General features: G+C 68.7%; 100 protein-coding genes, 1 tRNA gene and 36 pseudogenes (2 of these 137 cut by a window edge). 64 read left to right on the top strand and 73 right to left on the bottom strand.

Annotated elements, in window-relative coordinates; genetic code table 11:
- Window positions 1-1,028, bottom strand: a pseudogene (locus AAFF41_RS52070) (IS630 family transposase); it reaches 51 nt to the left of the window's first position.
- 299 nt (window positions 1,029-1,327) lie between these two features.
- Here AAFF41_RS52070 and AAFF41_RS49755 point away from each other — a divergent pair.
- From AAFF41_RS49755 to AAFF41_RS49740, 4 genes and pseudogenes are all read left to right on the top strand, one after another.
- A pseudogene (locus AAFF41_RS49755) lies at window positions 1,328-2,579 on the top strand (IS3 family transposase).
- A 28-nt stretch (window positions 2,580-2,607) separates the two neighbouring features.
- A pseudogene (locus tag AAFF41_RS49750) lies at window positions 2,608-2,965 on the top strand (transposase); the annotation flags it as partial.
- 11 nt (window positions 2,966-2,976) lie between these two features.
- Window positions 2,977-3,708: a hypothetical protein gene (locus tag AAFF41_RS49745; RefSeq protein ID WP_343326175.1), complete on the top strand. Its 732-nt coding sequence runs from the start codon at window positions 2,977-2,979 to the stop codon at window positions 3,706-3,708.
- A gap of 72 nt (window positions 3,709-3,780) precedes the next feature.
- Window positions 3,781-4,280: pseudogene (locus tag AAFF41_RS49740) on the top strand (MerR family transcriptional regulator).
- 42 nt (window positions 4,281-4,322) lie between these two features.
- On the opposite strand, the gene AAFF41_RS49735 reads toward AAFF41_RS49740, so the two are convergent.
- Window positions 4,323-4,763, bottom strand: a complete 441-nt coding sequence (locus AAFF41_RS49735) for a hypothetical protein (RefSeq protein WP_343326174.1) — start codon at window positions 4,761-4,763, stop codon at window positions 4,323-4,325.
- A gap of 144 nt (window positions 4,764-4,907) precedes the next feature.
- On the opposite strand from AAFF41_RS49735, the gene AAFF41_RS49730 reads away from it, so the two are divergent.
- From AAFF41_RS49730 to AAFF41_RS49720, 3 genes are all read left to right on the top strand, one after another.
- On the top strand, window positions 4,908-5,192 hold the full coding sequence (locus AAFF41_RS49730) for a sigma-70 RNA polymerase sigma factor region 4 domain-containing protein (protein ID WP_319754381.1): 285 nt from the start codon (window positions 4,908-4,910) through the stop codon (window positions 5,190-5,192).
- A gap of 133 nt (window positions 5,193-5,325) precedes the next feature.
- A complete protein-coding gene (locus AAFF41_RS49725; RefSeq protein WP_343326173.1) occupies window positions 5,326-5,484 on the top strand; it encodes a sigma-70 RNA polymerase sigma factor region 4 domain-containing protein in 159 nt (52 codons plus the stop codon).
- A 792-nt stretch (window positions 5,485-6,276) separates the two neighbouring features.
- Window positions 6,277-6,480 carry a hypothetical protein gene (locus AAFF41_RS49720; RefSeq protein ID WP_343326172.1) on the top strand — a complete coding sequence of 68 codons (204 nt, stop codon included), beginning with the start codon at window positions 6,277-6,279 and terminating at the stop codon, window positions 6,478-6,480.
- A gap of 49 nt (window positions 6,481-6,529) precedes the next feature.
- Here AAFF41_RS49720 and AAFF41_RS49715 read toward each other — a convergent pair whose 3' ends face one another.
- Complete coding sequence (locus tag AAFF41_RS49715) at window positions 6,530-7,417, bottom strand: helix-turn-helix domain-containing protein (protein WP_343326171.1); 888 nt, start codon at window positions 7,415-7,417, stop codon at window positions 6,530-6,532.
- A gap of 29 nt (window positions 7,418-7,446) precedes the next feature.
- Complete coding sequence (locus AAFF41_RS49710; RefSeq protein WP_343326170.1) at window positions 7,447-8,154, bottom strand: helix-turn-helix domain-containing protein; 708 nt, start codon at window positions 8,152-8,154, stop codon at window positions 7,447-7,449.
- Between the two features lie 806 nt (window positions 8,155-8,960).
- On the opposite strand from AAFF41_RS49710, the pseudogene AAFF41_RS52065 reads away from it, so the two are divergent.
- A pseudogene (locus AAFF41_RS52065) lies at window positions 8,961-9,401 on the top strand (GNAT family N-acetyltransferase); the annotation flags it as partial.
- Between the two features lie 246 nt (window positions 9,402-9,647).
- Here AAFF41_RS52065 and AAFF41_RS52060 read toward each other — a convergent pair.
- Window positions 9,648-9,827, bottom strand: a pseudogene (locus AAFF41_RS52060) (IS3 family transposase); the annotation flags it as partial.
- A 47-nt stretch (window positions 9,828-9,874) separates the two neighbouring features.
- The gene (locus tag AAFF41_RS49700) at window positions 9,875-10,186 is read right to left on the bottom strand and encodes a transposase (protein ID WP_343326169.1); all 312 of its coding nucleotides are present in this window, start codon (window positions 10,184-10,186) and stop codon (window positions 9,875-9,877) included.
- A 351-nt stretch (window positions 10,187-10,537) separates the two neighbouring features.
- Here AAFF41_RS49700 and AAFF41_RS49695 point away from each other — a divergent pair.
- From AAFF41_RS49695 to AAFF41_RS49680, 3 genes and pseudogenes are all read left to right on the top strand, one after another.
- Window positions 10,538-10,954 (top strand): annotated as a pseudogene (locus AAFF41_RS49695) (Imm21 family immunity protein); the annotation flags it as partial.
- A gap of 653 nt (window positions 10,955-11,607) precedes the next feature.
- Window positions 11,608-12,759, top strand: a pseudogene (locus AAFF41_RS49685) (IS110 family RNA-guided transposase).
- A gap of 1,017 nt (window positions 12,760-13,776) precedes the next feature.
- A complete protein-coding gene (locus tag AAFF41_RS49680; protein ID WP_343326168.1) occupies window positions 13,777-13,938 on the top strand; it encodes a hypothetical protein in 162 nt (53 codons plus the stop codon).
- A gap of 865 nt (window positions 13,939-14,803) precedes the next feature.
- On the opposite strand, the gene AAFF41_RS49675 is transcribed toward AAFF41_RS49680, so the two are convergent.
- Window positions 14,804-15,376 (bottom strand): class I SAM-dependent methyltransferase, encoded by a 573-nt coding sequence (locus AAFF41_RS49675; protein ID WP_343326485.1) that lies wholly within the window; start codon window positions 15,374-15,376, stop codon window positions 14,804-14,806.
- 108 nt (window positions 15,377-15,484) lie between these two features.
- Window positions 15,485-15,874 carry a hypothetical protein gene (locus AAFF41_RS49670; protein WP_343326167.1) on the bottom strand — a complete coding sequence of 130 codons (390 nt, stop codon included), beginning with the start codon at window positions 15,872-15,874 and terminating at the stop codon, window positions 15,485-15,487.
- Window positions 15,875-15,994: 120 nt separating this feature from the next.
- Between AAFF41_RS49670 and AAFF41_RS49665 the strand changes: the two genes are divergently transcribed.
- From AAFF41_RS49665 to AAFF41_RS49650, 4 genes and pseudogenes are all read left to right on the top strand, one after another.
- Window positions 15,995-16,345 carry a winged helix-turn-helix transcriptional regulator gene (locus AAFF41_RS49665; RefSeq protein WP_343326166.1) on the top strand — a complete coding sequence of 117 codons (351 nt, stop codon included), beginning with the start codon at window positions 15,995-15,997 and terminating at the stop codon, window positions 16,343-16,345.
- A gap of 326 nt (window positions 16,346-16,671) precedes the next feature.
- Window positions 16,672-17,500, top strand: a protein-coding gene (locus AAFF41_RS49660; protein WP_343326465.1) for an IS5 family transposase whose coding sequence is annotated in 2 segments (ribosomal slippage) — window positions 16,672-17,027 and window positions 17,026-17,500 — 831 coding nt in all. Because the reading frame shifts where the segments join, the coding sequence is not laid out codon by codon here.
- 159 nt (window positions 17,501-17,659) lie between these two features.
- Complete coding sequence (locus AAFF41_RS49655) at window positions 17,660-19,117, top strand: NF041680 family putative transposase (RefSeq protein ID WP_343323364.1); 1,458 nt, start codon at window positions 17,660-17,662, stop codon at window positions 19,115-19,117.
- 213 nt (window positions 19,118-19,330) lie between these two features.
- Window positions 19,331-19,819 (top strand): annotated as a pseudogene (locus tag AAFF41_RS49650) (transposase); the annotation flags it as partial.
- Here the strand turns inward: AAFF41_RS49650 and AAFF41_RS49645 are convergent.
- Window positions 19,815-20,219: pseudogene (locus tag AAFF41_RS49645) on the bottom strand (ISAzo13-like element transposase-related protein); the annotation flags it as partial. The pseudogenes AAFF41_RS49650 and AAFF41_RS49645 sit on opposite strands and share 5 nt — an antisense overlap.
- Window positions 20,220-20,553: 334 nt before the next feature.
- Between AAFF41_RS49645 and AAFF41_RS49640 the strand changes: the two are divergent.
- Window positions 20,554-21,354: a maleylpyruvate isomerase family mycothiol-dependent enzyme gene (locus AAFF41_RS49640; RefSeq protein ID WP_343326165.1), complete on the top strand. Its 801-nt coding sequence runs from the start codon at window positions 20,554-20,556 to the stop codon at window positions 21,352-21,354.
- 15 nt (window positions 21,355-21,369) lie between these two features.
- Here the strand turns inward: AAFF41_RS49640 and AAFF41_RS49635 are convergent.
- Window positions 21,370-21,514, bottom strand: a pseudogene (locus AAFF41_RS49635) (LexA family protein); the annotation flags it as partial.
- Between the two features lies 1 nt (window position 21,515).
- On the opposite strand from AAFF41_RS49635, the pseudogene AAFF41_RS49630 reads away from it, so the two are divergent.
- Window positions 21,516-22,706: pseudogene (locus tag AAFF41_RS49630) on the top strand (SWIM zinc finger family protein); the annotation flags it as partial.
- A gap of 135 nt (window positions 22,707-22,841) precedes the next feature.
- On the opposite strand, the gene AAFF41_RS49625 reads toward AAFF41_RS49630, so the two are convergent.
- Window positions 22,842-24,350, bottom strand: coding sequence for a CoA-acylating methylmalonate-semialdehyde dehydrogenase (locus AAFF41_RS49625; protein WP_343326164.1), 1,509 nt, complete (start codon window positions 24,348-24,350; stop codon window positions 22,842-22,844).
- A 474-nt stretch (window positions 24,351-24,824) separates the two neighbouring features.
- Here AAFF41_RS49625 and AAFF41_RS49620 point away from each other — a divergent pair, with 474 nt between their 5' ends.
- On the top strand, window positions 24,825-24,983 hold the full coding sequence (locus tag AAFF41_RS49620) for a hypothetical protein (RefSeq protein ID WP_319753343.1): 159 nt from the start codon (window positions 24,825-24,827) through the stop codon (window positions 24,981-24,983).
- Between the two features lie 8 nt (window positions 24,984-24,991).
- Here the strand turns inward: AAFF41_RS49620 and AAFF41_RS49615 are convergent, their stop codons facing one another.
- Window positions 24,992-25,831: an SDR family oxidoreductase gene (locus AAFF41_RS49615; RefSeq protein WP_343326163.1), complete on the bottom strand. Its 840-nt coding sequence runs from the start codon at window positions 25,829-25,831 to the stop codon at window positions 24,992-24,994.
- 92 nt (window positions 25,832-25,923) lie between these two features.
- Between AAFF41_RS49615 and AAFF41_RS49610 the strand changes: the two genes are divergently transcribed.
- Window positions 25,924-26,352, top strand: coding sequence for a winged helix-turn-helix transcriptional regulator (locus tag AAFF41_RS49610; RefSeq protein WP_319753330.1), 429 nt, complete (start codon window positions 25,924-25,926; stop codon window positions 26,350-26,352).
- Between the two features lie 502 nt (window positions 26,353-26,854).
- Window positions 26,855-27,040, top strand: a pseudogene (locus AAFF41_RS49605) (nucleotidyltransferase domain-containing protein); the annotation flags it as partial.
- On the opposite strand, the gene AAFF41_RS49600 reads toward AAFF41_RS49605, so the two are convergent.
- From AAFF41_RS49600 to AAFF41_RS49585, 4 genes and pseudogenes are all read right to left on the bottom strand, one after another.
- Complete coding sequence (locus AAFF41_RS49600; RefSeq protein ID WP_343326508.1) at window positions 27,001-27,327, bottom strand: hypothetical protein; 327 nt, start codon at window positions 27,325-27,327, stop codon at window positions 27,001-27,003. The pseudogene AAFF41_RS49605 and the gene AAFF41_RS49600 sit on opposite strands and share 40 nt — an antisense overlap.
- Before the next feature lie 242 nt (window positions 27,328-27,569).
- Window positions 27,570-27,860: pseudogene (locus tag AAFF41_RS49595) on the bottom strand (TniQ family protein); the annotation flags it as partial.
- Window positions 27,857-28,483: a TniB family NTP-binding protein gene (locus AAFF41_RS49590; protein ID WP_319753329.1), complete on the bottom strand. Its 627-nt coding sequence runs from the start codon at window positions 28,481-28,483 to the stop codon at window positions 27,857-27,859. The pseudogene AAFF41_RS49595 and the gene AAFF41_RS49590, both read right to left, overlap by 4 nt.
- Window positions 28,484-28,631: 148 nt before the next feature.
- Window positions 28,632-28,910 (bottom strand): hypothetical protein, encoded by a 279-nt coding sequence (locus tag AAFF41_RS49585; RefSeq protein ID WP_343326162.1) that lies wholly within the window; start codon window positions 28,908-28,910, stop codon window positions 28,632-28,634.
- Window positions 28,911-28,948: 38 nt separating this feature from the next.
- On the opposite strand from AAFF41_RS49585, the gene AAFF41_RS49580 reads away from it, so the two are divergent.
- On the top strand, window positions 28,949-29,287 hold the full coding sequence (locus AAFF41_RS49580) for a hypothetical protein (protein WP_343326161.1): 339 nt from the start codon (window positions 28,949-28,951) through the stop codon (window positions 29,285-29,287).
- 321 nt (window positions 29,288-29,608) lie between these two features.
- On the opposite strand, the gene AAFF41_RS49575 is transcribed toward AAFF41_RS49580, so the two are convergent.
- Complete coding sequence (locus AAFF41_RS49575) at window positions 29,609-30,337, bottom strand: hypothetical protein (RefSeq protein WP_343326160.1); 729 nt, start codon at window positions 30,335-30,337, stop codon at window positions 29,609-29,611.
- Window positions 30,338-30,708: 371 nt separating this feature from the next.
- Here AAFF41_RS49575 and AAFF41_RS49570 point away from each other — a divergent pair, with 371 nt between their 5' ends.
- Window positions 30,709-31,197 (top strand): DUF2269 domain-containing protein, encoded by a 489-nt coding sequence (locus tag AAFF41_RS49570; RefSeq protein WP_319753325.1) that lies wholly within the window; start codon window positions 30,709-30,711, stop codon window positions 31,195-31,197.
- 162 nt (window positions 31,198-31,359) lie between these two features.
- On the opposite strand, the gene AAFF41_RS49565 is transcribed toward AAFF41_RS49570, so the two are convergent.
- Together AAFF41_RS49565 and AAFF41_RS49560 are read right to left on the bottom strand one after the other, a co-directional pair.
- Window positions 31,360-31,938 carry a hypothetical protein gene (locus tag AAFF41_RS49565; protein ID WP_319753324.1) on the bottom strand — a complete coding sequence of 193 codons (579 nt, stop codon included), beginning with the start codon at window positions 31,936-31,938 and terminating at the stop codon, window positions 31,360-31,362.
- Between the two features lie 262 nt (window positions 31,939-32,200).
- Entirely contained in the window at window positions 32,201-32,371 is a 171-nt protein-coding gene (locus AAFF41_RS49560) for a hypothetical protein (RefSeq protein WP_319753341.1), read from the bottom strand.
- A gap of 229 nt (window positions 32,372-32,600) precedes the next feature.
- Here AAFF41_RS49560 and AAFF41_RS49555 point away from each other — a divergent pair, with 229 nt between their 5' ends.
- Complete coding sequence (locus AAFF41_RS49555; RefSeq protein ID WP_319753323.1) at window positions 32,601-33,059, top strand: DUF4259 domain-containing protein; 459 nt, start codon at window positions 32,601-32,603, stop codon at window positions 33,057-33,059.
- A gap of 183 nt (window positions 33,060-33,242) precedes the next feature.
- Here AAFF41_RS49555 and AAFF41_RS49550 read toward each other — a convergent pair whose 3' ends face one another.
- Window positions 33,243-33,905: a response regulator gene (locus AAFF41_RS49550; protein WP_343326159.1), complete on the bottom strand. Its 663-nt coding sequence runs from the start codon at window positions 33,903-33,905 to the stop codon at window positions 33,243-33,245.
- Entirely contained in the window at window positions 33,902-35,029 is a 1,128-nt protein-coding gene (locus tag AAFF41_RS49545; protein ID WP_319753321.1) for a sensor histidine kinase, read from the bottom strand. Before AAFF41_RS49545 ends, AAFF41_RS49550 begins: the two co-directional genes overlap by 4 nt.
- Window positions 35,030-35,256: 227 nt before the next feature.
- Here AAFF41_RS49545 and AAFF41_RS49540 point away from each other — a divergent pair, with 227 nt between their 5' ends.
- The gene (locus AAFF41_RS49540; RefSeq protein ID WP_319753320.1) at window positions 35,257-35,640 is read left to right on the top strand and encodes a DUF6223 family protein; all 384 of its coding nucleotides are present in this window, start codon (window positions 35,257-35,259) and stop codon (window positions 35,638-35,640) included.
- Window positions 35,641-35,751: 111 nt separating this feature from the next.
- Here the strand turns inward: AAFF41_RS49540 and AAFF41_RS49535 are convergent.
- A pseudogene (locus tag AAFF41_RS49535) lies at window positions 35,752-36,515 on the bottom strand (transposase family protein).
- Window positions 36,516-37,172: 657 nt separating this feature from the next.
- On the opposite strand from AAFF41_RS49535, the pseudogene AAFF41_RS49530 reads away from it, so the two are divergent.
- Window positions 37,173-37,474: pseudogene (locus AAFF41_RS49530) on the top strand (transposase family protein); the annotation flags it as partial.
- On the opposite strand, the gene AAFF41_RS49525 reads toward AAFF41_RS49530, so the two are convergent.
- The 3 genes and pseudogenes from AAFF41_RS49525 to AAFF41_RS49515 all read right to left on the bottom strand — a co-directional run.
- Entirely contained in the window at window positions 37,466-37,672 is a 207-nt protein-coding gene (locus AAFF41_RS49525; RefSeq protein WP_319753338.1) for a CDGSH iron-sulfur domain-containing protein, read from the bottom strand. The pseudogene AAFF41_RS49530 and the gene AAFF41_RS49525 sit on opposite strands and share 9 nt — an antisense overlap.
- Before the next feature lie 39 nt (window positions 37,673-37,711).
- Window positions 37,712-38,338: a HemK2/MTQ2 family protein methyltransferase gene (locus AAFF41_RS49520; RefSeq protein ID WP_319753319.1), complete on the bottom strand. Its 627-nt coding sequence runs from the start codon at window positions 38,336-38,338 to the stop codon at window positions 37,712-37,714.
- A pseudogene (locus AAFF41_RS49515) lies at window positions 38,335-39,069 on the bottom strand (iron-containing redox enzyme family protein); the annotation flags it as partial. The gene AAFF41_RS49520 and the pseudogene AAFF41_RS49515, both read right to left, overlap by 4 nt.
- A 76-nt stretch (window positions 39,070-39,145) precedes the next feature.
- Between AAFF41_RS49515 and AAFF41_RS49510 the strand changes: the two are divergent.
- The 3 genes from AAFF41_RS49510 (at window position 39,146) to AAFF41_RS49500 (ending at window position 42,920) form a co-directional block, all read left to right on the top strand.
- Window positions 39,146-40,456, top strand: coding sequence for an ATP-grasp domain-containing protein (locus AAFF41_RS49510; RefSeq protein WP_319753317.1), 1,311 nt, complete (start codon window positions 39,146-39,148; stop codon window positions 40,454-40,456).
- Between the two features lie 7 nt (window positions 40,457-40,463).
- Window positions 40,464-42,485 carry a CocE/NonD family hydrolase gene (locus AAFF41_RS49505; RefSeq protein WP_343326158.1) on the top strand — a complete coding sequence of 674 codons (2,022 nt, stop codon included), beginning with the start codon at window positions 40,464-40,466 and terminating at the stop codon, window positions 42,483-42,485.
- Between the two features lie 156 nt (window positions 42,486-42,641).
- Window positions 42,642-42,920: a GlsB/YeaQ/YmgE family stress response membrane protein gene (locus tag AAFF41_RS49500; RefSeq protein ID WP_319753315.1), complete on the top strand. Its 279-nt coding sequence runs from the start codon at window positions 42,642-42,644 to the stop codon at window positions 42,918-42,920.
- A gap of 189 nt (window positions 42,921-43,109) precedes the next feature.
- On the opposite strand, the pseudogene AAFF41_RS49495 reads toward AAFF41_RS49500, so the two are convergent.
- Window positions 43,110-43,706: pseudogene (locus AAFF41_RS49495) on the bottom strand (flavodoxin family protein).
- 224 nt (window positions 43,707-43,930) lie between these two features.
- Here AAFF41_RS49495 and AAFF41_RS49490 point away from each other — a divergent pair.
- Together AAFF41_RS49490 and tal are read left to right on the top strand one after the other, a co-directional pair.
- Window positions 43,931-44,089, top strand: a complete 159-nt coding sequence (locus AAFF41_RS49490; RefSeq protein ID WP_319753314.1) for a hypothetical protein — start codon at window positions 43,931-43,933, stop codon at window positions 44,087-44,089.
- Window positions 44,090-44,238: 149 nt separating this feature from the next.
- Window positions 44,239-45,408 carry a transaldolase gene (gene tal, locus AAFF41_RS49485; RefSeq protein WP_343326157.1) on the top strand — a complete coding sequence of 390 codons (1,170 nt, stop codon included), beginning with the start codon at window positions 44,239-44,241 and terminating at the stop codon, window positions 45,406-45,408.
- A gap of 177 nt (window positions 45,409-45,585) precedes the next feature.
- Here the strand turns inward: tal and AAFF41_RS49480 are convergent.
- The 3 genes and pseudogenes from AAFF41_RS49480 to AAFF41_RS49470 all read right to left on the bottom strand — a co-directional run bounded on the left by AAFF41_RS49480 (window position 45,586) and on the right by AAFF41_RS49470 (window position 47,146).
- Window positions 45,586-46,282 (bottom strand): annotated as a pseudogene (locus AAFF41_RS49480) (HAD family hydrolase).
- Window positions 46,219-46,437 (bottom strand): annotated as a pseudogene (locus AAFF41_RS49475) (LLM class flavin-dependent oxidoreductase); the annotation flags it as partial. The pseudogenes AAFF41_RS49480 and AAFF41_RS49475, both read right to left, overlap by 64 nt.
- Before the next feature lie 106 nt (window positions 46,438-46,543).
- Complete coding sequence (locus tag AAFF41_RS49470; protein ID WP_343326484.1) at window positions 46,544-47,146, bottom strand: AI-2E family transporter; 603 nt, start codon at window positions 47,144-47,146, stop codon at window positions 46,544-46,546.
- A gap of 176 nt (window positions 47,147-47,322) precedes the next feature.
- Between AAFF41_RS49470 and AAFF41_RS49465 the strand changes: the two genes are divergently transcribed.
- Entirely contained in the window at window positions 47,323-47,811 is a 489-nt protein-coding gene (locus AAFF41_RS49465; RefSeq protein WP_319753312.1) for a flavin reductase family protein, read from the top strand.
- Between the two features lie 4 nt (window positions 47,812-47,815).
- Here AAFF41_RS49465 and AAFF41_RS49460 read toward each other — a convergent pair.
- The 6 genes and pseudogenes from AAFF41_RS49460 to AAFF41_RS49435 form a co-directional block, all read right to left on the bottom strand.
- A pseudogene (locus tag AAFF41_RS49460) lies at window positions 47,816-48,831 on the bottom strand (SDR family oxidoreductase).
- 174 nt (window positions 48,832-49,005) lie between these two features.
- Window positions 49,006-49,281, bottom strand: a pseudogene (locus tag AAFF41_RS49455) (glycoside hydrolase family 15 protein); the annotation flags it as partial.
- Between the two features lie 379 nt (window positions 49,282-49,660).
- Window positions 49,661-50,038: pseudogene (locus AAFF41_RS49450) on the bottom strand (trehalase-like domain-containing protein); the annotation flags it as partial.
- Window positions 50,039-50,050: 12 nt separating this feature from the next.
- A pseudogene (locus AAFF41_RS49445) lies at window positions 50,051-51,142 on the bottom strand (enolase C-terminal domain-like protein).
- Window positions 51,143-51,209: 67 nt separating this feature from the next.
- A complete protein-coding gene (locus tag AAFF41_RS49440; RefSeq protein WP_351522260.1) occupies window positions 51,210-53,021 on the bottom strand; it encodes a thiamine pyrophosphate-requiring protein in 1,812 nt (603 codons plus the stop codon).
- An 11-nt stretch (window positions 53,022-53,032) separates the two neighbouring features.
- Window positions 53,033-56,113, bottom strand: a complete 3,081-nt coding sequence (locus tag AAFF41_RS49435) for an FAD-binding and (Fe-S)-binding domain-containing protein (RefSeq protein ID WP_343326156.1) — start codon at window positions 56,111-56,113, stop codon at window positions 53,033-53,035.
- Between the two features lie 924 nt (window positions 56,114-57,037).
- Here AAFF41_RS49435 and AAFF41_RS49430 point away from each other — a divergent pair.
- Together AAFF41_RS49430 and AAFF41_RS49425 are read left to right on the top strand one after the other, a co-directional pair.
- Window positions 57,038-57,208 (top strand): hydrophobic protein, encoded by a 171-nt coding sequence (locus AAFF41_RS49430; RefSeq protein WP_319753309.1) that lies wholly within the window; start codon window positions 57,038-57,040, stop codon window positions 57,206-57,208.
- 73 nt (window positions 57,209-57,281) lie between these two features.
- Complete coding sequence (locus AAFF41_RS49425; RefSeq protein WP_319753308.1) at window positions 57,282-57,491, top strand: hypothetical protein; 210 nt, start codon at window positions 57,282-57,284, stop codon at window positions 57,489-57,491.
- A gap of 184 nt (window positions 57,492-57,675) precedes the next feature.
- Here the strand turns inward: AAFF41_RS49425 and AAFF41_RS49420 are convergent, their stop codons facing one another.
- Both AAFF41_RS49420 and AAFF41_RS49415 read right to left on the bottom strand, forming a co-directional pair.
- Window positions 57,676-58,047, bottom strand: coding sequence for a PRC-barrel domain containing protein (locus AAFF41_RS49420; RefSeq protein ID WP_343326155.1), 372 nt, complete (start codon window positions 58,045-58,047; stop codon window positions 57,676-57,678).
- A gap of 188 nt (window positions 58,048-58,235) precedes the next feature.
- On the bottom strand, window positions 58,236-58,388 hold the full coding sequence (locus AAFF41_RS49415) for a hydrophobic protein (protein WP_319753306.1): 153 nt from the start codon (window positions 58,386-58,388) through the stop codon (window positions 58,236-58,238).
- A gap of 409 nt (window positions 58,389-58,797) precedes the next feature.
- On the opposite strand from AAFF41_RS49415, the gene AAFF41_RS49410 reads away from it, so the two are divergent.
- Complete coding sequence (locus tag AAFF41_RS49410) at window positions 58,798-59,847, top strand: FUSC family protein (RefSeq protein ID WP_343326154.1); 1,050 nt, start codon at window positions 58,798-58,800, stop codon at window positions 59,845-59,847.
- A 434-nt stretch (window positions 59,848-60,281) separates the two neighbouring features.
- Here AAFF41_RS49410 and AAFF41_RS49405 read toward each other — a convergent pair.
- Window positions 60,282-61,440: pseudogene (locus AAFF41_RS49405) on the bottom strand (RNA-guided endonuclease InsQ/TnpB family protein).
- 23 nt (window positions 61,441-61,463) lie between these two features.
- On the opposite strand from AAFF41_RS49405, the pseudogene tnpA reads away from it, so the two are divergent.
- A pseudogene (gene tnpA / locus AAFF41_RS49400) lies at window positions 61,464-61,885 on the top strand (IS200/IS605 family transposase); the annotation flags it as partial.
- A 51-nt stretch (window positions 61,886-61,936) separates the two neighbouring features.
- Here the strand turns inward: tnpA and AAFF41_RS52055 are convergent.
- Together AAFF41_RS52055 and AAFF41_RS49395 are read right to left on the bottom strand one after the other, a co-directional pair.
- Window positions 61,937-62,002 (bottom strand): annotated as a pseudogene (locus AAFF41_RS52055) (helix-turn-helix domain-containing protein); the annotation flags it as partial.
- A 92-nt stretch (window positions 62,003-62,094) separates the two neighbouring features.
- Window positions 62,095-62,307 (bottom strand): annotated as a pseudogene (locus AAFF41_RS49395) (SpoIIE family protein phosphatase); the annotation flags it as partial.
- A 519-nt stretch (window positions 62,308-62,826) separates the two neighbouring features.
- On the opposite strand from AAFF41_RS49395, the gene AAFF41_RS49390 reads away from it, so the two are divergent.
- Both AAFF41_RS49390 and AAFF41_RS49385 read left to right on the top strand, forming a co-directional pair.
- A complete protein-coding gene (locus tag AAFF41_RS49390) occupies window positions 62,827-63,468 on the top strand; it encodes a carbonic anhydrase (RefSeq protein ID WP_319753298.1) in 642 nt (213 codons plus the stop codon).
- A gap of 367 nt (window positions 63,469-63,835) precedes the next feature.
- Window positions 63,836-64,225 (top strand): hypothetical protein, encoded by a 390-nt coding sequence (locus AAFF41_RS49385; RefSeq protein WP_319753297.1) that lies wholly within the window; start codon window positions 63,836-63,838, stop codon window positions 64,223-64,225.
- 13 nt (window positions 64,226-64,238) lie between these two features.
- On the opposite strand, the gene AAFF41_RS49380 is transcribed toward AAFF41_RS49385, so the two are convergent.
- Window positions 64,239-64,451 (bottom strand): cold-shock protein, encoded by a 213-nt coding sequence (locus AAFF41_RS49380; protein WP_343326483.1) that lies wholly within the window; start codon window positions 64,449-64,451, stop codon window positions 64,239-64,241.
- A gap of 536 nt (window positions 64,452-64,987) precedes the next feature.
- Window positions 64,988-65,317 (bottom strand): hypothetical protein, encoded by a 330-nt coding sequence (locus AAFF41_RS49375; protein WP_319753296.1) that lies wholly within the window; start codon window positions 65,315-65,317, stop codon window positions 64,988-64,990.
- 192 nt (window positions 65,318-65,509) lie between these two features.
- Here AAFF41_RS49375 and AAFF41_RS49370 point away from each other — a divergent pair, with 192 nt between their 5' ends.
- The 3 genes and pseudogenes from AAFF41_RS49370 to AAFF41_RS49360 all read left to right on the top strand — a co-directional run bounded on the left by AAFF41_RS49370 (window position 65,510) and on the right by AAFF41_RS49360 (window position 68,304).
- Window positions 65,510-65,680: a ferredoxin gene (locus tag AAFF41_RS49370; RefSeq protein WP_343326482.1), complete on the top strand. Its 171-nt coding sequence runs from the start codon at window positions 65,510-65,512 to the stop codon at window positions 65,678-65,680.
- Window positions 65,680-67,050, top strand: a pseudogene (locus AAFF41_RS49365) (NAD(P)/FAD-dependent oxidoreductase); the annotation flags it as partial. The gene AAFF41_RS49370 and the pseudogene AAFF41_RS49365, both read left to right, overlap by 1 nt.
- Window positions 67,051-67,290: 240 nt before the next feature.
- Window positions 67,291-68,304, top strand: a complete 1,014-nt coding sequence (locus AAFF41_RS49360; protein WP_343326481.1) for a cytochrome P450 — start codon at window positions 67,291-67,293, stop codon at window positions 68,302-68,304.
- A 141-nt stretch (window positions 68,305-68,445) separates the two neighbouring features.
- Here the strand turns inward: AAFF41_RS49360 and AAFF41_RS49355 are convergent, their stop codons facing one another.
- Complete coding sequence (locus tag AAFF41_RS49355) at window positions 68,446-68,661, bottom strand: hypothetical protein (protein WP_319753295.1); 216 nt, start codon at window positions 68,659-68,661, stop codon at window positions 68,446-68,448.
- A 188-nt stretch (window positions 68,662-68,849) separates the two neighbouring features.
- On the opposite strand from AAFF41_RS49355, the gene AAFF41_RS49350 reads away from it, so the two are divergent.
- Window positions 68,850-69,245 carry a hypothetical protein gene (locus AAFF41_RS49350; protein ID WP_319753294.1) on the top strand — a complete coding sequence of 132 codons (396 nt, stop codon included), beginning with the start codon at window positions 68,850-68,852 and terminating at the stop codon, window positions 69,243-69,245.
- 478 nt (window positions 69,246-69,723) lie between these two features.
- Here the strand turns inward: AAFF41_RS49350 and AAFF41_RS49345 are convergent, their stop codons facing one another.
- The gene (locus AAFF41_RS49345; protein WP_343326153.1) at window positions 69,724-69,870 is read right to left on the bottom strand and encodes a hypothetical protein; all 147 of its coding nucleotides are present in this window, start codon (window positions 69,868-69,870) and stop codon (window positions 69,724-69,726) included.
- Between the two features lie 636 nt (window positions 69,871-70,506).
- Complete coding sequence (locus AAFF41_RS49340; protein ID WP_343326152.1) at window positions 70,507-71,094, bottom strand: TetR/AcrR family transcriptional regulator; 588 nt, start codon at window positions 71,092-71,094, stop codon at window positions 70,507-70,509.
- Between the two features lie 57 nt (window positions 71,095-71,151).
- Here AAFF41_RS49340 and AAFF41_RS49335 point away from each other — a divergent pair, with 57 nt between their 5' ends.
- Window positions 71,152-72,117 carry an alpha/beta fold hydrolase gene (locus AAFF41_RS49335; protein WP_319753291.1) on the top strand — a complete coding sequence of 322 codons (966 nt, stop codon included), beginning with the start codon at window positions 71,152-71,154 and terminating at the stop codon, window positions 72,115-72,117.
- A gap of 642 nt (window positions 72,118-72,759) precedes the next feature.
- Window positions 72,760-73,258, top strand: a pseudogene (locus AAFF41_RS49330) (transposase); the annotation flags it as partial.
- 58 nt (window positions 73,259-73,316) lie between these two features.
- Here AAFF41_RS49330 and AAFF41_RS49325 read toward each other — a convergent pair.
- The 10 genes and pseudogenes from AAFF41_RS49325 to AAFF41_RS49280 all read right to left on the bottom strand — a co-directional run bounded on the left by AAFF41_RS49325 (window position 73,317) and on the right by AAFF41_RS49280 (window position 80,386).
- Window positions 73,317-74,084, bottom strand: a pseudogene (locus tag AAFF41_RS49325) (alpha/beta hydrolase family protein).
- A gap of 214 nt (window positions 74,085-74,298) precedes the next feature.
- Window positions 74,299-74,685 carry a hypothetical protein gene (locus AAFF41_RS49320; RefSeq protein ID WP_343326151.1) on the bottom strand — a complete coding sequence of 129 codons (387 nt, stop codon included), beginning with the start codon at window positions 74,683-74,685 and terminating at the stop codon, window positions 74,299-74,301.
- Between the two features lie 723 nt (window positions 74,686-75,408).
- Window positions 75,409-75,753: a hypothetical protein gene (locus tag AAFF41_RS49315; protein ID WP_343326150.1), complete on the bottom strand. Its 345-nt coding sequence runs from the start codon at window positions 75,751-75,753 to the stop codon at window positions 75,409-75,411.
- Window positions 75,754-76,060: 307 nt separating this feature from the next.
- Entirely contained in the window at window positions 76,061-76,693 is a 633-nt protein-coding gene (locus AAFF41_RS49310) for an SMI1/KNR4 family protein (RefSeq protein WP_343326149.1), read from the bottom strand.
- Window positions 76,694-76,760: 67 nt separating this feature from the next.
- On the bottom strand, window positions 76,761-77,207 hold the full coding sequence (locus tag AAFF41_RS49305; protein WP_343326148.1) for a DUF4265 domain-containing protein: 447 nt from the start codon (window positions 77,205-77,207) through the stop codon (window positions 76,761-76,763).
- Window positions 77,208-77,258: 51 nt separating this feature from the next.
- Window positions 77,259-77,795, bottom strand: a complete 537-nt coding sequence (locus AAFF41_RS49300; RefSeq protein WP_319753285.1) for a DUF2716 domain-containing protein — start codon at window positions 77,793-77,795, stop codon at window positions 77,259-77,261.
- A 569-nt stretch (window positions 77,796-78,364) separates the two neighbouring features.
- Complete coding sequence (locus tag AAFF41_RS49295) at window positions 78,365-78,682, bottom strand: hypothetical protein (protein WP_343326147.1); 318 nt, start codon at window positions 78,680-78,682, stop codon at window positions 78,365-78,367.
- A 140-nt stretch (window positions 78,683-78,822) separates the two neighbouring features.
- Window positions 78,823-79,305: a hypothetical protein gene (locus AAFF41_RS49290; RefSeq protein ID WP_319753627.1), complete on the bottom strand. Its 483-nt coding sequence runs from the start codon at window positions 79,303-79,305 to the stop codon at window positions 78,823-78,825.
- A 219-nt stretch (window positions 79,306-79,524) separates the two neighbouring features.
- Complete coding sequence (gene casB / locus AAFF41_RS49285) at window positions 79,525-80,055, bottom strand: type I-E CRISPR-associated protein Cse2/CasB (RefSeq protein ID WP_425526270.1); 531 nt, start codon at window positions 80,053-80,055, stop codon at window positions 79,525-79,527.
- 109 nt (window positions 80,056-80,164) lie between these two features.
- Window positions 80,165-80,386: a type I-E CRISPR-associated protein Cse2/CasB gene (locus AAFF41_RS49280; RefSeq protein ID WP_425526219.1), complete on the bottom strand. Its 222-nt coding sequence runs from the start codon at window positions 80,384-80,386 to the stop codon at window positions 80,165-80,167.
- A gap of 366 nt (window positions 80,387-80,752) precedes the next feature.
- Between AAFF41_RS49280 and AAFF41_RS49275 the strand changes: the two genes are divergently transcribed.
- From AAFF41_RS49275 to AAFF41_RS49260, 4 genes are all read left to right on the top strand, one after another.
- Entirely contained in the window at window positions 80,753-81,097 is a 345-nt protein-coding gene (locus tag AAFF41_RS49275) for a hypothetical protein (RefSeq protein WP_343326144.1), read from the top strand.
- Complete coding sequence (locus AAFF41_RS49270) at window positions 81,094-82,197, top strand: class I SAM-dependent methyltransferase (protein WP_319753631.1); 1,104 nt, start codon at window positions 81,094-81,096, stop codon at window positions 82,195-82,197. The genes AAFF41_RS49275 and AAFF41_RS49270 overlap by 4 nt, the downstream gene beginning before the upstream one ends.
- Window positions 82,198-82,227: 30 nt before the next feature.
- Window positions 82,228-82,356, top strand: coding sequence for a hypothetical protein (locus AAFF41_RS49265; protein ID WP_343326143.1), 129 nt, complete (start codon window positions 82,228-82,230; stop codon window positions 82,354-82,356).
- Window positions 82,357-82,581: 225 nt separating this feature from the next.
- A complete protein-coding gene (locus tag AAFF41_RS49260; protein WP_343326142.1) occupies window positions 82,582-82,980 on the top strand; it encodes an OB-fold nucleic acid binding domain-containing protein in 399 nt (132 codons plus the stop codon).
- A 140-nt stretch (window positions 82,981-83,120) separates the two neighbouring features.
- Here AAFF41_RS49260 and AAFF41_RS49255 read toward each other — a convergent pair whose 3' ends face one another.
- Together AAFF41_RS49255 and AAFF41_RS49250 are read right to left on the bottom strand one after the other, a co-directional pair.
- The gene (locus AAFF41_RS49255; RefSeq protein ID WP_319753634.1) at window positions 83,121-84,329 is read right to left on the bottom strand and encodes an FAD-dependent oxidoreductase; all 1,209 of its coding nucleotides are present in this window, start codon (window positions 84,327-84,329) and stop codon (window positions 83,121-83,123) included.
- The gene (locus AAFF41_RS49250; protein WP_319753635.1) at window positions 84,326-84,784 is read right to left on the bottom strand and encodes a hypothetical protein; all 459 of its coding nucleotides are present in this window, start codon (window positions 84,782-84,784) and stop codon (window positions 84,326-84,328) included. The genes AAFF41_RS49255 and AAFF41_RS49250 overlap by 4 nt, the downstream gene beginning before the upstream one ends.
- 108 nt (window positions 84,785-84,892) lie before the next feature.
- Between AAFF41_RS49250 and AAFF41_RS49245 the strand changes: the two genes are divergently transcribed.
- Window positions 84,893-85,498: a PadR family transcriptional regulator gene (locus AAFF41_RS49245; RefSeq protein WP_343326480.1), complete on the top strand. Its 606-nt coding sequence runs from the start codon at window positions 84,893-84,895 to the stop codon at window positions 85,496-85,498.
- Window positions 85,499-85,551: 53 nt separating this feature from the next.
- Here the strand turns inward: AAFF41_RS49245 and AAFF41_RS49240 are convergent, their stop codons facing one another.
- The 4 genes and pseudogenes from AAFF41_RS49240 to AAFF41_RS49230 form a co-directional block, all read right to left on the bottom strand.
- Complete coding sequence (locus AAFF41_RS49240; protein WP_343326141.1) at window positions 85,552-85,788, bottom strand: His/Gly/Thr/Pro-type tRNA ligase C-terminal domain-containing protein; 237 nt, start codon at window positions 85,786-85,788, stop codon at window positions 85,552-85,554.
- 277 nt (window positions 85,789-86,065) lie between these two features.
- Window positions 86,066-86,818 carry an RNA-guided endonuclease InsQ/TnpB family protein gene (locus AAFF41_RS49235; protein WP_343326140.1) on the bottom strand — a complete coding sequence of 251 codons (753 nt, stop codon included), beginning with the start codon at window positions 86,816-86,818 and terminating at the stop codon, window positions 86,066-86,068.
- A gap of 502 nt (window positions 86,819-87,320) precedes the next feature.
- A pseudogene (locus tag AAFF41_RS52050) lies at window positions 87,321-87,473 on the bottom strand (hypothetical protein); the annotation flags it as partial.
- Window positions 87,474-87,823: 350 nt separating this feature from the next.
- Window positions 87,824-87,964, bottom strand: a complete 141-nt coding sequence (locus AAFF41_RS49230) for a DUF6417 family protein (protein ID WP_343326139.1) — start codon at window positions 87,962-87,964, stop codon at window positions 87,824-87,826.
- A gap of 186 nt (window positions 87,965-88,150) precedes the next feature.
- On the opposite strand from AAFF41_RS49230, the gene AAFF41_RS49225 reads away from it, so the two are divergent.
- Window positions 88,151-88,224 (top strand) — tRNA-Met (locus tag AAFF41_RS49225).
- A gap of 240 nt (window positions 88,225-88,464) precedes the next feature.
- On the opposite strand, the gene AAFF41_RS49220 is transcribed toward AAFF41_RS49225, so the two are convergent.
- Entirely contained in the window at window positions 88,465-89,112 is a 648-nt protein-coding gene (locus AAFF41_RS49220) for a phosphatase PAP2 family protein (RefSeq protein ID WP_343326138.1), read from the bottom strand.
- Window positions 89,113-89,328: 216 nt separating this feature from the next.
- Here AAFF41_RS49220 and AAFF41_RS49215 point away from each other — a divergent pair, with 216 nt between their 5' ends.
- The 3 genes from AAFF41_RS49215 to AAFF41_RS49205 all read left to right on the top strand — a co-directional run bounded on the left by AAFF41_RS49215 (window position 89,329) and on the right by AAFF41_RS49205 (window position 91,932).
- Window positions 89,329-89,712, top strand: a complete 384-nt coding sequence (locus AAFF41_RS49215; protein ID WP_054229580.1) for a BlaI/MecI/CopY family transcriptional regulator — start codon at window positions 89,329-89,331, stop codon at window positions 89,710-89,712.
- A gap of 10 nt (window positions 89,713-89,722) precedes the next feature.
- Window positions 89,723-90,685 (top strand): M56 family metallopeptidase, encoded by a 963-nt coding sequence (locus AAFF41_RS49210; protein ID WP_343326479.1) that lies wholly within the window; start codon window positions 89,723-89,725, stop codon window positions 90,683-90,685.
- A gap of 98 nt (window positions 90,686-90,783) precedes the next feature.
- Window positions 90,784-91,932 (top strand): MFS transporter, encoded by a 1,149-nt coding sequence (locus tag AAFF41_RS49205; protein WP_343326478.1) that lies wholly within the window; start codon window positions 90,784-90,786, stop codon window positions 91,930-91,932.
- Between the two features lie 157 nt (window positions 91,933-92,089).
- Here AAFF41_RS49205 and AAFF41_RS49200 read toward each other — a convergent pair whose 3' ends face one another.
- From AAFF41_RS49200 to AAFF41_RS49190, 3 genes are all read right to left on the bottom strand, one after another.
- On the bottom strand, window positions 92,090-92,467 hold the full coding sequence (locus AAFF41_RS49200) for a hypothetical protein (RefSeq protein ID WP_060898423.1): 378 nt from the start codon (window positions 92,465-92,467) through the stop codon (window positions 92,090-92,092).
- A complete protein-coding gene (locus tag AAFF41_RS49195) occupies window positions 92,467-92,706 on the bottom strand; it encodes a hypothetical protein (protein WP_319753640.1) in 240 nt (79 codons plus the stop codon). Before AAFF41_RS49195 ends, AAFF41_RS49200 begins: the two co-directional genes overlap by 1 nt.
- 1,036 nt (window positions 92,707-93,742) lie before the next feature.
- Window positions 93,743-93,946, bottom strand: coding sequence for a hypothetical protein (locus tag AAFF41_RS49190; RefSeq protein ID WP_343326137.1), 204 nt, complete (start codon window positions 93,944-93,946; stop codon window positions 93,743-93,745).
- 455 nt (window positions 93,947-94,401) lie between these two features.
- Here AAFF41_RS49190 and AAFF41_RS49185 point away from each other — a divergent pair, with 455 nt between their 5' ends.
- On the top strand, window positions 94,402-95,250 hold the full coding sequence (locus tag AAFF41_RS49185) for a polysaccharide deacetylase family protein (protein ID WP_415926040.1): 849 nt from the start codon (window positions 94,402-94,404) through the stop codon (window positions 95,248-95,250).
- A gap of 192 nt (window positions 95,251-95,442) precedes the next feature.
- On the opposite strand, the gene AAFF41_RS49180 is transcribed toward AAFF41_RS49185, so the two are convergent.
- Window positions 95,443-96,138 (bottom strand): type 1 glutamine amidotransferase domain-containing protein, encoded by a 696-nt coding sequence (locus AAFF41_RS49180; RefSeq protein WP_319753642.1) that lies wholly within the window; start codon window positions 96,136-96,138, stop codon window positions 95,443-95,445.
- A gap of 493 nt (window positions 96,139-96,631) precedes the next feature.
- Between AAFF41_RS49180 and AAFF41_RS49175 the strand changes: the two genes are divergently transcribed.
- The 4 genes from AAFF41_RS49175 (at window position 96,632) to AAFF41_RS49160 (ending at window position 101,073) form a co-directional block, all read left to right on the top strand.
- Window positions 96,632-96,772 (top strand): hypothetical protein, encoded by a 141-nt coding sequence (locus tag AAFF41_RS49175; RefSeq protein ID WP_319753643.1) that lies wholly within the window; start codon window positions 96,632-96,634, stop codon window positions 96,770-96,772.
- 1,439 nt (window positions 96,773-98,211) lie between these two features.
- Window positions 98,212-99,045, top strand: coding sequence for a PIG-L family deacetylase (locus AAFF41_RS49170; RefSeq protein ID WP_319753644.1), 834 nt, complete (start codon window positions 98,212-98,214; stop codon window positions 99,043-99,045).
- Between the two features lie 758 nt (window positions 99,046-99,803).
- Window positions 99,804-100,181: a hypothetical protein gene (locus AAFF41_RS49165; RefSeq protein WP_343326135.1), complete on the top strand. Its 378-nt coding sequence runs from the start codon at window positions 99,804-99,806 to the stop codon at window positions 100,179-100,181.
- A 307-nt stretch (window positions 100,182-100,488) separates the two neighbouring features.
- Entirely contained in the window at window positions 100,489-101,073 is a 585-nt protein-coding gene (locus AAFF41_RS49160) for a GNAT family N-acetyltransferase (protein WP_343326134.1), read from the top strand.
- Here the strand turns inward: AAFF41_RS49160 and AAFF41_RS49155 are convergent.
- Window positions 101,028-101,354, bottom strand: a pseudogene (locus AAFF41_RS49155) (transposase); the annotation flags it as partial. The gene AAFF41_RS49160 and the pseudogene AAFF41_RS49155 sit on opposite strands and share 46 nt — an antisense overlap.
- On the opposite strand from AAFF41_RS49155, the gene AAFF41_RS49150 reads away from it, so the two are divergent.
- Window positions 101,340-101,504: a hypothetical protein gene (locus tag AAFF41_RS49150; RefSeq protein WP_319753675.1), complete on the top strand. Its 165-nt coding sequence runs from the start codon at window positions 101,340-101,342 to the stop codon at window positions 101,502-101,504. The pseudogene AAFF41_RS49155 and the gene AAFF41_RS49150 overlap by 15 nt on opposite strands.
- 208 nt (window positions 101,505-101,712) lie before the next feature.
- Here AAFF41_RS49150 and AAFF41_RS49145 read toward each other — a convergent pair whose 3' ends face one another.
- Window positions 101,713-104,487 carry a helix-turn-helix transcriptional regulator gene (locus AAFF41_RS49145; protein ID WP_343326133.1) on the bottom strand — a complete coding sequence of 925 codons (2,775 nt, stop codon included), beginning with the start codon at window positions 104,485-104,487 and terminating at the stop codon, window positions 101,713-101,715.
- A 151-nt stretch (window positions 104,488-104,638) separates the two neighbouring features.
- Between AAFF41_RS49145 and AAFF41_RS49140 the strand changes: the two genes are divergently transcribed.
- Window positions 104,639-105,316, top strand: coding sequence for an alpha/beta fold hydrolase (locus AAFF41_RS49140; protein ID WP_425526218.1), 678 nt, complete (start codon window positions 104,639-104,641; stop codon window positions 105,314-105,316).
- Window positions 105,199-105,600 carry a prolyl oligopeptidase family serine peptidase gene (locus tag AAFF41_RS49135; RefSeq protein WP_343326475.1) on the top strand — a complete coding sequence of 134 codons (402 nt, stop codon included), beginning with the start codon at window positions 105,199-105,201 and terminating at the stop codon, window positions 105,598-105,600. Before AAFF41_RS49140 ends, AAFF41_RS49135 begins: the two co-directional genes overlap by 118 nt.
- A 12-nt stretch (window positions 105,601-105,612) precedes the next feature.
- Here AAFF41_RS49135 and AAFF41_RS49130 read toward each other — a convergent pair whose 3' ends face one another.
- Window positions 105,613-106,098 (bottom strand): tautomerase family protein, encoded by a 486-nt coding sequence (locus AAFF41_RS49130; RefSeq protein WP_343326132.1) that lies wholly within the window; start codon window positions 106,096-106,098, stop codon window positions 105,613-105,615.
- 55 nt (window positions 106,099-106,153) lie between these two features.
- On the opposite strand from AAFF41_RS49130, the gene AAFF41_RS49125 reads away from it, so the two are divergent.
- From AAFF41_RS49125 to AAFF41_RS49115, 3 genes and pseudogenes are all read left to right on the top strand, one after another.
- Window positions 106,154-106,450 (top strand): MBL fold metallo-hydrolase, encoded by a 297-nt coding sequence (locus tag AAFF41_RS49125; RefSeq protein ID WP_319753650.1) that lies wholly within the window; start codon window positions 106,154-106,156, stop codon window positions 106,448-106,450.
- A gap of 187 nt (window positions 106,451-106,637) precedes the next feature.
- Window positions 106,638-106,977 (top strand): annotated as a pseudogene (locus AAFF41_RS49120) (low temperature requirement protein A); the annotation flags it as partial.
- 50 nt (window positions 106,978-107,027) lie between these two features.
- Window positions 107,028-107,294, top strand: coding sequence for a GlsB/YeaQ/YmgE family stress response membrane protein (locus AAFF41_RS49115; RefSeq protein ID WP_343326131.1), 267 nt, complete (start codon window positions 107,028-107,030; stop codon window positions 107,292-107,294).
- A 425-nt stretch (window positions 107,295-107,719) separates the two neighbouring features.
- Here the strand turns inward: AAFF41_RS49115 and AAFF41_RS49110 are convergent, their stop codons facing one another.
- From AAFF41_RS49110 to AAFF41_RS49100, 3 genes and pseudogenes are all read right to left on the bottom strand, one after another.
- Complete coding sequence (locus AAFF41_RS49110) at window positions 107,720-108,121, bottom strand: hypothetical protein (RefSeq protein WP_319753673.1); 402 nt, start codon at window positions 108,119-108,121, stop codon at window positions 107,720-107,722.
- A gap of 84 nt (window positions 108,122-108,205) precedes the next feature.
- Entirely contained in the window at window positions 108,206-108,361 is a 156-nt protein-coding gene (locus tag AAFF41_RS49105) for a DUF6131 family protein (protein ID WP_319753652.1), read from the bottom strand.
- 222 nt (window positions 108,362-108,583) lie between these two features.
- Window positions 108,584-108,883: pseudogene (locus AAFF41_RS49100) on the bottom strand (phospholipase D-like domain-containing protein); the annotation flags it as partial.
- On the opposite strand from AAFF41_RS49100, the pseudogene AAFF41_RS49095 reads away from it, so the two are divergent.
- Window positions 108,882-109,055, top strand: a pseudogene (locus AAFF41_RS49095) (sigma factor-like helix-turn-helix DNA-binding protein); the annotation flags it as partial. The pseudogenes AAFF41_RS49100 and AAFF41_RS49095 overlap by 2 nt on opposite strands.
- 51 nt (window positions 109,056-109,106) lie before the next feature.
- On the opposite strand, the gene AAFF41_RS49090 reads toward AAFF41_RS49095, so the two are convergent.
- Window positions 109,107-109,131: the end of a CsbD family protein gene (locus tag AAFF41_RS49090; RefSeq protein ID WP_319753653.1), read on the bottom strand. It continues 149 nt past the right edge of the window; the window shows 25 of its 174 coding nt (coding positions 150-174); its start codon lies off the right edge, out of view; the stop codon is at window positions 109,107-109,109.

The following is a 109,131-nucleotide window of genomic DNA, read 5'->3' as shown; positions in this document are numbered from 1 at the left end:
GTCGAGGACACTGTGCCGGTACTGCAGCGCCTTGAGTCGCCTGCGGAGCAGTGTCTCCAACTCGCTGAGGGTGCGGGCGGCCAGGTTGGCCAGGCTCCGCTTGACCTGCGCCCACAGGCCCTCCACCGGGTTGAGGTCGGGCGCATATCCGGGCAGCAGGACCACCGTCAACCAGTCCCGCTCGGCAACGAGTGCCTTCATCGTCTTGGAGATGTGGGTGCTCAGCCGGTCCCACACCACGATCAGCGGGGCCTTCAGCAGTTGGTGGGCGCCGTCCAGCAGGCGGATGTAGTCCGTCTCGCCCAGCGAGCGACGCTCGCCCTTGCGGCCGGTATGCCGACGCAGCCGATAGCACAGACGGGCGGGCAGACCCGGCCGGAAGCACAGCAGCCCGGCCACCGAGAGCCGTCCCCGGCCGCGGCCGGACACCTCGGCCCTCGCGGTGATCCCGCGCCGGCCCCACGTACGGCCCCTGGGCGGCCGACCGGCCACGCCCGCTTCGTCCTCGAAGCGGATGAACGCGTCGGTCGCCGCCCGGAGGGTTTTACCTCCTGCCAGGTCGCCTCCCGCCATGCAGTGATCGCGTCCTCGTCGCGTTCGGCGGCGGGCCGGGCGGGCATCTGCATGCTGTAGCCCATCCGGTGCAGCAGTCGGGTCACCCCGGAGACGCTGTAGGAGATGTGGAACTTCCGCCCGATCAGCGTGCGTACCCTTGCCGCGGCCCACACCTGGTCGTCCACCCAGCCGTGCGCGCCCGGCCCTTCTTCGAGCCACATCGCGAGCTTGGCCTGCAGGTGAGGTCCGAGCCGACAGTCGCAGCCGGAGGGGCCTCTGGAACGCAGCGCCGTGCCTCCGCCCGTCCTCCAGGCGCGGCGCCACTGGTAGACCGACTTCTCCCTCACCCGTAACTCCCTCGCGATGCACGGGACTTCCACGCCCTCCTCGAAGAGGTCAACGGCCCGCATCCGTACGTCTTCCCGGCGCCTGCGCTATTCGGCGGTCAGTCCGCCCCCGTCCGGATACCGCATGCCTCCGGCGTGCCAGCCCGGACGGACCGCGTCAACGGTCCCGACACAGATCCAGACCCCGAAACGCCGAAGTCAGTAATGCAGATCAGAGGTTCGGGCGCGGGCGGACCGGACTCCCCGCTCGGCCATCAGTACGCATACGGGTCCTGTTGGCGTGATGTCGGCCGCGGTCAGGACCACGTGCGCGTGATCAGTCACCAACGAACCAGACGTATCGATGGGAGCCGTCTGGGCCCTGACCCCGGAGTTTGGACACCGGAGAGACTTGGATCTTGATGGTCCAGGAGAACGGAGTCCCCGTGGGGATGAAGCACTACCCCGCCGAGTTCAAGGCGGACGCGGTCGCGCTGTACCAGTCGCGGCCGGGAGCGACGATCAAGTCGGTCGCCGCTGATCTCGGGGTGAACACCGAGACGCTGCGGAACTGGATCCGGGCCGCCGACGGGCGCCGTCCCGGCGCCCACTCCGCACCTTCGGCCGCTGTGCAGCCTGGTGGTGTGGAGGTTCAGGCGGAGCTGGCCGCTGCCCGGAAGAGGATTCGCGAGCTGGAGGAAGAACGAGACATTCTCCGCAAGGCGGCCCGGTATTTCGCGACGGAGACGCGCTGGTGAACCGCTGCCAGTTCGTTGACGATCACCAGCGCCGGTTCGGCGTGAAGCGGCTCTGCGACATTCTCGGCCTCTCCCGCTCGAGCTTCTACTACTGGCGTCGCACCGCGGCCGCAAGGTCGGCCCGGCAGATCGCCGAGGAGGACCTCGCAGCCCGGATTCGCAAGGTCCACCAGGAATCTGACGGCACCTACGGTGCACCCAGGATCACCGCCGAACTCCGTGACGAGGGCGGCCCGGTGGTCAGCCACAAGCGGGTCGCGAGGATCATGCGGACCATCGGGCTCGAGGGCCTCCGTCTGCGCCGTCGGCACCGCACCACTGTCGCGGACCAGGCGGCGCCGAAGGCGCCGGATCTGATCGGCCGTGACTTCACCACGGCCGCGGTGAACACGAAATACGTCGGCGACATCACCTACCTGCCGGTCAGCGGCGCGAAGCCGCTCTACCTCGCGACCGTCGTCGACCTCGCCTCACGCCGTCTGGCCGGGTGGGCGATCGCCGACCACATGCGAACCGAGCTCGTCACCGACGCCCTGGGCGCGGTCGAGTTGTTGCTGCTTGGTGGTCGTTCTCGTAGGCGATCGGAGAGCGGACCCGCGGGAGCCTGGCCGGAGCGGTGATGCACACCGATCACGGCTCTCAATACACGAGCAGAGCCTTCACTGAAATCTGCAGGTCAGCAGGGGTCCGGCAGAGCATGGGCGCGGTCGGTTCCAGCGCCGACAACGCCGTCGCCGAGTCGTTCAACGCGGCCTTCAAGAGGGAGACGCTCAAGGGCCGCAAAGGCTGGTCGAACGAGCGCGAGGCGCGACTCGACGCCTTCCGCTGGCTGACCCGATACAACACCCGTCGCCGGCACTCCCACCTCGGCCATCGATCTCCGATCGCCTACGAGAACGACCACCAAGCAGCAACAACTACCCTGGCCCAAGCCGCATAGACGTGTTCAAAATCCGGGGTCAAGGCCCGTCACCCAGCTCCTGCCCTTGTTGGACGCGGTGCCATCCATCCGGGGTCTGCGGGGGCTCCCCCGCCGCAAGCCTCGGCGACTGTACGCGGACAGGGGCTACGACTTCGACCAGTACCGCCGCCTGCTGTGGAAGCGTGGCATCAAGCCCGTGATCGCCCGACGCGGCGTCGCCCACGGCCTCCGGACTGGGCAAGGTCCGCTGGGTGGTCGAGCGCTCCTTCGCCTGGCTCCACCAGTTCAAACGACTCCGCACCCGCTACGAGCGACGCGCCGACCTCCATCAAGGCATGCCTGAACTCGCCTGCGGAATCATCTGTCTCCGACGACTTCGGAGAGCAGTCGAAGCGCAGAAGTAGGCTTCTGACGCGTGACCTTTTCTCCTCACGGCGTACCTGCGCCACTCCGCCATGAGCCCAACCCGGAGGCCGGGCAAGAGGCAGATGACGACGCGTTGATCAAAGCTCTGCAGGCTCGCGCATGGGATCCGGGCCTGCGATTCGACCGCGCGGACGTCCCTGTCGCGTGGATCATCGAGCGTTATGGCAAGCCCCGGTTGGAGCGGATGCGAGACGACACAGTTTCGTATGGCAGTGATGGGACGGTGGAGCTCAAGGCCGAGACCGAGGAGGTGACCGACTACTACGCCGACGCTCCTCGCGGGCCGCTGTTCCCTCCGGTCTCCCTTTCAGAGGTCGAGAAGGCAGAACGGAGAATCGGACGCCGTCTTCCCGAATTGCTTCGGCGCCTCTACACCGAGGTCGCCAACGGAGGATTCGGACCCGAGGGCGGCCTGGCCTCCCTGACCGACGGCAACCGGGCTCCAGGGCACTTGCGCGACTGGCCATGCGCGGCCAGCGTCCACGAACGCAACCTGTCAGAGGGCATGCCGGCGTCGTGGCTCTTCCTCACCTACGGCGGCTGCACGATGGAATGGCATGTCTCACTAAGCGCAGTCGACAACCCAGTGCTTCTCTACGACGCCGACGGCTACACCTTCAGCGAAGGCCCTCACGACGGCCTTCGCCATGCGACCGCGTCACTACGGAAATGGCTGTGGACCTGGGCTGACGGCGGCGACGTCTGGGATGAAGTCGTGTGACTGCTCTCACGAGCAAGAGTGGGGTCGCATCCCACGTCCAGCTCATTCTGAAACGGTCAGTTAATGTCGGCAATGAAGTCAAGCGAAGACGGCGGCGTCGGCACGTTGAGTATCGGCGCCCTCGCGGCACGGTTCGGCCTGGCCATGCACGTGCTGCGACATTGGGAGGCGATGGGCCTGCTGCGCCCCGGACGGGACGCGGAGGACGCCGCCGCTACGGTGCGGACGACCTCACCCGCGCGGCGACGATCCTCATCTTGAAGGAGGCCGGCCTTGGCCTGAACACCATCAGGAGCCTGTCCGCCACCGTCGACCGCGCCACCCGGCGCGAGATCCTGCGTCCCGCGGCCGAGGAACTCCGGTCGAGAATCGCGGCAGCCCAGGCCTCATTGGAGCTCATCGAGGGCGGCCTGACCTGCGAGTACGAGGACGTCACCCTGTGCCCGAACTACCGGCGGCTCATCGCCGAGCCGGTCGGCCCCCGAAGTCCGGCCGGAGAGCCAGTGATCGAGGCCGTGGCACCACCCGGCTTCGCGCCACCCCGACCTCCCCGGCCGTCGCCCTCTCCGTGAAGTAGGCAACGGACGCAGTCGGTTAACCGGAACGGCATGAGCCTACGAAGGGACCAAACGAGTGACGCGGACACTTGGAGAGTGGTCGGAAAAATCTTGGAAAAGGACGTCGGAGCAGGCATCCCAGTCGAAATCCCGACGTTCTTCGGGCAGGGCCGCGACCGCGTCGGACACGAGCCGCGGCCGGTTCCGTGTCAGGTCCTGGGCGCGGGCGATACCGAGGTGGAGCGCCATCTCCTCGCTGGTGCTGCGCGGTTCGACTCCGGCGGTGGACGCGCAATCGGCGGCCAGATCGTCGAAGGCCCGGGCCATCTGCCGCCGCCAGAGACGGTCTTGGTGCCAGGCCACCCGCGGCAAGGAGCCGAAGAGCCCGTCGGCGCCTCGCTGGAGCGGCTGGTCACCCAGCGTGGACACTTCCTGCCATGCCTGCTCCGACAGTTCCTGAAGAGCCAGGCGCAGAACCTCGCGGAAGGCCTGTGTCATTGCGTCTCCTTGGGGATGTGGTCCTCGTGGTGCTGGCGGTGCGAGTGCTGGGCCGGGACGCGGTGGCGCTGCCGCGCCGCGCGGCGCGGCCGGGGTACGGGTGGGGGTCAGCGAGCTGCGCCGCAACGACGAGGACGGGCAGGCGTGAGGCGGGACTTCGCGGAATATTCAGCCGGCGCCACGCCGATGACAGAGCTGCCGTTGGGCTTCGAGGCGTTCCACCGGATGCACCGCCCGGCGTATGTGCGCTGGGCGAAGACGTACCTGAACAATCAGGCCGATGCCGAGGAAGCGGTCGACTGCGCCTTCGAGCAGTCACCCATGGCCTGGCCGCAGGTGCTGGCAAAGGAGAGCCCGGCGGCCTACGCCTGGCAGGTGATGAAGAAAGAACCGCACGGTCGATGTCGGCCGGGCCCGCGGCCGCCCTGAGGCGCTGGTCGACACGGCGGCCTTCGAGACGGCAGCCCTGCGCGAGGCGGTCGACCCCATCGGCCAGCTGGAGGAGAACATCACCCTCTTCCGGGCGATCGAGTCGCTGCCGGAGCGGCAGCGGGACTTCACCGTGCTGCTCCACGTCCTTGGGCACTCCGTCCGCGAGAGCGCCGACCATCTCGGCATCACGCCGGCGGCCGTGCGCTCCACCGCCCGTTACGCAAGGCGCCGCCTGCAGGAAACCCTCGGGCTGGCCCAGGAAGGACACGCCGATGACGTCGCAGATTGACCAGCTGCTGGCCAAGGCCCGACTGGTCAACGATCCCTATCCCCAGGAGGACATCGACGCCGCAGCCGACCGCATCGCCGCGTGGGTCGCCGCCCGTCGCGCCGAAGCCGCCCCGCACACCGGGCCCGCACCCTGCGAGCCACCCCGGCTCGCGGGACACGCCGGTGCGGGAGCGGCGGCGCAGGATCTGCGCACCCTGTGCGAGACAGCCGTCATGAGCTCCGGGGCCCTGGCCAGCCTGCGGCACTTCGTGGCCCGCTCACTGCCCGAACCAGCAGGAGCACGGGTGCTGGGGTGCGTCCTCCAGCTCACCGAGCGGGAGGACTCCGCACGGTTTTGGTGGCAGTACGCCGCCGGAGCCGGAGACAGCCCCGCCGTCTACTGCCTCTACCTCCACCACACGGCCCACGGCGAACAGAGAGAAGCTGAGTGGTGGCACACCCAGACAGAAACGTCCCTCGCCCGTGATGAAGAAGCCGGGCCACAAGAACTGGCCACGACCCTGCGCCTCCTTCGGGGCCTGAAGACCGACGAAGAGACGTCAGACTTGGCCACAAGGACGGCAGCGGTCAGCGCCGTCCTTGACTACGTCCCCGCAGCTGTGGCCTACGTCGACGACGACCTCGACCTGCCCCTTCCCGACGCCGACTTCGCCGACCACATCACGTCACTGACCGCGACGCCCGCCCCCCGTACAGTCGGCCGACAGCCCTTCGACCCCTTGGCGGAACGCCAGTCCCGCTGGCGCGCGTCGTCATCCGCCGCGCCGGCGCACCCGGCCGACTTCATTCAGTGTCTTCCCCCATCACCGACGAGCTCGCCCGCTTGGAAGTGGCACGACAGCGGGGGGCGTTCGGCCATACGCAGCGCACCGGTGACTTCGCGGCAGCACGCCGCCGGGACCGGGCCTGGCAGGCGTTCTGGCAGCACTGCGAGGACTGGGCCGACTGCGACCCCACCGGAATCCCGTGCCGGACCTACGGCATGCTGTGGTAACCCGTCGTCAGGAAGCGCGCCGCCGTCGTGGCGCCCGGCCACAGCTTGATCACCTGGTGCTGCTGAAACACTCCCTTCCGGGATGTCCGAGGGACGGGTAGTAGCAGGCACGTAGGTGAGGAGGCTGAGGGGCGGCGATCATCGTCGTCGTCGTCACTTCGTTGTCTGCCGACTGTGCTGTTCCGACAGCACTCTGGGAGTGCGCGTCCGGGCCGGTGATTTCGATGCGGAAGCCAGGATGCGTGGGCCAGGCGCGGATCCATCCGGCCTGGCAGCTCGGGCTGAGCCGGATTTCGAGGCGCGTGCCGTCGGCCGCTGTGCGGGAAGCTGTGGTGATGGGATCCTCACATGCCGTCGTACGCGGGTTCCTACCTTCACACGACCGCAACTGGCATATGGGCGGGCGGGCGGCCGTCTGGGCGGTGGTGGGGCGGGAGGCGTGGACAACGGCGGCGGGCGTCACCATCGCCGCACACAGCAAGACGACCCCGGCCGCCGTGCCCGCAGGCCGCTTGTCGATCCAAGCAGAGGCTGCAAGCAGCGCTCTGCGGATACGGCTCACGGATCGTGGGCGAGGGGGGCTGTCGAGTACAGCGGCATCGACGCCGCAAGAGGGCGGAGATGGCCGGCCAGAGCCGGCAGACCTCGGTTGCCCGCGTCCGCTCCAGGCCGTGTCCGCCAGTGCCCACTGAGCCAGGAGTTCGTCCTCGGGCTGGAGTGCCGCCTTGCATAGGGCTTGGACGGCATGCCGAGGCGGGAACTGCTTGCCGTTGAGGTACCGCTCCCAGGACGACTTGCTGATGGCTGTCGCTTGCGCCAGTTCGGTGAGAGTGAAGCCGCTGCCGTCTTTCAGGCTGCGCAGGTCGGTAACGAGACGTGAGCAGGCGGCGGGCAGATCTTGAGGCAGCCCTCGCCAGCGAGCCGCGGAGTACGCCATTCCCCCGGTCCTTCTTTCCTCATCGCCTTCTAATCCACATGCCGTAGTAACGCCCATGTCTGCTCACCGACTATCCCGTCGGCAGGTACGTGGTCCTGACGCTGCAACCGTTTGACCTCCGCCTCCGTGCGTTCGCCGAAGTCCCCGTCCACGTCACCGGGTGAAAGCTTGTGGCGCAGAAGCAGGCACTGCACTTCAGCGGCGTCGGGGCCTGTCGCGTTGCGCATGACCAAGCGGGACGTGGTGGTGCTATTCCCGGCAAACAGCTGGTCGCCACGCCGGGCGTAGGCGCACGTGTACTTTCCAACGCCTGCCACGCCAGTCACAGGGCTTTGCTCGCGCCAGGGATCGATAATCAGTAAGACCGAGGTAATCGCGGAAAGCAGCAGCGCAGCTGCGGCAACGGACAATGCCGCCACCCGGATCTCCGGCTCCTGCTCTGCCGGACTGTCCTCTGCCGACGTCACCGCCGCGGCGGTCCACGTTCTCTCGGCAGCCTTCCGCAAGGCCAGCAACGGCGTGACATCCGCGCCAGCCATCCTGGCCAGCGCCTCGACAGCGGCCTGAGGCGGCAGCGCCTTCCCGTTGAGATACCGCTCCCACGAAGACCTGCTGAAAGGCGTTTTCGCTTGGAGCGACTCCAGGCTCAGCCCGCTGTGATCCTTCAGCCGCCGCAACTCCACCACAAGCTGCCGAGCGTGCAGATCAAGCGACTTGGGCAGCGCTTTCCATCTCACCACGCCTCCTCACCAGTACTCAGGTCCTCCACGAGCTGCGGAACGCCCGCACAGCCAGGACCTACCCTCAGTCTCTACTCGTTCCGCCACTCGCGTCGCGCGTTCGTCTGCCCGCCCACTTTCGCGCGCTCGATTCCGGTCACGTCAGCAGACGGCTCGAAGCGCCCGTCGATTTCACCAACCCCATTTCCCGGGAACACGTCCCCCCCACTGCGTCTCTGCAGGCCACAGCCTGAGACTTTCCCGGGACGTCTCAAACTGCTCACCGTCGGTAGAAACGTGCCCATCCGTCCAGCACGCTCGTGCTGACGTCAGGCGTCACGACCAAGAACCAGCCATGATGGGGGAAATCTGTGCAACTACGCACTCGTATGATTCCGTTCGCGATTACTGCCGTGCTGATCGGGACAGGCGCGGCCACTGTGGCACCTGCCGCTCACGCGGAGACGGCGGCTCCGGCGGCATCGGCGTGCAAGGTGTGGGAGAAGAACACCACCAGGTTCTCGGGCTGGTGTGATGGCCGAGGGCCGGCAAGCTACCGCGCGACCATCACCTGCAGGCGCGGCGGTGAGCACCAGGGACAGTGGCGCTGGCGAGGGGATCGCCGAGGCTCTACGGCATGGTGTGCGAAGAACGACAGGGTTGCCAGCAAGTGGCAGTTCAGGAGTGGCTGATCGTCCTGTGAAGGTGTGGCCAACCACGTCGTGATGAGCGGCGCGAGAGAACGCCACCACATCCATCCGCCTTGATACAACGGGCCCTCAGCGAGATCCCCGCTGAGGGCCCACACAGGCGAGGATCACCCGGTGGCACAGGAGCGGGACGCTGCCACCCGACCCCACACCCGCCACCGCTTGATCCCGTGGTCACACAGCGCCGCACGGACCTGCTTCGCCAGCCCCTCGGTCGGCGCCATCCTCAGCTGGCCGGCCAGGTGCCAGGGCCCCCTCTCCCACGGCCGCGCCCTCCTCCTGGTCGCCCAGCACCAAGACGGCTCCATCGCCGGCGCGCTGACCGCGTCTCCGCTCGACTGGATCGTCACTCATCCGGGCATAACCGGCGAGCACAACCAAGCCGCGCTGTTCAACCGGCTCGGCACCGCTCACGGCGTCGCCGTCGACGAGCCCTACGGCGGCCAGGGGATCGCCGCCGCACTCATCGCCGAAGCCGAGCGTCACCTGGCCCGCCAGGGCTACGGGCTGATCACCATGGACCACAAACCGAAGCTGACCGACTTCTATGCCCGCCTCGGCTACGCCCACGGCGCCCAAATCGTCATCCATACGCCCGGTCCCCTGATCGCCCAGCCCGCACACCAGGTGCGGACATACCTCATGTCCGCCACCCACAACTGGTCCGGGCGGGAGGCTGTGAAGTTGCGGTCGACCAGATCCGGCGGGCGGGGCGCCGACGGCTCGGGCACCGATGCGGCGCCGCTGCCCGCGGATGACGCCCTCGATGCCCAGCTCCCGCATCAGCCGCTCGACTGTGCACCGGGCCACCTCGATGCCCTTGCGGCGCGGGGCGCGGGTGATCCGCCGGGCCCCATAGGTGGCCCCGGACTCGGCGTGGATCTCCTCGATCAGCGGCAGAAGCTGCTCGTCACGGAGTCGGCGGGCGGACTTCGGCCGCTTCTTGCGGGCGAAATAGGTCGACGGTGACAACTCCAGCACCCGGCACACGGGATCGACCCCGAGGCCGCGTTCGCGCAGGTGGTCGATCACTTGCTCGGCCTCGTCCGGGGACGGTCGATCTCCTGGGCAAAAAACACGCCGGCCGCTTTGAGGATCTCATTCATCCGCCTCAACTCCGCTACTTCTTTGCAGAGTTGCTTCAGCTCGTCACGTTCGGCGGTGGCCAGCCGGTCGTCCCGCTCGCCGTTATCCGCCTCGGCCTGGCGGACCCAGCCGCGCAGGGCCTCGGGATGGATGCCGAGATCCCGCGCGACATGCGCGACGGGCCGGCCACTGGCCCGGACCTCACGGATTGCGCGCTCGCGGAGCTCGTCTGGGTATTTACGGGGTGCTGCCATGGTGCTGGTGGATCTCCTTCGCCAGGATCGTAACCCTGGCATCAGGGACTCCACGAAACGGGGTGCAGCTCAGCTTCCAAGGCCCCCCATCGGCCAAGCCACGCCGCCCCAAGTGACCAGTTCGGCCGACCAGGCTCCGGCCTCCGAACGGTGTCAGTGGTGGGCGGCAGACTGCGCGCATGGATGCTTCTCACAACACCGATCGCTGTGACCTTGCTGGGCTGGTGTGGGTCCGGTCGATGGGTGGCCCCTTGATCGTCGTTCCGGAGTCCTCGGTAAACGCCCGGGGGTGGATGCACGGAGGACGGTTCCGTCCTCGGTGATGCCGATGGCCGTGATGACCACGACTGCGCCTGCGAGGTGGAGGATTGGGCCGATGTCATCGCCGTGGGTGCGGGCGCCGTCACTGCGCTTGTCCTGGCCGATGAACCTGCAAAGACGTGCTTCCTGCCAGAGAAGCTGCTGTTCGTGCGGTGGCTGGCTGTGGACTCCGAGGCCGAGTTGTTCACGGCAGCCGAGGCGGTCCTGGCCGATCCGGACACCGCTTGGGAGGACGGCGGACTGTGGGTCACCGATGGCCCGCCGGTGTTGATGGATTCGGCCGAAGCGGGCGCCGATCTGGGAGTGGACTATCCAGACGGGGGCCAGCCGGACCAGGCTCCAGTGCAGGTCCCGGCAGGCCGGTGGAGGGTGCGTGCGGTCCATAAGAGCGGCGAGTTCCCATGGGCCGGCTTGGTGCAGCCCGTCGCCGAGGACGGTCGCCCCTGACGCTCGGCACCGCTGCCACTCAAACTTCCCTACGTTCTTCTTCGGGACCGGGCGAGCCCTTCGTATGGTTGGCCCACCCAGGGGCGTCGGGTGTGGCTTTCAAAGTTCTGCCGCTTGTGGCTTCCATCGATTGGCCGCCCGACGTCCCACGACGACTCGGCTGCCAATTAGGAATTGCGAATGATCGCTGAGTAGGGAATCGACAGCGAGGTCGTCCGTCGGGAGGGCATCAGCACCACACCGCACGGAGGCACCACATGGCCGCGATCTGGGCCGACATCGACGCAGGTAAGACCCATCACCACTAATGGCTTCCGAACGAGCCCGGCACCGGCTTGAACCCTGCATCACCACTGGCTATCAAGCCTCGACGCAGATCGGCGTCGTGTCGGTGCCGGGCCGTGTTCGTCACGTCGATTCTCTTGCGGTTGGATCGCGTACGTGGTTCGAGCCCGCCAGCACGGAGCATCCCCACATCACCCCGGGGCCCCAGAGCCCTCCGTGAAGACGGGGACCGGCATGCTGCCGCACTCCGGCACCTGTTCAACCGATTCCTCGGCTGCCTCTACTACTGCCTCCAGCATCGGGTCTTCTACGCCGAGACGACCGCGTTTCCCGCCCTCGAACCGGTCGCGGCCACGCCCGCTTGACTCTTGAAACCATCGGATGTCTGCGTCGCGATCGACGAGAGCGGCCGCCGACTTCTGTCACGACGCGTCGCCAACGACGAACCCGAACTGCTCGAACTCCTCACCGCCGTCCTCGCCTTGGGCGACGATGCGACCTGGGGCATCGACCTGGCCGACGGCGGAGCCGCCCTCGCCATCGCGATCCTCCTCAACCACGACCAACCGGTGCTCTACCTCTCCGGCCGGGCCATCCACCGCGCGTCCGAGGACTACCGCGGCGAAAGCAAAAACCGACGCCAAGGATGCAGCGGTCATTGCCGACCAGGCCCGTATCCGCCGCGACCTGCGCCCCTTACGGGCTGGCGATGAGGCCGTCACCGATCTGAAGATCCTCGCCGGTCGGCGCATGGACCTGGTCGCCGACCGCACCCGCACCGTCAACCGGCTCCGCGCCCAACTCACCGGCATCTTCCCCGGCCTGGAGCGCGCACTCGACCTCACCAACACCGGCCCGCTCATCTTGCTGACCGGTTACCAAACGCCGACTGCACTCCGCCGGATCGGCCGCAAGAGGCTGGAAACGTGGCTGCGCAACCGCAAGGTCCACCGCGCCGACCAGCTGGCCGAGACAGCCTTCCAGACCGCCGAGCGCCAGCACACCAGCCTGCCGGGCGAGAGGCTGACCGCCCGCATGGTGCACACGCTGGCGGCGGAGGTGAGGGGCCTCAACCAGCAGGTCGCCGAGATCGACAAGCTCATCGAGGCCCGGCTTCGCGAGCACCACGACTTCGAAGTGATCACTAGCATGCCGGGCTTGGGCGTCATCCTCGGTGCCGAGTTCCTGGCCGCGACATGGCTATCTTCGGCACTCCCGACCGGCTCGCCGGCTTCGGCGGTGTCGCCCCGGCACCTCGGGACTCCGAGAAGATCAGCGGCAACCTGCGGCGTCCCCAGCGATACAACCGTAGGCTCCAACGCGTCTTCTACACCTCCGCATTGTTCAGCATCAGAAGGTGCGAAGAGTCCCGCCAGTTCTACGACCGCAAACGAGCCGAGGGCAAGCGCCATACCCTGGCCGTCCTCGCACTCGCACGGCGCCGCGTCAACGTTCTCTGGGCCCTCCTGCGCGACGGACGGTGCTACGAGTTCACGCCGCCAACGGCCCTCGCGGCTTGACAAACGGCATTAGGAATCGTTGGCGCAGGACAGCTGCGACAGGGCCTGTCTCACAGCTGACAGGGTCGCCTCGTACCGCCTCCACCTGGGGAAACGCTGTGCGAGGCTCACAAGGAGCGGCGACGGAGAGGTCCCCTCGCCCCGACGTGCTCGATACGGTGGCGACCATGGCAGAACGAGGCGAGAGCAGGACGGGGTGGAGCGGGCACGGCTGGGCGGCGCTGTCGAGCCGCCGCAGGGTGCACCTTCCGGCACGATGCGGTGTGGTGCCCGGCCTGGGGAATTGATTGGCAGCGCGGCTTCCACCTCACGCTCATGCACGTCCGGTCTGGCGGGGCGCTGCCCGTACGGGCGGGCGAGGTCTCGGAGCCTGGACAATGGCGCAGCGGGTCGGCTGGAATGCGCTGACGCCCGCGCAGCAGTGGATGCTCGACAGCGTCCTGGGACTTGAGCCCGCCGGCGAGGCGGAGCAGCCACCTGCGCGCCGGACGCAAGCCGACCGGTGGGTCAGCCATCTTGCTGCGGCTCGTCAGTTTCACGCTCGCGAGGGGCACTCGAATGTTCCGCGAAGCACATCGAAGACGTCGGCGGTGTCCCGGTCAAGCTGAGTGGGTTTCTCGATAACACCCGCCGCAGGGCAGGCCGGCTCGCCGCAGCCCGCCGCGCGGAACTCGACGCTCTCGGCATGTGCTGTAGTGCGGCCGGGCCGGCAGGCGGTCGCCCCGGTGAGAGAGGCAAGGCGACCGCCCTGGCCTGCCACGGTGACCAAGCGGCAGGAAGCCACCTCCCACAAGCGTCCACGGAGAGGAGGTGGATCACTCATTGCGCATGAGTGATCCACAAACGTGAGCGACGTTGTGTAGTCCCTGTGCGAGCAGGCCGACGCCGGACCAATGTCACCCGAACGGCTTACGCGCCCTCACCTCGAGCATGCGGCCATCACCATTCAGCCCACACTCAGACTGGACCTTCTGCCGCCGCACCGTTCCCGTGATCACCGCTTCGTCGGGAGGCGTCGTGGTCGTGCTGGCTCTGCTCGTGCCGGAAATGCTCCTGCTCCTGATGCTGGCACTGGACCTCTTCGAAGACCTCCTGTTCCCCTCACCGCCACCGCCCTCTCCAGATGACAAGCCCCGGGAGCAGGCCGACAGCCACGATCGCGGACAGCGAGACAGCTAGCGATCAACGCTCCCGGGTTCCCGTTGTCCCGTTTCCTTTGATCTTGCCGTCGAGCGCTTGCCTGACCTGCGGCGAGACAAGGTCGTGTCTGGCGAACGGCTCCCTTGCGTTCCTGGTCGCATGGATCGTCCAGGGGGATCCTGGAGCTGTGGCAAGGAAGAGCGTCCAGAGTTGCAGCCAGTGCGGCAGCCCGCTGCCCCAGGGCTGCCGGAAGTCACGCCGGTACTGCTCAACGGCCTGCCGCACGAAAGCGTGGAGATGGAAGCGTGAGCGGGCGGAATGGTGGCGGAGCAATCTGGAGTTCGCCGCCGCCTTGCGCGAGGGCGGCCCCTACCGTCGGGCCGAAAAAGCGGTGCCCGGTCTGCAAGGGCTGGTGGTTCGTCGGCGAGGTCAAGGGCGGCAACCGCAAGCGGGTGGATGCCCTGTACTGCTCACCGAGGTGCCGCACCCGGGCCTATCGCCGGAGGCAATCACGTTCAGAAAGCGTCACACCGTGACGCCTTCAGGTGACGCTATGGGGGTTCAGAAACCGGCACTGCCCATCCCCCGTTGTGGTCCGTGTCCCGTCTCGCGAGATCTTCCCTCTGTCTCACCTGACGTTCTCCGATCTGCATGTCGGGGACAAGGTCAAGTGAGACAGGTCTGGTCAGTGCGATGCCGTCGGCCGACATCGGGAATATAAGAACGGCTCGCCGGCAACTTCGAGCGAGACGGCCAGGCGCCTGACTCGAGGTTGTTTCTCTGCCGACCAGTGCCTCGCTCGAAGAAAAAATCGAATGATGGGGTCCTAAAACTAACTGGGCCAACTCACCTACGAAGCCACCCGGCGGTCGTCCTCGTCATCCACGCCAACATCTCCTCCGGGTTAACCCGGGTCTACTGGGTCGCTTCGGTAAGGCGCCTCGGTGACCGGGTCTGGGAGATCGCGTACCCGGTCGGCGATCGGTACGGCCGTCGGAGGCACCAGGGCGTAGGAGAACCAGTTCGGCCCGGGTGCTGTGACCGGTCGCCAGCGGTCGGCCAAGAGCGCGGTGACGTCGCCCTCGTCGATACCGCGGGGCCCGATGCCGCGGCGTCGCCGCGGCGCGGCGCGCAGCAGGAGGATCGCTTCCGGTGCGGCAAGGGTGTTGACCGTGGTGGCCCAGCCCTGCCGACGCTCTGCCGGGATGCCATGCAGGCAGCCGTTGTCGAGCAGGAGCGAGGTGGCGCCGGCGAGTTGTCCCTGGGGGTCTACCGCGTCTGGCTCGGTCACGTCCGCGACGCGCCAGACGACACGGCTTCCCGGGTCCCTGCGGCTGGCGGCGGTGATGGCCTCGGGCGTGTAGTCGAGGGCCGTGACCGACCAGCCGTGTTCAGCGAGGTAGCGTGCCTGGATGCCGGTGCCGCAGCCGAGGTCGACGGCCTGGGCGGGTGGCAGCGGCGCGGGGCCCTCGACGATGTCGATGACTGGGCCGGCACCCGGGCCGGTCCCAGGGGACGATGCCCAGGCGGTAGAGCGTGCGGTACGTGCGGCGCATGGAGAGTCCTCGGGTAGGCGGTCGCCGGTTCAGTGGTTGGCCGACAGCCGGCGAGGGTGGAACCACAGAAGTGCACCGATGAAGAGCGCCGGTGCGAACGCGGCGGTGCTGACCTGGCTCAGGCTCAGGTCTCCGGTGGCCAGGTAGGCGAGCGTGGCCGTCCAGTCGATGGCCTGGATGACGATCATCGTGTCGATCCAGCCGACCCGCTGGCGCGGTGCCCGCGCCGCGCTGAACATCCCGTAGGCGTAGCCAAGGAACCGGCCGGCCATCATCGCGAACAGCCAGTTCGCCCAGGCCGGCGCTGCCGGACGCAGGCCCAGTGCCTGGGCGCCCGCCACGGGGGCCAGCAGGAACAACACCCCGAGAGCCAGTTGGAAGATTCCGACGGTGACAAGGGTGGCGCGTAGTGCCCGCACGGGTGGTGCTCCGTTCTGCCGGTGGACGATGCCATGACGGTAGGCGGGCACCGAGGCTGATTGTCAAAGAGTGAACTAGTATCCGTTCCTGAACCATTGGGCTTGAGCAGCGGAGATGTCATGAATGAGAAATGCGCCGACGAGACCTGCCCCGTGGCCCGGGCCGTGGAGATCCTCGACGGCAAGTGGACGATGCTCGTGATCCGTGACCTGCTCGGCGGTACCAGGCGCTTCTCTGAGCTGCGCGCCTCGCTCGCCGGCATCAGCCCGAAGACCCTCACGGACCGGCTGCGCTCCCTGGAGGAGCACGGGCTGCTGCGGCGCGTCATCCACGCCGAGGTCCCCCCGCGCGTGGAGTACACACTGACCGACACCGGTCTCGGCCTCGAACCCGCCATTCGCGCGCTGGGCGCCTGGGGCGCGACGATGGCACCGGCACCGGCAGGAACTCCCGCGGCCGGCGTCCGCTAGCCGAACCTGGGACCGGCCCGCGAAACCGGGGTATACGTTCAGACCGTCGATCAGAAGATCGACAGCGGCTCCCCCGATGGACGCGACTGTTCGGCATCTGGCCGCCCTCGCCGACCTCCGTCGTCTTCTCAGCTTGGCGGACCTGGAAACGCGAGCGACCGACGACACCAAGTGAGACAAACACGCCAATCCACTTCCCGGCGGCAACACCAGGTGAGACAAACCGCCAGGCCGGTCTCACCGTTGATTACAGGACCTGACTTCCGCTGCCCGGTCTAGGCCCTGTCGTCAAATGATGATCTTGAGTGGTGGATCATGGTCGGGTGATACGTCGTCATGAACTGTCCGATGCCGAGTGGGAGTTCGTCCGGCCGTTGCTGCCCGCGTCCTTGCGGGGCCGCAAGCGGTTGGACGACCGAAGGGTCCTCAACGGGATCGTGTGGAAGTTCCGCACCGGCACGGCCTGGCGGGATGTGCCCGAGCGGTACGGATCGTGGGCCACGCTGCACACCCGTTTCCGCCGGTGGGCCAAGGACGGCACCTTCGAGCGGATGCTGCGGGCCGCGCAGGCCAAGGCGGACGCGGCCGGGGACATCGACTGGCTGGTGTCGGTCGACTCCACCGTCGTGCGGGCCCACCAGCACGCGGCCGGGGCCCGAAAGGGGGCTCTGCCCGCCGGCACTCGGACGCTCGCGGGGTGGCCTGACCAGCAAGATCCACCTTGCCTGCGATGGGCTCGGCCGCCCGCTGGCCTTCACCCTCACGGGCGGGAACACCAACGACTGCACGCAGTTCACCGCCGTGATGGAAGCGATCCGGGTGCCCCGTCCCGGGCCGGGACGGCCCCGGGTGCGGCCCGCCCACGTCCTCGGCGACAAGGGCTACAGCTCCCGCGCGATACGGACCTGGCTGCGACACCGAGACATCCCGCACACCATCCCCGAGCGGGCGGACCAAGTCCGCAACCGGCTCCGGCGCGGCAGCCGGGGCGGGCGTCCGCCGGCCTTCGACAAGCAGGTCTACAAGCGGCGCAACGTCGTGGAACGCTGCTTCAACCGCCTCAAGCAATGGCGCGGCATCGCGACCCGCTACGACAAGACCGCCGAGTCCTACCAAGCAGCCGTCACCCTCGCCTCGCTCCTGATGTGGGCGTGACATTTGACGACAACTCCTAGCTTGGTCTTTAACATCCGGCGTCGAATGGTGCGTCGAACTTGATCACTCGGTTCGGTAACCGGCGTACACGGAAGCGGCCTTCGGCTGAACATGTGCTCCGACCAAGGAACACACACGTCCAGCACGAAGGCCGTGAGGATGAGTCTGCTGCATCACGAGGCCCGATCGGAGGCATTGGCGCAACTGTCATGCTTCCGGGGCGAGTTCTACTCCTGTCTGACCGCTCGTTCGGACGCGTTGTTCGAGCTGGCCGATGCCGTTCTGTGCGGCGACGGACCGGTGAGGTCGCTGGCTGAGCTGTCGCTGGTGGGCGAACACCGCCGAGGCCATGGCGGGCTCTACGCCGCCCTGGCCCGTGGACGCATCGATGCCAGCCGGCTGCGGCGGGCACTGGCCGAAGTCCCACTGCCACGGGCTGCCGACGGCCGGCTGGTCCTGGCCATCGACATCACCTGCTGGCTACGCCCCGACGCCCACACCTCACCACAACGGATCCTGTGCCACACCTACGGCCGGGGCAAGGACCAGCACATCCCCGTCCCCGGCTGGCCCTACTCGATCGTCTGCGCGCTCGAGCCCGGCCGCAGCTCATGGACCGCACCGCTGGACGCACTGCGTCTGACGCCCGGGGACGACACCGCCACCGTCACCGCCCGGCAGTTGCGCGATCTGCTCCAGCGACTGATCACCGCGGGGCAGTGGCAGACGGGCGACCCTGACATCCTCATCGTCGCGGACGCCGGATACGACGCACCCCGCCTCGGCTTCCTCCTCAAAGACCTGCCCGTGCAGGTGCTGGCCCGGATGCGATCCGACCGCGTCCTGCGCAGGGCTGTCCCACCCAGGCTCCCGCACACCCAGGGCCGGCCGCCCCGGCACGGCGGCGAGTTCGTCTTCGGGCAGCCCGACACCTGGGGCACCCCGGACACCGAAACCGTCACCGACACACGCCTCTACGGCCAAGCCACCGCCCGCTCATGGAACCGGCTCCACCCCAAGCTGACCCACCGCTCCTCCTGGGCAGCCGCCGACGGCACCCTCCCGATCGTCGAGGGAACAGTGATCCGCCTGGACATCGCCCACCTGCCCAGCGGCGCAACACCCAAGCCGGTCTGGCTGTGGTGGTCAGGCACCGATGCCACACCGGCGGACGCCGACCGTCTCTGGCAGGCATACCTGCGACGCTTCGACATCGAGCACACCTTCCGCCTGTTCAAGCAGACCCTCGGCTGGACCTCCCCGAAGATCCGCACCCCCGAGGCGGCGGACCGGTGGACCTGGCTGATCCTCGCCGCCTACACCCAACTGCGGCTCGCCCGCCCGCTGGCAGCCGACCTGCGTCGGCCCTGGGAGAGACCAACCTCGCCGGACAGGCTCACCCCCGCCCGAGTCCGCCGCGACTTTCGGCACATCCGCCCACAAGCCGCCTGTCCGGCCCAAGCACCGAAACACTCCCGCCCCGGCCCCGGACGGCCACCGGGCCGAAAGAACACCCGACCCACACACCGCCACGACGTGCACACACCCCGCAAAACACCATCGGCGAACCAGCGAACGAAGAAGTCAACCACCCCACGACCCCGCCGCACGGGTTAAAGATCAAGCTAGGGTTCTCAGCCGTAGCCCGACCCCGGTATCGCTCTGGCGAGCTGATCGCGTCCCATGAAGTGGTGTAGCCGGGCAGGGTCCCGGAACGCACGGGTGTCTGCCCGGGGCGTGCATCCACCGGCGTTGCATGCTCCCTGAACAAGGGCAGGCCATCGCGCAAGTGTTTCTGGTGAACGGGCAGTTCAACCGGAGGAGCGCATGATGGCCTTGTCCCAGTCTGAGCTGATGCGGCTGCTTGAGTCACTACGTCGGGCCGATGGAGTTGAAGCAATCAGGGTGGTGTGCGAGCACATCCTGCAGGAGCTGATCGAGGCCGAGGCCACCGAAGTGATCGGTGCCGCGCCGCGCGAGCACTCCGAGACACGCACGACCTGGCGCAATGGACACCGGGACAAGCTGCTGACCACGCAGGCCGGCGACCTGGACCTGAAGATCCCGAAGGTGCGAAGCGGGTCGTTCTTCCCGTCGCTGCTGGAACGCCGACGGCGGATCGACCGCGCGTTGTTCGCCGCCGTGGTGATGGAGGCATACGTGCACGGTGTCTCGACACGCTCGGTCGACGACCTGGTCAAAGCACTCGGTGCGGACAGCGGGATCTCCAAGTCCGAGGTCTCCCGCATCTGCGGTGAGCTGGACGAGGAACTGACCGCGTTCAAGGAACGGCCGCTGGACCACACCGTCTTCCCCTGGCATCCGGGTAGTCCACCCGGCCACGGGCCTGCCACCAGCGGCGGATCGACTCGACGGCGAACACCGAGGTGTCGTGATCGGTGCCGACGTTCACCCAGCCGCTGTCGTGGGCCAGATCGTAGATGCCGAAGGGTATCGCCACGTCGACGTCGGGGCCGATGAAGTAGAAGCTGTGGTCCTCCACCTGCACCGGATCGTCAGCAGGGCGCCACTGCCGCCCTGGGTTCGGCAGCTGCCCTATCTGCTCCTTCTTCTTGGCGTCGATGCTGATCACCGCCTGACCGCCGGACTGGTGCTCTTTGAGCTGTTCGTTGATGTAGCGGAACTGTGCGTCCCGATCGGGGTGTTGCTTGCCCTCCAGCGTCTTGGCGCTGGCCTGCAGACTGAGTGGCTGTTGCTGTTCCGAACTTGAGGAGTGCTGGTCAAACGGGAGTCACCTGAACTCCCAACCCGACCGGTCCTCCCCCGCCGTCGTGACCTCCGCGTCCATCACATCGAGCGGCAGCATGACCGCGCGCACCGGGTGGACGTCACGTCGCCGAGGTGCCAGGCCGCGCGGCGAGGTCAGAGCGCCCACAGGCAACACGCCTGGCGTACCGCCACCACCAGCGTCCTCGCAGCAGTGCGCAGCTTGTCACCCGAGCGGTGGGAGGCGAGGACGTCCGCAATGGCCGACCGGCGGTGACCGTGAAAATCGCTGTCCGATCACCGGAGCACGGTGATAGACATCCGGCGTGGAAGAGAATCTTGAGTTCCCCGACCTGTTGCGACTGATCGATGAACGGTCGACCGCCTTCCGCGCCGTGGTCGCCGCCGCGCCCGGTCTCGACGCACAGGTACCGACCTGCCCTGGGTGGACGCTGTTCGATCTGGTGAAGCACCTGGGCGGGGGAGACCGCTTCTGGGCCGCCATCGTCGGCGCGGGGCCCGCCGACGCGCCCCCGGCCGAGGCCGTCGCCACGCGTGCCGCGCTGGAAGTGCCGCAGGAACGTGAGGCCCTGCTGGCCTGGCTGGACGCGTCGACGCAGCTTCTGCTGGGCGCCCTGCGCGCGGCGGGACCGGAGAGCGGTTGCTGGACGTGGTGGCCCGCGTCGCAGTCACCGCAGACCGCCGGCGGCACCGCCCGGCACCGGGTCCAGGAGACCGCGGTGCACACCTACGACGCCCAGCTCGCCGGGGTCGCCCCGCAGCCGCTGCCGGTCGAGCTGGCACTCGACGGTGTGGAGGAGTTCCTGTTCACCGTCTGCGCAACGCCGAGTGCCTGGCCGCACAAGCCCACGGCCTTCGACTTCCACGCCGCCGAGGGCCGCTCCTGGCGCCTCACCGTCGACGGCGACGGCGCACGCACCACCCGCATCCCCGCGCCCACCGCCGCGACCGGCGAGGACTCGGACGCAGCCGGCGCCTCCGTCCACGGCACGGCCAGTGAGCTGGTCCTCTACCTGTATGACCGGATCCAGGCCGACTCCTTGCACGTTGACGGAGACGCAGGGCTGCTCGACCTGCTCCGCGCCTGGGAGCCGGAGGAGAAGTAGGACGTAGCGGGGGCGCGGCATCAGCCACACCTGGCCGTCCTGCCGGCGCAGCACCTTGATCGTGGCCTCGTCGTCCAGCAAAGCAACGACGATGTCGCCGTGGTCGGCGCTGTCCATCTTCCGCACGGTGACCGATGTCGCCGTCGCAGATCGCCGCGTCGAACGCCTTTGCGGAGACGTGGTGGGGCAACGCCTGGGTACGCGCTCTCGAAGAGGGAGCCCTGGACGCGGCGCGGCTGGCGCGCGGAGGGGCGTACGCCGACCGGGGGCACGTCGACGCCATTACCGTCACACCGGGACTCGTGCTGGCCTATGTCCACGGGAGCCGCCCGCGGCCGTACCGCGTCCAGGTCCGACTGCGGACGCTGGACGACGGCGACTGGGACCGTTTCCTCGACGCGGCGGCCGAGCGCCCCGGGCACATCGCGGCCCTCCTCGACAAGGAGATGCCCAAGTCGCTCGCGGACTGCGGAGCCGACCTGCTCCCCGGCCCCGGCGACCTGGCACCCCAGTGCAGCTGCCCCGACCACGGCCACCCCTGTAAACACGCCGCCGCCCTCTGCTACCAGACGGCACGTCTGCTCGACGAGGACCCCTTCGTGCTGCTTCTGCTGCGCGGCAGGGGCGAGCGCGAGCTGCTGGACGCGCTGTCCCGCCGCAACGCCACCCGCGCGGCCCGCGCCGCCCAGGAACAGCAGTCGGCGCCACTGCCCGGCGTACGGGCCCGTGACGCCCTCGCGCGTCGGGCGCTGCCGCCTCTCCCGGCGCCGCTGCCCGCCCCCGCGCACCCCGAGCAGCCGCCGATCTACCCGGGCGCGCCGGGCGGCCCCGACCCGTTCGCGCTGGACCAGCTCGCCACGGACGCGGCCGCCCGCGCACACGCGCTGCTCACCACGGGCCGCGACCCGGTCGCGGAGCTGACGCTGTGGCAGGACGCGGTACGGCTCGCCGCCGCCCGCCCCGGTTCCGGCCTCACCGCCGGGACCCGCGCCCTGTACGCCTCGCTGGCCTCCGCCGCCGGCCGTACCCCCGCCGACCTGGCGCGCGCGGTCGCCGCCTGGCGGCAGGGCGGCCTCGAAGGACTCACGGTCCTGGAAGAGCCCTGGGACCCGCCCGCGGGCCGTTTCGACCGCGCCCGCCCCCTCCTGCTCGCCGCCGACCTCCCCGCCTTCCGCCCCTGGCGCAACCACCTCACCCACCCCCGCGGCCACGCCCAGCTCCGCCTGGGCCACGACGGCCTCTGGTACGCCTACGAATCGGAACCGGGCCACGAGGACTGGTGGCCCCGGGGCACCCCCGACCTCGACCCGGTCGGCGCCCTGACCGGCCTCGGCGCCCCCGGCGAGCTCTGATCCGCCCCAGGGTCGGCAGCCCGACCGGGCACGGGGCACGGCGGGGCCCGCCGACCGCGTCGGGCGAGAACGGCCGCGGCCGCACCAGGGCGCCCCAGGGGAGCCGGCGCGGCCGCGCGTGCGGGCCAGGGACGGTCAGTGGGACGCGGGGAAGCCCAGGTCCGGACCGGCCGCCACCTCGGCCGGGTCCGGCCAGCGGCTCGTGATGACCTTGCCGCGCGTGTAGAAGTGGATGGCTTCGCTGCCGTACATGCGGTGGTCGCCGAAGGCCGAGTCCTTCCAGCCGCCGAAGGAGTGGTAGCCCACCGGCACCGGCATCGGCACGTTCACGCCGACCATGCCGGTCTCGACCTCCAGCTGGAACCGGCGGGCCGCGCCGCCGTCGCGGGTGAAGATCGAGCTGGCGTTGCCGAACGGGGAGCCGTTGATGATGTCCATGGCCTCCTCGTAGGTCTCCGCGCGGAGCACGCACAGGACGGGCCCGAAGATCTCGTTGCGGTGGACGTCCGAGCCCGTGCGGACCTTGTCGAGGAGCGAGACACCCATCCAGTGCCCGTTCTCCAGGCCCTCGACGGTGAAGTCCCTGCCGTCGAGCACCACGTCGGCTCCCTGGGCGGCCGCGCCCGCGATGTAGTCCGCGACCTGGTCGCGGTGGGCCTTGGTGATGAGCGGGCCCATCTCGGACGTCGGGTCGTTGCCCGGGCCGATCTTGACCTTCTTGGCCCGCTCGGCGATCCGGGACACCAGCGGGTCGCCCGCCGAGCCGACCGCGACCACCACGGAGACCGCCATGCAGCGCTGGCCCGCGGAGCCGTAGGCGGCCGTCACGGCGGCCTCGGCCGCCGCGTCGAGATCGGCGTCGGGCAGCACCAGCATGTGGTTCTTCGCCTCGCCGAGGGCCTGGACGCGCTTGCCCGCGGCGGACGCCCTGGTGTAGACGTGGCGGGCGACCGGCGTGGAGCCCACGAACGAGACGGCCGCCACGTCCGGGTGGTCCAGGAGGGCGTTCACCGCGACCTCGTTGCCATGCACGATGTTGAGCACACCGTCGGGCACGCCGGCCTCGGCCGCGAGTTCCGCCAGGAGCATGGACGCGGACGGGGCCTTGCTGGCCGGCTTGTGGACGAAGGTGTTCCCGCAGGCGATCGCCATGGGGAACATCCACATGCTGATCATCGCGGGGAAGTTGAACGGTGAGATGCCGACGATCACGCCGAGCGGCTGGCGGATCGACGCCACGTCGACGTTGCTCGAGACCTCCGTGGACGTGTCGCCCTTGAGCGCCATGCCGAGCCCGCAGGCCAGTTCGACGATCTCCAGGCCCCGAGCCACCTCGCCCAGCGCGTCCGCGTGGACCTTGCCCTGCTCGGCGGTGATCAGCGCGGCGAGGTCGTCGCGGCGCGCGTTCAGCAGCTCGCGGTAGCGGAAGAGGATCGCGATCCGCTGGGCGAGCGAGGACGTGCGCCAGGTGGCGTAGGCCTCCTTCGCCGCGGCGACCGCGGCGTCGACCTCGTCGGCGCCGGCCATCGCGACCTGTGCGGTGACCTCTCCGGTCGCGGGGTCGGTCACGGGGCCCCAGGCGCCGGAGGCGCCTGCGGCGTCTCCGAAGGGCTTGCCACCGATCCAGTGGGTGACGGTCTTCATCGGCGGAACTCCTTCAAAGGTGACGGCGGCGGGCGGTGAGGTTCCTCTCGTTCACCTCCCGGGCCTCGACTTCAGCCGGACGGTCCGTGGCCTCGGCCGCGGACGCCTTTCCCACGCGGGGAGGGCTGACTGCTGATATCGAAGCTACTGTTCCGATCCGCACGTACAGGCGTTTCGGAGCCTCGGGGCCCGAAGTGCCTCCCTCAGGTCCCACACTGTCGTGGCGTGGATCACTGGTGTCGGCAGTTGCGTGTGAGGCCGTGCAAGACCCTGGGGAGGTTCGGCAAGCGTCGCGACCCCCTCCCGTGGGAAATGGTGAGATGCGGGAGCGTGGGCAGGTGAGTGACATGAACGCCGAAAACCTGCAATACCGCTTTGACGGGCCAGACCACGCTCCGGTACTGATCCTGGGACCGTCCCTCGGCACCACATGGCACAGGTTGTAGAAACCGTCCAGGAGCGTCTGTCCAGTCCATGCCGGGACTGTCCGGCCGGCTGCGGCCCGGGAACGCCGGTGCCAACACCGCCGCCGATCACATCACGGTGCTCGACCAGGCGCTCACGCAGCTGTGGCGCTACGGGGTCGCCCCGTGCGGCCGTAGCCGCACGAAGCTGCCCGGGCGCTTCAGCTGAGTTGTGCCTCAGCGAAAAGCGGCGATGCTACGGGCGACCCAGTCGTTGAAGGGGCGCGGAACGCGACCGAGGACTCGTTCCACGTCCGAACTGATCCGTAGTTCGGCGGGGTTCGGGGCGGAGATGATGTCCAGGGTGTCGTCGGCGAGCTCCGGCGGCACGAACTGGGTCATCGCGGCCTTGGCCTCCTCGCGGGTGAGTTCGTGGAACCGCACCGGCGAGCCGAGCGCGGCGGCGATGGCTTCCGTCTGCTGACGCGGCGTGATCACCTCGGGCCCGGTCAGCTCGAAGACTCCGCCGGTGTGCCGGTCGTCCAACAGACAGGCCGCCGCGACCTCGGCGATGTCCGCCGGGTCGACGATCGGAACCCCGACGTCGCCGAAGGGTGCGGCGACCATCCCCTGCGTGCGGACGGAATTCGCCCAGGCCAAGGCGTTGGAGGCGAAGCCGCCCGGTCGCAGGACGGCCCAGTCCAGGCCGGACTCTCTCAACGCGTCCTCCACCGCGCGCATCGCGATCCGCGACGGACCGAGCGGCCTGGTCGCCACGCCCTGCGAAGAGAGCAGGACGACCCGCCGGACCCCGTTGGCCGCGGCCAGGTCGATGATGTCGATCGGCCTGGCTTCGGGAGCGTGCAGGTCGCCGGACAGCAGGAGGAACAGCGCCTTCGCCCCGTCCAACGCGGGAGTGAGACCCTGCGGCTCGGCCAAGTCAGCCGGCACGTGCCGGACCCCGTCCGGCACCGCCGCCGCGTGCCGCGACACCGCTGTCACCTGCTCGCCCGCCTCGGCCAGGACCTGCGTCAAAGGCCGGCCCACATTCCCGGTAGCCCCGGTCACCACGATCATGTTCAGCTCCTAGTCCGTTGTGCACTGCGGCAATTGACGCTAGGAGTCGGGCTTACTTTCCGTAAGAACATACCCAGGGGTAAGCTCCGGACATGGGGGAAGGTGCGCAGGTGACGCAGGCCGAGGCGGGCAATCGGTATGAGGTGTTTCACACCGACTGCCCTGCGCGCGACGTGGTCGACCATGTGACCAGCAAGTGGGGTATCTGGGTGCTGATCTCCTTGCGGAGCAACGGCCTTCGGTTTTACGAGCTGCGTGACAGCATCCAGGGCATCAGCGAGAAGATGCTCGCTCAGACACTGCGCGCACTGGTCCAGGACGGCCTGGTCTGGCGGGAGGTCGAACCGACGACGCCGCCCCAAGTCACTTACGGGCTGACCGAGTTCGGTCAGGACGTCGGCGAGCCGCTGACGGACTTGTTCGACCGGATCACACAGCGGCTGCCATCCAGCGGAACGTCCGCCGCGGAGCGGCTGAGCGCAACAGGTCAAGCGAAGCAGCTGACCACCCCAGGTCCTTGACAACTTCACCATCTCTACGACGAACACTGATCGTGATGGCAGAGAGGTTCATGCGTACTCGCACCACGGACAGTGGCAGGAAGGCCGCGCCACGACGCTGTTTATGGAGGACCTGTCCTACCTGTCGTTCACCCCAACGAGTGAACAGGCTGACCAGCCAGTCTCAGTTCCGTGGCCGATCGGCCACGAAATGGCCACCGGTGTCCCGTCTCAATAGATCTTGGAGAGGTGCGGTCGCTGACCTGCGGGGTGACAGGTTGAGTCGTGACTCACGGAGGGCGGGACAAGGCGTCCCAGAAGGGCTGCGGCCAGCGTTGAGTGCGCGTCTCATCGATCGTGGCCAGGGCGGTGCTTCCTGGGCTGGGCTTCGTCAGGATGGTGAGATGCCTGCTTCCAGGATTCGCACTGAAGATGGCAGTTTCCTGGTTGCCTCGGGACGCAGGTTCTGACCGGGCGTGGCCGCCGTCGAGGAATTCGTTCGCTGTCCGAGGTGATCGCTCCCGAACCGGAGCGTCCTTTCATCTATCCTTCCTCATGCTTCGTGACGGGCACTATCAAGGGGACGACTGCCCTGTGTCTGTCAGCCGAGCAGCAGGTCTACTTTCATCAGGGATACGAGCCCACGGACCGCGATCGGCATGACATGGCTCAACTCCGCCGAGTCTTCGGGATCGCCACCCATTTCTGAGGAGCGATGCCAAGCCCCCGCGCCGCTTCGGCGGGCAGGTGGCTGTGCTCTCGCCAGTGCGGGGAGGCGAACAGGCCGGTGAGTACGACGACTTCGGGATACGTGACCGGCTCGATCCGGGCGTCGGAGGGGCGGTAGGGATCACCGAACGGGTCCTCGCCCAGCCCGTCGAGTCTGCGGTCCCACCGCTGCCGAAGCGGTGGGCAGCCGGTTTCGGACGCAAACCACTTGAGTGCGCGGTCGCGTGCGTCGACGTAGGCCATGTCGGTGGAGGGGGGGTATGCCACGGCGGATAATCCGCTGATGCCAGCGGTTGGCGCGAAGCACTTCGGGCAGTCTCGTCAGATCGTGCTGTTCGTCCCCGAGGATCCAGCGGCGATGGCAGACGCCTTGGTGGGTGGGGTGGGGTGGGGTGGGGTGGGGTGGGGTGGGGTGGGGTGCTGCGGACGACGAGGCCGCGGATGTGGCGGCGGGCCATGCAGAGCCGGCAGGCGGGACGACGTCGGGGCTCGGTGACCTCCTCGGTGACCGAGCGGGGAAGTCGCAGACTGGGGTCGCCGATCGCGCCGAGCGGTGGCATCGCGCGGACCAGCAAGGACGCACTTCGACCGGTCAGAAAGGCGAGCCGGGACCGTACGGCGGGGGTCCAGTAGCCGACTCGGTTGTCGACCCGGCGGTGCTGTCGCGACGGGCCGATCAGGGGCAAGAGATGTCCGATGGTGAGGTGGTCGGCGTCGGCGAGGCGGTTCAGGTAGGAGCCGATCGTCTCGCGGTGAACGGGCGGCGGCGTGAGCGGCAGCGCCCGCAGCCGGGTGGTCACGCGGTCCGTTTCTCGATGCGGGTCCGGCGCCGGCGTGCGCGCGGGAGGTTCTGCTGTTCGGCGCTCTCGTCCGGGTCGACCCGTTCCAGCGACGCCCGGGTGATTCGCTCGCTGCCGTCGAGGATGGCGTCCAGGGCGGCTTCGCGGACGAGGTGGGACAGGCTTCCGATCATGCCGCCGGTGCGGTCGTGCAGATAGCTGCTCAGCTTCAACAAGGTGCCTGCCCGGTGGGCATGCAGCCGCAGGGATTCCTCCAGTGTCGCGACCAGCGACCGCCAAGAGCTGCGCTGTTCCTCGGTCTTGTGGCCGAATGGGCTGGTGGGGATGAGGCTGTAGCGGCTGGCGATCTGCCCGCCGCGCCGTCCGGCGAACAGCCCCGTGCCCTCGACATCGGCACCGGCCAGGACGAAGGTCGCGGGGATGCGCTCGGACAGGTACTTGATCTGGTCGGATGCCTCGGCGCCGACCCGCGTACCAATATCAAGATTCTGCAGTTCATCGATGAGCACGAGACGGCAGCCGAGGGTGCAGAGCAGATCGCAGACCTCGTTGGTGACCTCGACCTGGCTGTAGCGGGACGGCAGCGGCAGGCCGATGAACCGGGCGAACTCGATGGCCAGCATCTTCGGGGTGGCGGCCGGCGGGACGGTGACATAGACGACCGGCAGGGCCTTCGACGGGATCTCCCCCGGCGCCGCCCCAACTGTTCGTGGTTTTTGCCCAGTTGCGTGATCGCTGTGGTCTTCCCGGTGCTGGCTGGGCCCGAGATGATCAGTCCCCGGCGGGCGGAGTACTGGTGCCGGTTGAGCAGGATGCGCTTGCGGCCGGTCGCGGCGACATGGCGGATCGTCGGGTGGAGACCATCACCAGTTGAGCGTGATAGTCCTCCCGGGCCCGGTCATACTCCGCCCGTTCGGACTCCGGCAGCCGCTGCAGGGCCGCAGGCGGCAGGACGACCGGCGGTGCGACGGTCTCCGCGACGAACGCGGCCCAGCCCTCCTTCGTCGTCAGCGGGTAGTCGACTTCCTCCGGCTCCAGGAAGTGCGTCATCAGCGGCTCCCGTCGGTGAAGGCGTCACCCCGAAGGGGATGACCTTGGCCACCGCCTCGTCGTCTTCCGGCTCCGTCTCCTCGACCAACTCCGGCAAGACCTCGGCAACCGGGCGGCCGGGGAGCGCGGACGCGGCCCGGGTGCGGGCGGCGATCCGCCGGTCCGGTCCTGCCCCGGCCCGGGTCAGCGAGTCCTCGACCGCCGCCGCGATGGCGCCCTCGTCGGTGGTATCCGCTCCCCGCGCGGCCAGCAGCGACCGTGCATGGCGCCACGTGAAGTCGGCGAACGGGGCGGACACCGTGCCCAGCCGGGTCCACGGGGCGGTGATCCATCCTCCGGCCCGGGTGTCGCGTACCCAGACGTGGGAGAGGTCGTAGGGGTCGTGATGGACCTCCCAGAGATTGCCCTTGACATCGACCCCGGACGGCTGACGCCGGTAGGGGCCCAACTCCCGGCAGTCGTAGGTGCGGTAGTCGAGGGTGATCCCGTAGTCGTTTGATCGTGCGCCACTTTGGTTCGAACTCTGGCCGGGGGCTGGTGCCCGCGGCGGGTGCATCCGGCGGCACTCCGGTTTCGACCTCGATGAGGTGCCTCTCGAAGAACTGGGCCTTGCGCGATCTCCGACAGCGTCTGTTTCCTCATGGGGACCACGGCCGCCGACGGTGACCACAGATTCGGTCTCCTGCACGGCGTCGGCCTCACAGATACCGCGGCGTGGTGGAACCGGTGAGATCATCCGTTCGCCCACCGCGCCGCCACAGCAACACGCTGAGCGCGACGAACCAGACGAAGCCAAGGAAACGCCCGACCGGGATGAAGACCGAGCCGCCCTCGGCGACGAGCGAGCTCATCGACAATGCGCTGGCCACCCCGCTCACCATGCCGCTCCACGTGACCCAGGCGGGCAAGGCGTGGCTGGCGCGTCCCGTCGCGGCGACCAGGAAGACCGCCACGCCAAGTGCGGCGATGGCCGGCCCGGCGCCGGTGATGAAGGACAGGTCCGAGACGGCCCGATACGTGGACAGTTCCGCCTTGGAACTGATCTGAGCCAGAACCCAGGTGGTGCTGGCGGAGAGCAGGAGGAGAGCTCCGGCGACGGTGGCCAGCGCGCGGACCATGCCCGCCCGGGCGTCGCTGCCGTACCTGCGGACGAACGCGGTCAGACAGGGGACGAACGCCAGCAGCGCGAGGGCAGACAGCCCCTGGAGCAGGCCGAGGATGCGGAAGAGGTTCTCCAGAGTGGCTGGATCCTTCAGCCGATACGTCTGTACTTCGGCGTCGCTGGAGTACGGCGTTACCGTGCCGGACGGGCCCAGCGCCCCGGCGATGACGAGACTGGCCACGAAGAACAGGACGTACAGCACGCCGGTCAGAGCGCCAAGGTCCCGGCGCTGGGCGCTCGTGCGGGTGAGCGTGGCGGTGGTCACGGCGGCGACCCTCCTGAGGTAAGTGGTGACGGCGGAGCGGAAGTCCCGGCCCCGCTGTCTTCACCATCACGGAGCGGCTCCTGTGGGACGTCCCGCGCAGGAAGGCCGTGGGCGTACTCCCGGCGGCGTACAGATCGCTCCGCTGAACTGCTCGGAGTGCCGACCGTACTCGCGTCGGAGCAGCGGGAGTTACTTCCGCCGAGGGACGCCCTGGATGGTCAGAAGGGAGAGCCTGGCCGCGTGCATGTGATCCTGACCTGATTGAGGTATCTATGTCCCCTTCCGCCGGATCATCGACGGTGACGACGGCCGCTGGCGGCAGCCCACAACGGCGTTCAGACCACCGGTTGCCTCAGACGGCCCGTAAGAGCATGGTCGTCGTGCATGTGGTCGTCTCTGTCAGTTGGTTGGCCTTGATGCTCTGCCTGCTCACCCTGGGGACGACGGCGCTGGCGACGAACAATGCCGACACACTGCGGACCGCCTACCGGGCGATGGGGATGCTGGGGAACATTCTGATCATCCCGCTGAGCCTGCTCACGTTGGTCAGCGGTGTGATGCTGGCGCTCGCCACGCCGTGGGGCCTGTTTCGGTACTACTGGGTCAGTGCCAAGTTCTGGCTGACCCTGGCGACGACGGTGGCCTCGATTTTCGCCCTCACTGCCAGACTGCACGACGCGGCGGATGCGGTGGCCCGGCATCCGGTGGGCCCCATCTCAGCCATGGATCTGGGATTCATCCGCTACAACATGGTGATCGTCCCGGCCGTCGCGCTCCTGTTGTATCTCGCCAACGTCATCCTGTCCGTCTTCAAGCCATGGGGTCGACGGCCGGCCGCGCCGAGTGCAGGCCGGCAGTAGCGTCGCCGTGATCAGCTGTGAGGCGTCGTTGTTCTACGGGAACATGCCGACCGACCTGTCGGGCGCCTGTGGAATTACCAGCCCCGTCACGAGATCTCCAGCAGAGCCGTAATTCCCCACCAGCGGCGTCAACTTCCCCGCCCGCATGTCCGAGAGGCTGACTCAGCTCTTCGGAGCCCGTTCTACCGGAGGGGGCATGCGGCTGTAGTGAGGGCCCCTTGCGCTGTAGTGGGCCAGGTGCAGGGTCTCACCGTCGACCTGGAGCTCCGCGGGCGGAGGGTTGGGCACGAAGAGCCCTACCTGAAGGTGCCCGTCGATGCGAACCAGCTCACGGGGTTGATTCCAGCTGTCTGCCCAACTCTGAGCCCGCTCGCGAGACCACGGGTCTTGGAGGGTTCGCGGCGCGGCGGGATCGTGGTCGTAGCCGTTGAGGGCACGGACAAGGCCCTCGCTGTAAACGCCCTTGACCCGGAAGTTCTCCAGGTCGTCCACACGCACGACCATGTTGACGTACCGGCGAGCATTACCTCGGTGCCGACCCACGGCCCGCACGCGCCAATGGCCCGGATCCCATTGGACCGGCGGGATCCACAACAACGCCCCGGGCGCAAAGTGCCGCGTGCCGCGCTGGACGTCGAGGCCGCCCTCGCCGCGGGCGGTTTCCCACGCGACATTGGCCACCAGGCACCAGCCCAGCAGCCCCTCCGGCGTCACTTCTTCGGTGCGTCCCGTGTCTGTCACGCCGAGAATTTTGAGACATGAGACGGGGCGCGAGCCAGCGCTTATCAGCTGAGCCGACCGGCGCAAACCACATTCCGCATCACCCGCCGCAGGAAACATCAGCCTCGTTCGAACATGCGGGCGGGGAAGTTGGGGATCCTGGTGGGAAAAACCCGACCGTCGACAACCGGGCAAACTTCGGTGCTCAGGCGGGCCCGCTCTGACGCTCACGGACGAAGCCGGCCGCCCAACGGTCGCGTACGGCTCCGGCGAAGGGTGTCGGCTATTCAGCGGCGATCGCTGCGTGCAGGCAGCCGTCGCAGGCGGATTCGCCGCCCGTCGGCGCGAACGGCTCCCCGCAGCGGACGCACTTCTCCACGCCGGAGAAGGTCTCGCCGCAGTGGAAGCACAGGTCGACCGGGTTCTTCGGCAGGACGACCTGCCCAGCCTCCACACCCTCGCCGCCGGCATCGACGCGACCTCGACACCGCCATCGCCGGATTGACCCTGCCCTGGAGCTCGGGCGCGGTCGAGGGGCACGTCAACCGGATCAAGATGCTCAAGCGCCAGATGGTCGGGCGTGCTGGCATCGCCCTTCTGCGAAAGCGAGTACCGCTCGCACTGTGATCGCAATGTCAGCGGCTGATGCGAGGATCCCGACGCAGCTACACGAGGAGATCAACATGGGTACCTGGGGCACTGGCCCCTTCGACAACGACACGGCCGCGGACTTCGCCAACGCTCTCGACGACGCCAAGCCCGAGGAGCGCGAGGCACTGATCCGTGGCGTCCTCACGCGCACCGTCGATGCCGTCGGCTGGCTCACCGAAGGAGAAGAAGCGGTGGCCGCAGCCGCACTGATTGCGGCGCAATGCCCGGGCGGCGACACAATCGACACACCCTACGGTCCTGAGAGGCCCATGCCCGCCTTTCCCAACGATCTTCGGACGCTCGCGGACGAGGCCCTCGCCCGCGTCATCAGCGAGGAGGCCGGGCCAGCCTCGAACTGGGTCAACCCGGCAGACTGGAAGCAGTGGCGAGCCAGTCTCACGCGCCTTCGCACAGTCCTTGCCCCGCGATCACCGTCCATCGCGCTGTTCGATGTCGAGCAATGGCAGAGCGTCACCCGCCACCAAACCTGAGGCAGAACCCGAGTTGTGACGGCGGTTGTCTAGCTCTTTGGGAGGCACCAGAACTCCGCCGTGTTCGATGTTCACGAGAATCGACGGCACGCCGTCCAAGGCATCTGACGACACTGATGACGCTTGCGAGGGTGTTCAGTAAAAGGATCACCGGCGGGCAGGCATCCAGCCGTACCGTGGATGTCAAGAGTTGCGCGGAGTTACCAGACGGGATTCGTAGGCGAGGACCACGAGTTGGGCCCGGTCACGGGCACGGAGCTTGGCCATGGCCCGGTTGATGTGCGTTTTCGCGGTCAGTGGGCTGATCACCATATGGCCCGCGATCTCGTCGTTGGACAGGCCATGCGCGACCAGAACCACGGCCTCGCGTTCGCGGCTGGTCAGCTCCTCCAGCCCCGCGCCGGTGCCGGTGTTGAGCGGCTGGGTGACGAACCTGTTGATCAGCTTGCGGGTGATCGTGGGTGCGAGCAGGGCGTCGCCGCGCGCGGCGACGCGTACGGCGTGTAGGAAGTCCTCCGGCACGATGTCTTTGACGAGGAACCCGGCTGCGCCGGCGCGCAGGGCGTTGAAGACGTATTCATCCAAACCGTAATTGGTCAGGATGACGACGTGCACCCCGGCCAGGGCCGGGTCCGCGGCGATGCGCTGGGTCGCCTCGATCCCGTCGACGACCGGCATCTGGATATCGATGAGAGCGATGTCGGGCAGGTGCTCTTGGGCGAGCGCCAAGCCCTCCTTCCCGTCGGCGGCCTCGGCCACCACCTCGATGTCGTCTTCGAGATCGAGGAGCGCGCGAAATCCGCTGCGGATGAGCGGCTGGTCGTCGACCAACAGGACACGGATCATGACGTTGGGTCCAGGGGGAGTTCGGCCTGGACGGTGAAGCCACCCTCCCTGCGCGGTTCCGCCCGCAGCCGACCGCCGAGGGCGGTGACGCGTTCGCGCATCCCGAGCAGTCCGACGCCAGGCGTCAGTGCGATGACCGGCGTGGCCTTGCCGTCGTCATCGATGCGTACTGCGAGGGCGTCCGGGCGGCAGTCGATCCGGACCGACGCCATGCCTGCGTTCGCGTGACGGGCGATGTTGGTGAGCGACTCCTGAACGATCCGGTAGACGGTCCGGCCCACCGCGGCCGGCACATCGTGCTGCTGTCCCTCGATCGTCAGAGTCGCGTCCAGGCCGGCCCTGCTGGCCCCCTCCACCAGTTTCGGGATGTGGTCGAGCCCGTGGGGCGGGGTCGTGTCGTCGTCGCGCAGTGCCTCAAGGGTCGCTCGCAGTTCGCGGGCCGCCTCACGACCGGCCTCCCGGATCGCCAGCAGTGCCTCCGGTACCTGTTCACCCTGCTTGCGGGCCACGTGGACGGCGACTTCGGCCTGCACCTTGATGACTGAGATCTGGTGGGTGAGCGAATCGTGCAGTTCCCTCGCGATGTGCAGCCGCTCTTCGTCGGCGCGGCGCCGCGCGGTCTCCTCCCGGGTGTGCTCGGCCTCATCCGCCCGCCGTTCGGCCTGCCGCAGTGCTTCCCCCGCCGCACCGGCGGCGATCAGCCAGGCCAGTTCGAGGGCGCTTCGGGCCTGCGCGAACGCCTCGCCAGTGTCGTGCAGGCCCGAGGCCAGAGCCGCGAGAGGGAGAGCGGCCAGCATGGTCACGCTCGCCACCACCGTGATGGTGCGGTGTCCCGCCCGCACGGCGGCGTACACCGCGAACAGATACGCGACGGCAGGCACATTGAAATCGGCTGCCTGGTACCCCACCGCACACAGCCCGGTGACAGCCAGGACGGGCACCGGAGCCCTGCGGCGCGCGGCCAGCGCCAGGCCGCCGGCCACCAGCAACGCGTAGCCGAGCAGGCCGAGGTTGGTGGCGGAGTGCTGCCCGGACAGGCCGGTAACCAGCAGCGCCGCCGCCACACCGACGGCGATTACCCAGTCTCTGACACCGGCCGGAACACCGAAGCGTCCTTTGCTCATGCGCGCACCCTAGCCGGATGCCCCCGCGGGGTCGTCCCGCTCGCGGACGAGCGGCCGACTACCACGCACGCAGTACCCGCCCGGCACCTGCCGCGCCTGCAGCAGCCGGGTGTGCCATCGGCGGCAGCGCGAAGTTCCTGCGCCTGCGGGACGACCGGCGGTGGGTCCAGCGGACATGATCAGGCGACGTCCAGTCGTCGTAGTCGTTGTATGAGAAGGAGCACGTCATGTCCGTCCTTTACCTGCTCGCCACACCGGCGGCCGCGCACGTCCCGGTGCAGCCGGTCGCCGCCAGTGTTTCCGGCCTGACCCCCGAGCGAGCCTGGGCCACCACAGCCGCGCTGCTGGCGCTGGGCGGTGTGGTCCTCGGCGGGATGGCTCTAACCCGCTCCGCTGGTCGAATCGGCAACGGCATCGGGGGAAGGGGGGCCATTGCGGCCCTGGTGGCGGGGCTGATCGCCGTGGTCAACGGCGGGCTGGTGGTGGTCACCGCCGACGGTGGTCTCGGCACCGGCAACGGGATCGCCGGCGGCTACGTGGCCCTGGTGCTGGGGCTGATCGCCGTGGTCCTCGGCGGGTTGGCTCGGACCCGCTCCCGCCGCGCCGGCTGACCGCCGCAGATACGAGCGCGCGTTTCGGGTCTGCCTGAAGACCGATCGGATGCCGCTGAGTACCGGCGCTGTCGAAACTCTCGCGTACCAAGCCAGTGAGCCTTTCCCTCTTCAGCTTGAGCTGGCCAGATGGAGGGTGAGGACGGCTTGGACGAGGCTGGTGATTCGGGTCGTCGCGCAGCGGAGCCTGCGGAGGATCCCCCAGGACTTGAGGGTGGCGATGGCCTGTTCGACCAGGGCCCGGACCTTTGCGTGGGATCGGTTGACGGCCTGTTGACCGGCGGAGAGGCGGTCCCACCGGCCGCGGCAGGGGAGGCGCACCGTGCCGCCTGCACCCTGGTAGCCCTTGTCCGCCCAGCAGGTGATGCCGGCTTCGGCGAGAGCGTCGATGATGCCGTGCTCGCGGGCCGGCCGGACGTCATGAACGGCACCGGCCAGGGCCGGTGAAGCCCACAGCAGCCGCCCTTGGGGTCGGCTATGACCTGCACGTTCATGCCATGCTTCTTGTCTTTGCCCGAGTGGAAGGGACGGTCGGCGGCGATCCGGTCGATCGGCAGGAGCGTCCCGTCCAGGATCGGCTACGCCTTCATCGATGCGGCCCGCATGGCTTCGGCGAGCGTGGGGGCGAGGGCGGCCAGGATCCCGACGGCCTCGGTGACGTAGCGGTAGACGGTGGTGGTGCCGATCCCGAAACCAGCCGCGAGCTGAGCATACGGCTGGCCGTTGGGGAGGTGGGCGAGGGCGAGCAGGGCCTGCCGGCCCGTGCTCAGGCGCCGCCATCGGGTGCCGAGAACACGACGGTGTTCCCTCAGGCGGGCAGTGAGGAAGCGCAGGGCAGAGCTGGACACGTCGACGCCGGATGGGTAGACAAGCATACGAAGCCTCTGATCGAGACGGTTCTCTTGGTCGAAACCCCATCTAGCAGGGGCTTCATCCGTCCGTCAGGCCAACTGCCCATCCGACAGGTGAGGTTGGAGACAGCTCACAGTCCGACAGAAACGTCAGAATGCGCGAACACCAGGCGGAGACGCGCTGATAATCCCGTTCGTCGTCCCGGCACACCCCACGCCTGCCTCTCCCTCTCATGGACTGCCGCCCGACATGGGCGGCGGCGGTCAGCCATGGCCCCGATCAGTTGAGCAGGAAGGTTGCAGACTGGCTGCTCGACGGCACCCGGATGAGCCGGGCGGGCGGACCTTCTGTTGCCCCGTGAGCAGGGCGCTGTAGTAGAAAACCAGACGGCATCGGCTTTCATGGCCGCGAGCAGGGCGATGGCGCCGATGGCCAGCGCCAGGAGCACGAGCATGCCCAGAAGGACACGCATCTTGGAAACCGACGGAGAACTCTCCAACGTTCAGCTGGGCTCTATTGACTAGACAGCGTTCGCTCCCCGTTGGACGGCCGGCGACGGTTGCCCGGTAGGGAGGCACCAAGCTCCCCGGCGTGACACCACGGCTCCGTCAGGAAGCTCATGGGGCGAGTCTCCCAACGCTGCCTTCCGGGGGGACCAGTAGAACTACGTAATCGACTACGTAGGTTCACCCCGCGAGCACGGCATCATCGACGCTCTCGCCGAAGCCGGCATCACCTGCTGGGCGGACAAGGGCTACCAGGGCGCGGGCGGCACGGTCCGCCTCCCCTGCAGCGGCCGGTGAGACCGCCTCTCCGCCGGTCAACAGGCCGTCAACCGATCCCACGCAAAGGTCCGGGCCCTGGTCGAACAGGCCATCGCCACCCTCAAGTCCTGGGAGATCCCCCGCAGGCTCCGCTGCGCGACGACCCGAATCACCAGCCTCAAGCCGTCCTCACCCTCCATCTGGCCAGCTCAAGCTGAAGAGGGAAAAGGCTCACTGACCGACTGTCTCGGCCGCTCGGACGTTCGATGACTGGTGTCGCACCACGGGTAGGTGCGGCTGCGCCGACAGGTGCACAGGGCGACACAGAACCGGTCGGACGCGACAGTGGTGCCGTCCTCCAGCGTGGCGTCCACCGGCCCTTCGACCAGCAGTGGCCCCACGCGCCGGGCCACTATGCGGCAGCGGCGCTTGTCAGAGTCGTACGGCCCGAAGGATCACCAGCTCTTACTTCTCGGCATCGCCTCGATCAGGCCGGAGGCACGCAGCCAACCGGTGCGGGACCGCAGGACGGGGCCGAAGGAAACGTGGTGGTGTTCAACGATTCCGGCGTCCGGGCCCGCCGCCCGCAACCGGCGCAGCGTCTCTTCCGGGCCGCTCAGCGCGGACTGGACCACCAGCAGCACTCCCCCCGGCCTCAGGAGTCCGGGTGCGTCCTGACAGATCCGGTCCAGCACTAGGCGGCCGTCGTGTCCCGCGTCCCAGGCCCGCGCCGCACCCCGCCGAGGGCACGCGGCAGTCGGGGCCGGCACGTACGGCGGGTCGGAGAGGATGAGGTCGAAGGATCTGCCCGAGACGGGAGCCAGCAGGTCGCCGCGTCTGACGCGGATCGCGAGACGCGCCAGCAGCGCGTGGACCTTGGCGTTGAGAACAGCCCGCCAGGAGATGTCGATCGCCGTGACACGGGCGCCGAGCCGGGCCGCCGCCAGCGCGACGGCACCTGTTCCCGTGCCCACGTCGAGGACTTCGGCATGCGGGGGAAGGAGTTCGTCGCGCAGGAATCGGATGAGCAGCTCGGTGTCGTCCTGCGGGGTGGATACACCGGGCAGAGTGACCGTGGTCATGGGGTGTCGTCTCCGGTTCTCGCGGTTGCCGCAGAATCTGTTCGTGGTCGCAACAGCGGCCAGACCGGCATACGCAGCGACGACTCCCCCGCTCGCCACGCGCCGAGGAGGTGTTCGGCGAGGCGGTCTTCGAGATACGTGGTGGCGTCCACGCCGATGGCGACATCGCCGTCGAGGTGCGGCTCCTCGTCGAGCAGACCCGCTACGACCTCCCGTCGGACGACCTGCTCGTGCACGGCGTCTGCCTCGACGTGCTCGTCGTAGAAGTGCTCGGCGGCCGGTCCGGCGCCGGTGCGCCGCCTGGCCCGGGCCAGGCGACGTGAACCCGGGGACGAAGTGATCTCTACGGTGGCGAAATGACCGACCAGAGCGCCTCGCAGGGCGCGGTGCAGGCCGCAGAGGGACATCAGGTTCACGGTGGCGAGGGCCTCGGGGCCGGCCGCGTCGAGGTAGTGGCCGTAGGTGGTGTTCAGTTCGAGGTCGGCCATGAGATCGGCGAACAGACGAGCGTGCACGCGATCCGCGCGGCCCCCGCCGAACTCGTCGAACTCCACGGCCGCCATGCCCACCTTCGCCCGACCCCACAGCCGGGGCAGCACACAGGCGTGCGGATCGGCCTCCTTGAGGTGCTACTGCGAGCGCTGAGCGGCGTACTCACGTATCTGCCACAGCTCTCCCTCGTCCGGCAGGAAGTGACTGACGCCCGAGTCGTCAGCGGGTTCGACGAGCAGTGGTGAGGCGTTCGCCGTATGCCTGATCGTCTCGCGGGTACACGGCCGTTCCGTACCTCTATCCCTGGAGCCGTCCGTGAGCCCACGTCCCCGGAACGTATTCGTCGTCGGTCTCGATGACGCCAACCTGCGGACCCTGCGGGCCGTTCCCCGCGCCGAAGAGCTGCGCTTCCATCCGCTGCTGACCATCCAGGAACTCCAGCACGGCGAGGTGACCGTACCGGACCTGATCGACCGGGCGCGAAGCATGCTGGACGGCTTCGACGAACCGATCGACGCGATCGTCGGCTACTGGGACTTCCCGGTGAGCACGCTCGTCGCACTGCTCGCAAAGGAGTACAGGACACGCGCCACCAGTCTGGAGTCGGTGGTCAAGTGCGAGCACAAGTACTGGAGCCGTCTCGTGCAGCAGGAGGTGGCCACGGAACATCCGCGCTTCGGCCGGGTGGATCTCGACGCGGCCGCCCCACGGCCGCCGGAGGGCGTGGGCTTCCCCATGTGGGTCAAGCCAGCGTTGTCGTACTCCTCCGAACTCGCCTACGGCGTAGGAGATATGGACGAGTTCCGCACGGCCGTGGAGCACATCGGCCAGGGCATCCACCGCGTCGGCCGCCCCTTCGAATACATCCTGGACCAGCTCGACCTGCCACCGGAGATGGCCGGGGTCGGCGGCCAGGTCTGCCTCGCAGAGGAGACGCTCAACGGCGTACAGGCCGCGGTCGAGGGATACGAGCACGACGGCGAGATCACCGTGTACGGCGTTCTCGACTCGATCAACTACCCGGATTCCACCAGCTTCCTGCGCCACCAGTACCCCTCCGCCCTGCCAGAACCGGTACAGCAGCGCCTGCGCGAGGTGTCGAAACGGGTCATGCGGCACATCGGCTGGCGGCAGGCGACGTTCAGCATCGAGTTCTTCTACGACCCGGCCACCGACGGGATCTCGATCCTGGAGATCAACCCCCGTCACTCCCAGGCACACGCGGAGCTCTTCGCCTACGTCGACGGCGTGCCCAACCACCACTGCATGCTCGCGCTCGCCCTGGACGAGGACCCGACCATGCCGTCCGGGCAGGGGCCGTACGCCCTGGCCGCCAAGTGGTACTACCGCTGGTTCGCCGACGGAGTCGTGCGCGAGGTGCCCTCGCCCGAGGAAGTGGCCCGCATCGAGAAGGAGATACCGGGCGTTCGGATCGACATCGTGCCCGACGAGGGACAGCGCCTGTCGGACGTCGACCAGCAGGACAGTTACAGCTACGAGGTGGCGCACATCTTCACCGGCGGCGCCGACGAGCACGAACTGCGCGAAAAGTACGACCGCTGCGTCGCCGCGCTGCGCCTCGCCTTCGACCACCCGACCGACCGTACGACCGACCACACGGCCTGAGGGACGTATGCGATACATCGAGAACCTCCCCCACACCACCAGGCAGGAGGACCACGTCAGGATCCCGATGCCGGACGGCGTCCACCTCTCCGCGCGAATCTGGCGCCCGGTCTCCTCGCACGACTCCCCCGTCCCGGCGATCCTGGAGTACATCCCCTACCGCAAGGGCGATCTGAGTTCGGTCCGCGACTCGATCCACCACCCCTACATCGCCGGGCACGGCTATGCGTGTGTCCGCGTCGACCTGCGCGGTACAGGCGACTCCGAGGGCGTCCTCGCCGACGAGTACCTCGAAGTCGAGCAGAGCGACGCCGAGGCGGTGCTCGACTGGCTGGCCGCACAGTCCTGGTGCGACGGCACGACCGGAATGATGGGCATCTCCTGGGGCGCCTTCGCCGCGCTGCAAGTGGCCGCTCGACAGCCCCCGAGTCTGCGGGCCATCGTCATCTCCTCGTTCACCGACGACCGCTACGCCGACGACATGCACTACATGGGCGGCGCGATGCTGTCCGACAACCTCGCCGAAGCGGGCACCATGTTCGCCTACGCCACATGCCCCCCGGACCCGTCGGCCGTCGGCGAGCGCTGGCGCGAGATGTGGCACGAGCGTCTGGACGCCGCCGAACCGTGGGTGCTGAACTGGCTGCGCCACCAGCGCCGCGACAGTTACTGGCGGCACGCGTCGGTGTGCGAGGACTACACCGCCGTACGCTGCCCCGTCCTCGCCTCCAGCGGCTGGGCGGACGGCTACTCGAACGCGGTGACCCGTCTGCTCGCCCACCTGGACGTGCCGTGCAAGGGGTTGATCGGCCCTTGGTCCCACAAGTATCCGCACCTGGGCGAGCCCGGACCCGCCATCGGCTATCTCCAGGAAGTGGTGCGCTGGTGGGACCACTGGCTGAAGGGGGCGGACAACGGGGCGATGGACGGTCCGATGCTCCGCGCGTGGATGCAGGACAGCGTGCCGCCCTCCACCTCGTACGAGGACCGCCCCGGCCGGTGGGTCGGCGAACCCGCCTGGCCTTCGGAGCACGTGCGCGACACCGCGTACGCCCTGCGCTCCCGCCACCTCACCGCCGAGGACGAAGCCCCCGACGACGGAGGGAGCCAGACGCTGAAATCCCCGCTGTCCGTGGGCCAGTTCGCCGGAAAGTGGGCCTCCTACAACGCCCCGCCGGACCTGCCCTACGACCAGCGCGAGGAGGACGGCGGCTCCCTGGTCTACGAGACCGAGCCCTTGCCGGAACGGCTGGAGATCCTCGGGGCGCCTCGCGTCGAACTGGAGGTAAGCGCGGACCAGCCGGTGGCCATGGTAGCCGCCCGGCTGTCGGACGTGGCCCCGGACGGCAGCGCCACCCGGGTCACCTACGGCGTCCTCAACCTCACCCGCCGGGACAGCACGGACGAACCGGCACCCCTGGAACCGGGTCAACTCCAGCGAGCCACGGTGCACTTGAACGGTGTGGCGCAGGCGTTCCCGCCGGGGCACCGGGTACGGCTCTCACTGTCCACGTCGTACTGGCCGCTGGCCTGGCCACCGCCACGGCCCACGCTCCTGACCGTCCACGAGCAACCGTGCCGCCTCGTCCTGCCGGTCCGCCCTGCCGACGAACCGGATACCTCGGCCCCCTTCGAGGCACCCGAAGGCACGGCCCCGCTCACGACGACCCCGGTGACCCCGCCCGAGCAGCGCTGGGAGGTGAGCCGTGATCTGATCGACTACGGCGCGGCGTTGGACATCGTCAAGGACCGCGGCACGGTCCACTACGACGCGATGGACCTCGACGTCGGCTGCCGCGTCCACGAGCGGTACACCTCGGTCGCAGACGACTTCACCTCACCGGCCGGGGAGGTGACGTGGACCATGAGTTTCCGGCGCAAGGAGTGGGACGTACAGGTCCGTACGAGCACGACGTTGACCTGCGACGCCGAGGAGTTCCACGTCAACGCCACGCTGGACGCCTACGAGGGCGGCCGACGCGTCGCCTCGCGCACCTGGAACGAGTCGGTCCCCAGGGACGCGCTGTAGGCCGTTGCGCGCGCAGGTACGAAGGCGGCCACGTGCGAGGTCGGTGACGTGACCTCAAGTGGCTTGCCGCAATTGCCGGTTGTGACGTTTGTGCGGGCCCTTTCGGTGCACACGAAGAGCTGACACAGCCTTTGTCCCAGGAAGAGGAGACGCATCATGGGAATCATCGCGTGGATCATCATCGGCCTGCTCGCCGGCGCCATCGCCAAGATCCTCATGCCGGGCAAGGACCCCGGCGGCATCATCGTCACCATGCTCATCGGCATCGTCGGCGGTCTGCTCGGCGGCTGGCTCGGCAAGGTGATCCTCGGCGTCGACTCCATCGACGGATTCTTCGACCTCTCCACCTGGATCGCCGCGATCGTGGGCTCCCTCATCCTGCTCCTGCTCTACCGCGTCGTCACCGGCAACCGGCACGCGCACCGGCACGCCTGACCGACTGAGGGCATACGCCCGCGCCAGCCGGACGGCTCCCCCCTGGTTCACAGGACGGGAGCCGTCGGCGTGTACGACGGGCTCCACCGGCCCCGCGCGGCAATGCCGCGTGCGGGCACCCGGGCTCGCGACCACGACTTCGGGTATCCACGGTGAGCACCCTCGACCGCCGACGGCACCGGGCACCGATCAGCTGGGCGGGTAGGGCGCGCCCTGGAGCAGTTTCGCCAGATGGAAGGCGTTCGCGGCAAGCGTCTTGGTGGTGGCGGCGACCGCTTCGGGGGTCTTGTCGAGGTCCTGGTAGTCGGTGCCCTACTGGGCTTCGCCGACCCAGTAGGTGACCGCGCCGGGCGGCAGGGAGAACCCGAGGTCGTTGAGACCCTGGAAGACGTCGGCGCTCACCTTGTGCGCCCCGTCCTCGTTGCCCACGACGGCGGCCAGACCGACCTTCCCGTAGGGCAGTTGGCGTCCCTCGCCGTCGGTCTCGGAGATGTCGGCGTTGAGCCGCTCCAGGACGCGCTGGCAGAGGCTGGAGGGGTGGCCGAGCCAGATTGCGAGGAGGAGGATGTCGGCCTCCATCACCTTCTCCCACAGCTGCGGCCAGTCGTCGCCCTCGCCCATGTCGCGGGCGATGCCCGGGCGGACGTGGTGATCGGCCACCCGGATCGTCTCGCCCTGGGCCCCGAGGTCGGCGAGTTCGGACATCACCTGTCCGGCGAGGTGATGGCCGCTCGAAGGGGCGGGGGAAGGGGTGAGGGGACAAACGAGCGCCACGGCACGAATCATGAGAACTCCCGATCGGGTGTGGAGGCCGGAGGAGCTTCGGCCTCAGACATGGAGGACCCCGGGTACCCGGGATTCCGTATCCGACGCGAGTGAGGGCCGGGCCGTAGGCGTGACGGCTCCAGCTTCGGACGCCGTTTCCTATGGTGAGGCGCCTGTGCGTTTGGGCTGCAGCTGTGGGAGAACGACAGCCGCCGACATCGTCGTGCTGGCCGCCGTCGTCGGCAATGAGGACGAGGCGCGTCGAGGAGGAAGAGAAGGAGTGGTTCCCCCAGGTCCGCTCCGCCCTCGGCCGCAACCGGCTGGGCGAACTGGGCGAGCAGCTCAGCGCCGCCAAGCTCGACGCTCCCCAGGTTCCTCTCCGGGTTCCCAGCGCGCACGAATGACCTGCTCGGCACCTCGAGACGGACCGGAACCCACCTCCCGCCCCATCCGCCCGCTTGTACCGGCGTCACGAGGCGCTGGGCGTCAGCCGCCTGGAATCCGGCCCGAGCACCGCACAGTGCCCGCCCCTCCCTCTGCTTGGAGATTCAGCATGTCCCGTTCCACCGCATCCGACCCGCTCGCCGACCTGGCCGCCGCCGGGGTGTCGATCTGGCTCGACGACCTGTCCCGCGAGCTGCTGGCCGGCGGCGAGCTGGAGAAACTGATCGCCGACCGGTATGTCGTCGGGGTCACCACGAACCCCACGATCTTCGCCTCCGCGCTGTCCCGTGGAGACCGCTACACCGAGCAGCTCCGCAGGCTGGCCGCCGAAGGTGCGAGCGTCGAGGACGCCGTCTTCGCCATCACCACCGACGACGTACGAGCCGCCTGCCGCGTCTTCGCACCCATACACGAGAGGACCGACGGCCTGGACGGGCGGGTGTCGATCGAGGTCGACCCCCGGCTGGCCAAGGATTCCGACGCCACCGTCAAGCAGGCGGTGAAACTGTGGGACGCCGTGCAGGAGCCGAATCTGTTCGTCAAGATCCCGGCCACTCGCGAGGGACTCACGGCCATCACCGAGGTCGTGGCGCACGGGATCAGCGTCAATGTCACGTTGATCTTCTCTCTGGACCGCTACCGCGCGGTGATGGACGCCCATGCGGCCGGCCTGGAGCGGGCCCGTCAGGCCGGCCACGCTCTCACCGGCATCCACTCGGTCGCCTCGTTCTTCGTCTCCCGCGTGGACACCGAGGTGGACCGCCGCCTCGACGCCATCGGCACACCCGAGGCCCTCGCACTCAAGGGCAGGACAGCGGTCGCCAACGCCCGCCTGGCGTACGAGGCTTACGAGTCAGCGGCCACGGAGCCGCTCCGGCAGCGCCTGGCCGAGGCCGGGGCCCGACCGCAGCGCCCGCTGTGGGCGTCTACCGGCGTCAAGGACCCGGCCTACCCCGACACGATGTACGTCAGCGAGCTGGCCATCCCCGGTACCGTGAACACTATGCCCGGCAGTGCCCTGGCCGCGTACGCCGACCATGGCACACTCCCCCACGACGCGCCGGCGGCCGACAAACGCGCGGCGGCACTGGATCAGTTCGCGGCGCTGGAGCGCGTCGGAGTGGACTTCGCCGACGTCACCGACGCCCTGGAACGCGAGGGTTTGGCCAAGTTCGACAAGAGCTGGGCCGAACTGAGCGCCAGCGTCAGCCACGAGTTGGGTACCGTCGACGCCGCGCACGAGGGCACCGGAGCGGGCTCGCCGCCCGTCTCCCCCTAGCAGCCGAACAGGCCCTGAGCAGCGGCAGCTTGCCGTCGGTTCACCTTGACGACCGGCTGACGGTCACGGGCCACCGGCTGACGGTCACGGCCGACGAGGACTGGCCGTCCCCTTCCTCAGGACCCTGGACGATTCCGTACGCACCACCCGCTGACCCGGTACCTCCGGAGGACCGGGTCACTCCGGTTGGGCGAAGACGCTGGAGTCCAGACGTCCGAGGAGGTCGGCGGGTCCTGGTAGACGGCGTGGGCCCCGGCACTCTCCAGGTCCGCGCGCGGGATCCCACCCGACAGCACCGCCACCGGCACCACTGCGTCCCGGACGGCAGCCTTCATGTCCCAGACCGTGTCGCCGACGAACACGGCCCGTTCGCTCGGAACGTCCGCGAGTTCCCTGGCCTGTTGGACGGGGTCGGGGGCGGGCTTGCCGTCGGCGACGTCGTCGGCGACGTCGTCGGCGAGGATGACGTCGTCCGCGTCGATCGCACGGCTCAGCGCGGAGAGTTCCGCGCCGCTCGCCGACGTCGCCAGGACGATCGTCCAGCCTCGCCCGGCCAGTGCGCGCAGCGGTCGCCCGCCGCGTCGAGCGTCGGCAGCCGGTCGAAGTAGGTGGAGTAGAGGGCGTGATGGGCCGCGACGAACTGCTCGTCGTCGGGGTCGCGGTCCTTGCCGAGCAGGTGCTCGATCAGGTCGTCGCTGCCGAGGCCCACAACCCGGCGGATCTCCCGCATGGGGACGCGGTGATCGCCTTGTCTGAACGCCTCCCACCAGGTGACGACGTGCGAGTGGTTGGTGTCGACGAGTGTTCCGATGTCACGTAGGTCATGACGGGGAAGCGGTCCGTGGCCTGCGCGGCGGCGCCGAGCACACTCCATGCGTAGGAGGCGTGGCCCTGGGAATCCAGCCAGGGGAAGTAGTGGTCGGATGTGACCGAGCAGTCGAAGCCGGCCCGCTCGGCGCCGACCACGTGGCCCACCAGCTCCCGTGGACCGGCCTGCTCGGTCATCATCGTGTACCCGATCTGCACCATGTCTCTCGTCTCCTCGTGGGTCGGTCGCGTACGTACGGTCACCCGTCCTGTCACCGGAATCTCAGCAACCCTCGGGAGGGTCTCCCAGGAGGCGAGGAGCGCGGCGTCATGTGCGCTCCTTCTTGGGAAACACGTACTCGTCGAGGACCAGGCCGGCGGCGACGGCCGCCGGGATGGCGACGAGGGCGCCGATGATGCCAAGGAGCGCTCCGCCGACCAGCACCGCAAGCACGGTGACCAACGGGTGGACATCGACGGCGAACTTCATCGTCCTCGGCACGATGAGGTAGTCCTCGGCGACCCGGAAGACGACGTAGAAGACCGCGGTCGCGATCGCGATCGGCAGGGACACGGACAGTGCGACGAGGCTGACGACGATTCCGGCGACAGTGGAGCCGACGATCGGGATCAGGTCCATCAGGGCGGTGAAGACGCCCAGCGCGGCGGCGTACGGGACACCGGTGGACGCGCACCAGCCGACGGTCGCCACGCCGGCGATCCCCGAGGTGACGAGGTTCCCGAGCATGAACTTCCCTATCCGGTTCATGATCTCTTCGGCCACGCCCTCGACCCGCTCACGGCGACTGGCCGCCACGAAGCGGTAGCAGAACTGTTTGATGGTCGGCAGGGCCGCCATGCAGTACAGGGTCACCGTGATCACGATCGCCGTGGACGTGACCGTACTCAGGACCATCCGCCCGGCGCCCAGTACGCCCCCTCGCTCTCCTAGATGGCCTCATGGCCTCGAATGGGCGCGGATGTTCCGGCTACCCCTGGGACTCCGGTCGTACCGCGTCCGTGCCCCGCGCGTCGTGAGCCGACCGGGACACGAAACTGGGGAACGCTTGGCCGACATCCGATCTCTTGTGGCGGGAGCCGAACACCGTGACCGATCTCGATCCCTTCACCGATCTGCTCGACTACCCGATGTACGTCGTCACCGCCGAGGCCGACGGGGAGAGAGCCGGCTGCCTGGTCGGATTCGCCTCGCAGTGCTCGATCCAGCCCGCACGCTTCATGGTCTGGCTGTCCAAAACCAACCGGACATACCGGGTCGCCGAGCGCGCCGAACGCCTCACGGTGCATCTCCTGCGCCGCGACCAGGACCGGCTGGCCCGGCTCTTCGGCGGCGAGACCGGCGACCGTACCGACAAGTTCGCCGACGTCCCCTGGCACCGGGGACCGGGCGGATCACTGATCCTCGACGAGGCACCCGCCTGGTTCGTCGGCCGGGTGGAGAACCGGGTCGACGGCGGCGACCACGTCGGTTTCCTGCTCGCTTCGGAGGTGGCGGAGAACATCGCGGGCGACCGCCCCCCACTGCTGGCGCTGGGAGACACCCACGACATCACCCCGGGACACCCGGCGGACTGAGCGGCTAACGCACGCGCCTGCGTCGTATCACCGCTCCCAGACCCACCGCTGCCGCCGCTCCCGTCGCGGCGGCCAGGACGAGCCCGGGGTGTCGCGCGAGCGCTGCCTCGGCCGAGTGGGGATGGGACGTCTCGTCGAAGAGCCGTGTGCGCCGTAGTCGTGGTCCGGGGCCTCGTCCGCCGGCTGCCAGAGGTTGGTCGGGCGGGTACCGGGTTCGCTGTCGTCGGTCTGCTGCGACGCGTAGCCCGTCCGCGCGAAGTAGCCGTCCAGCAGGGCGGGTGCCAGTTTGTTGGCGAGGATCGTGGCGGCGGTGGCCGCCCCCACGTAGTACTGCTCGCGGTGCGGATGGTTCGCCGCGTTCACTACGGCCCTCGCGGCCACCTCCGGCTGGTAGATGGGCGGGACGGGCTGAGGGCTTTTCGGCAGCCGGGACAACACCCAGGAGAACTGCGGGGTGTTGACGGCCGGCATCTGCACCACGGTGACGTGCACGTGGCTGTGCTGGTGTATGAGCTCGGTGCGTACGCTCGACGTGAAGCCGTTGACGGCGTGCTTGGCGCCGCAGTACGCGGACTGAAGCGGGATGGAGCGGTCACCGAGAGCCGAGCCGACCTGCACGATCACGCCGGCGTCCCGGGGGATCATGCGCTGGAGCGCGGCCCGGGTTCCGTGCAAGAAGCCGAGGTAGCTCACCTCGGTGACCCGCTTGTACTCGGCGGGTTCGATCTCCATGAACGGTGCGAACACCGACGTGAAGGCGTTGTTGACCCAGACGTCGATCGGTCCGAAGGCCTCCTCGGCGGCCACCGCCGCGGCCTCGACCTGTGTGGGGTCGGCCATGTCGGTGGGCACGACGAGGGCACGGCCCCCCCGTTCCTCGACATCGTCGGCCGTGGCGTCGAGACCCGCCTTGCCTCGCGCGAGGAGAACGACGTTCGCACCCCGCCCGGCGAAGAGTCGTGCGGTAGCCCGGCCGATGCCGGCGCTGGCCCCGGTGATGACGACGGTCTGCTGGTTCATGCTCGTCCTGTTCGTCTCGGAAGTCACATGGGAATGCCCGGAGTTCGGGCTCGGGTGGCCGCGGAGGGCGGCACGGGTGCGCGGGTCGTCGGCCGGGAGCAGTCCGCGTAACGGCAGCAGCAGCAACGCCTCGCCGAACACGTCGAGTTGGAACTGGCCACTGACGTGGTTCCCGATCCGGTCGAATCGGCCGGGATAGCCCGGCAGTTCGAGAGTGCGTTGGTCGGGAACAGGCCCGCCGTCAACCGTGCACGCCGGTTTCAGTTTCGGGCCGTCCTCGTGCAGTCGGGTGCCGGCGAATCGAACTGCATCGTCCAGCAAGGGGTGTTGGCCAGCTGCCGCCACGGCCTGGCCCGCGAAGCACTGGTCGCGGATCCACGCGTAGCGGTAGTCGTAGTTGCGCCCTTCCTCGGAACGTTCCGGGAGGCTTGTCGTGGCCGCGGCGACCATGCCTCCGTCGGCGCTGGTCATGCCGCGCAGCACGGCGTACGCCTGCCGTGCGTCGCGAGCGGCGACCGTGTTGTCCAGCGCGGGTACGGCGTCCGACCAGGCGCGTTCGGTGCGGGACCACGACGTGGACGGGACCGGGAGGGGGCGTCCCACAGCGGGAACTCACTGAGTTCGAGCGCCAGGTCGTGCCACTGTCCGGCGCCGAGGCCGGGTCCAGGGTCAACTGCCCACCCTTAGAGCTGACTTCAGAGAGCGAGGCATCCCCTCCACCGCTCCGGCGCAGGTGCAGGTCGCCCGCCCGTGCGGTCCACACGCCGTCGTCATCGCGTCGTGCGTCACGCAGGGACTGGGTGCCGTAGTCGGCGACGGGATGCAGCACCACCCGGACCTGGGCCGGTCCCTCCGTCGCCCGTACGCGCCGCAGCAGGATTAGTCGGCCCGGCTCTCCCGGAAACCCCAGCGCTTTTCGGGACTCCACGATCCCGTCCCCGGTGACCCAGCGGCTGCGCCAGATCAGGGATCCCTCTTCGTAGTGTCCGCCGGGCACGAAGCGGCCCGTCGGCGTGACGGCGTAGAGGCCGGTTCCGCCGATGAGGGTGGAGAAGACCGCGCCGCTGTGCCAGCGAGGTGCGCACAGCCAGGTGATCTCCCCGCGCGGGCCGACCAGCGCCCCGCGCTCACCGTCGGCGAGGAAAGCGCAGTCGTGCAGCGCCTGTGGCGGATACGTGCCGTGCTCGGCTGTTTCCGGCGTGCTCATCGTGCTCCGTTCCTATCCGGTCCGGTACTTCTCCGCCTGTTCGGCGCGGATGGTCAGGCCGTGGCCGGGTGCGCCGTCGGCGCCCGGGCGGATGCTGCCGCCGTGCGGGTCGAGGGTCCCGTCGAAGAAGCCATCCTCGATGCGCGTGTGGTCGTGGAACCACTCCAGATGGCGCAGGTTCGGGATCGCGGCCGCGGCGTGTGCGTGGACGTGCGGGGCGCAGTGGCCGGAGAGTTCCAGTCCCGCCGCTTCCGCGAGGGCCGCCGCGCGCAGCCAGACGGTGATTCCGCCGCAGCGGGTGGCGTCGGCCTGGAGGCAGTCCACGGCTGCCGCACCGAGCATGTGGCCGAAGTAGGCGAGGGTGTAGCCGTACTTCCCAGCGGTCACCTCGGCCGCAACGGCTGCCCGGATGTGCGCCAGTCCGGCCAGGTCGTCCGAGGAGACGGGCTCTTCGAACCAGGTCACACCGTGCTCGTCGAGGTGGCGGGCCATCCGGATCGCCTGTTTGCGGGAGTAGGCGCCATTGGCGTCGACGTAGAGCTCCCGCGCGTCGCCGATGCTCCGGCGGGCCTGGACGATCCGCTCGCGGTCCCGCCCCTCGGCCCGGCCCAAGGACTCCCCGATCTTGATCTTCACTCGCGGGATGTCCAACTCCTCGGTTCACTGGTGTAGTTGACGGTCCATCTGGTGCTGGTCGTACGTCGTGAAGCCGCCACTGCCGTACACGGGTACGTTGGTGCGGCTCGCGCCGAGCAGCCGGGTCAGAGGCAGGTCGAGGAGGCGGGCCTTCAGGTCCCATAGTGCGATGTCTACGGCCGAGACGGCCCCGGCGAGGAGACCGGGCCGGCCGGCGTTGCGGACTGTCTGGTTCATCGCCTCGTTGGCGGCGGGCACGTTCCAGGCGCTCAAGCCCGTTACGACGTCGGCGAGTTGGTGCTCGACGACATGGGCGGTGGCCGCCGCACCGTATGTGTAGCCCAGTCCTGTGGCGCCGCCCCCGTGGACCTGGACCACGACCACGGTGGTCGAGTCCCAGGTCAGCGTGCCGTCGCCCTCCGGCGCGTCGGTGGGGACGGTGTACACGGCGGTCTCGACCCGCTCCACGAGCGGTTCGTGGCACCGCCGGTGCGCAGCGGCTCGCCCTCCCCGCCCGCGCCGGTGCTCAAGGCCATCACTCCCCCGGCTTGTCCTGGCGCTGTCTGCCGCCGGGAAGCATGTCCTGGACCTTTGCCTTCAGGCCCTGGCGGATCATGCCGGCGCGATCGCTGTCGCCCTTGATTACGGCGGAGGCGGCGGCCTCGATCTGGTCGAGGGTCGCGTGCGGCGGGATCGGCGGTACGGCGGGGTCGGTGCGGAAGTCGATGACGAACGGCCGGTCGGCGGCGAGCGCCCGCTGCCACGCGTCCTCCACGTCACCCGGCTTCTCGACCCGTACCCCGTCGAGGCCGATCGAGCGGGCGAAGTCGGCGTACGGCACGTCCGGGAGGGCCTGGGAGGGCAGGAACTGCGGGGCGCCGGCCATGGCCCGCATCTCCCACGTCACCTGGTTGAGGTCCTGGTTGTTGAGGACGGCGACGATCAGCCGCGGGTCCTCCCACTCGGGCCAGTACTTGGCGGCGGTGATGAGTTCGGCCATGCCGTTCATCTGCATCGCCCCGTCCCCGACGATCGCCAGCGCCGGACGGTCGGGGTGGGCGAACTTGGCGCCGATGACGTACGGCACGCCGGGCCCCATGGTGGCGAGGGTCCCGGACAGGGAGCCGCGTATGTTTCCGCGCATCCGCAGGTGCCGTGCGTACCAGTTGGCGGCCGAGCCGGAGTCCGCGGCCAGGATGATGTCGTCGGGCAGGAGCGCGTCGAGGGTGTGCACGACGTATTCGGGGTTGATCGGGTCCGCGTCCACGGCCGCCCGCCGCCGCATGACGTCCCACCAACGGGCGGTGGCCATCTCGGTCTTCTTGCGCCACGAGCCGTGCTGCTTGCGCTTCAGCTGCGGCAGCAGGGCCCGCAGGGTCTCCTTCGCGTCCCCCACGAGGTTGACCTCGAAGGGATAACGCAGCCCGATCATGAACGGGTCGATGTCGATCTGCACGGCCCTGCTCTGCCCGAACTCCGGCAGGAACTGGGTGTACGGGAAGCTGGAGCCGATCACGAGGAGGGTGTCGCAGTCCCGCATCATCTCGTAGGAGGCACGGGTGCCGAGCAGACCGATCGATCCGGTGACGTACGGCAGATCGTCGGGCAGGGCGTCCTTGCCGAGCAGCGCCTTGGCCACCCCGGCGCTCAGCACCTCGGCGATCTCCTCCACCTCGGCCCGGGCGCCGCGCGCGCCCTGCCCGATCAGGATCGCGACCTTCTCGCCCTCGTCCAACACCTCGACGGCGCGCGCGAGTTCAGCTGCGGGCGGGACCGGCGCGGAGTGGGTCAGGCCGAGGCTGGACGGCACCATCTTGAAGGCGTGGGTGGGCTCCGAGTAGGTCAACTCCTGTACGTCGGCAGGGATGATGACCGCCGTCACGGTGCGCCTGGCGTACGCGGTACGCATGGCCCGGTCGATGACGTTGGGCAGTTGCTCGGGGACGGTGACCATCTCGCAGTACTCGGAGGCGACGTCTTTGTAGAGGCTCAGCAGGTCGACCTCCTGCTGGTAACTACCGCCCATGGCACTGCGGTTGGTCTGCCCGACGATGGCGACGACCGGGACGTGGTCGAGTTTCGCGTCGTAGAGCCCGTTGAGGAGGTGGATCGCTCCGGGGCCCGACGTCGCCGCGCAGACACCGACCTTGCCGGAGAACTTGGCGTAGCCGACGGCCTCGAACGCGGACATCTCCTCGTGCCGTGACTGGACGAACTTCGGCTTGTTGTCGGAGCGGCCCCAGGCGGCGAGGAGGCCGTTGATGCCGTCGCCCGCGTAGGCGAAGACATGGTCGACATCCCATTCACGGAGCCGCTGGAGAACGTAGTCGGACACCTTTATAGACACGGGAGTTCCTCTCATCGCGATGATTGCCGGCAGCGGAACCGGTAGGTCCCGACGGCCGCCGCTGCCCCGAGCACAGCGGCGACCGCGCCCGCGGCCAGCAGACGCCCGTCGCGGGCGGAGCCCTCGGGCCGGTCGGCGAGCTTCTCGGGGTGATCGGCGGGCAGATGCTGTCCGTCGAGGGCGAGCGCCAGGGCCTCGGCCAGGTGCAGTGCACGTCGGCCGGTGTCGCCCTGTTCGATCTGCGTACGGCAGCTGAAGCCGTCCGCGAGAACCAGCGCGCCAGGGGCGGTGTCCCGGACGGCGGGCAGCACCCCTTGCTCCGCCACGGTCATCGACAGGTCGTAATGGCCTCGCTCGAAGCCGAAGTTGCCGGCCAGACCGCAACAACCTGCGTCGAGGACGTTCGCGTCGATCCCGGCGCGGCGCATCAGTTCGCGGTCGGCGTCGTCCTTCGTCACCGCGTGCTGGTGGCAGTGGGTCTGCACGGTCGCCGCCCTGGTGAGGGACGGGGGCTGCCAGCCTTGCTGGGTGTGGTTGAGGAGTTGTTCGGCGAACGTCCTGAACTGCTCTGCCAGGCGCCGTACATCCTGGTCGTCCGGCAGCAACTCGATGGCGTCGGCGCGGAAGACGGCCGTACAGGACGGTTCGAGGCCGATGACGGGGGTGCCGGCCTCCAGCCAGGGTCGCAGCACGTCGAGCGTGTGGAGCAACACCCGCTTGGCGGTAGCGAGTTGGCCGGTCGAGATCCAGGTGAGGCCGCAGCACACGGACCGGGTGGGGACGGCGACGTTGAATCCGGCGCCCTCCAGGACCCGGACTGCGGACTTCGCGACATTGGGGTGGAAGTAGGTGCTGAACGTGTCCGGCCAGAGCAGGACGGTGCGCGGGTCGGCCGGATCGGGGTCGGGAGTCCCCCGCGCCTGCCACCACTGCACGAAGGACTCCTCGGCGAAGACGGGTGCGTCGCGCTCGGCGGCCACGCCGGCGAGGCTCTTGCCGAGGCGGGCGATGCCGGGCGCGCCGAGTGCCGCGTTGACGAGTCGCGGTGCCAGCCGGGACATCCGCGCCCACACCGGCAGCCAGCCCATGGAGTAGTGCGCCGCCGGCCGCAGCCGCCCTTCGTAGTGGTGGGAGAGGAACTCGGCCTTGTAGGTCGCCATGTCGACGCCCACCGGACAGTCGGACTTGCAGCCCTTGCAGGCCAGGCAGAGGTCCAGAGCGTCGCGGACCTCGGTGGAGCGCCAGCCGTCCGTGATCGCGGAGTCCGCGTGTCCGTCGAGCATCTCGAACAGCAGCCGGGCCCGCCCGCGCGTGGAGTGCTCCTCCTCGCCGGTCGCCCGGTAGGACGGACACATCACCCCGCCTTCGTGCGTACGGCAGTTGCCGATGCCGACACAGCGCATCACCGCCCGGTCGAAGGAATGGTCGTCGTCCGGATAGCTGAAGTGTGTGTCGTGGCTGTCCGGCCGCCACAGCGGTCCCAGACGCAGGTTCTCGTCCACGCGGTACGGGTCGACGACCTTGCCAGGATTCATCCGGTTGTCCGGGTCGAACAGGGCCTTCACCTGCCCGAACGCGGCCACCACGGCCTCCCCGAACATGCGCGGCAACAGCTCGCCGCGCGCCTGCCCGTCGCCGTGCTCGCCGGAGAGCGAACCGCCGTAGGAGGCCACCAGATCCGCGGCCCGGAAGAGGAACTCCCGGAATTTCGTGACCCCTTCGGCGGTGGTGGGTTCGAAGGGGATGCGGGTGTGTACGCAGCCCTGACCGAAGTGGCCGTACAGGGAGGGATGGTCGTAGCCGAACTCGGCGAACAGCTTCTTCAGGTCGCGCAGGTAGTCGCCGAGGACTTCGGGCGCCACGGCCGAGTCCTCCCAGCCCTCCCAGGTCTCCCGGCCACCGGGCGGCCGTGCGGTGACGCCGAGGCCGGCTTCGCGGGCCTTGAGCATCTTGCGTTCGCGCGCCGGGTCGTCGGAGAACGCGACCGTCGGATCGCCTTCGCCGCGTCCGAGCGCTTGGATCAACTCGCGGCCCTGCCCGTCGACTTCGTCCTGACTGTCCCCGGTGAACTGGACCAGGAGCCAGCTCTCGCCCTCCGGAAGCTGATGCAACGAGTCGAGATAGGCGCCCTCTTCACGCATCAACTGGGCCATCCGCCCGTCGAGCGCCTCCAGTTGGGTCGGCCTGCTGCGCTTCAGCAGCCGGGGCACGTCGCCGGCGGCCGTGCAGATGTCGTCGTAGCCGAGGACGAGGAGGGCTTCGTACGGCGGCACCGGCACGAGGTCGAGTTCGGCGCGCAGGACGGTCACGAGGGTGCCCTCGCTGCCCACCAGCGCCCGCGCCACGTCGAAGCCGTTCTCGGGCAGCAGCGAGTCAAGGTTGTATCCGGAGACCCGGCGCGGGATACGGGGGAATCCGCGCCGTACGTCCGCCATGGTGCGGTCGATGATCTGCCGCAGCCCTTGGTGGATCTCGGCGCGTCGGCCGCCGGCCGCAATGATCGCCTCGTACTCGTCGTCCGAGGTGGGGCCGACCCAGCAGCGGGTGCCGTCGTAGGTCAGGATCTCCAGGCGTCGTACGTTGTCCACGGTCTTGCCGTAGGCCTGGGCGGAGCCGCCGCACGAGTTGTTGCCGATCATGCCGCCGAGCGAGCAATGGCTGTGAGTGGACGGCTTGGGGCCGAACCGGAGCTGGTGGTCGGCGAGTTGGCGGTTGAGTTCGTCCAGGACGATGCCCGGTTCGACGACGCATGTGCGCTGTGCCGGGTCGATCGACAGCACCTTGTTGCAGTACTTCGTCCAGTCGATGACCACGGCGGTGTTGGTGCACTGGCCGCCCAGGCTTGTCCCGCCGCCTCGGGACAGCACCGGTGCCCCGAATTCGGCGCAGACCGCGACCGCGTCGGCGCCCGCCTCGATCGCGCGCGGGACCACGACGCCGATCGGGACCTGCCGGTAGTTCGAGCCGTCCGTCGCGTAGGCGCCCCGGCTCCCCGCGTCGAACCGCACCTCGCCGTCGACCCGCTCGCGGAGAGCCTTCTCCAGGGCATGTGTGTCCAGCGCCGTCTCCGATTTCCGGGCCTCGATCACCATCGGCTCCCCTCTACCAGCGCCCCGATACGGCGGGCCGCTCGGCTGCGCAGGACGAGTTCCCGGCGATCGGGGTGGCTAACGTCCGGTCCGGGCCGAGCGCCGGCACCCAGGTCCCGCCCGCGTTGCACCACGGCGCCCTCGTCGGTGCGTAGCGGGTCAGGGTCGGCCGTCCCGCCGGGGAGGACGAGGGTGCTCGTGGCCTTGGTCGGTGACCGCCTGCCACGGCTCGGTCACGTCGATCTGTTCGACCCTTTGAGCGCCATCAGGTATGCGATACGCATGGTGATCAATCCCCATGTACGGCTTGCCATGTCGTTTCGTCCCGCGTCGATTCGCTCCGTGTCCGGGCCGCCCGGCGGCAGCGCAGCAGTTCCTCTCCGTATGGCAGCAGGACGCACGCCGTCGATTCCGGCGGCTATGCCCGCGAGACAGCCGCGCGACAGCGGTCGTCGGCGCGGTACGAACCGCCAGGCGTTCGGGTCCGAACGCCCACCGTCAAGAAGGGCCTTGACCGTCGCGTCACCGACATCGGTTCCTTGCTGCCGGACGACGGGTCGCGACAAGGGGCGGAGCGAGGTCACACGGTTCTCCTCGGCGTCGGGGTGTTCGAGGCGGACGGAGGCCGAGGGGCGTCGTAACGGTCGGCTCTTCGGTCGTGGCCACTGCGTACCCGAAGACCGGAGACCGACACGGGGGTTTGTCCCCTCACTCCGAGGACACCCGCGTTTCACCCCTCGCGCGGTTTTCCGGAGAGGGACATGCCGTGGCAGTGCTCGCGGCATCCCCCCGGGGGACAGGCGACGGGTGATAGCCGAGTGCCCACATATCCGCGACCCACCTGTCGCGGCAGCCTCCGGGATCAGCTGCCATCACGGCGTCCGACCGGATCGTTTCAGGGCACTCGGCGAGCAGGAGGTACACGTCATGGTTCCCATCCTGTTGGTATTGCTCTTGGTGCTGATCCTCTTCGGCGCCGGTTTCACGGTCCAGATCCTCTGGTGGATCGCTCTGGCCGTTCTCGTCCTCTGGCTCCTGGGATTCCTGATGCGCGGAACGAGCGCGAGCGGAAATCGAGGACGTTGGTATCGCTGGTAGAGCTGTAGAGCTCGTAGCGTCCGATACGGGCCGCATTCTGATCGGAAACCCTCACACGACACCAGGAGCACCTATGAGCGAGCAGAAGCACTCGAAGCCCACCCCTCCGTCCCAGGCTCTCGGGGAAGGCGGCGACCAGGAGGCTCGGGACGAAGCGGAGGAAGCCGTGCGTCCCCGAACGCAGGAAGACGAGGAAAACAAGAATTCCGCATCGGACAACGCCGAGCGGAATTCCTCTAAGCAGAGCACGCAGGCTGCGACGTCGGATGAATCGGACGAATAGCGGCGGTCGGATAGGGCCCCGTCCGGTTCGTCGCCCCAGCCTGGAAGACTTGGAAACGCTCTTGGTTCAGCCGCCGCCGACAGCCCGAACGATCTTCAGGCGGACAGCCTAGTTCTCCGCGCCACGCAAGAGCCCCGGGACTCTGTGACGAGTCCCGGGGCCATGGTGCTCAGAGAGCTTCCGGTCAGGCGTGCGGGCCACCGAACGGGGCGCCCCCGGTGCCGTAATAGGTGCCCAGTTCGTCGCGGTAGCCCGGGTCACCGAGGTGCTTCTCGCGGTCGAACTCCGGGGATTCCTTGATCTGTTGCTTGGTGAGGCCGAGGAAGACCTTCTTCTCGTTCGGGTCGATGCTCACGACCGTGCTCGCCGGCAGCATGACCTCCTTGCCGAAGATCCACACACCGGCGTCGACCACCAGATAGGCGTCACCGACCTCGTCGGAGTGCTTGTCGACCTTGCCGATACTGCCGTCCTTCGCCTCGACCTTGTATCCAGTGAGGTCGGCGTCCGCAAGACGACCCGCGGTCGACCTGTAACTCCACACATTCTCAGTCACGCGAAAACAACTCCTCCGGTAAACGGAGGACGACGAAGACTCCCGCCGATCCTCCTTTTCCGTACGCCGTACACAGCGGCTTCTTCGACCGCCACAGTTGCGGGTGCCCGTCATCCGGGTTCGCACGCCCCGAATTCAAGCCGGCATCCCGAAACCTCTCCGGCTCTTGCAAATATTTTCACCCTCAACTACCAGCGACCGCTGCCACCCTTCGGACGCGCAACGAAGCCGACGAGCCACAAGACCAGGACGACGATCGCGACCCACCACAGAATTCTCAGCGCGAAACCCGCACCGAAGAGAATCAGGGCCAGCAGCAGAACAAGTAGCAGGGGAACCACAGTTGTCCACCTCCGAACCGTCGTGTGCCTGCGGGCCCTCCCGAACGTCGGCTACACGCATCGGACTGGGCTACCGCCGTGCCGGAGCGAAGTCCCGCCACGTCTCGAACGCGGTGTGTGCGGTGCTGAAGGAAAGATCGACGTCCGCGTCCCCGAACACAGGTACGTCAGCGGTGACCTGGCCGGCCTCAGAGCCGGTCAGGTCGAGCGTCCCCCATGGACGGGCCCTGGCGGTGGCATCCGCCAATGAAGATCGCCACAGGTACGCATCCGTCCTGTCTGGCAGGGCACTTGGTCGGTCATGGAGTGGGCGGGTTGGGCGGGAGGGGTGGTTCGTCGTCACGCCGGGGGTCCGGTACTGGCGGTGCGGCGGGTGTGGAGGGGACCGGGTCGTGAACGGGATCTGACGATGCAGGCCAGCAAGGCGGCGCTGGCCGCCTGTCTGGCGTGGGCGGTGGCCGGGTGGTGGTTGCGAGCGCCGGTGGCGTTCGTCGCCCCGTGGATGGCGGTCGTGCTGGTGGAGTCGACGGTGTACCGGTCGCTCGCGCACGGCCTGCAGCAGCTGGCGGCCATCGCGGTGGGCACGATGGTGGCGACAGCCGTCGCGTTGGCCCTGGGCGGCACGATGGTCTCGATGGTCGTGGTGCTTCCGGTGGTGCTGCTGCTGGCGCAGTGGCGGCGCCTGGGCAGCCAGGGCATCTATGCCGCCACCGGCGCGCTGTTCGTCCTGACCGACGGCCGGGTCACCCTGGCCACGTCGGGCGCGCGTATCGCGGAGGCGGTCTTCGGCGCGGTGGTCGGCATCGCGGTCAACGCGCTGGTCCGGCCCCCGGTGTACCTGCGCGACACCCGCGCCGCCCTCAAGGACGCCGCCGACGAGGCGCAGCAGATTCTGTCCGCGGTGGCCCAGGCACTGGCCGACGGTCAGTGGGACGGGCAGACAGCCCGGGGCTGGCACGAGCGCGCGCTACGACTGGGACGCCTGGTCGACCAGGGCCGCTCCGCGATCGGCTGGAGCCGCGAGAGCATGCGGGGCAATCACCGGGGGCTCGGCACGGGTGGCATCCCGCCGCCCGGCCAGGGGTACGACGACGCGCTGGCCATGCTGGACCAGGTCGCCGTGCACATCGCCGGTGTGACCCGCACCGTGCTGGAGATCGCCCTCCACGACGACGAGGCGGTCCGCACCGGCCCGCAGATCACCGGTCCCTACGCCGACTTCCTGCGCCACACCGCCCGGGCGGTCGGTCTCTACGGGCAGACCCGGTTCGCGCAGAACGGCACCGATCAGGCGGCCGAAAGGGCCCTCCGTGAGGCCGTGGACGAGCTGCGCGGCAGCCTCGACGAACTTCACCGGCAGCTGCCCGGCACCGTGCGGGACGATCCCGACGCGCTGGCGACGCACGGCGCCCTGGTGGTCCAGGCGCGCCGTCTGGCCGATCAGCTCGTCCAGGACTGACGATGTTGAGCGCGACGACAAACGGGGATCTGAACGCCCAGGTCAGTTCCGGCAGGCGGGCAACGTCCGCGCCCTGCAGGCCGGCGAAGAGGGTCGGAGTGGCCAGGACTGCGCGCTGCGCATGGCGAAAGCGACCGTCGTATCCAGGACTGCGTGCGGTACGGCGACGGACTGGTCCGGGGCAGAGCGGTGGCGGGTCCGCGTCCGCCGCCTCAGCAGGAGGATCGGCCAAGCCATGACGGGCGCTCAGGGCGCAGCTCGGGCAGGGTTCGGCAGACCAGGCCGTGCCTTCACTGCCCCATGAGCTCACACCGGACTTTCGCGCCGTGGCGCCACCAGTGGCCGCTAGTCAACTTGACCCGGCCCTAAAGGACCGGGCTTGGAGGTAGTGCCCAACTGGCTGCTGGGGTGAACTCCTCCGTTCAGACACCCCGTTATGGGGTGGCAGGGACGCGTGACTCACGCCCCGCATTCCACACGCTCCCGCCACGGGTGGCGATGTTGTGGGAAGCATTCCGGTCGGCGTGGGCAACGACCCCGCACCCCCGGCAGATGAAAAGCTCCTGGTCGACACGGTTGCGCTTGTCGAGGTGGCCGCACCCGGCGCACGTCTGCGACGTGTACGCGGGATCAACGAAGACCAGGGGCACACCGGCCCGCTTGGCCTTGTAGACGATGAAGTCTCCCAGCTGGGCGAAGGCCCAGGAGTGGAGTGCGACCCGTTGGGGCTTGCGGAGCCGTACCCGGTTGCGGATGCCCTTGAGTTCTTCGAGGGACAGGCCGCGCCCGGTGTGTTCAGCCTCGGTCACGATCGTCTTGGAGATGATGTGGTACTGGTTGGCGGCGTGCCGCGCCTCTTTGCGGGCACGGGCCTTGAGTCGCCGCTTGGCGCTGTTGGTGCGGCTTCTTCCGGAGCTTGGCCCGCAGGGCGAGCTGTCGTTTGCGGTACCGGTGGAGCCCCCGCCCGGCGGCGAGGTAGCCGGCGGAGGTGGTGGCGATGTTCTCGATGCCCAGGTCCACCCCGATGAAGCCGTCCGGCTCGTACCGCTCGGCCTCGGGCACGTCACAGGTGGCGACGAGGTAGAAGACGCCGTCGCGCTCGATCAGGTCGGATTCGCCCTGCCGGTGCACCTGGAGCATCTTGAGCGCGTCGGCGGAGCAGACGAAGCGGATGTTCTTGACCCGGCCGTCCACGGTCCAGATGGACACGGTCCGCTGGTCGTACTGCCAGCTCAGGCACCGGTCGTCATACGGCTGGGCGGCCTCGGGGCGAAAGGTGACCGGCTTGGACTCAGCCTTGCGGCGACGCCTGGAACCGTCCTTGCCGAGGTTCCCGGCCCGGATGTTGGCCTTGAGCGCGGTGTATGAGTCGCGCACCTTCTTGATGACGTGTTGCGCGGCCTGCGCTCCCAGCCCACGGGCTTTGAGTTCGGCATAGGTGTGATTGCGCAGCTCGTACTCACGCGGCACGCCGTGCTCGAACGCCACCTCCGACACCCAGTTCGCGGTGTCGTTGACCGTGCCCAGGGTGCGCTCAAGCGCGGACGCCTGCGCGGCGTCCGGCATGAGCTTGACCTGCGTCACGATCTTCATGAGCGTAATCGTAACGTTGATCTATGTCACCACGCAGGGAACCAACCCCCGAGATTCGCAGGGGCCATAGCGTCGTCGACACCCTGCACGCCCACTTGGTCTTCACCCCCAGTATCGGCGCGGACCGTTCACCGACGAGATCCTTCGGCGCTGCGAAGAGGTCATGCACGACGTGTGTACCGACTTCGGCGCGGAGCTGCGGGAGTTCAACGGCGAACGCGATCACGTCCACCTGCTCGTGCACTACCCGCCCAAGGTCGCCATCTCCCGGCTCGTAGACTCCCTCAAGGGCGTCTCCGCCCGGCGCCTGCGGCAGGAGTTCCCCGGCCACATCCGCAACTACCTGTGGGGTGACCACTTCTGGTCGCCGTCCTACTTCGCCGCCTCGTGCGGGGGCGCCCCGCTCGCTGTCATCAAGGAGTACATCGAAAACCAGAAACGTCCCCACCTGCGCGATACCCCAGTTGAACGCCACCCGGGCCGCACCGGCATGCCGCAGCAGCGCCCTGGCCTGACCAGGCGTCGGGTCCAGTGCAAACCGGTAGGCATGCGTGACGATCACCCGATCAGGCTACCGGCCGCCACCGACAACACCCCGCCCGTTAAAGGAAGTTGACAAACACTGAGATTCGAAGACGAAGCCCATAGCAGTTAAGACCCCTTTGGCAAGGAGAACTCGGCGGTCTCGAACGGGTAGCCGCCCAGGCCGAGCGGCGTCGAAGCCGGGACGCCAGGACAGGTGACCGTCCCGTCCGGACGCACCACCACCGGTTGCGGGTGTCCCGCACGGGCCATCGTGCAGGCCTCCGACACGGGGCCGCAGACCACGTAGAGACAGGTTGCTGCGGTCACCCCCTCCCCCTCATGGCGTCGCCACAGACCTGCGGACCGTGGTCACCTCGCTGCGTAGGAGCGCCGACCTGGAACGCTGTCGCCCCCGCACCGCACCCCCAAGGAGCCACGAGGCGCCGATCGGCGCCCCGCTCCCGGGCTGCCGGACCGGTGACATCATGGTTGGGTCCACCGGCCCGGCAGCCCAACCAGTTCAGCATCTCAGCCCGGGGCGCACACAACGGCGCCCGGCAGCACGAAGGCCCCGGCCCCTCAGGGAGATCGGTGCTTCGGGAGGAAGCTGACGCGGCCCCGGTGCCAGGCAGGTATCGGGGGCGGCGGACCGTACGACGTGGAGGTCGAGTCCCGCGCACGCGAGCTGGCCGCCGTCCTGCACGCGGCCCGCTACGGCGACCTCGAACCCCTGGCTCGTGCCGTGCCCCGCACGACCTGACCGATCAGGCCTCGCACCGCGCTCGACGAAGGGGACGACACGGAGGCTGCGCGGACGACCCTCGTTCCTGAAAGTCCATGGACGGGCCCTAGGCTGCGACCATGACGGAGATCAGGACCCCGACGCCCCGTGACGCCTTCGAGCTGCTGCTGGCCGGTAATCAGCGCTTCGTCGCCGGTGCCCCCGCGCACCCCAACCAGGACGCCACCCGCCGCGCCGAGATCGCACCGTCCCAGCAGCCCTTCGCCGTGCTGTTCGGGTGCTCCGACTCCCGGCTGGCCGCCGAGATCATCTTCGACCGCGGCCTGGGCGACCTGTTCGTGGTGCGCACCGCAGGCCACGTCATGGGCCCGGAGGTGCTGGGCAGCATCGAGTACGGCGTGGATGTCCTGGGCTGCCCGCTGGTCGTGGTCCTCGGCCACGACTCGTGCGGCGCGGTCGGCGCAGCGTGCGCCGCCCTGGAGAGCGGCATGACACCGGGCGGATACATCCGGGACGTCGTCGAGCGCGTGACCCCCAGCGTGCTGGCAGCACGGGCCGCCGGACAGGTTGAGCCCGAGGAGATCCTCGCCGAGCACGTAAGGCACACCGTCGACCTGCTGCTGGACCGCTCCCGGGTACTCGTGAAGAAGGTCGCCGCCGGCCAGGCCGCCGTGGTGGGCCTGTGCTACCGCTTGGCCGATGGCAGTGCACAGCTCGTCGCCTCTCGCGGCCTCGATGCGGCGGTTCCCGCCGCGTCCTGATCGCCCCGGGCGTGCTGCTCAGCGTGATGTGCCGTGGCCGGAGGACCCCCGTGTACCTGGACGAGGAACCCCTCGGGTTCACCGCGCGACCTCCAGGGAAGGGCCTCCGATGGCTCACGGAGCCGACCGCGCGCCCAGCACCGTCCCCCGCGCCGACCTGGTGCGGGCCGCGGGCTGCGAGGTGTGCCGGGATGGGGGCGGTCGTCACCGATGAGGGGCGGCACGAACTGTGCCTGGTCTGCCAGACCGGTGGGCGCTCAGCCGAATGGGCCGCCAATCCGCCCGGCCCCCGTCTCGGGGAGCAGTAAGGGCACAGCGTCGGTGCCGGTCACATGGAGGGCCGGGGCCCCGCGGCGCGGCGGATCCGGTGGGCGATCGCAAGTCCCAGGGCGACATCGCGGAGCTGATCACCCGGCGCCTCGCCATGCTCGCCCACAGCGGCCTCCAGGCCGTCGATGAGCCCACCGTGCGCGCAGTTGCCCACCAGGCCGTCCGCCCCGCACCCTCGGCCGCCGATCTGCCGGCGGATCCCGCGCTCACCGAGCTGCGTCGCGTCGTCGACGACCTCGCCGCCACCACCTACGCGATCGACGAGTTGATGCGCGAGGTCGCTCCGGCCTACCTGTCGGACACCGACGCCGCCGACCTCCTGGCGCCATTGTGCGAGGCGCGCGGCGAGAACCTCGAGCACGGCCTCGCCGCAGGCCGCTACGCCCTGTCCGGAAACCGCTGTACCCCGCACGGCGCCGTCCTGTGACCGCTACTGGGGCTCAGGACTCTGCGATGACCTCATCCGCCTGCATGCCCTTCTGCCCCTGCACCGCAACGAAGGTCACCTTCTGACCTTCTCGAAGGCATTTGAAGCCGCTGCCTTGGATCGCCCTGAAGTGCACGAAGAGGTCCGGGCCACTTTCGGGGGTGATGAAGCCGAACCCTTTCGCTTCGTTGAACCACTTCACCGTGCCGGACTGGCGCTCAGACATAACGCCCGCCTGGCTGATCAACCCGCTGAGGGAATGAAACGAGTCCGGCTTCGAAGAGATCCGGAGCGGGATCGGGTGACCGGAGAGCAGCCGTACGCAGATCCGGCTATCGCTGCCCGCCGCGAAGGTGCTCGCGGCACTGCCCGAGCATGCGGAGCAGATGGTCTGGGACGTCCTGGACGCCGCGGTGCGTACGAGGCGCACGGTGGCCGGATGCGGATCCTCCTCGGTCCTGCTTGATCGGCAGAACGAAGGGAAGAACCGCGAGGTGGATTTCTCGTTCGAGATCGTCGTTAGCTCGAATCACGAAGTCGTAGCGCCCCTCCGAGGGGCGGCCATCGTGCGTTCGTCGCACGAGCAGACGGTGGCCGCGGTCCAGGCGGCCTACGGGCTGCGACCGGCCGTTCCGGAGGCGTGGCCTCCTTCGACGACATCGAGCAGCACTTCGCCGATCACCCGACGACGACCCAGAAGGCAATCCAGAGGATTGAAGAACACCCGAACTACAAGCGGACGCTCGAACCCCGATCGCGCCGTCACGGATCAACGGGACGCTGACCAGCGTCAAGGCGGTGCAGCGCCGCGTCGGCCCGGATGGCGCGGACCCCCTGTTCCAGCGGGACGAGCGAGCACGGCGCTACCGCATCGACGACGCGCTTGTCGCCGGGCTCAAGCGAGCCTTCGCCCTCGCGGATGCCCGCCCCGGCCTGCTGCGCGGCGAACCGGCCGGACCGGCCACCCGATCCGGGCACACGGTTTCTGTCGAAACGGCAATCCAAAAGAGCGCCGCTTACGTAATCAAAATGCAGCGGCAACCAGGGATACGTTCCTGGCCAGGCGCCGATCGCCTCAGCCGCGGTGATCAATTCTTTCCATGGAGACCCGACGAGCGCGGTGCACCCCCTCGCACTTCGCAGGCGTGGGCAGCGGCCGGATCCTCCCTCATTGCGCGCCGGAGTGGCGCCGGCTTGAGGGTCAGCTCTCACTCCCTGTGGAGGTCGGGGGTGAAAGTTGTCGTTGATCTTTCCCGATGCGAGGGGTAGGCGCAGCGCGCGTTCCTGGCTCCGGAGGCGTTCCGGATGCACGGTGAGAAAGCGCTCATGTACGAGCCGCACCCCGACGACGCCCGGCGCGACCAGGTGCTACGTGCCGCGGCAGCCTGCCCGTTCCAGGCGATCCTGGTCGACCAGCTGCATGCGCGGCACGCACCGGTGGAGGCATCGCCATGATGACCAGTGCCGACAACCTGCGTGCGTTCAAGCGCGATGGCCGCATCGTGATCGTCGGGGCGTCGCTGGCGGGGCTGCGGGCCGCGGAGGCTCTGCGAGACGAGGGTTTCACCGGATCGTTGACCATGATCGGTGACGAGTTGGGCGAGCCCTACGACCGGCCTCCCCTGTCCAAGCAGGTACTGACCGGGTGGGTGCCGGCGGACGGCACCACTTTGCCCCGCCGTCGTGGCATCGATGCGCAGTGGCTGCTGGGCGTGCCCGCCAGCGGGCTGGACCTCGCGACGAACCACGTACATCTCGCCGACGGACGCGAGGTTCCCTTCGACCGGGTGCTGATCTCCACCGGGGTACGGGCCCGGCCGTGGTTCGTCGAGTCCGAGGCGGCCCTGAACGGTGTGTTCGTCGTACGTACGCGCGAGCATGCCGAGAGCCTGCAGCGAGCCCTCGCCGCCGGGCCCTCCCGGGTACTGGTCATCGGTGCGGGCTTCACCGGCTCCGAGATCGCCTCCGTCTGCCGCGAGCGGGACATCCCGGTGACCGTCGCCGAACTCGCACCGGCCCCGCTGGTCGGCGCACTCGGCGCCATGGTCGGCGAGGTGGCGGCGGACATGCAGCGCGCCCACGGCGTCGACCTGCGCTGCGGCGTCAAAGTCACCCAGCTGGAAGGCGACGCCCAGGGGCACTTCCGCCGCGCCCACTTCTCCGACGGCAGCACTATCGACGCCGATGTGGCGGTGGTGGCGCTCGGGAGCATCCGCAACACCGAGTGGCTGCGGAAGTCGGGACTGGCGGCGGGCGTGTGGGGAATCACCTGTGACACGGGTTGCCGCGCCCTCGACATCCATGGCCGCGTCGCCGACGACGTCTTCGCCGCGGGAGACGTGGCACGTTGCCCGAACCCCATCTACGAATACCGGCTCATCGCACTGGAGCATTGGGCCAACGCAGTGGAGCAGGCAGAGGTCGCGGCACACAACATGGTCAGCGCCCGGGCGGACGGCTGGGCGCACCTGTCCATCCCGCTGTTCTGGTCGATCCAGTTCGGCGTCAACATCAAGTCCGTCGGCGTGCCGATCTTCGCCGACGAGGTGGTCGTCACCCAGGGATCGCTGGACGACCACCGTTTCGTCACCGTGTATGGCTATCGGGGCCGCGTCACGGCCGCCGTGAGCTTCAACAACGGCAAGTGGCTGGACCACTACCGACGGTTGATCGAGACGGCAGCACCTTTCCCGCCCCCCTGTCCCACGCCGGACCAGCCGGCCGACATGAAACCGGTGCCCGTCGACTTCGCCGGCCCCGCCCTGTTCCCGCAGGGCGCCACGGCGGTCGTCACAGGCCATGACCCGGGTGAGCGCCGCGTCACGGCTGTGCACCGGCATCGGCAGGAGGAAGGCAGGACGGCTGCGACCGGGACGCCCGGCACGCTGCAACGGATCTTCGACTACTCCGCCCGGGCCGACCCCTACCCGTTGTATGCCGAGTTGCGCCGGACGCCGGTGGCTCGGCAGGAGGACGGCAGCTACGTCGTCAGCGCCTATCGCGAGATCACGGACATACTGAATGACCCGCATCTGAGTTCCGACGTGCGCAATCTGTCGCGTCCGATGCCCTCGGTCGAGGGAGGGGCCACGTCGTCGTTCATCCACATGGACTCGCCCGAGCACGATCGCCTGCGGCGTATGGCGACGCGTCACTTCGGCCCCCCGCACACCCCTGGGTTGGTGACCGGACTTGAAGGCTTCCTGACCGCCACCGTCCGCAGGCTGATCGACGATTTGGTGGGCAAGGAGCAGATCGACGTCGTCGATGATTTCGCCTTCCCGTTCCCCGTAACGGTGATCTGTCACTTGCTCGGCGTGTCACGCGAGAACGAGCCGAGGTTCCACCTCTGGGTGAACGACATCATGAACTCGATCGACTACGACCCCAAGACCGACCCGAAGGAAAAACGGGACAAGGGCGTACAGGCCCGCAAAGAACTGCTCCAGTGCCTCGGCGAGCTGGTGGAACAGCGCCACGGCCGGCCGGGAGACGACTTGCTGTCACGGCTGGCCAACGACGACGGGCCTGACGGTCGGATGGCCGACGCCGACATCGTCGCCACCGCCAAACTGCTCCTCATCGCCGGCCATGAGACCATCGTCAACCTCATCACCAACGGCATGCTGACGCTGCTGCGCCACCCGCAGGTGCTGCAACGACTGCGCGACGAACCGGACCTCGTCGTGCCGCTGGTCGAGGAACTGCTGCGCTACGAGCCCCCCGTGCAGATCATTCCCTGGCGGGCGGCGTACAGCGACATCGCCGTCGCCGACACCGTCATCCCCAAGGGCTCGCAGATCATGCTCATGCTTGCCTCAGGCAGCCGCGATCCGAAGCGCTTCCACGATCCGGACCGATTCGACCCGGACCGGCGTGACAACCAGCACCTGGGGTTCGGCAGCGGCATCCACCTGTGCTTCGGTGGCCCGCTGGCCCGGCGGGAAACCCAGATCGCGCTGACCGAGCTGGTACGCCGGCTCGACCGGCCCAGGCTGGTCGCCGACCCGCCGCCGTACCGGCCCAGCCCCGTTCTTCGGGGTCCGATCCATCTGGACATCGAGCAGGGTGACCGTTGACGCGGCAACCGAGGGCCGTTGGAAGGTCACGCCGCGGCCGACGGGCCGACTCTGCATTCGACAGCAACCCGCTACCCTCCTCGGCTCCCATCCCGTCCACCGTCGACCCACACACTGTGGAGCGGACGTGGTTCATGGCGTTCAGGTGGAGCGCGCCACTGTGCCTACGACGACCTCGCGGGCCTGGCGGCGCTGCTCGGCGCCACCCCCAGCGTCGTGGAGCACGGCCTGTTCCCTCCTACGCTGGTCGCCGACGTATTCGTCGCCCGCGACGACTCGGTCGAGCACCACAATCATGTCAAGTCCCGAGCCTGAGAGGATATTTGGTGTGGGCGGATTGCCCTTCATCTCCTCCACTCCGGGGCCCGGTCCTCTGTCGCCAGTTCCCGCACCTGCTGATTCCCAGCCATCAAGCAGGGTTGGGGCCGTCGCGCGCGATACCGGACCCGGTTCCTGGGTGCGCGGTGGCCGGGCTCATCCGCCGGCTTACCGTGAGGTGAGTGGGGGTGGGCGTGCGCTGTGCCAAATGAACGAGGAGGCCACGGGTGCCCTTGGGCGGTGGGCCGGAGCGGCTGCGGGCCCGTGATCCGGGCCTGAGGGCGGTGCGTCGTTCGGCGCGGGTGACGCTGGTGGCCTGCACGGGGTTCTACGCGGCGCGCTACGGTCTGGGAAACCATGTCGCGGCGGTCTACGCGCTGTTCGGCGCGATCGGCTCCGGTGGGATGTCCTTCGTCCCGGGTACGCCGCGTGAGCGCGCCCGCACGCTGCTGGCGGCGTTACCGGTCGCGGCCGCGTGGGACGAACTCCGTGTCGAGCGTCCAGCCGGGCCCGGCCGCCTGCCGGCGCTCATACAGCGCCTCCAGCACCGCCAGCGCCCTCTCCCAACTCCTCGTCCCACTCCCCCGCGTGTGCCCATGTCCGTACGCGTTTGCCGACCGTAGACGCCGACGCCGGTCTGCAAGGTGCGAAGGAGAGAAGGCAAGCCCAGCGGGTGACATCGGCTGCCACAGGCGCGTCGGGCGGGACGCCACCGTCAGACGTCTGGGGTACCGCAGGCGTCTGCTGCTCTGATCCGGGCCAGCCACGACGAACCAGGGTCCAAACAGATGCCGAAGGGGCTCGGCCGGGGATCCGGCCGAGCCCCTTCAAACTGCCCGAGGACCTGCGCGGGTGAACTGCCCGCCGGTCCTGGCGAACTGGCGGCAGGCACTGGGGCAGGCCTTCTTGGTCTCCTGGTAATGGTGTGTCCTGCGGACTGTTATGCAGCCGCCGCTAGGGAGACGGTGCCGTGCTGCCGGCCGGGGAGCAGCGCCTGCTGCATGCAGCACAGCCCCGGACCGCAGGCGGCTGCAGCACAGTCGGGACCGGCCTGCTGCTCGAGCAGCACCCGTATCCCGTCCGGGCCGTGCAAATGCTGCGTTACACCACCACTCCAGCCAGCACCACGACGACCACCACCAGGACGACGAACTCGAGCAGCACCACCACGATGACGACCACCCCGCCCATCAGCAGCAGCCTCCGGCTGCACGCCACTATGAGCAGCAGGACGACAAGCAGCACCATGCAGCAGCCGCAACCGCATGCCTGTGAGGGCGAAGAGAGCCACCTTCATGGACCCTGGCAGGTCCTCGCGCTCCAGGAGCGGCAGCGGTAACGGGACACACGTCTCGCGCCATTTCTGGTACAGCCGAACGACTGGAACAGCACCCGAGTTGAGGATGAGGAGCAAAGATGAAGATCCCCCGGTTGGCCGCAGCAGTCGCGATGGTTGCGGCCGTCGTCGCCACCGGCGCCCCGGCAATGGCCGTTAGCCGGGCACCATCCATGCGGACGGCATCATCGCCGTACCGGTCAATCAGTACCAGGACGGGATCACCGCCGCCCCGACCACAGGGGAGCCGGCCACGAGACAAGCGATCGCGGTCGACGGCAAGACTCTGCGCGGCTCACGCAGCAGCGAACCAGATCCACTGGGTCCGCGATGTCACCTACGACGAAGACCGCTCCCAAATCCGCACCGGCACCGGACCACAAGTCATGGCCGCCCTACGCAACGCCGCCATCGGCGCACTCTGCATCACCGGCGTCACCAACATCGCCGCCGCCAACCGCCACCACGCCCGCTACAGCACCTGACCAATGGCACTACTCGGCATCATCTAACGACATTGCCGGGGCCCTGGGTGTCCATCGCCCTACTCAAGGTAGGGGATGTGGTCTCCCGGGGATACGGGCGGCGGCTGCGGCGACGGTTGCCAGGTCTTCGCTCGAGAAGCCGGCGCGACTGAGCACCGCCAGGGATTTGTTCGTTGCCAGCGCGCACAACGCCAGCTCTGCCGCCTCCTGATCATCGGCCCCCGCCGCCAGCAACGCCTGCTCCAGCATCGCCCGCAAACCGTCGATCATGGCGCGGACCATCGCCCGGCCCTCCGCGTCGAGGGCCGGGAACTGCGTTGCCGACACCGTGAGCAGGCAGCCATCCGGGACCGTCGGGTCGGCGATGCGGTTCAGGGAGACCTGCAGGTAGGCGGCCACAACGGCGCTCGGGCTCGGGTGGGGGCCGGACAGCGCCTGGGCGTACAGCGGGTGGTAGGTCTGCACGTACCGTTGGAGGCTCTTCCGGAAGAGGGTGCTCTTGTCGCCGAAGGTGGCGTAGAGCGAGCTCCGGCCCAGGCCCGTGCCCTCGGTCAGGCGGTCGATCGAGGCCTCCGAATAGCCCCAGCGCCAGAAGACGTGCATCGCGCGTCGTAGCGCCTCGTCCACGTCGAATTGCTTGCGGCCCGCCATGGTTCGTCAGCCTACACATCTTGCACCGATCGTTTCAAGATGGGTATGGTCGCCAGCATGACAAGTTGCACTGATCGTTCCATGATGAGTACGGCCGACGGCGCGACAAGCTTGAGTTCGCTGCGGCTGCCCGACGGGTTCACCGACGTCTTCACTAGCCGGCTCGTGGAGCTGAACGGGCTGCGGCTGCACGCGGTCACCGGCGGGGACGGCCCACCGCTGCTGCTGGTCGGCGGGTGGCCACAGACCTGGTACGCGTGGCGGGAAGTGATGCCCGCGCTCGCCCGCGAGCACACCGTCGTCGCCGTCGACTCGCGCGGGGCCGGGCTCTCCGACAAGCCCGACGACGGCTACGACGCCGGCACGCTGGCCGCCGATCTGGTCGCTCTGATGGCCGCGCTCGGGCACGACCGGTTCGACGTGGTCGGCCACGACATCGGCATGTGGACCGGATACGCCCTCGCTGCCGATCACCCCGAGCGGGTGGGCCGGCTCGCCGTCGTCGACGCCATTATCCCCGGTCTCACGCCGACCCCGTCGGTCTTCAGCCCGGCCGCGGTCAACCAGCGGCTCTGGCACTTCGGCTTCAACCGGCTCACCGACCTCAACGAGGAGCTGGTCCGGGGGCGGGAGCGGCTCTTCTTCGGCTACCAGTTCGCCAAGAAGGCAGCCACCCCGGACGCGATCCCCGCGTACGCCGTCGACGTCTACGTCGATGCGATCGTCGCGGATCCTCGCGGGCTGCGGGCGAGCTTCGCGTACTACCGGGCGCTGGACGAGACGATCGCGCAGAACGAGCAGCGCAAGAAGACCCGGCTGACGCTGCCGGTGCTCGCCATCGGCGGCGCGCGGTACAGCGGCGCGATGGTCGCCGAGACGATGCTGCTGGCGGCCGACGATGTCACCGGGGTGGTCCTCGACGATTGCGGCCATTACGTGGCCGAGGAGCGACCGGCGCGGTTTACCGAGATCCTGGAGGACTTCCTCGGTGGCAAACCGATAGCAGGCGTGCCGCACGGCTGACACATTCGTGGCGGAGTTTCATGGAGGCCGCGTGAGCAGGGCTTCGGCGTAGTCGCAGGATGTCCGGTTCGTGATCGTGCGTCGACGCCGAAGCCCTGCCGCGTGCGGGCTTGGGCCAGGCTGCCATTGATGAGTCACATCGGGGCCGGTACAAGTGACGAGTGGCAGAACCTCTTGCTCCTCGCCCGGATAGCCGCGTCGCGCCGAAGCCGGGACGGTGGACCCAGCAGTCAGCGAGTGCGATGTTCGCCGCCGTTGCAGCATTCCTCATCACTCGTGACGTCACGTTCGGGTTCTTCAGGCACACGCTGCCCGACGGGGCATACACCGCTACGGTCCTTGCGGGACTTGCTGTGTCGGCTGTCGCCTACGGCCTCGCCGTGCTGTGGCTCAGGCGATTGCCCTAACAGGGCGGCTCACGGCAGGCTTCAGCGTTGCCGCGCGGGCGTCCGGTCCGTGGCAATCCGCCGGCTTGGGAGGTCATCCGGGAGGTGACAGGCACGGGCTCCCTCACTGCGTGTGCCGTGCTGGCCGGGGCGACGTCGCTGCTTGCCGTCAGCGAGTGGATCGCCGATGCCCCGGCACATGTGCTGGAACAGGTCGGCCCCGGCGACCGTCGACTCGCCGGCCGGGGAGTCCGAGCGGGCCGAGCGCCGACGGCTGCGTCGGCGCCACCGGGCCCGGCTCAAGGCGGCGGCGCTGGGTCGCTCGCGCGGTGGGCTGACCAGCAAGGTCCACCTTGCGGCAGACCGGCGCTGCCGCCCGCCGACGTTCGTACTCACGCCGGGGCAGGCCGCAGACAGTCCCCGGTTCGTCGCGGTGTTGGAGAAGGTCAGCTCCCGCCGACCTTCGCTTCCCATTAGGCGTACTCCTCGCGGGCGAACCGCGCTTACCTGCGCAGGCGCGGGAGCAAGGCGGTGATACCGGAGAAGGCCGATCAGGCCGCGAACCGCAGGAAGCGCGGCAGGGCCGGCGGTCGGCCGGTGGCTCATGACGCTGAGCAGTACAAGGAGCGCAACACGGTGGAGCGCTGCATCAACAAGATCCGGGATTGGCGGGGTCTGGCCACGCGCTCCGACAAGACGCCCGCGAGATGGCGGGGCTCCAGCTACGCGGATCCATCATCTGGATACGCAGCCTCAAACCGGGGCCGCGGTCGCGGCGCCCGGCTGGCAAGCCGGACGCCGCAACCGCGCACGTCAGGCCGTCGAGGTGACCACTCGGCCGAAGTGCCGGGCGAAGAACTGGACCGCGCTGTCGGCCTCGAACCTGGGCAGCTCCTTGTGTTTGCCCGAGTTCACGTGCAACGTCTTCTCCTTCGAGGCGAAGGCGTCGAACAGCGCGAGACCCTCCTGGCGCGAGATGTGCTCGTCGTCCTACTGCAGGTCGAACTCGATCGGGATGGTGATCTGCTTCGCTTTCTCGGCCAGGGCATCGGGCCAGTGCTGGCCGAAGACCGCGGCGGTGATCCTGGGTTCGATCGCCACGAACGGTATGCCGATCGCGGTGCCCATGTTGATGCCCCAGAAGCCGGCCGGCCCGTCGGTGCCGATCTCTGGGAGTTCCTGGAGGGCATTCAGGGTCGCCTGGTACTCGGGCACGGCGAGTTCCGCCAGGTGGTCGTTGTAGCGCACGACGATCGGGCCTTCCGGCTCGCCCGCCGCCCGCGCCCGGAACAGCTCGGCGATTTCCGCCTCGTCGTGCGCCGTGCGCGGCCGGTCGCCGTGACCGGGCGCGTCGATGACGGCGACGTGAAAGCCGCATCCGGTCACGAGGAGGTGGGCGCGGCCGGACATTGCCGGGTGCTTCTTGTGGTTGCCGCCGCCGTGAGCCATCAGGATCAGGGGTGCGCGATGGGCTGCGTTGGAGGCCGGCGACCAAAGGACGCCGGGGACGTCGCCCACGGTGAAGTCGCGTTCGAGCATGCCGTTCGACGACGACTTGGCGGTGAACTGCAGAGAATGCATATGTGTTGCCTTTCGGGAGTGCCTTGTTGGCGAGGCGCTCCCGGCGACACCTACGTCAATCGCCGGCCGTGCCGAAAAAGGGGAGCACCCACGTCGATACAGCGTTCATGGGTCTCACCTCCTCGGGCGGTCTCACGGTCGACTGGAAGCTACCAGCCCGTTGATCATCCCTTCAACCCTTTTCCCCGCCACGTCATCACGACTCCAGACAGGCCTAGTCGTCCGACCTGAACAGATGGTGTGTCGCCGAGGAGATCCTTGACTTGTTCGGTGCTGGAAGACCGGTAACGGGACGGACGTACGTGTCGTAGACGAGGAATACGAGCACGTCGTGGCCGATGTTGCTGACGTCGTTCTTCTTTCGCAGCCGCCACTTCCCGCCCGGCAGAATGCCGCGCGCCTGCGGCACGTCATGCCGCTCCACCCGCAGGAATCCGGAGCGCTCCCGGGCAGGAACGAGTTGGCCGGCCTCTTCGTCCAGGACCAGGGCCATCCCGTCATCGCTCCAGGCCTCCACCAGCATCACCAACTCGTCTTCCTCCGACTCGGTGGCGTCCGGGATGGTGAAGTAGACGTAATGGCAAACGCGTTGAGTGTCCATCCCATGATGGCGACCCCATCGGCCTGACGACGGGACGGAAGTGGGCGAGGCGTCACCCCGCCCCAGTCGGTCCGGGCGCCTCGGTCCCCCTGGTGTTGTCAGTGGCGGGAGGTACCCGTCAGTCAGTTGGGCGCCCAGCAGTGTGGCAGGGCGCCGACCGGAGGCGGATCTCGTCTCCAGTACGGCTGGAGGTTGCATGGCCCTGGACAGACGCATGGCAGACAGCTCCGGCGGAGTCCACGTCCGCGCCGCGTGCCCCTCAGCCGCCGGTGCGTGCCGTGGCGCGGCGCATTCCTCCTGCAACCCCGCACTTCACACGCTTCGACGCGGCCGGCCTTGCCGACGCGGTCCGCGACGTCCTGGAGCACGCAGCCCCGGGTGGGGAAGACCGTGGCCTTCGCCGATCTGTGTGCTCAGGTCAAGGACCTGAGGGAACTACCGGAGTCGGATCAGGTGCAGGTGCTTCGGCGGGTCAAGCCCACCGCTCGCCCCCGCAGTCCCCAACCCCAGCGCCCTGCCCTGCTCACCGCCCTGATCAGCACCGAGGCAGGAACCATGCACCCGATCTACCGGCAGCTGGCCAACCATGCCGACCACCACCTGCCCCAGCAGGCAAGCAGTCCTCCGAGGCGATCAGCGCAGTGCCGTCGGGCAGTGTGACGGCATTGACGCAGGTGGTGTGGCCGACCAGCGGCGGGCTCAGGGACTCACCTGTCCGCCGCGTCACATCGGTACACCCCAAAGCCCGCAATGGCCGGCCCCGGCGATGAACGCGCGGCCGTCCGGCAGGATCCCGGTGGCCACGTCCCAGATGGTGTCATCGGCGGCCATCTCGTACCCATCCAGCTCCGCGCCGGTCAGCGCGTGGGGCCGCAGTACGCCGTCCTCCGCGGCCACCGCCACCACCGGGTTGCCGCCCGGCGGTGAGGCGACCGCGAGCGCATTGGCAGACCATGCATCAGCCGAACACCACAGCATTCGGCCGGTGAACATGTCCCAGCGGTGGATCTCCTGGCCTTCGCACGATGAGAACAGAGCACCACCTGCCCCGACCGTGCCCGCGCCCACGTCGGCCGAAGGATGTGCCCTGGCTCGGATCTGAACGTCGTCACTCGTGCCGAGCGCATGCCCTGCCGCATCACGCCTCCGCGCTGCCGTGTCGACTGACCAAGGCTGAACCACTGGATGTTGTTGATGCAGTGCTGAAATACCCGTCCGCTTGATGAACCAGATCAGTCTCCTACGTCGGTGTAGGGTCCGGTTTCCCGTGGCGGTGCCTCCAGGTGTTCAGCAGCCGCTATACCGTTGGTCCAGATCGTTGGCGGGTACAGTCCCGTCCGAGTCCGGCGGCGGATTCCTCGCCCAGCGTGGACGGTCAGCGCGGAAACATGTCGGCGTAGGGGTCCGGTTCGCCGGTAGCCGGGTCGAGTCCTGCCTTCCAGCGGAGTTGCCCCACCCGCCAGTGGACGAACGTCGGTGGCGAGCAGTTCCACAGCTCGCCACCGATGCTGATCGGCCAGGACGACCACCCGTCATGGTCCTCGTGGACCAGCCGACGGAGGAACTCGACCATCCCGAACGGGTGGACCGTGAAGGTCGGGCTTGTGTGCCGCCCGTAGACCAAGACCGGCCAGCGGTCCGGGTCACTGTCTTCGGTCAGCCAGCAGAGGATGTCCGGTCCAGACGTGATGCCCCAGGCAAGGATGTGCGCCGGGTCGACGTCGAGAGCAGCCCTGTCGCCCTCCATCTCCCAGCCATAGCGGGCGTTCTCGGTCTCCCCTGCCATGTCGCCGGGATCCCATTGGATGCCTTCCGTAGGGACGGGGAGCAGGACTCCTGCCTCGTCGTTGATCGACCCGCCGCCATAGACAGACATGAAGGCCTTGTAGTCAGTAGGGAACCGAACGTTCCAAGTGGCTTCAGCGAACGCCCAGTCGACCTGTTCGTCGGCACCGTGCTCCGGCGACATGATCTGCGTTAGCGCTGCGACGCCCGGGTGTTCCACCATCTGGGTGCCCTCCTCTGACCGAATCCAACCAACCTAACGACGCGGTCCGACAGCAGACCCCGCCCGTTCAGTCGGCGTTGCCGAACCACCACTCGGTGTTGTCCACGCTGGCGGCCCAGTCGTTCATGACTCGCTCGATGGCGGGGAATCCAACCTCATGGGCAACCGTCCCCACGATGAACCGTCGGTCCGTCGGCGCCTCGGCCAGCCCGTTCAGCGCGGTGAGGCCAGCCTCCAGCCCTGCCAGTTCCTCCGATGAGAAGGGGCCTCCGCGGTAGGCCTGGATGCAGACGTTAGCCCCGCGCCTGGCCACCTCGAACGTCCCGTCGTCGGCGACCTGCAGCACGTCTCCAGCAGCGCATCCCAGCACCAGGCCGGGGCTGCCGCTCAGCTCGAACGAGTGCTCTCCCAGCACTCGGGCAGGAAGCACCTCGAAGACAGGCCGTCCAGTGCTGTTGTGGCCCGCCAGCAGCCGTATGTGGGTGTCAGCACCGACGTTGGGCTGATCCATCATGAGCGTGATCGTGTCACATGGGGGCGTCGACAGTACTGCCGGCTTGCGCCCTCACACGGTGGGCAGACCGTCACGGCGGAGGACACGCTGGAGCACCTCGTGGACGTCCTCGGCGATCGCCTCCAGGAGCTCGGCACCGTAAACGCAGAGGGAGTGCTCCCAGGGATGTCCGAAAGTGCCGAAGCGGAGGTCGTCGGCGAGGAAGATGTAGTAGTCGCCGTCCGGGTAGGGGCTGAGCGGCCAGCCCTCCCGAGAACGCCCTTCGAGAACCCGGGGAAGGAACATGTCGGTCGACGGAAGATCCGGACGGAGGCGGTAGCAGGTGTGCTGCCAGTCCAGAATCCAAAGTGGCTCCCTGGGGCTGCTGCACCTTCCGAGCCCGTTCTGCACCATGTCGACCAAGCGGTCGAGCTTCCGATCTCCGGGATCGTCGTTCAAGGCGTCGAGGCTCCACGTGATCGATGCTGAAGGCTCTGTGATGCCCGGGAAGGCGTTGATGCTGGGTCGAAAATCGAATGTGGCGTCGAAGCGGTCCCAGATGTCGGTGTATTCGGAGCTGGTCAATCGGTGTAGTGCTTCGGCCGTCATGGGGTGAACCTATCGCCGGGAGCTCCACCCTCAACAGAATTCCGGCGGCTGTCCTCTGTGCTAGCGGGCACCGGAGCTGCCCCATCGCCTTCCGCCGTCTGGACGAGTTCGGACCTTGGCGGCACGGCGGGTCCGTCGTGGGGAAGAATGCTTGGCATGACGATGTGAAGAGCAGCTGACGAGCGGAGACGCTGGCTCAAGATCGGGACCTGGGAGACGGTCTCCGATGGGAACAGGCGGCTCTGCGCGGCCTGTGGGGCCTCTGTCCGCTCGTACGAGTACCGCTTCTACCCGCCCGAGTCCTCCATGTTCGAGCGGTGTATCGGGTTCGCATGGTGTTCCGACTGCAGGCTCTACTCCGGCTCAATGGTTCACGTTCCGCGGAGACGCGTCCTCGTGGATGCCCTGGCGTCGCTGCCACGTGATCAGCGGGAGCGTCTGAAGCGGAGCGAGACCAGGTTGATCGAATACCTGGACAGACAGCTCCGCGGAGGCGCCACTTCGCCTGGTCGTTGATGGTCCGACAGATCTCAGGCGACGCCGGCTTCGCATGGCGGACCTGACGGGTACTACTCACTTCGATCCTTGTCGAGCTCGGCCGCCAGCACAGCCATCCCGTGCAAGTGAGTGAAGTACGTGGTTGCGTACTCGTCATCACCGATGGACTGCAGGACCTTTCCGAGGACCACGATGCGCGTCTGCAGTATGCCTCGGCCCCGGTCATCCAAGGACCCGCTCAAGGCTGAGGAGACACAGCCGGCGAGCATCGAGTCCATCATCACCATGCATTCGCCCTCAGGTTCTCGCTGGTAGAACCCCGGGGGAAACCGCATGGCTCCGAACTCGTCCCACAACCGTGCCAGCTGATCCAGCTTCACTTCTGCCATGTCCGTGATGATGTCCTATGGCCAGGTGCCGAGGAAATGCGTTCCCCCAACCCACCCGGTGCTCTGCTTGTGGTTTTCGGCGACACCCTCTGCAGTCGGCCCTGTGCCCCTGCACGTCCCGTCGTCATTGCTTCTGCATGTCAGCTCGTACCCCGACATAGGATGCGCGGCGCTCGGCTGGCTTCGTCGATGGCCCGAAGTGCCTGGCTGTGGCTGGCGCCTCCGTGTGATCGCAGGGGGACGTTGTGGGCTTTCGCCCATCCGGCCATGTCCGCAGTGCTCGTTCCTTCCTCCGTTGCGAGGTCGCTCAGAGTGCGGCGGCAGTGGACGTACTGCTCGATCAGCCAGTCCCGTTCGACCGTCCCGCGGCGCTTGTAGTCCTGCGGGCGTTCACGGAGCGAGACTTCATACTCATGCGCGAGACCGGTCAGCGCACTGCGGGAGAAACCGGTGAGAGCGGCCATCTGGTTCAGGGATCGGTGCTCGTCCACGTAGAGGCGGATGTAGGTCTCCTTCGGCACGTCCAGGCGAGCCTTGCGCCGGATCTGGCCTGTTGCCCTGGCGGCGGACTTCGTCGGCGGTGGTGCGAGGGCGGGATGTTCGTCCAAGACAGGCTGGGTCATCACAGGATCCTTCGACGGTGAGACGTCCCGCTCGAGACCGTGCGGGACGGAAAACAAGAAGCTGACGCCGCCCAGGCGCCCGTACACAGCACGAGGCGTGGTGTGGCGAGTCGCTGGCCTGCAGCGGTCGCAGGGCAGACGCCCGGGGGCGCCGGTCAGAAGCGAGCTCGGTGGCCGCTGCCTCCGCTGCCAGGGGACCGGGCGCGACACGACAATTCGTCAGCTGCGCTGCGGCGTTGATTCCATAGGGAAGTCGCGGTCCCACCGGCTGCGGATCCGGGACTGCTCGTCCGGTCGTTGCCGGTCGTCCCAACGCCGCAGCGCCTGGCGCAGTCCGTCGTAGTCGAGGCCGATACCTGCCCGGCGCAGCGGCGGCACCAGTCCGCGCAGATGCTGCGCCAGTTCCCCCGTGTCGAGGGAGGTGAGCGAGGCGCCGAGTCTGCGTTCGATGGCGGTGCGGTCCACACCGGCGTCCCTGACCAGCAGAAGGCGGCAGGCGCTCCCGGGACTGAGACCAGGTGTGTGCACCGTCGTGCCCCGGCCCTGCTGATGCACGCCGAAGACAGTAAGCGCCGCATGCTCGGCGACCAGGTCGCGCGTGAGGGCACCCGTGTTACGTAGCTGCGAGCCGATGCGCGTGCGGGAGAACGGCCACACGGCGGGCACCATGCCGGCCTGACGGCCAACCCCGGAGCGCAGCGCCGCCAAGTGGGCACCGGCCCTGGCGACTTGAGGTCGGAGACGGCCCAGAACGGCCTGCCAACGGGCTCGTCGGACGGTGCATCCTGTGCGGTGCCTTCAAGGCCGGGGTCGGTGTACTTCAGGCCCCAGGCGCGCAGCACCCTGCCGTTGTCCGCCGTCAGCCAGTCTCGCAGATCGCGATAGAGGCGGTGTGGTCCAGGCCGGTGTCGGCCTGCCGCAGCAGAGGGATCAGGCCGCGCGGGTGCTGCACGAGTTCGTCGAGGTCCTGTGCGGTCGCGGCAGCAGTCAGACGGCGCTCAGCAGCGTTGTCGGACAGCACTCCCTCGCGCACGCCGCGTCCGGGCTGGCTGCCCCACCGAGGGCTTCGGCCAGGAGGCATCTTCGCAAACCTGCGCAGCCGGATCGGCGACCCGTCCGGCACTGCCGACCCCCCGCTTCTCCCCGCACCTGGTACCCGTCTTCAGCACCCCGGAGTTCGTGGGACCGGGCGCCCTGCGGGACGGGCAGATCCGCTATGTCGGCCCTTCGATCGTGGACCGCCCCACCGGATCCGACTTCCCCTGGGACTGACTCGACGACTCTCGTTCCCGCGTCCTCGTGACGCTCGGCGCCGCCGACACCGATGTGGGGGGCGGGTGCCTGGCATCCGTGCGCGAACGGACCGACCGGCTGCAGGAGGTGATCGTCGACACGGGCCGGGCGCTCGGCGCCGACGCCCACGACAAGCACGTCCTCGTTCTTCCCCTTGGTCCCTCAACTCCCGTTCCTGGAACGGGTGGACGCGATAGCCTTTCACGCCAGTCACAACAACAACACCGTGTGCGAGGCCCTCTGGCGCGCCGTCCCCCTCGTCGTGGCATTTGTCCGCGATGACCAGCCGGTCGTGGCCGGACAGGTGACCGACGCGGGCGCGGGCGTCAGGGCCCGGTTCGGCCAGCCAACGCTGGGCGGCTGGGCACCGCGCTGGACGCCGTGCTTCACGATCCCGCCCGTCGCGCGGCAGCCGTCCGGATCCGCACGGCGTTCCGCGCGGCCGGCGGCCGCGACCACCTGGTGCAGCCAATGGCGCGCTCCCAAGGAGGACCAGTGAGCAACGACCGCAAGAACCGCACCCACGAGCACGAGCCCGTGTCCCCGGGCCGAGCCGAGCAGGTCGCCGCGCTGCGCCCGGTCTACCGGGCCGACCTCGCCGAAGGCCTGGACCGCTTCTTCCAACCCCGGCGCGACACCTGCCCATGGTGCGGCTCGACCCGGTTGGCGACGCGGCTGCGCACCACGGACCTGATCCAGCACAAGCCAGGCCGCTTCGTCCTCGACCGCTGCGAGGGATGTCGGCACACCTTCCAGAACCCGCGGCTCAGCGAGGCCGGCCTGGAGTTCTACTACCGCGATTTCTATGACGGACTGGGCGAGAAGCAGCTCGCCATGACCTTCGCAAGCCGGACGAAAATGTACGTGCAGCGTGCCGAGTCCCTGGTCCCCTTCGCCCCCACGCCCAAGAACTGGCTGGACGTCGGCACCGGTCACGGCCACTTCTGTGAGGCGGCCCGCACTGTCTTCCCGGACACGAGCTTCGACGGCCTCGACTTCACCGACGGCGCCGAACTCGCCGAGCGCGCCGGACGCGTGGACCACGGCCACCGGGGCAGCTTTCCCGAGCTGGCTGAGCGACTCGCCGACGGCTACGACGTCGTCAGCATGTTCCACTACCTGGAGCACAGCACGGAACCGGCCCGCGAACTTCAGGCGGCGCACCGGGCCGTCCGACCCGGCGGCCACCTGCTGATCGAGGTCCCGGACCCCGACAGCCGCTATGCCCGCCTTCTCGGCCGCTGGTGGCTGCCCTGGCTGCAGCCGCAGCACCTGCACTTCGTCCCGGTCGAGAACCTGCGTGCTCGTCTCACGGACCTCGGCTTCACGGTGGTCGCGGAGCAGCACGCCGAACCCCACGACCCCGTCGACCTGCTGGCCGCCGTCTGGCTTGCTCTGGACGCGGTCGCACCGCGCGACGACCTGCCCTGGCTGCCGGTCTCGCCGTCCCGCCTTCAGCGCATACTGCGCGCCATGACAGTGATCGCCGGCATCCCGGCCTTGCTCCTGGGCAGGCTGCTGGACCGCCTCGTCGTCAAACGCGTGGCCCGGCCCCTGGGCCTTTCCAACGCCTACCGACTGGTGGCCCGCCGGGACTGACTCTCGCGCCCCGTTGAGGCGATTCGAACGATGGACAACCTCAACGCCGACCGACTCAGCAACGCCCACGCCGAAGAGATCGCGAACGCCATCCACAGCAACACCGCGGCGCTGCTGTACCTCGCCGACACCATGGCCCGCACCAGCACGACCCTTTGAACGCACTCTGGCAGGTTCTCTGGAGGTTGCCCCGCGCTGCTGACGGGATGCTCAGGTTGGTCGAACTCAACGCCTATGTGGTTGATCGACGGCTGGAACCAGTCCGAGACACGCGGCGAGGGGGTCCCGTGTTCGCACTACACCCTGCGATGGCGTGATCCACAAGACGGTGGTGGATGCCTACGACGCCGCCCACCGCACCACCAACCTGGCGAAGGCCGGCTGATGAACGCCGTACCCCTCGCCCTGGTCTCCTCGCCCACTGGCGACGTTGATGACGAGGCGATCGTGCCCTGCACGGCCAAGGACCCCCACATTGCCCACGCCCTGCTCAACAAGATCCGTCCCGGCGACCTGGTGCGCGTCTCCGGCCTGTTCGCCCTCCCCGGTAGCGCTGACGGAGGCCTTCAGCTCTGCGTCGACGCGCTCGAAGTGCTCTCCACCGTCCCACCAGGGCACTTCGAGCGCATGGGCCCTTACCTCATCGTGTTTGACCCGGACACCGACGGGGTCCCTGTCTTCACCGAGTCCGGCACTCGGGTCGACGACGCCGACGACGCCGACGACGCCGACGACATCAGCGGCGTCAGCGACCGCTTCGAGCACGAACAGGAAGCGTCCTGATGGCCGACACGACACTGCGCACGGTGCTGGAGCGCTTCCCCGTCGGCGCCCCGCGGCTCGTGGCTCGCGGACGAATACGCCGCCCAGGGTGCTGGACCTGTGCGCGGGCACCAGTCGGTTCCCGGCGGACGGGCTGGAGTTCACGTGAGCGGGGCTGCCGTCGCGTCCCAGTCGATGCGGTGGTCGAACTGCCAGGCCATCTTCTCCGGGTTGATCAGCTTCATGGTGGCCGGCATCACGAGGTCGCGCAGTACGCGGCCGACCGGGCCCGCGGTCTTGTTGCTGTTCGTGCGGGCGCCGAGCTTGATGATGCGTTCGACGCGGGGGCGGCGCAGTTGTTCGTACGCTGCGAAAGCCTGGTCGTAGGGCAAGTCCCGCAGGCAGCGTGCCAGTTCGACGGCGCTTTCGACGGCGATGGAGGCGCCCTGCCCGGAGCTGGATGAGGCGGCGTGGGCCGCGTCGCCGATCAGGGTCATGCGGCCGTGGGTCCAGTTTGCGACCCCCGGCATGTTCTCCATCGGGCCGGTGATGAGGAGCTCGTCGGCGTTGGTACGGCTGATCATCTCGAGGGCAGGGGTGCGGTCGTCGGCGAAGGCGTTCCGCAGGATGCGTATCCACTCGTTCGCGCCGATCGCCTGGGCCTCGGAGACTGTCATCGGGGCGCGGTGGGGCAGGTTCACGAACCACACCGCCGAGGAGTCTTCGAAGACCTGGTAGCCGAAGAACGCGCGCTTGCCGAAGCACATGTACATGACGCCGTCGGTGGAGGGCATCTCTGACTGGTGCATCCGTGCTCCGAAGCAGACCAGGCCGGCGTACTTCGGCTGTGCTGCGGCCGGGTCGATCAGGGAGCGGACCGTGGAGCGGATGCCGTCGGCGCCGATGAGGACATCGGCGCTCGCTTCCGTACCGTCCGCGAAGTGCGCGGTGATGCCGGAGTCGGTTTCCGTCGTGCCGGTCAGCCGCTTGCCGTGGTGGATGGGGACGGAGCGGCGCTCCGCCTCGTCGTAGATCGCCCGGTAGAGATCGGCGCGCCAGACGAACTGCAGGGACGGGAGGCGGGAGGGCGGGGCGAACTGCGCGAGGTGTTTGCCCGTCCAGCTCCGTAGTCCCATGGCGGTGACGGGTGTGCCGATGGCGCGGACGAGGTCGCCCGCGCCGATCGCGTCGAGGGCGTTCTGGCCGTTCGGAGCGATGGTCATGCCGCCTCCGGCCCCATCGGCCGTGGAGTCGTACGCCTCGTGGACGGCGGCCTCGATACCTGCCTGGCGGAGCGCCATCGCGGCGACCGGGCCTGCGATACCGCCGCCGATGACGAGCGCGGTGCGGGTTTTGCCGATGCGGGTCATGATTGGTGCCCCCTGGGGTCGTCGATCGTCGGTACGCCGCCGCTTTTGTGTGCGCGGCGCACATCCTGGAAGTACGCACGGGAGAACATCGCCGACAGGATCGCGATGCCACCGCGGTGGATGCGGATTTCGCTGTTCGTCGCAGAGCCGGACAGACGGACACGGCGGCCGGCCGTCGTGTTGTGGGTGGATGAGGACGGGGAGTCCTTGACCTTGCCGCGGGCGGTCCACCTCAGGTTCCAGTGGTCGATGGCGGTGGTGTCGTCGACGAGCAGCTTGACCATGGCCCGGTCCATGTCGAGGTGGATCTCGACGTCGTCGGGGAGGTCTGGGGAGCGGAGGTCGAGGACAGCGGTGCCATGGCGGGCCTTGATCTCGAAGTGGCCGGCCTCGGTCCAGTTGCCGAGGTGCTTGACGAGGTCGTGGTCGGAGTGGATGCGCTCGGTGAGGGACATCTCGGTGGTTCCTCTCGGGGCTGTGTCGCGCTGACGATTTGATCGTTTCACTGAAACTAGTATCTCATCAACTAGTTATTCCGGGGCTAAAATCGAGTCCATGACCACATCCGCTCCCCGCAGCTCCCCCTCGCCCTGACCGTCCTGGCTCTGCTGCACTACAAGCCGCTGCACCCGTACGGCATCCAGCGGCTGGTCAAGGACTGGGGCAAGGAGCAGGTCGTCAACGTCAGGCAGCGTGCGAGCCTCTACCGCACGATCGAGAGACTCAATGGCGACGGGCTGATCGCGGTCCGCGAGACCGGGCGCGATCAGCAGTACCCCGAGCGCACCGTGTACGAAGTCACCGATGCGGGGCGTGAGATCGCCCGCGCCTGGCTGGAGGAGATGCTCTCCGCGCCCAAGCAGGAGTTCCCGGAGTTCCCGGCCGCTCTCTCGAATCTGCTGCTGCTCACGGCCGAAGAGATGGGGGACGTACTGCAGCGGCGGGCCGACGCCCTCGCGGAGCAGCTCGACGGACTGGAAGGGGCCATGGCCGCAGAGGCGGAGCGGGGGCTGCCGCGCATCACGCGCCTGGAGACCGAGTACCTGCGGGCGGTGACGGCCGCGGAGCTGGAGTGGGTGCGCACGGTGGTCGAAGACCTGCGAGCCGGCCGGCTCTCGTGGTCGAAGGAGCAGCTGGACGCCCTAGCGGCGGGGCCGGTGCAGCAGTGAGCCCGCCGCCGAGAACTTTTCCGGCGGCATCACCCGGAAGTCGATTTGGCCTCTTAGCTTGTCTGCTGGGGGCTGGAGATGCCGGGAATATGGCTGAGAGGCACCTCCTGGTGGCGGCTGGTCCAGCGGTCGATGAACTCGACGGTGCCGTCGGTCTGCTGCGGGGAGATGACCAGGGCGTGGGGCACGCCGACCAGTCGGGCGTAGGCGAATTTCTCACCTGCTGCTTCGGGTCGGTCGTCGACGAGCAGGCGTGTGCCGACGCCGCGCCCGCTGGCGCGCGCCGTCATCCACCCCGCCTGCCCGCCCGGCCGGGTTCATGCCCTGTTTCCCCACATCACCGACGAGCCCGCCTGCTGGGAAGTGGCATGACAGCGGGGGCGTTCGGCCACACGCAGCGCACCGGTGACTTGGCAGCAGCACGCCGTCGGGACCGGGCCTGACAGGCGTTCTGGCAGCACTGCGAAGACTGCTGCGACCGACTGCGATCCTTCTGGGATCCGTTGCTTCGAGTCTCAGCGACTCTCAGTATTCCGGGTGTTTCCGCCCGGAAGGTTCGTGACGGTGTCACCAGAGCGCGAGTTGCTCGCGCCTGGTGTCCTGTCGACGATCTCTCGTTTCCGTCCCCTGGCGGGGTGTTGCGCCAGCTCCCCGCGTGCCGGTCCCCTTGCGGGTTCGGCCGGTGCGGGTCTTCTGCTTGGCTCCGCGAGGCTTCGGCACCACCATCAGGGGGCCCGGGTCTCCGGTCACTCCGGTACCCGTTTTACCGTTGGCCGCCGCGAGGGCGGCCAGGTTGTGGCCTGCGTTCGCGTCCCGGTCCAGGACGAGTCCGCAGACGTCGCACTCGAAGACGCGCCCGCCGAGGGGCAGTTTGGCTTTCACCGCACCGCAGCGGGGGCAGGTCTTCGAGGAGGGCATCCAGCGGTCGGCGACGATCAGACGTCCACCGTGACGCTGGGTCTTGTAGGTGAGCTGGCGCCGTAGTTCCCCGAACGCCGCGTCGGAGATACGGCGGGACAGACGCCGGTTGCGGACCATGCCTTTCACGTTGAGGTCCTCGACCACGACGGTGCCGTACTCGGCGGGGATACGCGCGGTGGCCTGGTGGAGATGGTTCTCCCGCAGGTTCGCCACCCGGTGGTGCACCCGGTTACGGACCGCGTTGGCTTTCTCCCAGCGACGGGACGGGGCCTGTCCGGTGCGCCGGTTGCGGCCGCGTCGGCGGGAGACGGTCCGGGAGGCCTTCCGGAGCTGCGTGAGTGCCTGGTCGTACTGTTTGGGGTTCGCGACCTCGCGGACCTCGCCGGCCGAGTCCGCCATGACGAGGAGAGTCTTGACGCCGAGGTCGATCCCGACTGCCGTGCCGGGGCGGCCGGCAGGGGCGATGGTGGCGTTCCTCGGTCTGCAGGACCGCGAACCAGCGGCCCCGCTCGAACCGCACCGTCACCGACAGAATCCGCGTCCCGCCTTCGGCGATCGCGTCCACGAGGGGCTGGACGTCCTCGTGGAGGCGGATCCGGCCGAGGCGGGGCAGGACGATATGCCGCCGGTCATCGAGGCGGATGGTGCCGGTGGTGAACTTGCACGCCGGACGAGCCTTCCGCTTCGACTTGAAACGGGGTCTGCCCATCCGGGCGCCCTTGCGCTCGCCGCGCCGGGACGTGGCGTAGTTGTCGAACGCGGCGGCAGCGTTCGCGAGGCCGGTGTTGTAGGCCTCCTTCGAGTTCTGCGCCCACCACTCCCGCAGGAACGGGTCGTTGTGTTTGGCGACACGGTGCAGCTTGCGCCGATTCCCGTTCAGTCCCGACCCGACCTCGGTCACAACCTCGGCAACGGCGAGCCCCAGCCCGATGGCTCCCTGGACGACACGGGAGACCTGTCGGTCAAAATCCGCCTTCTGGTCGCCGGACGAAACACGGCAGTACGCCACCGTCCGCCCGACGACCTCGGGAGCGGACTCTTCGACCAGCCACATACCGGACGGCGTCCGCACGACCGGGACCGGCATACGGCCCTCCTTCGCCCAGGCCCACGCGGTCTGGTAGTGCACGCCATTGCGCGCCGCCCACTCGGAAAGCTTCACGCAATCACGATAAAGACTGATGAAGGCAGACAACTACCGATGATGCGACTGTTGTTCACCCCTGCCGGGCCTACGGCACCCTGTGGTAGCCCGTTACAGGGAAGCACGACGCCTCACTCCCTCCGTGAAACGCCCCGCCCGGGGGCGGGTTCGCGAGGGATGTCCTGCCCGGTGAGGTGCTGCGCGAGCACGCCAGCACCAGGTCTGGCAGATCGCGCGTTCCTCCGAAGGGAGCAGGTGCCTCACACGAGTCCCGGAAGGTTCTGCGGAGACCTGAGGGTGTTCTCCGGGCCGGGGGTGTGGACGGTCCCGTACTCGCGGGCGAAGCGGTTGGCCTCCGCGGCGGAGCCGGTCATCCGGTGCAGCCACAACCCGTCCGCCACGGACGGGGATCTGCTCAGGCGTCAGATGCAGCCGCCACCGTTCGATCCCGTGATCGCACGACGCCGAACGGACCTGCTCAGCCAGCCCCTCGGCCGGCGGAGCCCGCCGTCCGCCGGCCCCCTCGCGCCAGGCAGGCGATCATGGTCTCAGGGGCGGGAAGGTTGGCGTAGAGTGGAGGAATCCGACGCGGGGTGGAGCAGCTCGGTAGCTCGCTGGGCTCATAACCCAGAGGTCGCAGGTTCAAATCCTGTCCCCGCTACTGAAACCTGAGGGGCCAGCACGATGCGCTGGCCCCTCAGGCATGTCCAGACCCGGGGCGCGGCAGCACGCTGGGCGGATCAGTCGTCCGACCGTCGCAGGTTCAGGAGGCGGCGCGTGCGGTGCGTTGGAGCGGCGGTGTCGGCATGGCAACGGTCAGGTGGTTCCACAGGTCCAGCAGCAAGGTCGGCCGGCACGCCGGGCGCGGGGCGAAGCCGGCCGGTTCTGTTGGGCCGGCTGGTCAGCGGGCGGCGTGGGCGCGGGCGGGAGCGGTGGTGAGTACGGGGTGCAGGACCCCGGTGCGCAGGTGGGCGACGAGCGGGGTAGCGAGGCGGCCCATGAGCAGGCTGGCCAGGTAGGCGACGGGCAGGGCGAGGAGAGCGGCGCCGAGGACGTCGTGGGGGTAGTGGGCGCCGACGTAGACGCGGGTGAAGCCCTCCAGTACCGCGAAGACGGCGGCGATGGCGGACAGGCGCCGGTCGAGGAGCCACAGGGCGGCCACGGCGGCGAACGCGGTGGTGCTGTGGCCGCTGGGGAAGGCGTAGTCGGTGCGCGCGGGGCAGGCGTCGACGAGGTAGGCGTGGGGCAGCGAGTAGCACGGCCGCACCTCCGCAACCAGTTTCTTGGCCACCTCGGCGACAGCGAAGGCAACCACCACGGCGGCCGGCGCGGCCAGAGCCAGGGCCATCGACCGGGCATCGCGACGGCGGGCATTCCACCAGCCCATCAGCATGAGCACCGCGAACACCCCCAGGCCGGCGTTGGTCCACAGCTCGATCGGGGTGTTGAGCCATGGGGTGTCGCGGGCGAAGTCGGTGACGGTGGTGAACAGCGAGCCGTCGACGGAAGAGCCGTCGAAGGCGAGCTGGGCCGCGGACTGCACTGTCATCAAGCGGGGTCTCCCAAGGTCGGGGCGTGCTGGCGGGCAGCACCCCATACATCTACAGGCGTGTAAAACTTATGGGCGGCGTGCGCCGTTCCCGGGAAAGCGGGCGTTGACCGCGCATGCCGCGCCCGGAAGGCATGGCAGACTCGGTACGGGAACTTCGACGAGTGTGTAGAAGTTCTACAGGACTGTAGATGATGAACGAAAGGTATCCAAGTCATGAACACCGGCCCTGCCCCGGGTGAACGCAGACCAGGCGGCGCGCTGGAGGCCGAGGTCCTGGCCCTGCTGCAGGCCTGTCGGCAGGCGCAGACCCCGGGAGAAGTACTGCAGCGGCTGGGGGACGATCTGTCCTACAGCACGGTGGTGACGGTGCTGTCGAGGTTGTTCGACAAGGGGCTGCTGGCCCGCAGCAAACAGGGCCGCGCCTACGCGTACGCGCCGGTCGCCGACGCCCATGGACTGACCGCACGACGCATGCGCCAGGTACTGGAGTCCGACCCGGACCCCGAAGCGGTCCTCTCCCGGTTCGTGGAGGACCTGCCTGCCCGGGATGAGCAGTTGCTGCGGCAGCTGCTCGGCGACCTTCCGGACCAGGAGTGAGCCGGTGGTGATGCACTTGCTGATCTACCTGCCCCTCCTCTTCCCCGTCCCGGCCGCGCTGGCCGCACGGCCGCTCGCCGAACGACTGGCACCGTGGCTGGCCACGTGGCTGCTGACCACCTGCGCGCTGGCGCTGGCAGCGCTGAGCTGCGTGGCCCTCGGGGTGCTGGTCGTGGCGGGCTTGGTGCGGCTGCCGCTGGCCGCCCTGGTGGGCGACTGGTCGCTGGCCACCGTGCGCGCGGGTGACTCGGTGTCGAAGATCGAGGCCGCCGTCGCGGGTGCGCTGCTCGTGGCCGCAGTGCTCGCGGGGGTTCGGATGCTGTGGCGCCGGATCCGGGCGCTGGCCGCCGCGGCGTTCGAGGCGGCCTGCCTGCCCGGGCACGGCCAGCTGGTGGTCGTGGACGACACGGTCCCCGACGCGTACGCGCTGCCCGGCCTGCCCGGCCGGGTGGTGGTGTCCACCGGCATGCTGGACGCTCTCAACGACGCCGACCGCAAGGCCATGCTCGCGCACGAACGTGCCCACCTGGCCTGCCACCACTACGCCTTCGTCGCCGCCGCCCACCTGGCCGCCGCCTGCAACCCGCTACTGCGGCCGGCGGCTGCCGCGGTCGCCTACACCGTGGAGCGCTGGGCGGACGAGCGCGCCGCGACCACGTGCGGCGACCGCCGCCAGGTCGCCCGCGCGGTGGGCAAGGCCGCCCTGGCCACGACCCACCACCCCGCCCGCCGACGGGTCCCCGGGGCCGTCCTCGGACTGCTCGGACGCCGCCGTTCCGCACTGCACGGCGCCGGTCCCGTGCCACGCCGCGTCGCCGCCCTGCTCGCCGAGCCGCACGCCTACTGCCCGCCGCTGAACTACCCCATCCTGCCTCTGGCCGCAGCCGCCGCCGTGGTCGGTGCCAGCGCGCTGTGCGCCTTCGCCGCCGTCCATGACCTGCACGTTGTCCTCAAACTCGCCGGCGCCGGCTGACCTGAAAACCAAGCCCGCCGATGCCCCAGACGATCAGGAAGGACCCGCCGGTGTCGACCACCGCCCCACGCCCCGGACAACGGTCGGAGCGGGCCCGGCTGTGGCCCCTGTACGCGGCGGGCTTCACCACCGCGTTCGGCGCCCACAGCGTCGCGGCGAACCTGGGCCGCTTCACCACCGGCCACCACCAGTCGCTCCTGGTCCTGGGTGGCCTGCTCGCCCTGTACGACGGTGCCGAGGTCCTCCTCAAGCCCGTCTTCGGCACCCTGGCCGACAAGGTCGGCCCCCGCCCGGTACTGCTCGGCGGACTGCTCGCATTCGCCGCGGCCTCGGCCCTGTTCGCCTTCGCCGACAACACCTCATTGCTGTGGGCGGCCCGTCTGGGCCAGGGCGCGGCAGCCTCCGCCTTCTCCCCGGCCGCCTCCGCCCTGGTCGCCCGCCTCAACCCCGTCGCCAAGCACGGCCGGGCATTCGGCTCCTACGGCTTCTACAAGAGCATCGGCTACACCGCCGGACCGCTGCTCGGCGGGGCGCTGGTGGCCGGTGGCGGACTGCCGCTGCTGTTCACCGCCATGACCGCGCTGGCCGCAGCCGTCGCCGTCTGGGCGGTCGTTGCCGTCCCCGCTGTACCACCCCTGCCCAAGGCCCGACAAACGGTCGTCGACCTCGCCAAACGGCTCGGGCAGGGCAGTTTCCTGCGCCCGACCACAGCACTGGCACTGGCTACCGCGGCCCTGTCGGCCGGCGTGGGCTTCCTGCCGGTCACCGGCGCCGCCGCCCACCTCGGGCCGGTTGCCACCGGGGCAGCCGTCTCCCTTCTCGCGGCCTGCGCGGCCCTGGTCCAGCCCCGGGCCGGAGCCGCTCTCGACCACGGGCGCATCACTACCGCGACGGGCATCAGCGCAGGGCTTGCGGTCACCGCCGCCGGACTCGCCGCAGCGATGCTGCCCGGCCTGACCGGCCTCCTTCTCGCCGCGATCCTGATCGGGGCCGGCACCGGCATGATCACCCCGCTCGGCTTCGCCGCCCTGGCCACAGCCAGCCCCGCCGAACGGCTCGGCCAGACCATGGGTGCCGCCGAACTCGGCCGCGAACTCGGCGACGCCGGCGGCCCCCTCCTCGTCGCCGCCGTGGCCGCGGCGACCACCCTCACGGCAGGCTTCGCCGCCCTCGCAGCCCTGACCGCTGCAGCAGTCCTCGCCAGCCGGGTCGGCGACGAACGCGGTGTTCCCCGGCTCCGGCCGTAGGACTCCTTGTTCTCCCAGTCGGCGACCCTTTTCTCATCACTGCGTACGCAGTTCCTCCGCCGCGCTCGGGCCCGCGAAGAAGGCCCGGTGTCGCCACGCCGCGATCGGTGCGGCGTCCATCGGGCGGGTGATGGACGGCGCGCTGCAACGATGCGGCTCAGGTGGCCTGCGGCCAGGCACGCAGCAGGTCGGCGATCCGGGCGGCGGTGCAGGAGGGATCACGCAGCATGTCGCGCAGGGCGACGGCGTCCTCGCGCGTGGGCTTGACCGGGATCCCGGAGGCCTCCAGATACATCACGCCGGTTGCGGCGGCCACGGCCATGTTGGAGCGCTCGAGCCAGCGGCAGCGTCCGAGGATGTGCACCAGCGCGGCGGCGCGGGCGTAGGGGCCGGCGTAGACGGGACTATCCAGTAGCTCGGCGCGGTGGCAGGCGACTGCGGCCACCGGCACCCCGTAGTCGTCGGGGGCGGGATCTGCCGCGCCCGCGATCTCCGCGACCTGCAGAATCCAGGGGACGTCGATGTACAGGTCCATTACGCGGCGTGTGCCGCCGAGGTGGGACGGTCGGCGTCTTCGGCCTCGTCGAAGACGCCCTGGTGTTCGTCGAGGAAGCGCCTCGCCGCGTCCAGGCCTCGCTGCCGCAACCCACCGACGTCTTCCCGCACGAGAGCAGCGATGTAGTCGCCGACGCTCATACCGCGGTCCTTGGCTCGAGCCGTGGCAAGTTCCGCGATCTCGTCGTCGACGCGCCAGCCCTTCTGTGTCTTCGCCATGTCCTGATGGTAACAGCTGGTACCAGGCGGTGGAGTGTCCTTCTCCCGGGCGTGCCGACGGGACTAGCTGCCGGACAGGACCGTGAGCGTCCGGCGGCCATGGACCGGATCCGACGGTCGGCGGAGGTGAGAACTTGGGCGAATGCGTGAGCAGGGCATTGTCGATGCCGGCGGCCATGGTGGCGACAGGCCGATCACGATGCACAACCATGCGTTCACCTTGACCGACCTCTTGCAGCCCCGCTCACGGAGACTGGGCCGTCGCAGGGGCCTGCTGCTGTCCGTCTGACTGCGGCTTCGGGGTCAACACGGTTGCCGGGTGCTCGATTCACATGCCCGAACCGGCAGCCTGAGAACGTGGCAGGCCGGTCAGCCGTCCCCGGCTCCGGGCCGACCCGGCCTCGGGGTGGGTGTTCACCTCAGGAGTCGTGCCGATCAAGCCGGCAGGCGCTAGCGCGTAAGGGGATGAATCCGGCGGGGCTCACCACGGGCTTCAGCAGGTTGTCCCAGAACGGATCCTGGCCGACCGGCGAAACCACGCTGAGCTAGATGCTCTCGACGGTGCCGAGACCAGCACAAGGGCAGTGCGAGGACGGTGGGCGAACGAAAGCATCGCTCAGGATGAGTACGGGGACTTCATACGCGCGGGGCGCCCGACAGACACCCCAAGGGCGCCCTCGGTCTGCACCGCAAACCGGCCGCTGAACGCCAGCGTCACCAATTGCTGTCGGAGGCCCCTTCGAGCCCCCCGGCCGTATCTCCACTCACCTCGACCGCCACAAGAGCCGCTGACCGTACTCCATTTCACACGGCGCCCCGTGCCAACGGCGGAACAACCGGGGATGGTTAAGCAATCATCTGTGACTGCGGAGCGGCGGTGTCCCCAGGTCACACCTCCAGCCCATCGAGACAATCTTGGCTGAAGCCCTGGCTGGTCTCCCCCGTCCAGCCAGGGCCTCCCACTGCCCGGACGCCCATCGGCGAAAACGCTCCGTGCTGCCTCGTCGACCAGGACACAACGGAAGCGGACAAGTCTTTACTGGGAGCAGCCGCCCGGGCACATGACGGTGACGGTGCCGGAGGGGTGATCGGCCGAGCCCTGGTAGCCCTGCGCGTGCACAGGATGATGCACGCTGCTCGTCTCCCAAGGAGCAGGGAGCGCCGACGCGGCCGGGGCCACGGCTCCCATCACCGCAGCCGCCACGCACAGCACGGCCGTCGCCCGCATACGCACACGCATGAAGTCCTCCTTCGCTCGACTGCTCCGCATTCTGGGTGGCCGGGAGTGAGAACGGGGCTCGTTTCGACGACGGCCGAATCGTGCCGCGGGCTACAGGCGACCGGCGCGCTGCCGGACCATGGAAACCGCCCGAAGGGAAAACGACCTTGTACGCGAGCCACAGCCAGTGACCGCAAAGCGGAGTGTGTTCACGAGCAACACCAACGAGCCGCCGGGACAGGCGCACTGAACCACAGCGGGCCACGCTCGCCGAACTCGGCATCGAAATGAGCATGAAGGAGGTCGCCACCTCGGCCGGTGGCATCGGGCCGGAAAGCGCGATCAAGGAGGTGCCGTTCACCGAGAACTGGCACGACGGCGTACACGGCCTGGTCAATGAACGCCTGCTTCCGCATGGCCGGGTACCTTTCCCAGCAGAGTCAAGGAAGGCACGGCGCTTATGGAAGACCGGTGCGGTGAAGCGGCACAACAGGCGGAGCGTGTTCTACGGGTCGCTGACGGGCGCGGTCGTGGCGGCCATGGCGGCCGGCGGCTGCGGCGCAGGGGGTGGCAGCGCAACCGGTCCGGCCGCCACCTCGTCGCAGCCGGCCCCCAGCACCGCACCGAGCCCCGCCGCCTGGCAGAAGTGGGGTCTCACGGCGCTGCCCGCTCCCCCGAAACCCCCGGCCGACAAGCCCGTCAAGCTCTCCGCCACCGGAACCGTCCCGGTCTTCGAGCACCTACCGACCTCGCAGGAGGTCGTGTTCATCACGATCGACGACGGAGCGGAGAAGGACCCCAAGTTCATCGAGATGATGAGGGACTTGAGGATTCCGATCACGATGTTCCTCATGAACGACACCATCAAGTCGGACTACGGGTACTTCAAACCACTGCAGGCGATGGGTAACCACATCCAGAACCACACCCTGCACCACCCCGCGATGAACACCCTCCCGTTGGCCCGCCAGAAGGAAGAAGTGTGCGGCGACCAGAAAATCCTCACCCAGCAGTACGGCACCGCACCGCTGCTGTTCCGCCCGCCCTACGGCGCATACAACAGCGACACACAGACCGCGGTGGGGGAATGCGGTCCCCGGGCCATCGTCCGGTGGCAGGAATCCATGCAGATCACCACCATGCGGTATCAGCAAACGGACAAGAAACTGCGTCCCGGCGACATCATCCTCGCCCACTTCCGCGGGCCCAAGGAACTCAAGGGCACCACGATGACGGAGATGTTCGGCAATCTGCTCAAGCACATCCAAAAACAGGGATTCACCGTGGCGCGCCTGGAGGACTACATCCAGCCACCGACTGGGTGAGACCGTGGGACGCACCCCACCGCCGCGCCACGGTCCCGGCGGTGGGGCCGTTCAGAGGCGATCGAAGCAACTGGGCCGTGTCCGTACCGGTACGCGGTGCAGTTCCGCGGCCGCGCGAGGTCATTGGCGGCGGTGTGACTCACCAGCCGCACGGGTGAGGCGACGGCAGAGCGCCAGACGGGCGGGACGGTTTCACTTGAGGATTTCCAGCATTCGGTTGCCCAGGATCGCGGCCGAGGCCGGGTTCTGCCCGGTGACCAGGTTGCGGTCCTCGACCATGTACGGCTCCCAGATCGGGCCGCGGCTGAAGTTGACCCCGACCTTCTCCTGCACGTCGGTCTCCAGCAACCACGGCGCCCTGGAGGCCAGCCCGACGCCCTCCTCCTCCTCATTGGTGAAGCATGTGACGTTGAAGCCCTTGAACGGCGACTCGCCGTGGATCCTGGTCGCCAGCATCGAGGCGGGGGCGTGACAGACGATGAACAGCGGGCTGCCCGAGGTCAGCTGCCGCGTCAGCAGCCGTCCGGCGTCGGCGTCCCAAGCCAGGTCCGACATCGGACCGTGACCGCCTGGGAGATACACCGCGTCGTAGTCCTCGAGGCGGACGTCCGACAGCCGCAGCGGCCGACGCATCACCTCCGCTGAACGGATCACGGCCTCCAGTTCGAGGGCGCTGTCGTTTCCGCCGACCATCTCGGGGCGCAGGCTCATCATGTCGACGGTCGGGATCACGCCGTTCGGGGTCGCGACGACGATCTCGTGACCGGCGTCCGTCAAGATCTTGTACGGGTTAGCGAACTCCTCGGCCCAGTAGCCCGTCGCGTACCTCGTGCCGTCCTTCAGCACCCAGTAGCTGGCACCGCTCACGATGAAAAGCACCTTGGCCATGGCAAAGATCCCCTCTCGCACGCGCATACGTGTCCGGCGGGACGACCAGTGACACGACTCGCCGCCGACAACCCTCCCCCGCCTTCCACCCTAGGCATATATGCAACGATTCGCCGCTTCAGCGCATTTTCTGCGCGGACCGTCTGGCGGAGTACTTCTGGCGGGGACTCCGAGCGGGGAGGAACCGGCGCGTCTGGAGTGCTTCGTACCGGGCTGCCCGTCACCCTCTTCGGTCTGTTCGTCGTCGCGTCCTTGGTGCCCTTGCATCGCACTACTGCACCGACAGCGGGGAAGCCCCAAGCGGCCGAGTCGTCGCTGTGACGGCTTCTTGCATCGTGAAACGTCAGGAAGGATGCATCCGCCGGGCAGAGGTCGATCAGGCTGCTCGGGCGACGGTGACGGGTTCGAAGTACGTCCGGTTACGCCGCCTACGCCCTCCTGCTCGGCGTCACCCTCTGCGTCCTCATCCGCCGCGCCCTGTCCCCTGTCGGCCGTGGCCACCATCCTCGCGGTCTTCACCGCCGTCCAGATCGCCGTACCCCTGCGGATCCGGCCCTACCTGGCCCCTTCCACCACCATCACCGTCCCGTTCGCCCTCCACGCACTCTTCGCCACGGTCGGCGACACTTCCTGAGGCCCTCCGCACCTCCAGATCCCCCACCTGGACACCATCCGCCCCACGGCCCAGGCCATCACGGCCGCCCTGCTCATGATCTTCAAACTCCGCTGGAGCGTCCCGCGCACCCTCTGCATCTGCGCCGCGCTCGGGCTGGTCACGGCCGGGGCCACCGCGCTCTGGTGACGCGGTCGACGAGCCGCGCAGGAAAGCGCGGCCGGCAGCTCGGCGAAGGCCCGACCGAAGGTCCCTGGCTGAGCCGCCTCGTCACGGAGCCCCCGCCTCGGCCGGCGACACCACGACACAGGCGATCACGGCGTGGGCTGAGCACGGGCAGCATGGGCCAGCACCTGCCCTGATCAGGCAGCTCCGGACGCCGATGCAGGGTCGGGAACCACCCAGCAGACCCCCGCCAGGACTACCCGTCCTCCACCAGCCCACCTCCGGCCTCAACGATCCCCTCACCGCCATCGACTTCAGCAAACCCCCCGCCCTCCCTCAGGACCTCGACCGTCTCGGCACCACACCCGGCCTGCGTCCCACACTCCAAGCGGCAGGCCGAGACAACACGGCCCGCTACCCACTCAGCGCCACCGCCACAGCCCTGACCGGCTTCGGCACAGTTTCTGTGATCGGCACGGTAGAGACATCGGCGAACTGACCAGCCACCGACATCACTGCGTGCAGCCGCACGCGCCTTCACGCAACGCTCATGTGATGAGCAAGGAGATGACATCCAAGCCGACGAGCACAACGAGGGCAGGGCCCAGCGGCCTGTCCTGGCTACGTGGTGGGCTCCGCTCGATGGGGCGGAGCTCCGGGTGGGCACGCAGCGCGGTGATCTCTTCGTCCGGGCGTACGACGGGCGCAGTCTCAGTAGGCGCTCAGCCGATGGCCAGCCGAGTCCCGACAGCTGCCAGATCCCCCCTCCTGACAGGCGGATCTCGACGCTGCCGTCACGTGTGTACGCAGCCGCACGCAACTGTTCCCACGGGAGGTGCCTCGTTCTCCAGGCGTCGGTCAACCAGAGGCCCGTGCTGTCCGCGGTGACCCGCCAGTTGAGGAAGACGGCCGCCGAAAGTGGTCACAACTCACAAACTATCGCATCGACTATTGGCTATCTGCGGGTAGTTGGCCGCGATCGACGATCTGCCCTGGCGGCGAAGTGTCGGAATGTCTCGTGCCGGATGGAAGTCGGATCCGACGTGGCGCTGAGACATGCAGGTCGCACCTGCGCCTCGTTCGCGTTGAAACACCGACGCTTGGAAGGCCAAGTGGCCGCGCCGGGAACAGCCGGGCGGGTCGGCGCGGTTGCATCGACCGAGGGACCGGCGCCGCACGGGCGGGGAACACGGGGACCACAAGGTCGTCCGCCCCACCAGGATCCGGGCCCCGGGATCGCTGTGCGCCCGGCGCGCTACTTTGACCAGGACGTATTTCTGCAGGAGGACTGTTTCATGACTGACCGGCCCTTGACGCTCATGGCAGTACACGCCCACCCCGACGACGAGGCGACCGGAACCGGAGGGGTCCTGGCGCAGTACGCGGCGGAAGGCATCCGCACGGTTCTCGTGACGTGCACCGACGGCGGTTGCGGTGACGGACCGGGGGGTGTCAAGCCGGGCGATCCTGGGCACGATCCGGCGGCGGTCGCCTTGATGCGCCGTCAAGAACTTGAGGCGAGCTGTGACGTCCTGAAGGTCAGCGATCTGGAGATGCTGGACTATGCCGACTCCGGGATGACGGGCTGGCCGAGCAACGACGCCCCCGGATCCTTCTGGCAGACCCCCGTGCAGGAAGGCGCGGCCCGGCTCGCGGAACTCATGCGGCACTACCGACCTGACGTGGTCGTCACCTACGACGAGAACGGCTTCTACGGCCACCCCGACCACATCCAGGCCCACCGCATCACGATGGCGGCGCTGGAGATGACCGCGCTGACACCGAAGGTGTACTGGACCACGATGCCCCGCTCGATGATGCAGCGGTTCGGCGAGATCATGCGCGAGTTTCATGAGGACATGCCGGAGCCGGATCCTGCCGAGGCGGCCGCGATGGCCGAGATCGGCCTCCCCGACGATGAGATCACCACGTGGGTGGACACCACCGCGTTCAGCGGTCAGAAGTTCGACGCGTTGGCCGCGCACGCCAGTCAGGGCGAGAACATCTTCTTCCTCAAGATGGGCAAGGAGAGGTTCGGCGAGTTGATGGGCATGGAGACCTTCGTACGTGTCCAGGACGCCACCGGCGCGGCCATACCCGAGAACGATCTCTTCGCCGGACTGCGCTGATCCACTCCGCCCGGCCGGGAAAGCGCGTCGACCGCACGGCGCGACCGAGCGGGTCACCCACCCGGAGGCTTGTCCACGCGAGTTCCGCTCCGGTAGCCCGCGTCCAGGCCCTCGCCGACGGCGTCCACGCGCCCGCACTTCCGACCCGACACTGTGCTCGTCCCCAAACCATCTGGCAACCGCACAGGTGTGAGACCTGCGGGCTGCTGACTCGGAAGGTGCGCGACAGCCCAGGTCGCAAGCCCGGCGGTCTGTCCGATCAAGACAGACCGCCGAGGAAGCGCCACGAAGCTGAGGCTCCGATGTCCGACACGCCGTGAGGCAACGGAAGAAGCAGCAGGTCACGAGGGTGGTCTCCGACACCAACCGCGAGACCCTACAACCAGCTGTGGGGTCTCAAATTTCACTGCACAGTCCCATAACTGACTGTGCATCAGCTGCACTTGTGCAACGGTGTCGAGACTCGCTGTTCAGCGCCGTCCGGTCTCAGTGAAGCGGGTCTTGTCGCACTGATCTGTGTACGGGGCGGCCGGTGTACGGGGCCGGGACGGGTTTGAGTGAGACGGTGTCCCGCTTTGGGGTGGCTCTTGTCCCCGGGACGTTCGAATCCATCAACTCGATGTTCTGCCAGCACGTCGCCGGATACGTCGGCTCCGACACCACCCGCCGTGGCCGCGACGTCCAGACGGTCTGGACGATCTCGGAGCTCGCCGATCTCTTCCACGAGTGGGTTGCCCCCCGGTGGCAGACCCGCCCGCATGACGCTCTGCCGGGGCACCCATCCCTTCACCGAGCTGGCCTTCATCGACGCCCGCGACTACCTGACCAGGTGGTTCACCGGTGAGCAGAGCGGAGAGCCTCTTCGGCAGAGGTGGAACCGCCGACTCGAAGTGCTGGGCGAGGACCCGTTCGGTGATCCCCACCGTCCCTCCGAGCCCCGAATCGAAGCGGCCACCTACCCCGAAGTCATCGTGCTCACCGGCCTGTTCACCTCCCCGCACCGGCGCGACCACCCCCAACTGCCTACAGAGGCAGCACGCCGTTTTGGCGTTGCTCAGACCCAGCTCGGGCCGGGACTGGTCCGGAAACTGCCACCTTCACTGCGAATCCTGGAGCAGGGCGTCTCACCACCCTGACAATGCCCAGCTCAGGAACCACCGGTCTCGCCATGATCGATGAGACGCGAACCCGGCGCCGCGCTCAGCCCGCCCCGAAGCCCGGGCCCCCACGCTCTGAGTCGCAACCCAACCTGTCACCCCCCAGGTCAGCGGCCCTCTCTCGTCAAGATCCAATGAGACGGGGCAAGCGCATGCGCCTTGAGGCACTGGCCCACTGCTGCCAAGGCGACAGGGGGTTGCCATTACACCCCATCCGACAGGCCAGGCTCCCGATGTGGCACAAAGTGCCTGATCACACAGGGGTGCGGGTGTTATCGTCCCTCGCATGGCTGAACTGATCGCTCCCACTGGACGGCTGCATTCCTCGTGGCTCACGGCGCGTGACGAGTGGCAGCCTGGTGCTCACCAGGACGGGGCTGGCCTGCGTCTGGTTGGTGACGATGACCTCGACAGCCCGGAAGGGTTCGTCTCATGGGTTGAGCGACTGCGACAGCAATCGGACCGGTCGCTGCCTGTCGGGGAAGGCCGCGTCCACGCTACCCATTGGTGGATCGTCGACGGCGAGACGTATCTCGGGGCCATCGACCTTCGGCACTATCTGAACGCCTTTCTGTTGGAAGGGGGCGGACACATCGGCTACAGCGTTCGGCCTTCCGCCAGGAGACGCGGACTGGCCTCGTGGGCGCTGGGAGCGGTTCTGCTCAAGGCGCCGGCGCTCGGTCTGGACCGGGTCCTTCTCACCTGTGACGACGGCAACGTCGGCTCGGCGCGGACCATCGAAAGCAACGGCGGCGTCCTCGAAGATGTGCGCAGCACCGAAACCGGGGTCAAGCGCCGCTACTGGATCACTCTCGACGACGCTGGTCACAGCCATTCATTTATGGCTGCGACGAGGACGGTCGCCTCGTAGCGGACCGCGAGCTTGTCGTACCTCGTGGCCACGGCGCGATGTCTTTTCAGGCGATTGATGCCGCACTCGACCGCGTGTCTCGCCTTGCAGTCCCCGGGGTCGAACTTCGGCGGACGGCCGCCGAGCGAGCCGCGCTTCTTGCGGTTGCGGGCCTGGTCAGCCTTGTCCGAGATGGTGCAGCGGATGCCGCGCCGCCGCAGGTAGGCGCGGTTCTTCCGGGAGGCGTACGCCTCGCCGCGGTGATGTGATTGCCGGCGAACTTCGACATGTCGAACTTCAGGTACGACCGTGCCGTGTCCGTGCCCGCGTCGTACGTGCCCGACTTCAGCTCCTGCGAGGAGACCTGCGAGTCGGGGCAGCCCGGGTTCTGCACCCAGGTGTCCGTGGTCACCGCCGAAACCGTACGAGTACACACGACGGCCGCCTCATGATCGATTCCTTGGTCCGGAAAAGACGCGGTCGCCGCCCAAGTTGAGAGCGAATTCGATTCTCGTCACCCGCTCCGTATGAAACCCCAGGTCATTGGCCTGGGGTTGTTTGTTGTGCAGCGCAGGGCAGGGCTGCGCGCAGTACCTCACTGCGGACACGCTCCCCGACGGCTGCCGAATCGCCGGCGTCGGCAGCCTCGGCGTCGGCGCGCTAGCGGCCGGCCCCTGGTGTGATCTGCTGGTCGATGATGTCGCGGAGTTGGCGACGGCCGGCGATGCCGAGCTTGGGATAGGAGCGGTACAGGTGTGAGGCGACGGTGCGGGGGGACAGGAACAGACGGTCGGCGATCTCGCCGTTGGTCAGGCCGTGTCCGGCAAGGACGACGATCTCGCGCTGTTGAGCGGTGAGGCCGTCCAGCGCGCCCGGGGCGCCCTGCGGGGCTTGCACCGTTACGCCGCAGGCACGCTGCTCGGATTCCGCGCGCCGGGTCCACGGTGCCGCCCCTAGACGGCGGAACGTTTCCAGGGCGGTCACGAGGATGGGCTTGGCGTCGTTGATCCGTCGCTGCCGGCGCAGCCATTCCCCGTAGTCCAGCTGTAGCTGGGCCCGTTCGAACGGCCACGTGTCTCCGGTGGGATCGGCCAGGGGCGCGGCGAAGTCGGCTTCGACGCTGTCGGGCTCGGCGAGCAGTCCGCGGGCCCGGGCCGTGAGTTGTGCCAGGCGCGGCCCGGGCGCGGGGTCCACGCGAGCCAGCGCGCGCTCCAGCAACGTACGCGCTTCGAGGTGCCGTTCGGCGCGCACCGCCACAGAAGCGAGGTCGGCGACGGCGAGGTACGAGAAGTGATGGTGCAGGGGTGTGCCGTCGGCGGCGAAGAGCCGTCTGAGCTGCGCGTACGCGGTCACGTAGGTGCCCTGGGCCAGCGCGGCGAGACCTGCCGTCTGCCAGATCCTGGCGGCGAACCCGCCGTATTCGGAGGTGTCCACGGCGGCGCGCACGCGGGCCAGCAGCGGTGCCACCTGGTCGTGTTCGCCGCGCATGGCCGCCACGATGGCGGTGGTGAGGTCGGCCGAGCCCGCGACGGTTTCCATCTTGTAGGCGGCGGCGATGTCGCCCGCCTCTCGGGCGGCGGCGAGTGCGTCGTCCCAGCGCCCGCTGTCTACGCATGCCCATTCCAGTGCCGACAGCACGCCGCCGCTGGCACCGCGGACGCCCGGGGCGCGCAGTCGGCTGAGGGCTTCGCGCAGCACCCTGACCGCCAGTTCGGTTTCGTTCAGGACCCAGGCCGCCGCGCCGAACGTACCCGGGTCCGAGAGGGATCCTCCCGCCGTACGCCGCAGGCGGGGGACGATGTCGGCTCTTTCGCCGAACGGGTCCGTGCAGGCCCGGATCCAGATCCGGTACTCGTCGGCGCGGCCGGCGGGCCAGTCCTCGGCCGACGGCGGTGGGCCGTCCCGGGAGTCGAGCAGGTCGAGGGCGGCACGCGCCCTGGCGCAGACTTCGGGGAGTCCGGTCTGGTGGGCGACCGTGGCGGCCATCCAGGTCGCCTGCCACGCGATGGCCGGCAGCCTGGGGGATGCCTCGGCGGCGACGGACAGGAGTGTGTCGAACGCGTCGGCGTTGCGGTTGGACCACAGCAGCGACCAGCCGATGTCCAGCCGGGCGGCGATGCGCAGGTCCGGGTCGGAGGTCAGTGTGAGTACCTTGCCCGCCAGTTCGCGTACCCAGTCGGCCTGTCCGGCGGGCAGCGCGAGTTCGGCGGCGGCCAGCAGTCGCCGGGCCTTGTCGGGTTCGCCGGGGCTGAGCTCGGCGGCGCGTTCGAGGGCGCGTGCCGCCGCGGCGGCACCGCCGCGGCGCTGTGCCTGGGCCGCGCTGTCCTCGAGCAGTGCGGCCAGGTGCTCGTCGGGTTCCAGCGCGGCGGCCGCCAGGTGCCAGGCGTGGCGGTCGGGCTGGTCGCGGAGCGCGTCGGCGACCTGTCGGCGGGCTGCGGCCCGCTCGGCGAAGGGCGCGGCATGGTAGACGGCCGACCGGGTGAGCGGATGGGCGAACCGCGGGCCCGGCGTGTCCAGCCGGATCAGGCCCGCCGCTTCCGCCGGGGCGAGCGCGTCGGCGGAAAGCCCTGGTATCGCCGTGGTCAGGTCCGGGCTGTCGGCGGCCGCGGCGAGCAGCAGCGCGGATCGGGCCGCCGGGGGCAGGGTGACGTACTGGGCGGCCATGAGGGCGGTCAGCTGCCCGGTGAACGGCAGCGGCTCGGCGGTCCATCGACGCCCCGCGTCGGGATCCGCGGCGATCACCCGGGCCAGCTCGATCAGTGCCAGGGGGTTGCCGACCGCCTGGGTCAACACCTGTTCACGCAGCCGACCGTACGGCGGGCGCGGTTGCGCGTCCAGGAGCAGGCCGGCGTCCGGCCGGGTGAGTGGTCGCAACAGGAACTGCGGCAGGTCCCTCTCGAAACCGGCGGGAGGTACGTTCCCGCGGGCGCCGGCCAGCAGCACGAGCTGCTCCGATTCCAGACGGCGGGCGGCGAAGGCGAGCGAGTCGAGGGAGGCGCGGTCCAGCCATTGCGTGTCGTCGGCTGTCACCAACAGCGGCCGCTCGTCGGACAGCTCGGACAGCAGCGTGAGTACGGCGATCCCGGTGAGCAGGGCGTCGGGCGGCGCGGGGTCGTCGGAGAGCCCGAACGCACCGCGCAGCGCCTCGGCCTGGCGGGTCGGCAGGCGGGCCACGCGGTCCAGCACCGGGCGCAGCAGCTGGTGCAACCCGGCGAACGCCAGGTCCTGCTCCGACTCCCTGCCGGTGGTCGCCAGCACCCGCATCCCCGCCGCCCTGGCCTCGCGCTCGGCTTCGGCCAGCAGGACGGTCTTGCCCAGACCCGGATCGCCCAGGAGCAGCAGAACGTGGCTTTCCTTGTGGGGCGGGGCGATCAGTTCCCGCAGCAGTGACAGCTCCTCCCGCCGCCCGATCACGTTGCTGTCCTTGCGGGTCATCGCGGAAACGCCACCCTCACCCGGCCGAAAACAGGCCCGCGCACAGCCAAGGTGATCCGGACACGCGAGGCCGTGTGCAGTCAGGTTGCGGATACCGGACGGCCGCTGCGCGGCACAGGGTTGAGTGTATGGATGCTGTCCCCTGCGCGCGATGGAACGCGAGTTCGTGATGCCGTACGTCATGGTCGGCCGGGAGAACAACGGTGACATCCGGATCCACTACGAGGACCACGGCGCGGGGCCGCCCGTCGTCCTGGTCCACGGCTACCTCGCCGACGGGCGCTCGTGGGAGAAGCAGGAGGCGGCTCTGCTCACGGCCGGGTACCGCGTCATCAGCTACGACCGGCGCGGCAGCGGCGACTCGGGCCGGCCGGCGGGGGGTTATGACTACGACACGCCGGCCGCGGACCTGAACATACTGCTGGAAGTCCTGGATGTGCTGGACGCGGTGCTCGTCGGCTGCTGCTCCGGCACCGGGGAACTGACCCGGTACCTGGGAACGTACGGGCAGCGGCGGGTCCGCGGCGCGGCGCTGCTGGCGCCTCTGCCGCCGTTCCTGCCCCGGTCCGACGCCAACCCGGAGGGCATCGCCCCGGGCGACCTCGACGCCTTCCTCGGCGAGCTGTCCGCCGACCGCGCGCCGAGATCCGCCGCCGGCGGGCGGCCGGCGCACAGCGCAACGGTCTCATCGGGTTCTCCGCGGGAGGTCATCTGGCCGGGCTGGCCGCCCTCACGCCGGGCGCCCCGCCCGATGAGGCGGTGGACTTCGCCGTGCTCGATTACGCCATCACGTCGATGCAGACCGAGACCTACCGTCCGGCCCGGCTGATCCTTCTCGGCGAGGACGCCGGCTTCGAGCTGCGCCGGTCGACATCGCTGGATTCGCTGGTCACGCCCCGGTCGCCGCCGTTCTTCGTCTGCCACACCGCGGAGGACCCCTATGTCCCCGCCGAACACACCTACCGCCTTGCCGCGGCGCTCGCGGCAGGCCAAGTCCCCCACGCCGTACACGTGTTCGCCCACGGCCCGCACAGCCTCGGCCTCGCCCGGAACGTCGGCGAGGCCGCGATAGGGACCACGCTCGCGAAAGCCTGGATCCACGAACAAGCGTGACCATCGCCTACCTCACCGGTCCCCGGCCATCGCCCGCAGCTCCGCGATCTGCTTGCGCGCCGCGGCGACGAGTTCGTCGTTGGTGTTCGCGTGACCGCCCAGCCCCCACCCACCAGGCACGGCCTCGGTCAGCAACACCCAGGTGCGGTCCGCGAGCGTCGGGTCGTCGGCGGCCTCCGCGATGATGCCGGTGAACCGGCTCACCACCGCCATCTGTTTGTCGCGGTCGAGAGCACCCGCGTTGGTCAGCACCTGCACGCGTACGTAGTCGGACGCGCCATCGACGTTCGACAGGGCGCCTGCCGGCAACTCGTGGACGAAGGCCGCGGTGTTCCGGCGGAACATCGGGATGTCCGGAACCTCCTCGATGGCCATCAGGGTGGCAGCGAGGTCCTTGGCGAGCCGGTGCCCGTCCGTGCACCAGCATCCGGCAACGCACCATCGGGTGGTACCAGCAACATGACTGCAACCGGCCGCGGCTCGCAGTGCAGTCAACATGCTGATACTCCGCCGCAGTCCCCCAGGGTGACCATGAGGTCCAGCTGAGTCAGCGATGCCGGAGAAGACGATGAGCCTTGACTTTGACGTGTTCGTGGTAGATCCCAAGCCGATTCCGAGTGCGGTCCCGGGATTCGAGGAGGTGGTGGGCCCGGCGACCTGGCCGCCGTCCACATCGACGCTGATCAGCGATGACGACGGTGCCGTGCTGGTCGACGGCCTCATCACCGTGCGGGAGGCCCGGGAGCTGGCGGCGTGGGTGAAGTCCCGCGACTGCGAGCCCGAGTACGTGTACACCACCCATCCGCACGCCGACGCAGCTCCACGCCGGGCGAGCTCATCGACCGCATGACGGCCACCCATCCCGAGCTGGCGAACCCCTACACACTGTGGGTCGCGGCCCACGACCTGCTCGGCAGCGGAAACTGCCCCAGACAGCCAGGACGGATCGCCGAACCATGCCCGGGGAGACCAGAGAAGCGGTCAGCCTGGAACCGGCCGCGGAAGGCCGCGGCACGCGGGTGCTGAACCTGCGCAGAATGACGGCCCGCCGGACCGACGAGGCATACCGGTCCTCCACCCCGCTGGAACTGTTCTTCGACCTCTGTTTCGTCGCCGCCGTCGCGCAGGCCGCCTCCCATCTGCATCGCGACCTGAGCGGCGGGCACCTCGGCCATGCCGTGGGCAACTACCCTGGGTGTTCTTCGCGATCTGGTGGGCCTGGGGGAACTTCACCTGGTTCGCCTCCGCGTACGACAACGACGACGACCCCTATCCGCCGGCGTACCCCGGGCCTTCGAGGTCGGCGACTATCTCGTCATCACCCTCGGCTACGTGATCCTGCGGCTGGCCATGGTCATGCAGTGGCTGCGGGCGGCCAGCACACGAAGAGCTGACGCAGCCTGTGTCCCAGGAAGAGGAGACGCATCATGGGAATCATCGCGTGGATCATCATCGGCCTGCTCGCCGGCGCCATCGCCAAGATCCTCATGCCGGGCAAGGACCCCGGCCGCATCATCGTCACCATGCTCATCGGCATCGTCGGCGGTCTGCTCGGCGGCTGGCTCGGCAAGGTGATCCTCGGCGTCGACTCCATCGACGGATTCTTCGACCTCTCCACCTGGATCGCCGCGATCGTGGGCTCCCTCATCCTGCTCCTGCTCTACCGCGTCGTCACCGGCAACCGGCACGCGTAACCGCTCAAGGCACGCGCCTACGCCAACTGGACGGCTCCCGGGGACGACAGAGCCCGGTAAGACCGAACGCTCCGCGGGCCGCACCCGTCTCGGTCGGCCAGTCCGGCAGTACCACCCACGACGCCGCCGGGCGTTCCGGTCACCCGAAGGACACACCATGGGTGTGCGTACGCGGATCAGCGCCTGGCCCGCATTCCGTCAGCTCACCGGCGCGGGCATTATCGGTGGGGGCCGTTGCGGTAGTAACGGGCACGGACGATGCCGTCGACGATCCCTGTGATGTCCCGTCCGGGGCGACATCGCTGAGACGCACTGTCGAGTCACAACTGGTGGCCGACGATGCGGCCATCCACTCCAGCCTGACCTCGCCGCTCACCCTGAGTGGCGGTGATGTCACCGCCTCGACGAGAGACCGGGTGCGAAGGTCAGCGGGCCTTGCGGCTGCCGGGCGGGTCCTGCGGGTCCTGAGGGTCGACGCCTGTGGTGGCGGATGCGTCCCTGGTTCCGCTGGGGCGCTGGGAGCGGCCCTTGGGGCCGGTGTCGTGCATGCCCTTCTCGTCACCGCGGGCTTTGCCCTGTTCCTCTCCGCGGTCGCTCGTGCTCTTCACGGGTCTGCCGTGCGGATTCCCGGCCTCTTCTTTGGAGACCTTGCGTCCGGGGCCTTTCTCGGGAGCGTGCTGGTCGGGGTGGAACGAGCGGTGGGCGCTCGGGTTGTCCTGTTGACGGGTCTCGTCGACGTCCGGAGACCAGCCGTGCTGCTGGGTGCCCTTGTGCCGGCTGGGGCCTTCACCGTGCGGGGGCTGGGACGACTTCGGCTGCTTGGCCATGGCCTGGCCTGCCTTCTCTTCCTGCATGGGGTACGGACTGTGTGAGGTCCACGGTTTGCGGAGCTCCCTGTGCCGATGTGATTGCTACCAGTAGTGCTTGCGTCCACCGACGCCGTGGCCGAGCGCGCCCACAATCCACAGGACGACTCCGATGACGACGAGAATCCCGCCGATGGTCCACAGGATGCTGATTCCGGCGACGAGGCCGATGACGAGCAGAATGATACCGAGGACGATCATGGTGTCCTCCGATTTCGCTGTGATGCCTCTTCCAGATTAGGCACATCGGCGCCTTCACGCTCTCTCGCTCCACACGGGACTGGCGATCGCCGAGGCGCCTGGTCCAGGCACGGTACAGAAGAACGAACTGCTGGCGGTGGTACGCCGCTACTGACCGGGGGGCGGCTCGGCTCGGGTCATCGTTCCAAGTCACCCAGGCGTCGTCTGTTCGGGTCCGAGGGGTCAGAGCAAGCGTCGTAGAGGCGGGACAGCTGCCTCCCTGAAGCGCTGGAGCCGTGCACGCCGCTTCCATCGTCCGGGACTGATGAGTTCGCTGTGCTTAAGGTCTTCCTTGAAGTGGCGGTCCAGCGTCGCGGTGAACGGAGGGTCCAGTACGGCGAGCATCACCTCTTCGACGTGATCGAGGGAGCGGCGGTTGACGTTCGTCGAGCCGATGAGTGCGGTGGCCCCGTCGACGGTGAGGACCTTGGTGTGGAGCATGGCCGGCTGGTACTGGAAGACCTTCACACCGCAGCCGGTGAGATCCATCGACATGCGCTTCGGCCTGGAGATGACCCAGTCCCAGATCGGCGCCGAGCTCGGCCTCTCCCAAATGCACGTCTCCCGCGTCCTGAAGAAGGTCCTGCGCAAGCTCCGTACGGGCATGGCCGACGAGGACAGCACGCCTGCTCCGTCAACTGCCGGAACGGCATGAAGTGGGGGCCACCGATAGGCACCGGTGGCCCCCACTTCATCGATCACGAAGTCAGTCCTTGAAGACGTCCTTGATC

Origin of the sequence: Streptomyces mirabilis (genome assembly GCF_039503195.1) — a bacterium.
In the GTDB taxonomy this organism is placed as follows: Bacteria; Actinomycetota; Actinomycetes; order Streptomycetales; family Streptomycetaceae; genus Streptomyces; species Streptomyces mirabilis_D.
This window is presented reverse-complemented; position numbering and strand designations above follow the sequence as displayed.

What these genes read in the sequence shown, in the direction of transcription:
- AAFF41_RS49295 (WP_343326147.1), bottom strand. Translation starts at nt 78,682, where the DNA reads ATGGCAGAAGTGAAGCTGGATCAGCTGGCACGGTTGTGGGACGAGTTC.
- AAFF41_RS49360 (WP_343326481.1), top strand. Translation starts at nt 67,291, where the DNA reads ATGCCCTCGGTCGAGGGAGGGGCCACGTCGTCGTTCATCCACATGGAC.
- AAFF41_RS49210 (WP_343326479.1), top strand. Translation starts at nt 89,723, where the DNA reads ATGCACTTGCTGATCTACCTGCCCCTCCTCTTCCCCGTCCCGGCCGCG.
- AAFF41_RS49255 (WP_319753634.1), bottom strand. Translation starts at nt 84,329, where the DNA reads ATGACCCGCATCGGCAAAACCCGCACCGCGCTCGTCATCGGCGGCGGT.
- AAFF41_RS49590 (WP_319753329.1), bottom strand. Translation starts at nt 28,483, where the DNA reads ATGCTGGCCATCGAGTTCGCCCGGTTCATCGGCCTGCCGCTGCCGTCC.
- AAFF41_RS49610 (WP_319753330.1), top strand. Translation starts at nt 25,924, where the DNA reads ATGGGGGAAGGTGCGCAGGTGACGCAGGCCGAGGCGGGCAATCGGTAT.
- AAFF41_RS49700 (WP_343326169.1), bottom strand. Translation starts at nt 10,186, where the DNA reads ATGGCAGCACCCCGTAAATACCCAGACGAGCTCCGCGAGCGCGCAATC.
- AAFF41_RS49300 (WP_319753285.1), bottom strand. Translation starts at nt 77,795, where the DNA reads ATGACGGCCGAAGCACTACACCGATTGACCAGCTCCGAATACACCGAC.
- AAFF41_RS49500 (WP_319753315.1), top strand. Translation starts at nt 42,642, where the DNA reads ATGGGAATCATCGCGTGGATCATCATCGGCCTGCTCGCCGGCGCCATC.
- AAFF41_RS49200 (WP_060898423.1), bottom strand. Translation starts at nt 92,467, where the DNA reads ATGGACCTGTACATCGACGTCCCCTGGATTCTGCAGGTCGCGGAGATC.
- AAFF41_RS49235 (WP_343326140.1), bottom strand. Translation starts at nt 86,818, where the DNA reads ATGGCGGACTCGGCCGGCGAGGTCCGCGAGGTCGCGAACCCCAAACAG.
- AAFF41_RS49305 (WP_343326148.1), bottom strand. Translation starts at nt 77,207, where the DNA reads ATGATGGATCAGCCCAACGTCGGTGCTGACACCCACATACGGCTGCTG.
- AAFF41_RS49240 (WP_343326141.1), bottom strand. Translation starts at nt 85,788, where the DNA reads ATGACGGCGCGCGCCAGCGGGCGCGGCGTCGGCACACGCCTGCTCGTC.
- AAFF41_RS49380 (WP_343326483.1), bottom strand. Translation starts at nt 64,451, where the DNA reads ATGTCTGAGCGCCAGTCCGGCACGGTGAAGTGGTTCAACGAAGCGAAA.
- AAFF41_RS49550 (WP_343326159.1), bottom strand. Translation starts at nt 33,905, where the DNA reads ATGATCCGTGTCCTGTTGGTCGACGACCAGCCGCTCATCCGCAGCGGA.
- AAFF41_RS49340 (WP_343326152.1), bottom strand. Translation starts at nt 71,094, where the DNA reads ATGGCGGGCCGCAAGCAATTCGACGTGGACGAGGCGCTACGACGCGCG.
- AAFF41_RS49335 (WP_319753291.1), top strand. Translation starts at nt 71,152, where the DNA reads ATGACAAGTTGCACTGATCGTTCCATGATGAGTACGGCCGACGGCGCG.
- AAFF41_RS49220 (WP_343326138.1), bottom strand. Translation starts at nt 89,112, where the DNA reads ATGACAGTGCAGTCCGCGGCCCAGCTCGCCTTCGACGGCTCTTCCGTC.
- AAFF41_RS49110 (WP_319753673.1), bottom strand. Translation starts at nt 108,121, where the DNA reads ATGGCCAAGCAGCCGAAGTCGTCCCAGCCCCCGCACGGTGAAGGCCCC.
- tal (WP_343326157.1), top strand. Translation starts at nt 44,239, where the DNA reads ATGTCCCGTTCCACCGCATCCGACCCGCTCGCCGACCTGGCCGCCGCC.
- AAFF41_RS49735 (WP_343326174.1), bottom strand. Translation starts at nt 4,763, where the DNA reads ATGACACAGGCCTTCCGCGAGGTTCTGCGCCTGGCTCTTCAGGAACTG.
- AAFF41_RS49105 (WP_319753652.1), bottom strand. Translation starts at nt 108,361, where the DNA reads ATGATCGTCCTCGGTATCATTCTGCTCGTCATCGGCCTCGTCGCCGGA.
- AAFF41_RS49160 (WP_343326134.1), top strand. Translation starts at nt 100,489, where the DNA reads ATGGCTGAACTGATCGCTCCCACTGGACGGCTGCATTCCTCGTGGCTC.
- AAFF41_RS49280 (WP_425526219.1), bottom strand. Translation starts at nt 80,386, where the DNA reads ATGCCTCCTGGCCGAAGCCCTCGGTGGGGCAGCCAGCCCGGACGCGGC.
- AAFF41_RS49540 (WP_319753320.1), top strand. Translation starts at nt 35,257, where the DNA reads ATGTCCGTCCTTTACCTGCTCGCCACACCGGCGGCCGCGCACGTCCCG.
- AAFF41_RS49715 (WP_343326171.1), bottom strand. Translation starts at nt 7,417, where the DNA reads ATGGCGTACTCCGCGGCTCGCTGGCGAGGGCTGCCTCAAGATCTGCCC.
- AAFF41_RS49250 (WP_319753635.1), bottom strand. Translation starts at nt 84,784, where the DNA reads ATGTCCCTCACCGAGCGCATCCACTCCGACCACGACCTCGTCAAGCAC.
- AAFF41_RS49310 (WP_343326149.1), bottom strand. Translation starts at nt 76,693, where the DNA reads ATGGTGGAACACCCGGGCGTCGCAGCGCTAACGCAGATCATGTCGCCG.
- AAFF41_RS49585 (WP_343326162.1), bottom strand. Translation starts at nt 28,910, where the DNA reads ATGACGCACTTCCTGGAGCCGGAGGAAGTCGACTACCCGCTGACGACG.
- AAFF41_RS49625 (WP_343326164.1), bottom strand. Translation starts at nt 24,350, where the DNA reads ATGAAGACCGTCACCCACTGGATCGGTGGCAAGCCCTTCGGAGACGCC.
- AAFF41_RS49180 (WP_319753642.1), bottom strand. Translation starts at nt 96,138, where the DNA reads ATGGCCAAGGTGCTTTTCATCGTGAGCGGTGCCAGCTACTGGGTGCTG.
- AAFF41_RS49545 (WP_319753321.1), bottom strand. Translation starts at nt 35,029, where the DNA reads ATGAGCAAAGGACGCTTCGGTGTTCCGGCCGGTGTCAGAGACTGGGTA.
- AAFF41_RS49570 (WP_319753325.1), top strand. Translation starts at nt 30,709, where the DNA reads ATGGTCGTCGTGCATGTGGTCGTCTCTGTCAGTTGGTTGGCCTTGATG.
- AAFF41_RS49260 (WP_343326142.1), top strand. Translation starts at nt 82,582, where the DNA reads ATGAACGCCGTACCCCTCGCCCTGGTCTCCTCGCCCACTGGCGACGTT.
- AAFF41_RS49430 (WP_319753309.1), top strand. Translation starts at nt 57,038, where the DNA reads ATGGTTCCCATCCTGTTGGTATTGCTCTTGGTGCTGATCCTCTTCGGC.
- AAFF41_RS49165 (WP_343326135.1), top strand. Translation starts at nt 99,804, where the DNA reads ATGACGCTCTGCCGGGGCACCCATCCCTTCACCGAGCTGGCCTTCATC.
- AAFF41_RS49620 (WP_319753343.1), top strand. Translation starts at nt 24,825, where the DNA reads ATGCCGGGACTGTCCGGCCGGCTGCGGCCCGGGAACGCCGGTGCCAAC.
- AAFF41_RS49130 (WP_343326132.1), bottom strand. Translation starts at nt 106,098, where the DNA reads ATGTTGACTGCACTGCGAGCCGCGGCCGGTTGCAGTCATGTTGCTGGT.
- AAFF41_RS49425 (WP_319753308.1), top strand. Translation starts at nt 57,282, where the DNA reads ATGAGCGAGCAGAAGCACTCGAAGCCCACCCCTCCGTCCCAGGCTCTC.
- AAFF41_RS49655 (WP_343323364.1), top strand. Translation starts at nt 17,660, where the DNA reads ATGAGTCTGCTGCATCACGAGGCCCGATCGGAGGCATTGGCGCAACTG.
- AAFF41_RS49320 (WP_343326151.1), bottom strand. Translation starts at nt 74,685, where the DNA reads ATGGACACTCAACGCGTTTGCCATTACGTCTACTTCACCATCCCGGAC.
- AAFF41_RS49150 (WP_319753675.1), top strand. Translation starts at nt 101,340, where the DNA reads ATGTCGAACTTCAGGTACGACCGTGCCGTGTCCGTGCCCGCGTCGTAC.
- AAFF41_RS49505 (WP_343326158.1), top strand. Translation starts at nt 40,464, where the DNA reads ATGCGATACATCGAGAACCTCCCCCACACCACCAGGCAGGAGGACCAC.
- AAFF41_RS49145 (WP_343326133.1), bottom strand. Translation starts at nt 104,487, where the DNA reads ATGACCCGCAAGGACAGCAACGTGATCGGGCGGCGGGAGGAGCTGTCA.
- AAFF41_RS49520 (WP_319753319.1), bottom strand. Translation starts at nt 38,338, where the DNA reads ATGACCACGGTCACTCTGCCCGGTGTATCCACCCCGCAGGACGACACC.
- AAFF41_RS49390 (WP_319753298.1), top strand. Translation starts at nt 62,827, where the DNA reads ATGACGGAGATCAGGACCCCGACGCCCCGTGACGCCTTCGAGCTGCTG.
- AAFF41_RS49125 (WP_319753650.1), top strand. Translation starts at nt 106,154, where the DNA reads ATGCCGGAGAAGACGATGAGCCTTGACTTTGACGTGTTCGTGGTAGAT.
- AAFF41_RS49290 (WP_319753627.1), bottom strand. Translation starts at nt 79,305, where the DNA reads ATGACCCAGCCTGTCTTGGACGAACATCCCGCCCTCGCACCACCGCCG.
- AAFF41_RS49345 (WP_343326153.1), bottom strand. Translation starts at nt 69,870, where the DNA reads ATGGTGCTGCTTGTCGTCCTGCTGCTCATAGTGGCGTGCAGCCGGAGG.
- AAFF41_RS49170 (WP_319753644.1), top strand. Translation starts at nt 98,212, where the DNA reads ATGACTGACCGGCCCTTGACGCTCATGGCAGTACACGCCCACCCCGAC.
- AAFF41_RS49555 (WP_319753323.1), top strand. Translation starts at nt 32,601, where the DNA reads ATGGGTACCTGGGGCACTGGCCCCTTCGACAACGACACGGCCGCGGAC.
- AAFF41_RS49410 (WP_343326154.1), top strand. Translation starts at nt 58,798, where the DNA reads ATGCAGGCCAGCAAGGCGGCGCTGGCCGCCTGTCTGGCGTGGGCGGTG.
- AAFF41_RS49265 (WP_343326143.1), top strand. Translation starts at nt 82,228, where the DNA reads ATGGACAACCTCAACGCCGACCGACTCAGCAACGCCCACGCCGAAGAG.
- AAFF41_RS49195 (WP_319753640.1), bottom strand. Translation starts at nt 92,706, where the DNA reads ATGGCGAAGACACAGAAGGGCTGGCGCGTCGACGACGAGATCGCGGAA.
- AAFF41_RS49615 (WP_343326163.1), bottom strand. Translation starts at nt 25,831, where the DNA reads ATGATCGTGGTGACCGGGGCTACCGGGAATGTGGGCCGGCCTTTGACG.
- AAFF41_RS49115 (WP_343326131.1), top strand. Translation starts at nt 107,028, where the DNA reads ATGGGAATCATCGCGTGGATCATCATCGGCCTGCTCGCCGGCGCCATC.
- AAFF41_RS49215 (WP_054229580.1), top strand. Translation starts at nt 89,329, where the DNA reads ATGAACACCGGCCCTGCCCCGGGTGAACGCAGACCAGGCGGCGCGCTG.
- AAFF41_RS49580 (WP_343326161.1), top strand. Translation starts at nt 28,949, where the DNA reads ATGACCTTGGCCACCGCCTCGTCGTCTTCCGGCTCCGTCTCCTCGACC.
- AAFF41_RS49435 (WP_343326156.1), bottom strand. Translation starts at nt 56,113, where the DNA reads ATGGTGATCGAGGCCCGGAAATCGGAGACGGCGCTGGACACACATGCC.
- AAFF41_RS49190 (WP_343326137.1), bottom strand. Translation starts at nt 93,946, where the DNA reads ATGCGTGTGCGTATGCGGGCGACGGCCGTGCTGTGCGTGGCGGCTGCG.
- AAFF41_RS49490 (WP_319753314.1), top strand. Translation starts at nt 43,931, where the DNA reads ATGAGGACGAGGCGCGTCGAGGAGGAAGAGAAGGAGTGGTTCCCCCAG.
- AAFF41_RS49140 (WP_425526218.1), top strand. Translation starts at nt 104,639, where the DNA reads ATGGAACGCGAGTTCGTGATGCCGTACGTCATGGTCGGCCGGGAGAAC.
- AAFF41_RS49665 (WP_343326166.1), top strand. Translation starts at nt 15,995, where the DNA reads ATGAATGAGAAATGCGCCGACGAGACCTGCCCCGTGGCCCGGGCCGTG.